Origin of the sequence: Streptomyces sp. NPDC060049 (genome assembly GCF_042736715.1) — a bacterium.
Classification (GTDB): Bacteria; Actinomycetota; Actinomycetes; order Streptomycetales; family Streptomycetaceae; genus Streptomyces.
Genome location: NZ_JBHWVV010000006.1, coordinates 1 through 111,723 on the forward strand (window position 1 = coordinate 1; position 111,723 = coordinate 111,723).

General features: G+C 71.9%; 104 protein-coding genes and 1 tRNA gene (1 of these 105 only partly in view). 62 read left to right on the plus strand and 43 right to left on the minus strand.

Annotated elements, in window-relative coordinates; all coding sequences use genetic code 11:
- Window positions 1-62 precede the first annotated feature (62 nt).
- From ACFWBY_RS12545 to ACFWBY_RS12560, 4 genes are all read right to left on the minus strand, one after another.
- Window positions 63-575 carry a Clp protease N-terminal domain-containing protein gene (locus tag ACFWBY_RS12545; RefSeq protein ID WP_385344836.1) on the minus strand — a complete coding sequence of 171 codons (513 nt, stop codon included), beginning with the start codon at window positions 573-575 and terminating at the stop codon, window positions 63-65.
- Complete coding sequence (locus tag ACFWBY_RS12550; RefSeq protein WP_385344839.1) at window positions 575-784, minus strand: helix-turn-helix domain-containing protein; 210 nt, start codon at window positions 782-784, stop codon at window positions 575-577. Before ACFWBY_RS12550 ends, ACFWBY_RS12545 begins: the two co-directional genes overlap by 1 nt.
- Window positions 785-845: 61 nt before the next feature.
- Window positions 846-1,808, minus strand: a complete 963-nt coding sequence (locus tag ACFWBY_RS12555; protein ID WP_385344842.1) for a zinc-binding dehydrogenase — start codon at window positions 1,806-1,808, stop codon at window positions 846-848.
- 116 nt (window positions 1,809-1,924) lie between these two features.
- Window positions 1,925-3,127 carry an NADP-dependent malic enzyme gene (locus ACFWBY_RS12560; protein ID WP_385344845.1) on the minus strand — a complete coding sequence of 401 codons (1,203 nt, stop codon included), beginning with the start codon at window positions 3,125-3,127 and terminating at the stop codon, window positions 1,925-1,927.
- 527 nt (window positions 3,128-3,654) lie between these two features.
- Here ACFWBY_RS12560 and ACFWBY_RS12565 point away from each other — a divergent pair.
- The 3 genes from ACFWBY_RS12565 to ACFWBY_RS12575 are packed head-to-tail and all read left to right on the plus strand — an operon-like array spanning window position 3,655 to window position 6,356.
- Window positions 3,655-4,611, plus strand: coding sequence for an ABC transporter substrate-binding protein (locus ACFWBY_RS12565; protein WP_385344847.1), 957 nt, complete (start codon window positions 3,655-3,657; stop codon window positions 4,609-4,611).
- Between the two features lie 39 nt (window positions 4,612-4,650).
- Window positions 4,651-5,592: an amino acid ABC transporter permease gene (locus ACFWBY_RS12570; RefSeq protein WP_385344849.1), complete on the plus strand. Its 942-nt coding sequence runs from the start codon at window positions 4,651-4,653 to the stop codon at window positions 5,590-5,592.
- Window positions 5,592-6,356, plus strand: a complete 765-nt coding sequence (locus ACFWBY_RS12575; protein WP_385344852.1) for an amino acid ABC transporter ATP-binding protein — start codon at window positions 5,592-5,594, stop codon at window positions 6,354-6,356. Before ACFWBY_RS12570 ends, ACFWBY_RS12575 begins: the two co-directional genes overlap by 1 nt.
- Before the next feature lie 97 nt (window positions 6,357-6,453).
- On the opposite strand, the gene ACFWBY_RS12580 is transcribed toward ACFWBY_RS12575, so the two are convergent.
- Window positions 6,454-7,239: a class I SAM-dependent methyltransferase gene (locus ACFWBY_RS12580; protein ID WP_385344854.1), complete on the minus strand. Its 786-nt coding sequence runs from the start codon at window positions 7,237-7,239 to the stop codon at window positions 6,454-6,456.
- A 67-nt stretch (window positions 7,240-7,306) separates the two neighbouring features.
- Here ACFWBY_RS12580 and ACFWBY_RS12585 point away from each other — a divergent pair, with 67 nt between their 5' ends.
- Complete coding sequence (locus ACFWBY_RS12585) at window positions 7,307-7,945, plus strand: CGNR zinc finger domain-containing protein (RefSeq protein ID WP_385344857.1); 639 nt, start codon at window positions 7,307-7,309, stop codon at window positions 7,943-7,945.
- On the opposite strand, the gene sodX is transcribed toward ACFWBY_RS12585, so the two are convergent.
- Complete coding sequence (gene sodX / locus ACFWBY_RS12590) at window positions 7,849-8,316, minus strand: nickel-type superoxide dismutase maturation protease (protein WP_385344859.1); 468 nt, start codon at window positions 8,314-8,316, stop codon at window positions 7,849-7,851. The genes ACFWBY_RS12585 and sodX overlap by 97 nt on opposite strands.
- A 182-nt stretch (window positions 8,317-8,498) precedes the next feature.
- Here sodX and sodN point away from each other — a divergent pair, with 182 nt between their 5' ends.
- Window positions 8,499-8,894, plus strand: coding sequence for a superoxide dismutase, Ni (gene sodN, locus ACFWBY_RS12595; protein ID WP_030709803.1), 396 nt, complete (start codon window positions 8,499-8,501; stop codon window positions 8,892-8,894).
- Window positions 8,895-8,982: 88 nt separating this feature from the next.
- Here sodN and ACFWBY_RS12600 read toward each other — a convergent pair whose 3' ends face one another.
- The gene (locus tag ACFWBY_RS12600; protein WP_214949374.1) at window positions 8,983-9,171 is read right to left on the minus strand and encodes a DUF6104 family protein; all 189 of its coding nucleotides are present in this window, start codon (window positions 9,169-9,171) and stop codon (window positions 8,983-8,985) included.
- A 138-nt stretch (window positions 9,172-9,309) separates the two neighbouring features.
- Between ACFWBY_RS12600 and ACFWBY_RS12605 the strand changes: the two genes are divergently transcribed.
- Complete coding sequence (locus ACFWBY_RS12605) at window positions 9,310-10,542, plus strand: aKG-HExxH-type peptide beta-hydroxylase (protein ID WP_385332789.1); 1,233 nt, start codon at window positions 9,310-9,312, stop codon at window positions 10,540-10,542.
- Window positions 10,543-10,651: 109 nt separating this feature from the next.
- Here the strand turns inward: ACFWBY_RS12605 and ACFWBY_RS12610 are convergent, their stop codons facing one another.
- From ACFWBY_RS12610 to ACFWBY_RS12625, 4 genes are all read right to left on the minus strand, one after another.
- Window positions 10,652-14,521: a multifunctional oxoglutarate decarboxylase/oxoglutarate dehydrogenase thiamine pyrophosphate-binding subunit/dihydrolipoyllysine-residue succinyltransferase subunit gene (locus ACFWBY_RS12610; RefSeq protein WP_385332786.1), complete on the minus strand. Its 3,870-nt coding sequence runs from the start codon at window positions 14,519-14,521 to the stop codon at window positions 10,652-10,654.
- 258 nt (window positions 14,522-14,779) lie between these two features.
- Window positions 14,780-15,874, minus strand: a complete 1,095-nt coding sequence (locus tag ACFWBY_RS12615; RefSeq protein WP_385332783.1) for an ATP-binding protein — start codon at window positions 15,872-15,874, stop codon at window positions 14,780-14,782.
- Window positions 15,871-16,614, minus strand: a complete 744-nt coding sequence (locus ACFWBY_RS12620; protein WP_330298546.1) for a response regulator transcription factor — start codon at window positions 16,612-16,614, stop codon at window positions 15,871-15,873. The genes ACFWBY_RS12615 and ACFWBY_RS12620 overlap by 4 nt, the downstream gene beginning before the upstream one ends.
- 189 nt (window positions 16,615-16,803) lie before the next feature.
- Complete coding sequence (locus ACFWBY_RS12625; RefSeq protein WP_385332780.1) at window positions 16,804-18,594, minus strand: glycoside hydrolase family 3 protein; 1,791 nt, start codon at window positions 18,592-18,594, stop codon at window positions 16,804-16,806.
- Between the two features lie 270 nt (window positions 18,595-18,864).
- Between ACFWBY_RS12625 and ACFWBY_RS12630 the strand changes: the two genes are divergently transcribed.
- Window positions 18,865-19,587, plus strand: a complete 723-nt coding sequence (locus tag ACFWBY_RS12630) for a TetR/AcrR family transcriptional regulator (protein ID WP_385332778.1) — start codon at window positions 18,865-18,867, stop codon at window positions 19,585-19,587.
- On the opposite strand, the gene ACFWBY_RS12635 is transcribed toward ACFWBY_RS12630, so the two are convergent.
- Window positions 19,574-20,155: a hypothetical protein gene (locus ACFWBY_RS12635; RefSeq protein WP_385332775.1), complete on the minus strand. Its 582-nt coding sequence runs from the start codon at window positions 20,153-20,155 to the stop codon at window positions 19,574-19,576. The genes ACFWBY_RS12630 and ACFWBY_RS12635 overlap by 14 nt on opposite strands.
- 192 nt (window positions 20,156-20,347) lie before the next feature.
- On the opposite strand from ACFWBY_RS12635, the gene ACFWBY_RS12640 reads away from it, so the two are divergent.
- Window positions 20,348-21,817 (plus strand): hypothetical protein, encoded by a 1,470-nt coding sequence (locus ACFWBY_RS12640; protein ID WP_385332773.1) that lies wholly within the window; start codon window positions 20,348-20,350, stop codon window positions 21,815-21,817.
- Between the two features lie 182 nt (window positions 21,818-21,999).
- Window positions 22,000-22,857, plus strand: a complete 858-nt coding sequence (locus tag ACFWBY_RS12645) for a sulfurtransferase (protein WP_385332770.1) — start codon at window positions 22,000-22,002, stop codon at window positions 22,855-22,857.
- 304 nt (window positions 22,858-23,161) lie between these two features.
- Here ACFWBY_RS12645 and ACFWBY_RS12650 read toward each other — a convergent pair whose 3' ends face one another.
- Entirely contained in the window at window positions 23,162-23,371 is a 210-nt protein-coding gene (locus ACFWBY_RS12650; protein ID WP_385409658.1) for a hypothetical protein, read from the minus strand.
- Window positions 23,372-23,800: 429 nt separating this feature from the next.
- Here ACFWBY_RS12650 and lon point away from each other — a divergent pair, with 429 nt between their 5' ends.
- Complete coding sequence (gene lon, locus ACFWBY_RS12655) at window positions 23,801-26,197, plus strand: endopeptidase La (protein ID WP_385332765.1); 2,397 nt, start codon at window positions 23,801-23,803, stop codon at window positions 26,195-26,197.
- Window positions 26,198-26,333: 136 nt separating this feature from the next.
- Window positions 26,334-26,774, plus strand: a complete 441-nt coding sequence (locus ACFWBY_RS12660) for a MarR family winged helix-turn-helix transcriptional regulator (RefSeq protein ID WP_385332763.1) — start codon at window positions 26,334-26,336, stop codon at window positions 26,772-26,774.
- A 35-nt stretch (window positions 26,775-26,809) separates the two neighbouring features.
- Here ACFWBY_RS12660 and ACFWBY_RS12665 read toward each other — a convergent pair whose 3' ends face one another.
- Window positions 26,810-27,583: a protein phosphatase 2C domain-containing protein gene (locus ACFWBY_RS12665; RefSeq protein WP_385332760.1), complete on the minus strand. Its 774-nt coding sequence runs from the start codon at window positions 27,581-27,583 to the stop codon at window positions 26,810-26,812.
- 444 nt (window positions 27,584-28,027) lie between these two features.
- Here ACFWBY_RS12665 and ACFWBY_RS12670 point away from each other — a divergent pair, with 444 nt between their 5' ends.
- The 5 genes from ACFWBY_RS12670 to ACFWBY_RS12690 all read left to right on the plus strand — a co-directional run bounded on the left by ACFWBY_RS12670 (window position 28,028) and on the right by ACFWBY_RS12690 (window position 33,792).
- Window positions 28,028-30,889 carry a nitrate- and nitrite sensing domain-containing protein gene (locus tag ACFWBY_RS12670; protein WP_385332757.1) on the plus strand — a complete coding sequence of 954 codons (2,862 nt, stop codon included), beginning with the start codon at window positions 28,028-28,030 and terminating at the stop codon, window positions 30,887-30,889.
- The gene (locus ACFWBY_RS12675; RefSeq protein WP_385332754.1) at window positions 30,886-31,365 is read left to right on the plus strand and encodes a roadblock/LC7 domain-containing protein; all 480 of its coding nucleotides are present in this window, start codon (window positions 30,886-30,888) and stop codon (window positions 31,363-31,365) included. The genes ACFWBY_RS12670 and ACFWBY_RS12675 overlap by 4 nt, the downstream gene beginning before the upstream one ends.
- Window positions 31,362-31,751 (plus strand): DUF742 domain-containing protein, encoded by a 390-nt coding sequence (locus tag ACFWBY_RS12680; RefSeq protein ID WP_385332752.1) that lies wholly within the window; start codon window positions 31,362-31,364, stop codon window positions 31,749-31,751. The genes ACFWBY_RS12675 and ACFWBY_RS12680 overlap by 4 nt, the downstream gene beginning before the upstream one ends.
- Window positions 31,732-32,388, plus strand: coding sequence for an ATP/GTP-binding protein (locus tag ACFWBY_RS12685; RefSeq protein ID WP_385332749.1), 657 nt, complete (start codon window positions 31,732-31,734; stop codon window positions 32,386-32,388). The genes ACFWBY_RS12680 and ACFWBY_RS12685 overlap by 20 nt, the downstream gene beginning before the upstream one ends.
- 117 nt (window positions 32,389-32,505) lie before the next feature.
- Complete coding sequence (locus ACFWBY_RS12690) at window positions 32,506-33,792, plus strand: styrene monooxygenase/indole monooxygenase family protein (protein ID WP_385332746.1); 1,287 nt, start codon at window positions 32,506-32,508, stop codon at window positions 33,790-33,792.
- Here the strand turns inward: ACFWBY_RS12690 and ACFWBY_RS12695 are convergent.
- The 3 genes from ACFWBY_RS12695 to ACFWBY_RS12705 form a co-directional block, all read right to left on the minus strand.
- Window positions 33,717-34,952, minus strand: coding sequence for a C40 family peptidase (locus ACFWBY_RS12695; RefSeq protein ID WP_385332744.1), 1,236 nt, complete (start codon window positions 34,950-34,952; stop codon window positions 33,717-33,719). The two genes, ACFWBY_RS12690 and ACFWBY_RS12695, sit on opposite strands and share 76 nt — an antisense overlap.
- Before the next feature lie 251 nt (window positions 34,953-35,203).
- A complete protein-coding gene (locus ACFWBY_RS12700) occupies window positions 35,204-35,665 on the minus strand; it encodes an SHOCT domain-containing protein (protein WP_385332741.1) in 462 nt (153 codons plus the stop codon).
- The gene (locus tag ACFWBY_RS12705; RefSeq protein ID WP_385332738.1) at window positions 35,665-36,054 is read right to left on the minus strand and encodes a DUF6325 family protein; all 390 of its coding nucleotides are present in this window, start codon (window positions 36,052-36,054) and stop codon (window positions 35,665-35,667) included. The genes ACFWBY_RS12700 and ACFWBY_RS12705 overlap by 1 nt, the downstream gene beginning before the upstream one ends.
- Window positions 36,055-36,179: 125 nt before the next feature.
- Between ACFWBY_RS12705 and ACFWBY_RS12710 the strand changes: the two genes are divergently transcribed.
- From ACFWBY_RS12710 to ACFWBY_RS12720, 3 genes are read left to right on the plus strand one after another with little or no spacing between them, the layout of a single operon-like run.
- A complete protein-coding gene (locus tag ACFWBY_RS12710) occupies window positions 36,180-37,550 on the plus strand; it encodes an FtsW/RodA/SpoVE family cell cycle protein (protein WP_385332735.1) in 1,371 nt (456 codons plus the stop codon).
- Window positions 37,547-39,007 (plus strand): penicillin-binding transpeptidase domain-containing protein, encoded by a 1,461-nt coding sequence (locus ACFWBY_RS12715; RefSeq protein ID WP_385332732.1) that lies wholly within the window; start codon window positions 37,547-37,549, stop codon window positions 39,005-39,007. The genes ACFWBY_RS12710 and ACFWBY_RS12715 overlap by 4 nt, the downstream gene beginning before the upstream one ends.
- Window positions 39,008-39,050: 43 nt before the next feature.
- The gene (locus tag ACFWBY_RS12720) at window positions 39,051-39,494 is read left to right on the plus strand and encodes a DUF3291 domain-containing protein (RefSeq protein WP_385332730.1); all 444 of its coding nucleotides are present in this window, start codon (window positions 39,051-39,053) and stop codon (window positions 39,492-39,494) included.
- Between the two features lie 25 nt (window positions 39,495-39,519).
- On the opposite strand, the gene ACFWBY_RS12725 is transcribed toward ACFWBY_RS12720, so the two are convergent.
- A complete protein-coding gene (locus ACFWBY_RS12725; RefSeq protein ID WP_385332728.1) occupies window positions 39,520-40,638 on the minus strand; it encodes a ferritin-like domain-containing protein in 1,119 nt (372 codons plus the stop codon).
- A 225-nt stretch (window positions 40,639-40,863) separates the two neighbouring features.
- On the opposite strand from ACFWBY_RS12725, the gene ACFWBY_RS12730 reads away from it, so the two are divergent.
- The 3 genes from ACFWBY_RS12730 (at window position 40,864) to ACFWBY_RS12740 (ending at window position 42,900) form a co-directional block, all read left to right on the plus strand.
- Window positions 40,864-41,805 carry a diiron oxygenase gene (locus ACFWBY_RS12730; RefSeq protein ID WP_385332725.1) on the plus strand — a complete coding sequence of 314 codons (942 nt, stop codon included), beginning with the start codon at window positions 40,864-40,866 and terminating at the stop codon, window positions 41,803-41,805.
- A gap of 74 nt (window positions 41,806-41,879) precedes the next feature.
- Window positions 41,880-42,596 (plus strand): TetR/AcrR family transcriptional regulator, encoded by a 717-nt coding sequence (locus tag ACFWBY_RS12735; RefSeq protein ID WP_385332722.1) that lies wholly within the window; start codon window positions 41,880-41,882, stop codon window positions 42,594-42,596.
- 10 nt (window positions 42,597-42,606) lie between these two features.
- Window positions 42,607-42,900 (plus strand): hypothetical protein, encoded by a 294-nt coding sequence (locus ACFWBY_RS12740; protein WP_385332720.1) that lies wholly within the window; start codon window positions 42,607-42,609, stop codon window positions 42,898-42,900.
- Between the two features lie 47 nt (window positions 42,901-42,947).
- On the opposite strand, the gene ACFWBY_RS12745 is transcribed toward ACFWBY_RS12740, so the two are convergent.
- The 3 genes from ACFWBY_RS12745 to ACFWBY_RS12755 all read right to left on the minus strand — a co-directional run bounded on the left by ACFWBY_RS12745 (window position 42,948) and on the right by ACFWBY_RS12755 (window position 45,793).
- Window positions 42,948-44,186: a histidine kinase dimerization/phospho-acceptor domain-containing protein gene (locus ACFWBY_RS12745; protein WP_385332717.1), complete on the minus strand. Its 1,239-nt coding sequence runs from the start codon at window positions 44,184-44,186 to the stop codon at window positions 42,948-42,950.
- Window positions 44,183-44,992, minus strand: coding sequence for a hypothetical protein (locus tag ACFWBY_RS12750; protein WP_385332714.1), 810 nt, complete (start codon window positions 44,990-44,992; stop codon window positions 44,183-44,185). Before ACFWBY_RS12750 ends, ACFWBY_RS12745 begins: the two co-directional genes overlap by 4 nt.
- Before the next feature lie 165 nt (window positions 44,993-45,157).
- Window positions 45,158-45,793: a hypothetical protein gene (locus ACFWBY_RS12755; protein WP_385332712.1), complete on the minus strand. Its 636-nt coding sequence runs from the start codon at window positions 45,791-45,793 to the stop codon at window positions 45,158-45,160.
- Window positions 45,794-46,013: 220 nt separating this feature from the next.
- On the opposite strand from ACFWBY_RS12755, the gene ACFWBY_RS12760 reads away from it, so the two are divergent.
- Entirely contained in the window at window positions 46,014-46,805 is a 792-nt protein-coding gene (locus ACFWBY_RS12760) for a nuclease-related domain-containing protein (RefSeq protein ID WP_385332710.1), read from the plus strand.
- 132 nt (window positions 46,806-46,937) lie between these two features.
- On the opposite strand, the gene ACFWBY_RS12765 is transcribed toward ACFWBY_RS12760, so the two are convergent.
- Window positions 46,938-48,095 (minus strand): Ku protein, encoded by a 1,158-nt coding sequence (locus ACFWBY_RS12765; protein WP_385332707.1) that lies wholly within the window; start codon window positions 48,093-48,095, stop codon window positions 46,938-46,940.
- A 31-nt stretch (window positions 48,096-48,126) separates the two neighbouring features.
- Here ACFWBY_RS12765 and ligD point away from each other — a divergent pair, with 31 nt between their 5' ends.
- Both ligD and ACFWBY_RS12775 read left to right on the plus strand, forming a co-directional pair.
- Window positions 48,127-49,011, plus strand: coding sequence for a non-homologous end-joining DNA ligase (ligD, locus tag ACFWBY_RS12770; protein WP_385332704.1), 885 nt, complete (start codon window positions 48,127-48,129; stop codon window positions 49,009-49,011).
- Entirely contained in the window at window positions 49,011-49,901 is an 891-nt protein-coding gene (locus ACFWBY_RS12775) for an ATP-dependent DNA ligase (RefSeq protein ID WP_385332816.1), read from the plus strand. Before ligD ends, ACFWBY_RS12775 begins: the two co-directional genes overlap by 1 nt.
- A 41-nt stretch (window positions 49,902-49,942) precedes the next feature.
- Here the strand turns inward: ACFWBY_RS12775 and ACFWBY_RS12780 are convergent, their stop codons facing one another.
- The gene (locus tag ACFWBY_RS12780; protein ID WP_385332702.1) at window positions 49,943-50,314 is read right to left on the minus strand and encodes a DUF6479 family protein; all 372 of its coding nucleotides are present in this window, start codon (window positions 50,312-50,314) and stop codon (window positions 49,943-49,945) included.
- A 111-nt stretch (window positions 50,315-50,425) separates the two neighbouring features.
- Complete coding sequence (locus ACFWBY_RS12785; protein WP_385332699.1) at window positions 50,426-51,409, minus strand: XdhC family protein; 984 nt, start codon at window positions 51,407-51,409, stop codon at window positions 50,426-50,428.
- A gap of 287 nt (window positions 51,410-51,696) precedes the next feature.
- On the opposite strand from ACFWBY_RS12785, the gene ACFWBY_RS12790 reads away from it, so the two are divergent.
- From ACFWBY_RS12790 to ACFWBY_RS12800, 3 genes are all read left to right on the plus strand, one after another.
- Window positions 51,697-52,374, plus strand: coding sequence for a hypothetical protein (locus tag ACFWBY_RS12790; RefSeq protein ID WP_385332696.1), 678 nt, complete (start codon window positions 51,697-51,699; stop codon window positions 52,372-52,374).
- 23 nt (window positions 52,375-52,397) lie between these two features.
- Window positions 52,398-53,150, plus strand: coding sequence for an ATP-binding protein (locus tag ACFWBY_RS12795; protein ID WP_385332693.1), 753 nt, complete (start codon window positions 52,398-52,400; stop codon window positions 53,148-53,150).
- 321 nt (window positions 53,151-53,471) lie between these two features.
- Window positions 53,472-55,949, plus strand: coding sequence for a helicase-associated domain-containing protein (locus ACFWBY_RS12800; RefSeq protein ID WP_385332690.1), 2,478 nt, complete (start codon window positions 53,472-53,474; stop codon window positions 55,947-55,949).
- 298 nt (window positions 55,950-56,247) lie between these two features.
- Here ACFWBY_RS12800 and ACFWBY_RS12805 read toward each other — a convergent pair.
- Window positions 56,248-56,319: transfer RNA gene (locus tag ACFWBY_RS12805), tRNA-Arg, on the minus strand.
- A 74-nt stretch (window positions 56,320-56,393) separates the two neighbouring features.
- Here ACFWBY_RS12805 and ACFWBY_RS12810 point away from each other — a divergent pair.
- The 25 genes from ACFWBY_RS12810 (at window position 56,394) to ACFWBY_RS12930 (ending at window position 82,667) form a co-directional block, all read left to right on the plus strand.
- Entirely contained in the window at window positions 56,394-56,897 is a 504-nt protein-coding gene (locus ACFWBY_RS12810) for a response regulator (RefSeq protein WP_385332813.1), read from the plus strand.
- A gap of 181 nt (window positions 56,898-57,078) precedes the next feature.
- Window positions 57,079-58,146, plus strand: a complete 1,068-nt coding sequence (gene nrtL / locus ACFWBY_RS12815; protein ID WP_385332687.1) for an ArgS-related anticodon-binding protein NrtL — start codon at window positions 57,079-57,081, stop codon at window positions 58,144-58,146.
- Between the two features lie 71 nt (window positions 58,147-58,217).
- The gene (gene lysA, locus ACFWBY_RS12820) at window positions 58,218-59,609 is read left to right on the plus strand and encodes a diaminopimelate decarboxylase (RefSeq protein WP_385332684.1); all 1,392 of its coding nucleotides are present in this window, start codon (window positions 58,218-58,220) and stop codon (window positions 59,607-59,609) included.
- 162 nt (window positions 59,610-59,771) lie between these two features.
- On the plus strand, window positions 59,772-61,073 hold the full coding sequence (locus ACFWBY_RS12825) for a homoserine dehydrogenase (RefSeq protein WP_385332810.1): 1,302 nt from the start codon (window positions 59,772-59,774) through the stop codon (window positions 61,071-61,073).
- A 6-nt stretch (window positions 61,074-61,079) separates the two neighbouring features.
- Window positions 61,080-62,150, plus strand: a complete 1,071-nt coding sequence (gene thrC / locus ACFWBY_RS12830) for a threonine synthase (RefSeq protein ID WP_385332681.1) — start codon at window positions 61,080-61,082, stop codon at window positions 62,148-62,150.
- 381 nt (window positions 62,151-62,531) lie between these two features.
- Window positions 62,532-63,458, plus strand: a complete 927-nt coding sequence (gene thrB / locus ACFWBY_RS12835) for a homoserine kinase (RefSeq protein WP_385332678.1) — start codon at window positions 62,532-62,534, stop codon at window positions 63,456-63,458.
- 445 nt (window positions 63,459-63,903) lie between these two features.
- On the plus strand, window positions 63,904-66,024 hold the full coding sequence (gene rho / locus ACFWBY_RS12840; protein ID WP_385332675.1) for a transcription termination factor Rho: 2,121 nt from the start codon (window positions 63,904-63,906) through the stop codon (window positions 66,022-66,024).
- Window positions 66,025-66,179: 155 nt separating this feature from the next.
- Complete coding sequence (locus ACFWBY_RS12845; protein WP_385332672.1) at window positions 66,180-67,283, plus strand: LCP family protein; 1,104 nt, start codon at window positions 66,180-66,182, stop codon at window positions 67,281-67,283.
- Between the two features lie 246 nt (window positions 67,284-67,529).
- A complete protein-coding gene (rpmE, locus tag ACFWBY_RS12850) occupies window positions 67,530-67,745 on the plus strand; it encodes a 50S ribosomal protein L31 (protein WP_214954960.1) in 216 nt (71 codons plus the stop codon).
- Between the two features lie 111 nt (window positions 67,746-67,856).
- Window positions 67,857-68,936 carry a peptide chain release factor 1 gene (gene prfA, locus ACFWBY_RS12855; protein ID WP_385332668.1) on the plus strand — a complete coding sequence of 360 codons (1,080 nt, stop codon included), beginning with the start codon at window positions 67,857-67,859 and terminating at the stop codon, window positions 68,934-68,936.
- Between the two features lie 91 nt (window positions 68,937-69,027).
- Entirely contained in the window at window positions 69,028-69,873 is an 846-nt protein-coding gene (gene prmC / locus ACFWBY_RS12860; RefSeq protein WP_385332665.1) for a peptide chain release factor N(5)-glutamine methyltransferase, read from the plus strand.
- A 61-nt stretch (window positions 69,874-69,934) separates the two neighbouring features.
- Complete coding sequence (locus ACFWBY_RS12865; protein WP_385332662.1) at window positions 69,935-70,582, plus strand: L-threonylcarbamoyladenylate synthase; 648 nt, start codon at window positions 69,935-69,937, stop codon at window positions 70,580-70,582.
- Window positions 70,579-71,214, plus strand: a complete 636-nt coding sequence (locus tag ACFWBY_RS12870) for a protein-tyrosine-phosphatase (protein ID WP_385332659.1) — start codon at window positions 70,579-70,581, stop codon at window positions 71,212-71,214. The genes ACFWBY_RS12865 and ACFWBY_RS12870 overlap by 4 nt, the downstream gene beginning before the upstream one ends.
- A gap of 89 nt (window positions 71,215-71,303) precedes the next feature.
- Window positions 71,304-72,536, plus strand: coding sequence for a serine hydroxymethyltransferase (gene glyA, locus ACFWBY_RS12875; RefSeq protein WP_385332656.1), 1,233 nt, complete (start codon window positions 71,304-71,306; stop codon window positions 72,534-72,536).
- Window positions 72,537-72,652: 116 nt separating this feature from the next.
- Complete coding sequence (locus tag ACFWBY_RS12880; RefSeq protein WP_385332653.1) at window positions 72,653-73,975, plus strand: MraY family glycosyltransferase; 1,323 nt, start codon at window positions 72,653-72,655, stop codon at window positions 73,973-73,975.
- A gap of 274 nt (window positions 73,976-74,249) precedes the next feature.
- Window positions 74,250-74,687: a hypothetical protein gene (locus ACFWBY_RS12885; RefSeq protein ID WP_385332650.1), complete on the plus strand. Its 438-nt coding sequence runs from the start codon at window positions 74,250-74,252 to the stop codon at window positions 74,685-74,687.
- A 241-nt stretch (window positions 74,688-74,928) separates the two neighbouring features.
- A complete protein-coding gene (atpB, locus tag ACFWBY_RS12890; RefSeq protein ID WP_385332807.1) occupies window positions 74,929-75,738 on the plus strand; it encodes a F0F1 ATP synthase subunit A in 810 nt (269 codons plus the stop codon).
- 81 nt (window positions 75,739-75,819) lie between these two features.
- A complete protein-coding gene (locus tag ACFWBY_RS12895) occupies window positions 75,820-76,056 on the plus strand; it encodes an ATP synthase subunit C (RefSeq protein ID WP_008738174.1) in 237 nt (78 codons plus the stop codon).
- Window positions 76,057-76,097: 41 nt separating this feature from the next.
- Entirely contained in the window at window positions 76,098-76,640 is a 543-nt protein-coding gene (locus ACFWBY_RS12900) for a F0F1 ATP synthase subunit B (protein WP_385332646.1), read from the plus strand.
- Entirely contained in the window at window positions 76,637-77,452 is an 816-nt protein-coding gene (locus ACFWBY_RS12905) for a F0F1 ATP synthase subunit delta (RefSeq protein WP_385332644.1), read from the plus strand. Before ACFWBY_RS12900 ends, ACFWBY_RS12905 begins: the two co-directional genes overlap by 4 nt.
- 129 nt (window positions 77,453-77,581) lie before the next feature.
- A complete protein-coding gene (gene atpA, locus ACFWBY_RS12910; RefSeq protein WP_385332641.1) occupies window positions 77,582-79,177 on the plus strand; it encodes a F0F1 ATP synthase subunit alpha in 1,596 nt (531 codons plus the stop codon).
- A gap of 20 nt (window positions 79,178-79,197) precedes the next feature.
- Window positions 79,198-80,115 carry a F0F1 ATP synthase subunit gamma gene (locus tag ACFWBY_RS12915; protein ID WP_385332638.1) on the plus strand — a complete coding sequence of 306 codons (918 nt, stop codon included), beginning with the start codon at window positions 79,198-79,200 and terminating at the stop codon, window positions 80,113-80,115.
- On the plus strand, window positions 80,115-81,557 hold the full coding sequence (gene atpD / locus ACFWBY_RS12920; protein WP_385332635.1) for a F0F1 ATP synthase subunit beta: 1,443 nt from the start codon (window positions 80,115-80,117) through the stop codon (window positions 81,555-81,557). The genes ACFWBY_RS12915 and atpD overlap by 1 nt, the downstream gene beginning before the upstream one ends.
- Window positions 81,558-81,686: 129 nt before the next feature.
- Window positions 81,687-82,061: a F0F1 ATP synthase subunit epsilon gene (locus tag ACFWBY_RS12925; RefSeq protein ID WP_215034005.1), complete on the plus strand. Its 375-nt coding sequence runs from the start codon at window positions 81,687-81,689 to the stop codon at window positions 82,059-82,061.
- Window positions 82,062-82,217: 156 nt separating this feature from the next.
- A complete protein-coding gene (locus tag ACFWBY_RS12930) occupies window positions 82,218-82,667 on the plus strand; it encodes a DUF2550 domain-containing protein (protein WP_385332631.1) in 450 nt (149 codons plus the stop codon).
- A gap of 85 nt (window positions 82,668-82,752) precedes the next feature.
- Here ACFWBY_RS12930 and ACFWBY_RS12935 read toward each other — a convergent pair whose 3' ends face one another.
- The 3 genes from ACFWBY_RS12935 to ACFWBY_RS12945 form a co-directional block, all read right to left on the minus strand.
- Window positions 82,753-84,609: a glycosyl hydrolase family 18 protein gene (locus ACFWBY_RS12935; protein WP_385332628.1), complete on the minus strand. Its 1,857-nt coding sequence runs from the start codon at window positions 84,607-84,609 to the stop codon at window positions 82,753-82,755.
- A 205-nt stretch (window positions 84,610-84,814) separates the two neighbouring features.
- Entirely contained in the window at window positions 84,815-85,456 is a 642-nt protein-coding gene (locus ACFWBY_RS12940) for a response regulator (protein ID WP_385332625.1), read from the minus strand.
- Window positions 85,453-86,703 (minus strand): sensor histidine kinase, encoded by a 1,251-nt coding sequence (locus ACFWBY_RS12945; RefSeq protein ID WP_385332804.1) that lies wholly within the window; start codon window positions 86,701-86,703, stop codon window positions 85,453-85,455. The genes ACFWBY_RS12940 and ACFWBY_RS12945 overlap by 4 nt, the downstream gene beginning before the upstream one ends.
- A gap of 133 nt (window positions 86,704-86,836) precedes the next feature.
- On the opposite strand from ACFWBY_RS12945, the gene ACFWBY_RS12950 reads away from it, so the two are divergent.
- Window positions 86,837-87,406: a hypothetical protein gene (locus ACFWBY_RS12950; RefSeq protein WP_385332622.1), complete on the plus strand. Its 570-nt coding sequence runs from the start codon at window positions 86,837-86,839 to the stop codon at window positions 87,404-87,406.
- A gap of 73 nt (window positions 87,407-87,479) precedes the next feature.
- Here ACFWBY_RS12950 and ACFWBY_RS12955 read toward each other — a convergent pair whose 3' ends face one another.
- Window positions 87,480-88,052: a cob(I)yrinic acid a,c-diamide adenosyltransferase gene (locus ACFWBY_RS12955; RefSeq protein WP_385332619.1), complete on the minus strand. Its 573-nt coding sequence runs from the start codon at window positions 88,050-88,052 to the stop codon at window positions 87,480-87,482.
- A 302-nt stretch (window positions 88,053-88,354) separates the two neighbouring features.
- Here ACFWBY_RS12955 and ACFWBY_RS12960 point away from each other — a divergent pair, with 302 nt between their 5' ends.
- From ACFWBY_RS12960 to ACFWBY_RS12970, 3 genes are all read left to right on the plus strand, one after another.
- On the plus strand, window positions 88,355-89,203 hold the full coding sequence (locus ACFWBY_RS12960) for a 3-hydroxyacyl-CoA dehydrogenase family protein (protein WP_385332616.1): 849 nt from the start codon (window positions 88,355-88,357) through the stop codon (window positions 89,201-89,203).
- A 159-nt stretch (window positions 89,204-89,362) separates the two neighbouring features.
- Window positions 89,363-89,686 (plus strand): STAS domain-containing protein, encoded by a 324-nt coding sequence (locus ACFWBY_RS12965; protein WP_355410659.1) that lies wholly within the window; start codon window positions 89,363-89,365, stop codon window positions 89,684-89,686.
- 193 nt (window positions 89,687-89,879) lie between these two features.
- A complete protein-coding gene (locus ACFWBY_RS12970) occupies window positions 89,880-92,414 on the plus strand; it encodes an ATP-binding protein (RefSeq protein ID WP_385332612.1) in 2,535 nt (844 codons plus the stop codon).
- On the opposite strand, the gene nucS is transcribed toward ACFWBY_RS12970, so the two are convergent.
- The gene (nucS, locus tag ACFWBY_RS12975; RefSeq protein ID WP_385332609.1) at window positions 92,411-93,082 is read right to left on the minus strand and encodes an endonuclease NucS; all 672 of its coding nucleotides are present in this window, start codon (window positions 93,080-93,082) and stop codon (window positions 92,411-92,413) included. The genes ACFWBY_RS12970 and nucS overlap by 4 nt on opposite strands.
- A 220-nt stretch (window positions 93,083-93,302) precedes the next feature.
- Here nucS and ACFWBY_RS12980 point away from each other — a divergent pair, with 220 nt between their 5' ends.
- Window positions 93,303-93,695, plus strand: coding sequence for an SCO5389 family protein (locus ACFWBY_RS12980; RefSeq protein ID WP_031150500.1), 393 nt, complete (start codon window positions 93,303-93,305; stop codon window positions 93,693-93,695).
- A gap of 133 nt (window positions 93,696-93,828) precedes the next feature.
- On the opposite strand, the gene ACFWBY_RS12985 is transcribed toward ACFWBY_RS12980, so the two are convergent.
- Window positions 93,829-94,872 carry an LLM class flavin-dependent oxidoreductase gene (locus tag ACFWBY_RS12985; protein WP_385332606.1) on the minus strand — a complete coding sequence of 348 codons (1,044 nt, stop codon included), beginning with the start codon at window positions 94,870-94,872 and terminating at the stop codon, window positions 93,829-93,831.
- A 245-nt stretch (window positions 94,873-95,117) separates the two neighbouring features.
- On the opposite strand from ACFWBY_RS12985, the gene ACFWBY_RS12990 reads away from it, so the two are divergent.
- Window positions 95,118-95,459, plus strand: a complete 342-nt coding sequence (locus ACFWBY_RS12990; RefSeq protein ID WP_385332603.1) for an ATP/GTP-binding protein — start codon at window positions 95,118-95,120, stop codon at window positions 95,457-95,459.
- A gap of 33 nt (window positions 95,460-95,492) precedes the next feature.
- On the opposite strand, the gene ACFWBY_RS12995 is transcribed toward ACFWBY_RS12990, so the two are convergent.
- From ACFWBY_RS12995 to mce, 7 genes are all read right to left on the minus strand, one after another.
- Window positions 95,493-96,359, minus strand: coding sequence for an ABC transporter permease (locus ACFWBY_RS12995; RefSeq protein WP_385332600.1), 867 nt, complete (start codon window positions 96,357-96,359; stop codon window positions 95,493-95,495).
- A complete protein-coding gene (locus ACFWBY_RS13000) occupies window positions 96,356-97,498 on the minus strand; it encodes an ABC transporter ATP-binding protein (protein ID WP_385332598.1) in 1,143 nt (380 codons plus the stop codon). The genes ACFWBY_RS12995 and ACFWBY_RS13000 overlap by 4 nt, the downstream gene beginning before the upstream one ends.
- Window positions 97,499-97,634: 136 nt before the next feature.
- Entirely contained in the window at window positions 97,635-98,414 is a 780-nt protein-coding gene (locus ACFWBY_RS13005) for an ABC transporter permease subunit (RefSeq protein ID WP_385332801.1), read from the minus strand.
- Window positions 98,414-99,436, minus strand: a complete 1,023-nt coding sequence (locus tag ACFWBY_RS13010; RefSeq protein WP_385332595.1) for an ATP-binding cassette domain-containing protein — start codon at window positions 99,434-99,436, stop codon at window positions 98,414-98,416. Before ACFWBY_RS13010 ends, ACFWBY_RS13005 begins: the two co-directional genes overlap by 1 nt.
- A gap of 92 nt (window positions 99,437-99,528) precedes the next feature.
- Entirely contained in the window at window positions 99,529-100,467 is a 939-nt protein-coding gene (locus ACFWBY_RS13015; protein WP_385332591.1) for a cellulose-binding protein, read from the minus strand.
- A 202-nt stretch (window positions 100,468-100,669) separates the two neighbouring features.
- Window positions 100,670-105,040 (minus strand): polarized growth protein Scy, encoded by a 4,371-nt coding sequence (gene scy / locus ACFWBY_RS13020; RefSeq protein ID WP_385332588.1) that lies wholly within the window; start codon window positions 105,038-105,040, stop codon window positions 100,670-100,672.
- A 403-nt stretch (window positions 105,041-105,443) separates the two neighbouring features.
- Window positions 105,444-105,887, minus strand: a complete 444-nt coding sequence (gene mce, locus ACFWBY_RS13025) for a methylmalonyl-CoA epimerase (RefSeq protein ID WP_376678584.1) — start codon at window positions 105,885-105,887, stop codon at window positions 105,444-105,446.
- A 136-nt stretch (window positions 105,888-106,023) separates the two neighbouring features.
- Here mce and ACFWBY_RS13030 point away from each other — a divergent pair, with 136 nt between their 5' ends.
- The 3 genes from ACFWBY_RS13030 to ACFWBY_RS13040 are packed head-to-tail and all read left to right on the plus strand — an operon-like array spanning window position 106,024 to window position 108,373.
- Window positions 106,024-107,220: an acetyl-CoA C-acetyltransferase gene (locus tag ACFWBY_RS13030; protein ID WP_385332585.1), complete on the plus strand. Its 1,197-nt coding sequence runs from the start codon at window positions 106,024-106,026 to the stop codon at window positions 107,218-107,220.
- Between the two features lie 52 nt (window positions 107,221-107,272).
- Window positions 107,273-108,259 (plus strand): methylmalonyl Co-A mutase-associated GTPase MeaB, encoded by a 987-nt coding sequence (gene meaB / locus ACFWBY_RS13035; RefSeq protein ID WP_385332582.1) that lies wholly within the window; start codon window positions 107,273-107,275, stop codon window positions 108,257-108,259.
- A gap of 39 nt (window positions 108,260-108,298) precedes the next feature.
- Window positions 108,299-108,373, plus strand: a complete 75-nt coding sequence (locus ACFWBY_RS13040) for a 50S ribosomal protein bL37 (RefSeq protein ID WP_099895366.1) — start codon at window positions 108,299-108,301, stop codon at window positions 108,371-108,373.
- A gap of 69 nt (window positions 108,374-108,442) precedes the next feature.
- On the opposite strand, the gene ACFWBY_RS13045 is transcribed toward ACFWBY_RS13040, so the two are convergent.
- From ACFWBY_RS13045 to ACFWBY_RS13065, 5 genes are all read right to left on the minus strand, one after another.
- Window positions 108,443-108,994, minus strand: coding sequence for a PepSY domain-containing protein (locus tag ACFWBY_RS13045; RefSeq protein WP_385332579.1), 552 nt, complete (start codon window positions 108,992-108,994; stop codon window positions 108,443-108,445).
- Window positions 108,995-109,118: 124 nt separating this feature from the next.
- Window positions 109,119-109,595, minus strand: a complete 477-nt coding sequence (locus ACFWBY_RS13050; RefSeq protein ID WP_385332798.1) for a MarR family winged helix-turn-helix transcriptional regulator — start codon at window positions 109,593-109,595, stop codon at window positions 109,119-109,121.
- Between the two features lie 72 nt (window positions 109,596-109,667).
- A complete protein-coding gene (locus ACFWBY_RS13055; RefSeq protein WP_385332577.1) occupies window positions 109,668-110,501 on the minus strand; it encodes an AIM24 family protein in 834 nt (277 codons plus the stop codon).
- Entirely contained in the window at window positions 110,498-111,148 is a 651-nt protein-coding gene (locus ACFWBY_RS13060) for an AIM24 family protein (protein ID WP_385332574.1), read from the minus strand. The genes ACFWBY_RS13055 and ACFWBY_RS13060 overlap by 4 nt, the downstream gene beginning before the upstream one ends.
- Window positions 111,148-111,723: the 3' portion of an AIM24 family protein gene (locus tag ACFWBY_RS13065; RefSeq protein WP_385332571.1), read on the minus strand. It continues 63 nt past the right edge of the window; the window shows 576 of its 639 coding nt (coding positions 64-639); its start codon lies beyond the right edge, outside the window — the gene reads right to left on this strand; it ends in the stop codon at window positions 111,148-111,150. Before ACFWBY_RS13065 ends, ACFWBY_RS13060 begins: the two co-directional genes overlap by 1 nt.

Sequence of the window (111,723 nt, forward strand, 5' to 3'; positions counted from 1 at the left end):
CCCGTTTCGGGGCGGGGCCGGCGGGGGCCGTTTCGCGTGCGGGGGACCTTGCGTCCGGGACCTCAGGCCGCCAGCCGGGCTTCTGCCGCCGCGTAGGTGATGCCGTGGTCCGCGAGGGTCTCGGCGGGGGTGCCGGGGCGGGACAGGAGGGAGAGGAGCAGGTGGAGGGTGGAGATGCTGCGTTCCTTGCGGCCCAGGGCGATGCGCAGCGACTGCTCCAGGACCTTCTTCGCGCCCGGGGTGAAGCGGGCGCGGCCGTGGCGTCCGCGGGCGGCGGGGGCCGAGAGCGCGCCCGCACCGTGGGTCTCCTCCACGCGGGCGACGATCGCGGTGAGGTCGATGCCGAGACCGGCCAGTGCCTCCTCGTCGGCCTTGGACATGCCGCCGCGGCGGCGGGCCGCCGCGAGGTCGGCGGCGATCGCCGCCCGGTCGGCGCCCAGCGGGTCGAGGGCGCCCAGCGCGAGCAGCGCGAGGAGCAGGTGTTCCTCGGTGACGGTCGCGGCGCCGGCCCGCCGGGCCTCCTCGACCGCGCCCGTCACGGTGGAGCGCGCGTCCTCTGTGAAGCGTTCGAACATCAGAGCCTCCCGTGCTTCTTGTGTACGGCCTGTCGGCTGACGCCCAGTTCGGCCGCGATGTCCTGCCAGGACCAGCCCTGCGCGCGGGCGCCGCGCACCTGAACGGCCTCCAGCTGTTCGAGCAGCCTGCGGAGGGCGGCCACGGCACGCAGGCCGACGCGCGGGTCCTGGTCACCGGCCCGCTCGGCGAGATCGGTAGCTTCCGTCATGCATGTCAATGTAGGTTGACAACGGGAGGGTGTCAACCCGCATTGACGTCGGTCGGTCCGGCTACACCGTGAGGACGACCTTGCCGAACAGATCGCCCGACTCCAGCTTCTCGAAGCCCTCGCGTGCCCGGTCCAGCGGCAGCGTCTCGTCGATCACCGGACGGACCCCGGTCGCCGCGCAGAAGGACAGCAGGTCCTCCAGCTCGTCCTTCGACCCCATCGTGGAGCCGACCACCTTGAGCTCCAGGAAGAAGATGCGGGTCAGCTCGGCGTGCGCCGGACGGTCCCCGCTCGTGGCGCCCGAGATGACCAGGGTGCCGCCGGGGCGCAGGGACTTGACCGAGTGCGACCAGGTGGCGGCGCCGACCGTCTCGATGACGGCGTCGACCCGCTGCGGGAGGCGCGCGCCCGGCTCGTAGGCCTCCACCGCGCCGAGCTCGACCGCGCGCTTGCGCTTGGCCTCGTCCCGGCTGGTGGCGAAGACGCGCAGCCCCGCGGCCTTGCCGAGGGCGATGGCCGCGGTGGCGACGCCGCCGCCCGCGCCCTGGACCAGTACGGAGTCGCCGGGGCGGACGCCGGCGTTGGTGAAGAGCATGCGGTAGGCGGTCAGCCACGCGGTGGGCAGGCAGGCGGCCTGTTCGAAGGAGAGCTCGGCGGGCTTGCGCAGGACGTTCCAGGCGGGGACGGTGACCTGCTCGGCGAAGGTGCCCTGGTAGCGCTCGGTCAGGATCGAGCGGGGCTCGTCGGGTCCGACCCCGTGGCCGGTCTGGCCGATGACGGAGTGCAGGACGACCTCGTTGCCGTCCTGATCGATCCCGGCGGCGTCACAGCCGAGGATCATGGGGAGCTTCTCCTCGCCGAGGCCGACTCCGCGCAGCGACCACAGGTCGTGGTGGTTCAGGGAGGCGGCCTTGACGTTCACGGTCACCCAGCCGGGACGGGCCTGCGGGGCTGGGCGCTCGCCCAGCTCAAGGCCTCGGAGCGGCTGGTCACGGTCGATTCGGGCGGCGTAGGCAGCGAACATGGGCAGACGCTACCGCTCAGTAGCCTCGCGGATCCAGCCCTGACGGGTACGCGAAAGGGCCCGGCCGGAGTTTTTCCGGCCGGGCCCCTCCCTGAGCTCGGCTGACCGCGGCGCGGTCAGGCCAGGCGTGCCACGCCGTCCGCCTTGGCGGCGGCCGCGACGGCCGCGGTGACGGCCTGCGCCACGCGCTCGTCGAACGGCGAGGGGATCACGTAGTCGGCGGCGAGCTCGTCACCCACGACGCCGGCGATGGCGTCGGCGGCGGCGATCTTCATGCCTTCGGTGATCCGGGTCGCGCGGACCTTCAGCGCACCCGCGAAGATGCCCGGGAACGCCAGCACGTTGTTGATCTGGTTCGGGAAGTCCGAGCGGCCCGTGGCCACGACCGCCGCGTACTTGTGCGCGACGTCGGGGTGGACCTCCGGGTTCGGGTTGGCCATGGCGAAGACGAAGCAGTCCTTCGCCATCGTCGCCACCGCGGCCTCGGGGACCGTACCGCCGGAGACGCCGATGAAGACGTCCGCGCCCGCGAGGGCGCTCTCCAGGGAGCCGGACTGGTTGGTCTTGTTCGTCAGTCCCGCGATCTCCGCCTTGACGTCCGTCAGGTCGTCGCGGTCGGCGGAGACGACGCCCTTGCGGTCGGTGACGCAGACGTCGCCGATGCCCGCGTCGACCAGGATCTTGGCGATGGCGATGCCCGCCGCGCCCGCGCCCGAGATCACGGCGCGCAGGTCGCCGAGGGTCCGGCCGGTGAGCTTCGCGGCGTTGCGCATGGCGGCCAGCGTCACGATGGCAGTGCCGTGCTGGTCGTCGTGGAAGATCGGGATGTCCAGGGCTTCCTGGAGCCGGCGCTCGATCTCGAAGCAACGGGGCGCGGAGATGTCCTCCAGGTTCACCCCGCCGAAGGACGGCGCGAGGCGGATCACGGTTTCGATGATCTCGTCCGTGTCCTTGGTGGCGAGCGCGATCGGAACCGCGTCGACACCACCGAACTGCTTGAACAGGATGGCCTTGCCCTCCATCACGGGGAGGGAGGCTTCCGGCCCGATGTCACCGAGTCCGAGTACGGCCGTGCCGTCGGTGACGACGGCGACCACGTTGGACTTCCAGGTGTACTCGTTCACGAGTTCGGGCTGCTCGGCAATGGCGCTGCAGACCTTCGCAACGCCGGGCGTGTACGCCAGGGACAGGTCGTCCTTGTTGAGGACCGGCACGGTGGCCACGATGGCCATCTTGCCGCCCCGGTGCAGCGCGAACACCGCATCGGGGTTGTTGTCCGTCACGCTGTCGCTGCGAGGATTGACGATCTCCGCTGCCACTGTGTTGACCCCTTAAGTCTTTGAATCATTGAGGGTTTGACCACTCCTGGTTAAGGGGTGGGCGGGCACCGCGTCCGTACTCCGCATCGACGGTTGGCCCGTCTCCGCGAAGGGGAGGTTCGTACGCGCGGGCGCGCCGCACGCGCGCCCTGAGCCCCGGATGAGGGGTGTAAGGATCTGTTCTACCCGAAGAACACTCACCCAGACGAGTCGATTCCTGCTCGACCATAAGCCTCTTGTCCAGGTTTTGGCGAAAAGTCCAAACCTTGCTGTCCGGCAGGCGAGACGAGCCGCAAAAACTTCGGCCAAAGTGCCTGGTGGCAGCGTTTAGTGCGGCTGGGAGGGCCCTTCTCCGCAGGGCTGTTGGGCCCCGGGGGGTGTCCGTTATCCGATTTTGACCTGACGGGCACCCTGAATGTCTCAGTCCGAATGGCAAGATGCCGTAATCACACAAGGTCGCGACACTCGATGGTGCGTGCCCGACCGCTCTCGGATGCGTTTTTCCCCACTGCCGGAGGAATCAGCTCATGACCGCAAGCACCACCCGTCGTACGACCGCCGCCCGGTCCCGGATCGCCGCGGTCGGCGCGATCGCGGTTGCCGGCGCCCTGATCCTCACCGGCTGTGGTGACCAGACGGACACGGGCTCGGCGACGCCGTCCGGCAAGGAGAACAGCGCCCCGCTGTTCTCCAAGCTGCCCAAGAAGATCCAGGACGCCGGTGTCATCAAGGTCGGCACGGACGCGACGTACAAGCCGATGGAGTTCACCGAGGGCGGCAAGGTCGTCGGCGTGGACCCGGACCTCGCGGCGGCCATGGAGAAGCAGCTCGGCGTCACGTTCAAGTTCGAGTCGGGCACCTTCGACACCCTGATCAGCAGCATGCAGACCGGTCGCAGCGACGTGGTCATGTCTTCGCTGACCGACACCAAGAGCCGTCAGGACGGCCTGGACGACAAGGGTCAGAAGACCGGTGCCGGTGTCGACTTCGTCGACTACTTCTCCTCGTCCACCGCCATCCTGGTCAAGAAGGGCAACCCCGAGGGCATCAAGACCCTCGACGACCTGTGCGGCAAGAAGGTCGCCGTCCAGCGCGGCACCACCTACGAGTCGGTCGCCAAGACCCAGGCCGAGAAGTGCAAGACGGACGGCAAGGGCGAGCTTTCGATCGAGTCCTTCCCGACCGACGCCGAGGCGCAGACCCGCGTGAAGGCCGGCGGCGCCGTCGCCGACCTGAACGACGCCCCGGTCGCCGCGCACATCGCGAAGGAGGCGGGCGGCGGCAACGACTTCGAGGCCATCGTCACCCCGAGCGACGCCGGCTTCTTCGGCATCGCCGTGGACAAGAAGAACACCGAGCTGCGCGACGCCCTCCAGGCCGCCCTCGATGCGACCATCAAGGACGGCACCTACAAGGCCGCCCTCGACAAGTGGAACGCGGGCTCCGGCGCCGTGACCGAGGCCAAGATCAACGCCGGTTCCTGACCTCCGCGTACCACCGCAGCACACTGAAGGGCAGTCACTGTGACTGACAAGCTCGACAAGGTCCCGGACCCGGCGGACACCCCGCCGGCCGGGTCCGTACCCCCCGAGGCGATCCGCGCCATCCCGGTCCGTCACTACGGCCGCTGGATCAGCGCCGTGGTCGTCATCGGCCTGGTCGTATCGCTCGTGATCGCCTTCTCGCAGGGCAACGTGCGCTGGGCGACCGTGCCGGAGAAGCTGTTCGACCCCACCATCCTGCGTGGTGTCGGCAACACGATCTGGATCAGCGTCGCCTCGATGGTCCTGGGCCTGGTGCTCGGTGTCCTCTTCGCAGTGATGCGACTCTCGAAGAACCCGGTGACCAGCACCATCGCCTGGTTCTACATCTGGCTGTTCCGCGGCACCCCGGTGTACGTGCAGCTCCTCATCTGGTTCAACCTCGCCCTGATCTTCCCGATCCTGAACCTCGGGTTCTACAAGGACGAGATGACCCAGGTCATGACGCCGTTCCTGGCCGCCCTCCTGGGCCTCGGCCTGAACGAGGGCGCGTACATGGCGGAGATCGTCCGGGCCGGCATCCAGTCGGTCGACGAGGGCCAGAGCGAGGCCTCGCACGCGCTCGGCATGACCCGCATGCAGACCATGCGCCGGGTCGTGCTGCCGCAGGCCATGCGGGTGATCGTGCCGCCGTCGGGCAACGAGTTCATCAACATGCTCAAGACCTCGTCGCTCGTCGTCGCCGTGCAGTACTTCGACCTGCTGCGCGCGGCCCAGGACATCGCGTCCACCTCGTTCGCGGTGATGGAGATGTTCTTCGTCGCGTCGATCTGGTACCTCGCCCTGACCAGCGTGTTCAGCGTCGGCCAGTACTACCTGGAGCGCCGCTACGCCCGCGGTGCGCTCCGCTCCCTGCCGCCCACGCCGTTGCAGAAGATCAAGGCGAAACTGTCCCGCTTCTCGAACCGCAAGGCGGTGGCCTGATGACGACTGCCATGGTGAAGGCCGAGGGCGTCCACAAGTCCTACGGTGCGGCGCACATCCTCAAGGGCATCGACCTGGAGGTCGCCCCGCGTGAGGTCTTCTGCCTGGTCGGCCCGTCCGGCTCCGGCAAGTCGACCTTCCTGCGGTGCATCAACCACCTGGAGCAGGTCAACGCCGGACGGCTGTACGTCGACGGGAACCTCGTCGGCTACCGCCAGAAGGGCGACAAGCTGTACGAGCTCAAGGACAGCGAGGTCGCGGCGCAGCGCAGGGACATCGGCATGGTGTTCCAGCGCTTCAACCTCTTCCCGCACATGACGGCCATCGAGAACGTCATGGAAGCCCCGGTCATGGTCAAGGGCGAGAGCAAGTCGGTCGCGCGGGCGCGCGCCGTCAAGCTCCTCGACCGGGTCGGCCTCGGCGACAAGGGCGGGAACTACCCCTCCCAGCTCTCCGGCGGCCAGCAGCAGCGCGTGGCCATCGCCCGCGCGCTGGCCATGGAGCCGAAGCTGATGCTCTTCGACGAGCCCACCTCGGCGCTCGACCCGGAGCTCGTCGGCGACGTGCTCGACGTCATGCGGGACCTGGCCGAGTCGGGCATGACCATGATCGTGGTGACCCACGAGATGGGCTTCGCCCGCGAGGTCGGCGACAACCTCGTCTTCATGGACGGCGGCGTGGTGGTCGAGTCCGGCCACCCGCGCGAGGTCCTGGGCAACCCGCAGCACGAACGGACGAAGGCGTTCCTGTCCAAGGTGCTGTGACGGCTCCTCACGCGCCAGGGGCGGTACGGGTCCTCCCGTACCGCCCCTGGCGCATGTCCGGCCGCGCCGGCGCACTCCCGCGCTCCGCTCGCCCGCGCTACTTCACGCCCAGCACGAGGGCGTCCGACGGCGAGCGCCAGACGGTACGGGCCTCCGCGAAACCGGCGTCGCGCAGCGTGGCCGCGTGCCAGGAGTCGGGCGGGGTGTCGCCGTCGGCGTGCTCGCCGTAGATCTCGAAGCGCGCCTTCGTCGGCTCGGCGAGCGCCGGGTCTACGGCCGCGAGGGCCCACCACTCGCGCCAGTCCAGCGCCCCGGCCGCCTTCGCCCGGTCCATGCCGCCGTGCCGGTGGGCGCGCTCGGCGGCGTTGATGAGCGGGGTGGCGGGGTCGGGCATGTGGTCGGCGTTCATGAACACCCCGCCGGGGCGGACCAGCGGCGCGAGCCGCCCGTACAGCACGGCCAGGTCCTCGCTGTGCAGCCAGTGCAGGGCGGTGGCCGTCAGGACGGCGTCGTAGGAGTCGTGGGGGAGGGCCGCGCGCCAGCCGGGGTCCTTGAGGTCGGCGGTCACGAAGGCGACCCGGGCGTCGCCCGCGAAGTGGCCGCGGGCGATCGTCAGCAGCGCCGGGTCGAGATCGACTCCCGTACTGGTGGCTCGCGGGAACCTCTTGAGGACGCGGTCCGTGATGCTTCCCGTACCGCACGCGAGGTCAAGCACCCTGGGGGCGGTGCCCACCAGTGCCTCCACCATGTCCAGCATCACCCGGAACCGCTCCTCGCGGTCGGGCATGTACCACTCCTGCTGGCGGTCCCAGCTGTCCTGCCAGGCCTGCCAGTCGGGCGATGCCGTATCAGAGCGTGCCGCATCCGCCACGAGATCCTCCATGCGTAATACCCTCGAACATGTCTCAGCCGTTACCCGAGACACTAATCCGCAGCCGTAAGGACTACAAGTGGAACTGGCCCATTACTCGGACTATGCCGTGCGCCTGGTCAACACCGAGGAGCCGGCCCGCAACAAGGACTCGCTGACCTCCGTGGACGCCGTCCGCACGCTCTTCGGCGCCAGCGTGCAGATGGCCCGGCGCGTCACGGACGGCGACGTCACCCGCTTCCGCAACGTCCGCGGCCGGCTGCGCTCGGTCTTCGAAGCCGCCGACGCGGGCGACCACGTCCTCGCCGTCGACCTGCTGAACTCCCTGCTCATGGAGTTCCCGGTCAGCCCCCAGGTCTCAGGACACGTGACCATCGAGGAGCAGGCCGAACACGGCGGCCCCCACTGGCACATCCACCTCGCCGACCACCCGTCCAACGCCTCCGCCGGCTACGCCGCGATCGCGTCCTTCGGGCTCGCCTTCCACCTCACCGAGCACGGCCCGGACCGGCTCGGCCTCTGCCAGGCCGCGCCCTGCCGCAACGCCTACCTCGACACCTCCACGAACCGCTCCCGGCGCTACTGCTCCGACCGGTGCGCCACCCGCGCCAACGTGGCGGCCTACCGCGCCCGCAAGCGCCTGGAGGCCGAGGAGTCCGCGCGCAGCGGCCGCAGCGCCGAGGAGGCCCAGGAGAGCCACGCGCTCAGCGAGCGCTGATCCCCGACCGCGTGCTCGGGCCGCGGGCGCGGCCGAAAGCGCGCCACCGCGGTCGCCAGGACGAGGTCGTCGGGCACCGCCCCGTAGTCCGTGCTGTCGCCCGTCTCGTTGTACGGGTTGTCGCCGAGCACCCACCAGCCGCCCGCCCGCCGCTGCGCCGCACGCTTGACGACCAGCAGGTCCTGCTGGAACGGGTGGCGCAGCACCACGACGCTGCCCGGCCGCACCGGAGCCCCGTAACGGACCAGCAGATGGTCCCCGTGCTCCAGCGTCGGCGCCATCGAGGGGCCCGACACCTCCAGCGTCCCGATCCGCTTCAACGGCGACGTCCACTCCCGTGTCCACCGGCGCGAGCGCGCGTTCCCCGCCATCTGTGACCTCCTCGCCCGGCTCTCGTCCCACCCGCATGCTGCCGCACTCTTCCGTACATTCGCGCACCGCCCCGGGCACGGCCCTGGACTTTTGTCCCAAGCGCACGGGGGCGCCCGCGAAAACGGCCGTCCCACGGAGTAATCTCCCCCTTGAGAAGACGATCACGAGGAGGACACACTCCATGCTTTCCCGCCTCTTCGCCCCCAAGGCGAAGGTCTCCGCCCACTGCGATCTTCCGTGCGGCGTGTACGACCCTGCCCAGGCCCGCATCGAGGCCGAGTCCGTCAAGGCCGTGCAGGAGAAGTACCAGGCCAACGACGACGCCGACTTCCGCGCGCGCGCCATCACCATCAAGGAGCAGCGCGCCGAGCTCGCGAAGCACCACGTCTCGGTGCTGTGGAGCGACTACTTCAAGCCGCCGCACTTCGAGAAGTACCCCCAGCTGCACACCCTGGTCAACGACACCCTGAAGGCCCTCTCGGCCGCCAAGGCGTCGAACGACCCGGCGACCGGCGCCAAGGCGCTGGAGCTCATCGCCGAGATCGACCGCATCTTCTGGGAGACCAAGGCCGCCTGAGCGCGCCCTGAGCAGCCCTGTCCCGCGGGACGATGACGAAGGGGCCCGGCCGCGTCAGCGGCCGGGCCCCTTCGTCATACGCCGAGGCCTACGCGTCGTCCTCGTCCTCGTCGTCGTCCAGGCGGGCCAGCCAGGTGGCGAGGCGTTCCACCGGGACCTCGAAGTCCGGGTTCAGGTCGACGAAGGTGCGCAACTGCTCGGCGAGCCACTCGAAGGTGACCTCCTCCTCGCCGCGCCGCTTCTCCAGCTCCTCGATGCCGCGATCGGTGAAGTACAAGTCGGGCTCCGTGCGGTGGTGGGGTGTTTCCCGCCAGGATAATCCGCCCGGCCGCGGTGGTCGGACGTGACCGCTTTCCGCCGTTCGCGGAGCTCGTCCCCGGGGCAGGGATGGAGCGTCCGCGGCGGAAGGCAGGCGATGGACCATCCGGAGCCCGGCGAGGGAGAGCTACGGGCGATCGGCTCGACCGAGCCGTCAGCCGAGGGCACCGCGCTGGTGCGCGGCATACGGCGGACCCGGCGGCTGGAGCTGCTGCGCGAGGTGCTGCGGGAGGTGGCCGACGCCGTCCCCGGCACACAGGCGGCCGAGTACTGGGCCCTGCTGGAAGAGGCCGAGCGGCGCGACCCGGGCGCGGCCGGCGACGTGGTGCACTATCCGGCCACCGGGGTCTGGGCCGAGGAGACGCTGCGGCGCCTGCGCGCCCCGTACGGCCCGCCGCCCGACACCGGGCACCTCGGAGCGCTCGCCGCCGCCGCGGCGCTGCGGGCCGGGATCGGCTTCAAGGCCACGCTGCGGCCCGCGCACGGACGGCTCGTACTGCCCACCCTCGGACTGCTGCGCCCGACCCGCCCCGGCCCGCTCGTCCTCACCGAGGGTTCCTGGGACCCCGGGGACCCGGCGGTGCTCGCCCTGCACGCGCTGCCGGGCGGGCGGACGGCCCTGGACGACCTCGACCCCTACCGCGCCCCCGGGTCCGTGCCCGCGGCCCGCCGCCTCACGCCCAAGGGCCACAAGCGCTGGGACACCCAGTGGTCCGGCGCCCTCACCCTGCTGCGGCGCTACGACACCGGCCGCGCGGAAGAGGCGGGCCTGCTGCTGCGCTCGGTCGTACCGCTGTCCGGGAGCTCCCGCGGCACCGCCGGAAACGTACCCGAGGCCGCCGGCTGCGTACTGGGCCGGGCCCAGGCCCCGCCCGCACTGGCCGCGACCCTCGTGCACGAGGTCCAGCACGGCAAGCTGGCGGCACTGGCGCAGACGGTCGCCCTGCACACCGCCGACCGTTCCGCGTGCTACTGGGCCCCCTGGCGCGGCGATCCACGGCCCCTGGAGGGGCTGCTGCGGGGCGCGTACGCGCATCTGGCACTGGCGGGCTACTGGCAGCGTGCCGCCCTCTACGGGGCCAGGGGGGCGTGGGCGCAGCACGCCCGGATCCGGGCGCAGGTGGCAGCTGTGCTGCCGGTGCTCCTCGAGCGGCCGGAACTCACCGCCGCCGGGCGGGTGTTCGTCGGAGCGATGGCCGCGGCCGAGCGGGCCATGGACGCGCTCGAGCCGCCGGGGGGCCAACAGGCGGCGGCGCGGGCGGCGGTGGAGCGGGACCGGGTCGCCTGGTGTGCGGCGCACCCGAACTTGACCGCGCACGCGGCCGGCTGACGCCCCGGGGGCCGCTGCGCAGGGCTCGGGCCCCGCCGGGCTGCGAAAGCCGGAAGGCCCGGCCCCCTCGGGGGGCCGGGCCTTGCGCTGTTCGAGCAGAGCGCGGTGGCTACGCCTCGAAGACCTCGCTCAGGAGGAGCTGCTGCTCCGCCTGGTGGCGCTTGGCCGAGCCGACCGCCGGGGACGAGCCGTGCGGGCGGGAGACGCGGCGCAGGCGCTCGCCGGCCGGGATGTCCGCGCCGACCGCCAGGTCGAGGTGGTCGATCAGGTTCAGCGCGATGAACGGCCACGCACCCTGGTTCGCCGGCTCCTCCTGGGCCCAGATGTACTTCGCCGCGTTCGGGTACTTGGCGATCTCAGCCTGGAGTTCCGCGCCCGGCAGCGGGTACAGCCGCTCGATGCGGATGATCGCGGTGTCGGTGATGCCGCGCTTCTCCCGCTCGGCCTCCAGGTCGTAGTAGACCTTGCCCGCGCAGAAGACGACCTTGCGGACCGCGTTCGGGTCCACGGTGGAGTCGCCGATGACCGGACGGAACGAACCGGTCGTGAACTCCTCCGCCTTCGACGCCGCCGCCTTCAGGCGCAGCATCGACTTCGGGGTGAAGACGATGAGCGGCTTGTGGTGCGGGTTGTGGACCTGCCAGCGCAGGAGGTGGAAGTAGTTCGACGGGAGCGTGGGCATGGCCACCGTCATGTTGTCCTGCGCGCACATCTGCAGGAAGCGCTCGGGGCGCGCGGAGGAGTGGTCCGGGCCCTGGCCCTCGTAGCCGTGCGGCAGGAGGAGCGTGACGCCGGACGTCTGGCCCCACTTCTGCTCGGCCGAGGAGATGAACTCGTCGACGACGGTCTGCGCGCCGTTGACGAAGTCGCCGAACTGGGCCTCCCAGAGGACCAGCGCGTCCGGGCGGGCCAGCGAGTAGCCGTACTCGAAGCCCATGGCCGCGTACTCGGAGAGCAGCGAGTCGTAGACGTTGTAGCGGGCCTGGTCGTCCGAGAGGTAGAGGAGCGGGGTGTAGTCCTCGCCCGTCTCCCGGTCGATGAGGACCGCGTGGCGCTGGCCGAAGGTGCCGCGGCGCGAGTCCTGGCCGGACAGCCGGACCGGGGTGCCCTCCATCAGCAGCGAGCCGAAGGCCAGGGTCTCGCCCATGCCCCAGTCGATGGTGCCGTCGTCGATCATCGCCGCGCGGCGCTGCAGCTGCGGCAGCAGACGCGGGTGGACGGTGACCGTGTCCGGGATGTTGACCTGGGCCTCGGCGATCCGCTTGACGACCTCCTGGGAGATCGCCGTGTCCACGGGCACCGGGAAGTCGGCCTTCGCGACGGGCGCCGGGGGGATGGCCGCGGGCTGCGTGGCGGCCTCGCGGACCTCCGCGAAGACCTTCTCCAGCTGGCCCTGGAAGTCCTGCAGGGCCTGCTCGGCCTCTTCCAGGGTGATGTCGCCGCGACCGATGAGGGACTCGGTGTACAGCTTGCGCACCGAGCGCTTCTTGTCGATGAGGTCGTACATCAGCGGCTGCGTGAACGCCGGGTTGTCGGACTCGTTGTGCCCGCGGCGGCGGTAGCAGATGAGGTCGATGACCACGTCCTTGTTGAACGCCTGACGGAACTCGAAGGCGAGCCGCGCGATGCGGACCACGGCCTCCGGGTCGTCGCCGTTCACGTGGAAGATCGGCGCCTCGATCATGCGGGCCACGTCGGTCGCGTACATCGAGGAACGCGAGGACTCCGGGGCGGCGGTGAAGCCGACCTGGTTGTTGATGACCACGTGCACGGTGCCACCGGTGCGGTAGCCGCGCAGCTGCGACATGTTGAGCGTCTCGGCGACGACGCCCTGGCCCGCGAAGGCCGCGTCGCCGTGCAGGGCGACGGGCAGGACCGTGAAGTCCGTGCCGCCCTTGTTGATGATGTCCTGCTTGGCGCGGACCACGCCCTCCAGGACCGGGTCCACCGCCTCCAGGTGCGAGGGGTTGGCGACGAGCGAGACCTTGATCTGCTCGCCGTCCAGGCCCGTGAAGGTGCCGTTGGCGCCCAGGTGGTACTTGACGTCGCCGGAGCCGTGCATGGACTTCGGGTCGAGGTTGCCCTCGAACTCGCGGAAGATCTGCGCGTACGACTTGCCGACGATGTTCGCGAGCACGTTCAGGCGGCCGCGGTGGGCCATGCCGATCGCGACCTCTTCGAGGCGGGCCTCGGCGGCCGAGTCGATGACGGCGTCGAGCAGCGGGATGACGGACTCGCCGCCCTCCAGGGAGAAGCGCTTCTGGCCGACGTACTTCGTCTGCAGGAAGGTCTCGAAGGCCTCCGCGGCGTTCAGCCGGCGCAGGATCCGCAGCTGCTCCTCGCGCTCCGGCTTGGAGTGCGGACGCTCGATGCGGTCCTGGATCCAGCGGCGCTGCTTCGGGTCCTGGATGTGCATGAACTCGACGCCGGTCGTGCGGCAGTACGAGTCGCGCAGCACGCCGAGGATGTCGCGGAGCTTCATCATCGACTTGCCCGAGAAGCCGCCGACCGCGAACTCGCGCTCCAGGTCCCACAGGGTGAGGCCGTGCTCGGTGATGTCGAGGTCGGGGTGCTTGCGCTGCTTGTACTCCAGCGGGTCGGTGTCGGCCATGACGTGGCCGCGGACCCGGTAGGAGTGGATCAGCTCGAAGACGCGGGCGGCCTTCGTGACGTCGTCGTCGTGCGAGGCGTCGATGTCCCGGAGCCAGCGGACCGGCTCGTACGGGATGCGCAGCGCCTCGAAGACGTCGTCGTAGAAGCCGCTCTCGCCGAGCAGCATGTTCGCAACGACGCGCAGGAACTCGCCGGAGGCCGCGCCCTGGATGACCCGGTGGTCGTAGGTCGAGGTCAGGGTCATGACCTTGGAGATGCCCAGCTTGTTCAGGGTGTCCTGCGAGGTGCCCTGGAACTCGGCCGGGTAGTCCATCGAGCCGACGCCCATGATGACCGACTGCCCGGGCATCAGGCGGGGCACGGAGTGGACGGTGCCCAGGCCGCCCGGGTTGGTCAGCGAGACGGTGACGCCGGTGAAGTCGTCCATCGTCAGCTTGCCGATGCGGGCCCGGCGGACGATGTCCTCGTAGGCCTGCCAGAACTCGAAGAAGTTGAGGGTCTCGGCCTTCTTGATGCCGGCGACGACGAGCTGGCGGTCGCCGTTGGGCTTCACCAGGTCGATCGCGAGGCCGAAGTTGATGTGCTCCGGCTTGACCAGGGTCGGCTTGCCGTCCTTCTCCGAGAAGGAGTAGTTCATCGACGGCATGGCCTTGATGGCCTGCACCATCGCGTAGCCGATGAGGTGGGTGAAGGAGATCTTCCCACCGCGGGCGCGCTTGAGGTGGTTGTTGATGACGATGCGGTTGTCGAACAGCAGCTTCACCGGGACGGCGCGGACGGACGTGGCCGTCGGCACTTCCAGCGAGGCGTTCATGTTCTTGACCACGGCAGCCGCCGGGCCGCGGAGCGTCACCAGTTCGGGGCCGGCAGGGGCCTCGGTGGCGGGCGCGGCCTTCTGGGGCGCTGCGGGGGCGGGGGCGGCGGCCGGAGCCGGGGCCTGAGGGGCAGGAGCGGCCGGTGCGGCGGCCGGGGCCTGGGAGGTGACAGTCACAGCAGGGGCACCAGAGGGGGTGGCAGGTACAGGGGCAGGAGCTGGCACAGGTGTCGCGGCGGCGGCGTCGGAGGCCTGCGGAGTCACGGCGGAGGCGGCGGCGGCCTGTGCGGAGGCGCCGTCCGTCGTCGCGGCGGGGGGAGGAGTCGGCTGCTCCGTGGGCTTATCCGCCGTGACCGGAGCGGCAGCGCCCCCCGGCTTGTAGTCGGCGAAGAAATCCCACCAGGCCCGGTCTACCGAGTTCGGGTCCTGGAGGTACTGCTGATAGATCTCGTCGACGAGCCACTCATTCGCGCCGAAGCCTGGGGCGGGGTTCTTCCCGCCTCCTCCTGCTTCGGTCGTGGTGCTCGAGTTACTGGGGGACTGTGGCGACACGGCGGCAACCGCCCTCTTCCGCTTCACAAGGTATGGACAGCGGGAATAAAGGCTACGCCTCCCAGACGGTCAGATGCAGACCGGGCGGGACTTCCGTCGCCTACGTCACATCGAACGGCGGGTTTCACCACCTGGAATGGCGGGAAACAAGCCTGGTTCGGGCAGGAGGCACCGCGGTTGCGGCCCCCTTGGCTTCGCACCCCTGACGGACCCCGGCGCTTGTGGCCGAGATCATGTCCTTCCCACTCGAACCCTACGTCAACCCGGCACCTGCGAGCTGCCCGGAAGCGTGACGAGGATGCGGCAGCCCCGTGACGATTCGGCCACTCCGATGTGCCCGCCGTGCAGCCCGACCGCCCACCGGGCGATCGCCAGGCCCAGACCGGTCCCGCCGTCGCCGCCCCGCGCGCTGCCCCGGTTGAACCGCTCGAAGACCCGGTGGCGTTCTTCCTCCGGGATTCCGGGGCCTTCGTCGCGGACTTCCAGGGCCAGACTCCCGGGCGCGTCGCCGGCCCGCGCCCGGACGGTGACCCGGCCGTGCGGCGGGCTGTGCTTGACCGCGTTGTCGATCAGGTTCGCCACCACCTGGTGCAGCCGCTCGGCGTCCGCGTACGCGGTCAGCTCCGGCGGGAACACGTCCAGGTGCAGGTGGACGTCGTTGCGGGTGTGCCCGCCGGAGCCGGAGGTCAGCCCCGGCCGGCCGGCCGCCGCCAGCCCCGACTCCTTCAGGACCCCCGACAGGTACGGCCACACCTCGAAGCGGCGGGCCCGCAGCGGTACCACCCCGTTGTCGACGCGGGACAGGTCCAGCAGCGTCTCCACGAGCCGCCCGAGCCGCTCGGTCTGCTTCAGCGCCGTCCGCATCGTCTCCGGATCCGCGGCCGAGACCCCGTCCACGACGTTCTCCAGTACCGCGCGCAGTGCCGCGATCGGGGTGCGCAGCTCGTGCGAGACGTTCGCGACGAGCTCCTTGCGGTGCCGGTCCACCGCCTCCAGGTCGTCCGCCATCAGATTGATCGTGGAGGCCAGGTCGCCCAGCTCGTCGCGGCGCCCCGCCCCGCGCACCCGGCGCGTGTAGTCCCCGTGGGATATCGCCCTCGCCACCGTGGTCATGTCGTCGAGCGGCGCCGTCAGGCTGTGCGCGACGAACTGGGTGATCAGCATCGAGGCGATCACCGAGAACACCGTGATGAAGCGGACCTCCGTGGCGGTGCGCATCGCCACCATCAGCAGGCCCGTGGTGATGAAGACCGACACCACGACGAGCGTGCCCAGCTTCGTCTTGATCGAGAACGGCGAGAAGGGGCGCAGCCCCCCGGGAGGCCGCTGCCCCGGCGGCCGGTACCCGCTCACGGCTGCGCCGGGGTCTCCAGGGCGTACCCGACGCCGTGGACCGTACGGATCCGCTCGGCGCCGATCTTCCGGCGCAGGGCCTTGATGTGGCTGTCGACGGTACGGGTCCCGGACGCGTCGGCCCAGTCCCACACCTCGGCGAGGAGCTGCTCCCGGGAGAGCACCGCCCGCGGCGTCCCGGCCAGGCACACCAGGAGGTCGAACTCGGTCGGTGTCAGGTGCACGTCCTCGGTGTGCACCCGGACCCGGCGCTGCGCGTGGTCGATCTCCAGGTCCCCCAGGCGCAGGGTGGCTCCGCGCGGAGCGTGTGCGGCCAGCGTGGCCCGCTCCACCCGGCGCAGGAGCACGTGGACCCGCGCGGCCAGCTCGCGCATCGAGAAGGGCTTCGTCATGTAGTCGTCGGCGCCGACCCCGAGGCCGACGAGCATGTCGGTCTCGTCGTCCCGGGCGGTGAGCATCAGCACCGGGACCGGCCGCTGGGCCTGGACCCGCCGGCAGACCTCCAGGCCGTCGAAGCCGGGCAGCATGACGTCCAGTACCAGCAGCTCCGGAAGCCAGCTCTCGGCGGCCGCGACGGCGGCAGGGCCGTCGGCGGCCGTCTGCACCTGGAAGCCCTCGGCGCGCAGCCGGGCCGCGATCGCCTCGGCGATGGTGTGGTCGTCCTCGACGACGAGCACCCGGCGCTGTGCGCCGGGGGTGGCCGCGGCGCCGTTGTGGGTGGTGGTGTGCGTCTGTTCCATGTCCCGCCCCTGAAGATCCCGCGTGGTAGGGGTGCAGCGTAGAGGAGCCGTCGGCCTGCGGCTATGACGGGTTCCGGATGTGAGCTTTCCGCCACAGCGCCGTGCCCTCCGTGCCCGCCGGGCGCGCCTTCGGGGGCGGGGCGGCGCCCTGGGAACGGTGGAGGACACGGCGGGGAGGGCCCCGGAGGGTCAGAGCACGAGGCCGTGCCCGTGCGGGAACACCGGATCGACGGTGTCGTTCGGGACGTCCGGGCGGGAGGCCGCCACTGCCGCCATCGAGCGCGGGAGCTCGAACGGCAGCCGTCCCTCGGCCGCGGCCCGGCCGAAGGCCACGTCCAGCAGGGCGGCGTCCGACGCCCCGTAGTCCGCGATCAGCGCGGCCGCCCGCTCGGCAATCTCCGGGATCACCGCGGCCCGCTCCAGGTTGATGCAGACCAGGGTGGGGACGGCCTCCAGGAGGGCGAGGATCCCCGTGAGCTCCGGCTCGGGGAAGGCCAGCGAACCCGAGTGGAAGAAGGACTCGAAGACGTTGGCGCGCGGCTCGTGCGGGGTGCGCAGCCGCAGCACCGCGAGGTCCGCCTCCGCCGGGTCGGACACGACGTCCCCGTACGCGGCGGCGACCGCCCCGTCCACGTCCTTGACGTACAGCTTCGGCCTGCCGGACAGGGGCAGGAAGTGCCCGGTGTTGGTGAGCACCGTCAGGGAGCGCCGCTGGGCGGCGGCGCCCGCCGCGGCGAAGTCGGCCCGGCCCACCGTCCGCGCCGCCGCGTCCGGGTCCACGTACGGGTCCTCGAAGAGGCCGAGGACGAACTTCTCGCGCAGCAGCCGGCGCACGGACTGATCGACGCGGGACTCGGGGATCCGGCCCGAGCGGACCAGCTCCACGACGACCTCGGGGCACTGCTCGCCGCCGAACTGGTCCGAGCCCGCCTCCAGCGAGCGGGCCGCGCGCTCGGCGACGCTCAGGTGCTCCAGGCCCCAGGCGCGTGCCGGGTGCTCCTCGCCGAAGATCGTCGCGTTCGTGAGCAGGCCCCAGTCGGTGCAGACGACGCCCTGGAAGCCGAGCTCCTCGCGGAGCAGGCCCGTGACGACGCCCTTGTTGAAGCCGAAGCCGACCTCTTCCCAGTCGGTGCCGATGGGCTGGCCGTAGTACGGCATCATCTGCGCGCAGCCGGCCGCGACGGCCGCCCTGAACGGCTCCAGGTGGTGCTCGCGCATCCCGCCCGGGTAGACCTGCTCCTTGCCGTGCGCGAAGTGGGGGTCCTCGCCGTCCTTCTGGGGGCCGCCGCCCGGGAAGTGCTTGACCATCGCGGAGACCGAGGCCGCGCCGAGCACCTCGCCCTGCAGGCCGCGTACGTACGCCCGTACGAGCTCGCCCGTCAGCTCCGCGTCCGAACCGAAGGTGCCCGACTGGCGCGCCCAGCGCGGCTCCGTGGCCAGGTCGATCTGCGGGTGCAGGGCGACGCGGAAGCCGACGGAGAGGTACTCGCGGCGCACGATGTCGGCGAACTCCCGGACCAGCTCCGGGTCGCCGATCGCGGCGAGGCCGACGGCCTCCGGCCAGGCGGAGAACGCGCCGGCGTTGAAGGAGGCGCCGACGTTGTCCGTGAAGGAGTGCCGGGGGTCCGTGGACAGGGTCACCGGGATGCCGAGGCGGGTGCCGGCGGCCATCTCCTGGATGGCGTTCTGCCAGGTGGCCATCTCGCGGGCGCCGTAGCTGCCGAGGAGGTTGAAGTGCGTGAGGGAGCGGCCCTCGATCAGCTCGGACGTGGTGAACGGGAGGATCGAGCCGTCGGTCTCGGTGAGCGGGGTGCCGTCCGGATTCATCATCAGCATCGCGTGGAACAGCTGGCCGGCCTTCTCCTCCAGGGTCATCCGGGAGAGCAGGTCCTCGACGCGCCGGTCGACGGGGAGGGAGGCGTCCCGGTAGGCGGGGGCGGGTGTCGGCGGGGTGGCGGACGTGGCGGGGGAGGTCTTCATGGCCGGGCTCCTGAGAGGGATGGGCGCGGGCGGTCGGCCTCGTCGCCGGCCTGGCGGCTCACGGTAGGCGCGAAAACCGCGCACCTACTAGGTTTTCGTCCGGTGACGTGGATCACGCCGTCCGGGGGCGGGGGAGCGGGCCGCTGCGGAGGGCGGGTGCCGGGCAGGCGCCGGGCGCGCGGGCGGGATCCCGGGTGAGAGGGGAGACCGACATGCCTCCCGTGCCGGGCGCCGCGACCCGTGGACCTTCCCGGTCGTAGGGTGGTCGCCATGGCAGAGGACGAGGAGCGGACGCCCCCGAAGGCGACGGGCGGCCGCGGCAACCGGGGCGGCTACGCGGTCGGCGACGCACGCCGCCGGAAGATCCTCGACACCGCCGTCGAGCACTTCGCGCAGTGGGGCTTCCACGCCTCCTCACTGGCCCGGATCGCCCACGACTGCGGGATCACACAGGGCGGCCTGCTGCACCACTTCCGGGGCAAGGAGGACCTGCTGCTGTCGGTCCTGGCGCAGAGCGAGCAGCACGACGTGGAACGGCTCTTCACCGCGCCGGACGAGGAGGTCCCCTCGGTCGCCGCGCACTTCACCGCGGTCGTCGCCCTCGCCGCCGACAACACCCGTCGGCCAGGCCTCGTCCGCATGTACAACACGCTGGTCGGGGAGTCGGGGAACCCCGGCCACCCCGCGCACGGCTACTTCCGGCAGCGCTACGCCCGGGTGCTCGGCCACAGCGTCGGTCTGCTGAGGGCGGGTGTGGCACGCGGCGAGGTCCGGCCCGGGACGGACTGCGAGGCCGTCGGCCGGGAGCTGCTGGCGGTGATGGACGGGTTCCAGATCCAGTGGGTCCTGGATCCGGAGGGCGTGGACATGTCCGGCCTGCTGGCGGGGTACCTGGACCGGCGACTGCGGGAGATCACGGTGGCGGGGACGGGACTGGGGGCCGGGGCCGTCCCGCCCGCCGGGGATCGCGGGACAGCCCTCAGCTCGGGCTGAAGGGCGGGAGCGCGCTCAGGACCCTCTCCAGGGGCTCGGGCAGCTTCGTCTGGGCGGCGGCGACCTCGTGGCCGTCGTGCCGGAAGGCGTAGGTGTAGCTGTCCGCGACGGGCTGGTCGGGCAGTGAGATCCGGGGCAGGTGGGCGAAGTCCGCCTCCTTGAGGGCGGTCCGCAGCTTCGCGAGGGCCTGCGCCGAGAGCTTGTCGGTGCCGATCACCGCGGCTTTGGTGTCGAGCCGCAGGAACGATCCGTCATTCTTGATGACCAGCGTGCTGTTCTTCCCCGTGAGGCCACCGCTGCGGGTGACGGCCACGAGGGTCTCCTCGGAGGCGGGCGGCGAGGGGCTCGGTGCGGGAGCGGACGCGGACGGACCGGGCGCGGGTCCGGTGCCGCCGTTGCCCGGGTCCGCGGTCGCGCTCGGCCCCGGACCCGGCGTGCCGGTGGCCGGCGCATCCGGGGAGGCGCCGCTCGCGCCCGGCGCCGGGGAGGCCCCGTTCTCCGGCTCCCCGCCACCGTCGGACGCGCATCCGCCCGCGGCCACGGCCGCCGCCAGGGTCGCCGCCGCCAAGCCCACTCGCCATCCACGCCCTCGCATGCCCCACCCCCGCAGGTATTCCGGCTCGAACCCCGAGTATGGAGTCAGCACCACCCGCACGGATAGCACCCGGAGGCCGACATCAGCCGCTTCGCCCCTTGGCGCTGGCTGCCGCCGCTCACCGCCGTCGTACTCGGTCTCTGGGGCCTCTCGCGCGGCGGCTCCATGTGGCGCGACGAGTCCGTCACCTGGCAGGTCGCGCACCGGCCGCTCGGCGGCCTCTGGGAACTCCTCGGCCAGGTCGACGCCGTGCACGGCCTGTACTACCTGCTGATGCACGCCGTCTTCGCACTGTCGGGCACCGGTTCCGACACCGCCGCCCTGTGGCCACTGCGCCTCCCGTCGGTGGCCGCGACCGCCCTCGCCTCGGCCGGCGTGGCCGCGATCGCACACCGCCTGACGGCGCAGGACACGGGCGCGGCCGGGCGGACCGACGGGGCGGGGCGGACCGACGGGGCGGGGCGGGCCGGCGGGACCGAGGGGGTCAGACGGACCGACGGGGCCGGCGGGAGCGACCGCGGCGGGGTGGGCGAGCGGGCCGGGGTGCGCGCTCGGGCGGCGCGGTGGGCGGGCCGGGACGGGCGAGGCGGCCGGGCCGGGCGGGCCGCCTTGTTCGCCGGGCTCGCCTACGCCGTCCTGCCGCCCGTGCAGATGTACGCGCAGGAGGGGCGCTCGTACGCCCTCGTGTCCGCGGCCGTGATCTGGGCGACGTACCTGATGCTGCGCCGGCGGTGGGCCGCCTACGCCGTCGTGCTCGTGGTGGGCTGCTGGCTGCACGAGTTCGCCGTGCTGGCGCTGCCCGCGCACGCGTTCACCGCGTGGCGCTCGCGCGGCTGGCGGCTAGCCGCCGGGGCGGTGGCGGTCGCCCTGCTCCCGCTCGCCCTGGTCAGCGCGCGGCAGGCGCAGCAGCAGCTGGGCTGGCTCGGGCGGCCGGGCTGGCAGGACTGGGCGGCGTACGGCGTCCTCGCGGCCGCCGCGCTGCTCCTCTCCCGGGGGGCCGCGCGGGAACCCGTACGGGTGGCCCTGCCGCTGGCCCTGCTGCCGCCCGGGCTGCTGCTGACGCTGTCACTGGTGCACCCCTGGTACGTCGACCGGTACGTCCTCTACGCGCTCGCGGGCCTCGCGCTCCTCGCGGGGATCCGGCTGGCGGGCGCCCGGGGGTGGTGGCCGTGGCTGCTGATCGCGGCCCTCCTCGTCCCCGTCGGCCTCTGGTCCGCGTGGCTGCGCACGCCGGAGAGCCGCAAGGACGACGTCCTCGCCGTGGCCGCGGCCGTCCGCGAGCGCACGCGGCCGGGCGACGCGGTGCTGTTCCTCCCCGCGCGGCGGCGCGAATGGCTCCTGTCCTCGCCGGAGCTCTACGCGTCCCTGCGCGACATCGCCCTGACCCGGACCCCGGAGGCTTCGCGGAGTCTCCAAGGCGTCGAGCGCGGACCGGAGGAGGTCCGCGAGGCCCTGCTCGACCCGGGCGTGGACCGGGTGGTGGCCCTGCTGGACCCCGTCGGCCAGCCGCTGGACGGCTACCCGGCGGAGGCGGTGAAGCGGCAGACACTGGCCTCCTCCTTCGACCTGTGCTCGGTGACCGCCCTGCGCGGCGCCCGCGTGGCCGTCTTCGCCCGCCCGGGGGACTGTCCGTAGGCACCGGTGGAAGAGGAGGGCGGCGGTGGGCCGCGCGGAACCAGGCCGGCCTCTTTCGGATCCTGCCCGGCCGCGGGCTCCGGGCCCGGGCCGGGAAGGGGCGGGGCTCAGGGGCGGGTGCGGGCGTAGGAGGATGGGGTGGGGGGCCGGTCGGGCCCGTGGACCTGTGCCGGAGGTGCCGTATGGCCGCAGCTCGTTCCCGTTCGCTCACGCCGCCCGGGCCGCTCGTCGACGTCGACTGGCTGGCCGAGCGCCTCACCGCGCCCGGGCTGGTCGTCTTCGACGCCTCCGTCGGCGCCCACCGTGACGCGGGACGCCGCATCCCCGGCGCACGGCCCTTCGACCTCGACGGCGCGCTGTCCGACCACGACGCCGCGGCCCCGCACACCATGCCGGCCGCGGCCGACTTCGCCGAAGCCATGCGGGCCTCGGGCGTCGACGACACCAGCACCATCGTCGCGTACGACGGCGCAGGCCTCTACTCCAGCGCCCGCGCCTGGTGGATGCTGCGCGCCATGGGCTTCGACCGAGCCGCCGTCCTCGACGGCGGTCTGCCCGCGTGGCTCGCCGCCGGGCAGCCGGTCGAGGAGCAGGGGCCGGCGTACGGGGGCCCGCGCGGCACCTTCACCGCCCGGCCCCGTGCCGGGCTGCTGGTCGACGCGGCCACGGTCTCGGCCGCCCTGGCCGACCCGGCGGCCGCGGTGCTCGACGCCCGGACCCGCGGGCGGTTCGCCGGCACCGCCCCCGAACCCCGCCCGGGCCTGCGCGGCGGCCACATGCCGGGCGCGGCCAGCCTCCCCTTCGGTGAACTCCAGGGCCCCGACGGCCTGATGCTCCCCGCCGCCGAACTCCGCACGGTCTTCGGGGCGGTGGCGGGAGACCGGGAGCGGCTCTACTTCAGCTGCGGATCGGGTGTCACCGCCTGCGTCCTCGCGCTCGGCGCGGATCTGGCCGGCTACCGGGAGCTCGCGGTCTACGACGGCTCGTGGAGCGAGTGGGGCATGCCGTCGCCGGACCGGCCGGTCGTCAGGGGGAGTTAGGACGTCCGCCCGGGCCGGCTCCTACGGGAAAACCCCGCTCCGCCGGCTTCGCGGGGCCCGAGTCGGGCCGCGGGCGCGTGCCCGCGGCCCCCTCGTGCGCACCGGTCGGGAGGGTCGCGGTGTGCGATCTCCTCGGGGTGTCATCGGCTTCCGGGGAGTCGGGAGCCGCTGCCGGGTTCGCCGGCGCCGGGGCTCCGGCCGCGCCCCGGATCCCCGAAGCGGGATCACGGGAGCCCGGAGGCCGGATTCCGGGAAGCCGCCCCCGCGCAGCCGGCCCGGGATCCCGCCGCCCCAACTCCCCGCGCTAGAAGCTCTCGACGACCTGCCAGTCCTCTACCGGCTTCGTCCGGAACATCCCCCGGCACACCCGGCGGGTGAGCACGGTCGCGCCCGGTCCGTACTCGTCGAGCTCTCCGAAGGCCTCGGCGGCGGAGTCGTAAACGAACTTCCTGCCCTTCGAGTTCCGGATGATCCATTCGCGCTGCTCACTGACCCCAATGCCCTCCACATACATGCGGTGATCGTAGGCCCGGCCCGGGACCAACGCCCCGCCGGGGCCCGTGAACTGGGACATTGCCGGGAATCGGCCGCCGGGGAGCGGGCCGTGGCCGCCGGGTCCGCGCCTCCGGTCCGCGCCCTCCCGCGTGCGGAGCCGGTCGGGCGGGTCGGTGCGGTTCCCCGGGCGAAGGGGGCGAGGGGCAGGCTTCCGGGCGCGGTGACGGTCCCCGCCACGGGCCGGCGGCGGCGGCTTCGCCCCGGGGGTCCGTGAGGGCGGAGGGAGCCGGCGGCCGCCCCGGCCGAGGGGGCCGCCGGCACTCGGCGCACGATCGGCCGTACGACCCTCGGGAGGCTGTTCGCCCCGGGCGAACGGCGGTTGGGGAACATTGGGGCGCGCACGTGCATTGAGTCGGCATAGCTCAACTTCACTGCCGGAGGGAAGATCATGGCTTCGACGTCCGTAACGCTCACCCTGCCCGTGCTGCCGCTCGATGACGAGGTCGTGCTGCCAGGGATGGTCGTTCCGCTGGACCTGTCCGACGCCGAGGTGCGAGGAGCCGTCGAGGCCGCGCAAGCCGCCGCCGCGACCGGGAAGCCGCAGGTGCTGCTCGTGCCACGGGTCGACGGGAAGTACGCCGGGACCGGGGTGCTGGGGACCGTCGAGCAGGTGGGACGGCTCTCGGACGGGGATCCGGGGGCCCTGATCCGGGGACGCGGCCGGGTCCGCATCGGGGCCGGGACCACCGGGCCGGGGGCCGCCCTCTGGGTCGAGGGGGAGACCGTGGACGAGGCCGTCCCGGATCCGCTGCCCGGCGCGGTCTCCGAGCTCGTCAAGGAGTACAAGGCGCTCGCCACGAGCTGGCTCAAGAAGCGCGGAGCCTGGCAGGTCGTGGACCGGGTGCAGCAGATCGAGGGGGTGGGCGCCCTCGCGGACAACTCCGGGTACTCGCCCTTCCTGAGCGTGGCGCAGAAGGTCGAACTGCTGGAGACCGCGGACCCCGTGGTCCGGCTGAAGCTCGCGGTGAAGGCGCTCAGCGAGCACCTTGCCGAGCAGGACGTGGCCGAGTCCATCGCCAAGGACGTCCAGGACGGCGTCGACAAGCAGCAGCGGGAGTTCCTGCTGAGGCGGCAGTTGGAGGCCGTGCGCAAGGAACTGCGCGAGCTGGGCGGGGAGAAGGAGGGGGAGGAGTCCGACGACTACCGGGCCCGGGTCGAGGCCGCCGACCTGCCCGAGAACGTACGGGAGGCCGCGCTCAAGGAAGTCGACAAGCTCGAGCGCTCCAGCGACCAGTCCCCCGAGGGGTCCTGGATCCGCACCTGGCTGGACACCGTCCTCGAACTGCCCTGGAACGAGCGGACCGAGGACGCGTACGACATCCGGGGCGCCCGGGCCGTACTGGACGCGGAGCACGCCGGACTGAGCGACGTGAAGGACCGGATCACCGAGTACCTGGCGGTCCGAAAGCGCCGCTCCGAGCGGGGGATGGGCGTCGTCGGCGGGCGCAGGGGCGGGGCCGTGCTCGCGCTCGTGGGCCCGCCCGGCGTGGGCAAGACCTCCCTCGGGGAGTCCGTCGCGCACGCCATGGGGCGCAAGTTCGTCCGCGTGGCCCTGGGCGGCGTCCGCGACGAGGCCGAGATCCGCGGGCACCGGCGCACGTACGTGGGCGCGCTGCCCGGCCGGATCGTACGGGCGATCAAGGAAGCCGGTTCCATGAACCCGGTCGTCCTGCTCGACGAGATCGACAAGGTCGGCTCCGACTTCCGGGGGGATCCGGCGGCGGCGCTGCTGGAGGTCCTCGACCCGGCCCAGAACCACACCTTCCGGGACCACTACCTGGAAGTGGAGCTGGACTTGAGCGACGTGGTGTTCCTGGCCACGGCGAACGTGCTGGAGGCCATCCCCGAGGCACTCGCCGACCGCATGGAGCTGGTGCGCCTCGACGGCTACACCGAGGACGAGAAGGTCGTCATCGCCCGCGACCACCTGCTGCCGCGGCAACTGGAGCGCGCCGGCCTGGGCGCGGAGGAAGTGGTCCTGGAGGAGGACGCCCTGCGCAAGCTGGCGGGGGAGTACACCCGCGAGGCGGGCGTGCGCACCCTGGAGCGGTCCATCGCCCGACTGCTGCGCAAGGTGGCCTCCCAGCACGAGCTGGGGGAGCGCGAGCTGCCGTACCGGATCGGCGCCGGGGAGCTGCGGGCGCTCATCGGCCGGCCGCACCACGTACCGGAGTCCGCGCAGGACCCGTCCGAGCGGCGCACCGCCGTGCCCGGCGTGGCCACCGGTCTGGCGGTGACCGGGGCCGGGGGCGACGTCCTGTTCGTCGAGGCCTCCCTCGCCGATCCCGAGACGGGCGCGGCCGGGCTGACGCTGACCGGCCAGCTCGGCGACGTGATGAAGGAGTCGGCGCAGATCGCGCTCAGCTTCCTGCGCTCGCACGGGGCCGAACTGGAGCTGCCGGTCGCCGACCTGAAGGACCGGGGCGTTCACATCCACTTCCCGGCGGGCGCGGTGCCGAAGGACGGCCCGAGCGCGGGCATCACGATGACGACGGCGCTGGCCTCGCTCCTGTCCGGGCGGCAGGTCCGCACCGACGTGGCGATGACCGGAGAGGTCTCGCTGACCGGGCGGGTACTGCCGATCGGAGGGGTCAAGCAGAAGCTGCTGGCCGCGCACCGGGCCGGGCTGACCACCGTCATCATCCCGAAGCGCAACGAGGCGGACCTGGACGACGTCCCGGCCGAGGTGCTGGAGGGGCTGGAAGTGCACCCCGTGACGGATGTGCGCCAGGTCCTGGAGCTGGCCCTCGTCGCCGCCGCGGTCCCCGTGACCGCCGCCGCCTGAGGGCGGGCCGGGCGCACGCGCCGGCCCGGCCGCCTTGCCCGGGGCCACGGCCCGGGATCCCGCTCCGGCGGGGCCCCGGGCCCGCGGCGTACCCGCTGCGAAATACTGGTGCCCCACCACCACCGAAGGAGCGGACGTGCACAGGAGCGAAGATCAGGAGTTCCTTGCCCTGGAGCGGGAGCTGTCCGTCTTCCTCCGGCGCGCCCGCTCCTCCTCCGGGGAGATGGCGCGCGCCCTGCACCCGGAGCTGGAACCGGCCGCGTACGGACTCCTCGTACGGCTGGAGGCCGCCGGTCGGCAGCGGGCGACCGAGCTCGCCGCGTACTTCGGGGTCGGCAAGGCCACGATGAGCCGGCAGCTGCGGGCCCTGGAGGTACTGGGCCTGGTGGCCCGCGAGCCGGACCCGGCGGACGGCCGGGCCTTCCTGGTCGGTCTCACGCAGGAGGGGCGGGAGCGCTTCCTGCGCGTCCGGGGCGCCCGCCGCGAGCAGTACATGCGCAAGCTCGCGGACTGGGACCGCGGGGAAGTGGCGGAACTGGCCCGGCTGCTGAACCAGTTGAACGCGAGCGCGGAGTAGTAGCGAAGAGACGGCCGAGATCCGAAAGAGACGGCCTAGAGCTCCGCGTACACCGCCGACGCGTCGTCGTGCCGCTTTCCGCGCGACCGCGGGCGGTCCGGGTCCGTCTCCAGGGTGCGTACGCGCCGGATCAGGGACCGGGCGCCCTCCTCGCGCAGGACCGCCAGGCACGCGGCCCAGTCGCCCTCCCCGAACGTGTCCGTCCACCGGCTCGCCCCGTCCGTGAGCGCCGCCACCGCCCGCACCCGCGCCCGCGGCGTGCGCCCGGTCACCGCGCGGGCCGCCACCGCCGGGTCCGCGGCGGCGGTGTAGAAGCCGCCCTCCGCGTTGCGCAGCAGGTCCGCCGAGGCCGCCGTGCGCAGCCGCTCGCGCGGGATCAGGTCCAGCCGGTCGTCGAGGACCGCGCTCACCTCGCCACCGGGCGCCTGGAGGAGGAGTACGGAGTCGGAGAGCACCAGGTGTTCGACGTGGGTCTCGTCCCACCGCACCACGACCACCGTGGCCTGCGGAGTCCGCACGTGAGAAAGGTCACAGGTGTCGCGATGGGCGTCGGCGGTGGCGCCGATGGCCCGTGCCAGGACGCGGTCGAGCGGCATGTCCCGCCGCGATCCGGACAGTTCGGTCAATCGGCCACCGAGTCGGGCCGTGAACCACGGCACGCCGTGCGCACAGCCGACGTCGCCCGGTGGCGGGGTGACCCCGTCGAGGGCGACCAGGACCCCGCCGCCCGACGCGGGCACCGCGGCCGACAGCCAGTCCTCGTTGGGGCGTTCCGGGCTGCCCGGGGCCGAGGCGAGATCGATGCGCATACGGGCATTCTGCCCGCGAGGGTGCGCGGGCGGCGGGACGGCCCGGACAAAGTACGGACCAATGGGGGGAGGATGGGACGGGTGGGGCGCATAGTCAAACTCTGTGACCCGTGGGGTGACCGCCGGTATGTGGGCGGGCATCCTGTCAAAAGCCACATCGATCTTTCAACCACCCGTCCAAGGCCAGGCCCTGACACCCGGTCGCCGAGTTGGTCGCCAACTCCTCCGTACTGTTCACTCCTTCGTGTGGCCGGCTGGGCGATGTACGGCTCTCTCCCCGACTCACTGCGATGGTCTGAGGCGGTACGGCGGCACGGAGCGGCGGTACGACCGGGGGCAGGGGCGTTCGCCCGTTGACCGGCCGCAACCCCGGCCACACGAGCAGACGAGCACGAGCGGCCCACATAGCACGAGCAGCACACGTAAACAGGATTGCGAGCACCGGTGCAGAAGAAGCGGCCTCGGAAGAACGGCACCGTCGCGGACGGCACCGCGCCCGACGGCACCGCAACCGACCGACCAGCCACCGGCGCTCCGGGCACCGCGACCGCCCCCGCCGGACGCCGCGTCCGCGTGCGCAGCAGGCTGGTCGTCGGCGTCGCCGTGGCCGGGCTCGCCGTCCTCGCGGCGGGATCGCCCGCCGTCTTCTCCGCCTCGGCGGACCTCAAGGACTCCCAGCACCTGGTCACGCTCGCCGAGCAGAGCCGCCAGACCCTCACCCTCGCCCACCTGCTCGGCGACGAGCGCGACGCCGTCATCGAGTACGTGGCCAAGGGCAGGCCCGGCGGCCCCCAGGGCGCGCAAGCCGCCGTCCAGGAGCGCACGGCGGGCACCGACCGGCAGCTCGGAGAGGTCCAGCCCGACGCCGGCGAGCAGCTCGCCCGCGCCCTCGGCCGGATCCGGGCCGTGCGCACCGAGGCCCTCGAAGGCAAGGGCAGCCCGCTGGCCGCCCACCAGTCCTACTCCGGCGTCATCGCCGAAGTCCTCGCCCCGGGCCGCCGGCTCGCCGAATTGACCCCGCCGCGCGCCGGGGACGCCCTCGTCACCACCCGCCCGCTGGCGCCCCTCGGCCAGGCCGTGGAACAGGCCTCCGCCACCCGCGGACTGCTGCTCGCCGCGCTGGCCGTCCCCCGCGGCGAGCAGCCCCCCGGCTCCGGCGCAGTCGACGAGCTCACCGGCGCCGCCCAGCGGGCACGCGTGCGGGAGCTGGGCGCCCTCGACGACTTCGCGCGGGCCGCGCGACCCGACGTACGCCAGACCCTCGCCGCCACCGTCACCGGGCCCGAGGTCAAGACCGCCGACGAATACCTCAAGCGGCTCACCGACCGGCCGACCCTCTCCAGCGCCGACCGCAAACTCGACCCCGGTACCGTCGGATCGGCCCTGACCGCCCGTGTCGACCGGATGCGCTCGGTCGAGGCGACCCTCGCCGGACAGCGCGCCACCGCGCTCGCCGCGCTCCGGGACGACGACGTCACCGCGCTGGAGACCCTGCTGGCCTTCCTCGGCGTGCTGTTCCTGGTCACCATCGGCGTCTCCACCGCCATCGCCCGCTCGCTGACGCGCCCGCTGTCCGTCCTGCGGCGCGGCGCGGCGAGGCTGGCGACCCCGGAGGGCTCGGTGGAACCGGTCCGGTTCACCGGCCGCAACGACGAGTTCGCCGAGGTCGTGCGCAACCTCAACGCGGTACGGGACCAGACGGTCTCCCTGCACACCCGGATCGCCGGGCTCGACGCCGACCGGCGCCGCATCATCGGCCGCAACGAGGCGCTCACCACGGGCCGGGAGGCACTGGAGGACGAACTCTCGCAGCTGCGCGCGGGGCTGGAGGAGCACCGCCGCATCATGTCGACCACGTCCGTGTCGCTGTCCCTGCGGACCCTGGGCCTCGTCGAGCGCCAACTGGCCGTCATCGAGGAGCTGGAGTCCGAGGAACCGGACCCGGACCGGCTCTCCACCCTCTTCAAGCTCGACCACCTGGCGACCGTGATGCGCCGCCACAACGAGAACCTGCTCGTCCTCGCCGGCCAGGAGCACGGCCACGGACAGGGCCGGCCGGTGCCGCTCGTCGACGTCATGCGGGCGGCGGTCAGCGAGATCGAACGCTACGAGCGCGTCGACCTCGGGGCGCTGCCCCCGTTCACGCAGGTCGCCGGGCACGCCGCCGACGACATCTCGCACGTGCTCGCGGAGCTGCTGGAGAACGCGACGACCTTCTCGCCGCCGGACGCCAAGGTGAAGGTGTCGGGCCGGCTGCTGGACTCCGGCGACGTGGTGCTGTCCGTCGTGGACGAGGGCATCGGTGTCACCGGGGACCGGCTGGCCACGCTCAACGAGCGGCTGGCATCGCCGGAGGCGTACGACGAGGAGCACGAGTCGGAACACGGCCTGGGCCTCGGCCTGTACGTGGCCGGCCGGCTCGCGGCCAGGCACCGCGTGAGCGCGGAACTGCGCACCACGCGGCACGGCGGTACGGAGGCCCTGGTCGTCGTACCGGCGGCGCTGCTGCCCGCCACCGCGCCGGCCTCGCCGGTGCACACCCTGGGCGCGCCGGGCGCGCCCGCGCTGCACCTGCCCGGGGTGATCGCGGAGGCCAACGAGAACACGCTTCCCTCGCGGCTCCGGGGCCTTGCCGCTCCCGCCGCCGCACCGGACCCGGAGTCGGCCGTCGACCCGGAGCCGGCCCCCGAGCAGGAGCCGTTCTCCGAGCGGGAGCCGTTCCCCGAGCGGGAGCCGTTCCCCGAGCGGGAGCCGTTCCCCGAGCCGGAGCCGTTCCCCGAGCCGGAGCCGGCCGCGGAGCCCGAGCCGGCCCCCGAGCCGGCCGCGGAGCTGCTGGCCAGGGTGGTCCCGGAGCCCGCGCCGGCGGCGTTCGCGCCCCCGGCCGTCCCGTTGCCGCCCGCCGAGCAGGTGTTCCGCGCGGCGGCCCCCGCGGAGGTCCCCGCCGAGCAGGTGTTCCGGGTCCCGCCGCAGGCTCACGTGTCCGCCGAGCAGCAGTTCACCGAGCAGGCCCCGCCCGCGGTACCCGTCGCGGAGCCCGACGAGGAGGTCACCGACAAGGGCCTCCCCAAGCGGACCCCCCGCGTGGTGGCCGCCGGCCGGGAAGACGACGTACCGCCCGAGCCGCGCCGCGTGGACGCCGAGGAGCTGCGCCGACGCCTCGGCGGGTTCCACCGGGGCGCCCAGGACGGCCGACGCGTCGTCGAGGCGGAGCTCGCGCAGGACCAAGGGCACGACCAAGGGCACGACCAGGGGCATGACCGGGGGCAGACCGACCGGGGGGACACCGCACAGGAGGCACGCACATGACCGCGCCCAGTACGTACGGACCGAGCACCCAGGCCCGCAACCTTCAGTGGCTGCTGACCGACCTCGTCGAGGAGGTGCCCGGGGTCAACTCCGTGGCCGTCGTGTCCTCGGACGGGCTCCTGCTGCTCTCCTCCGACCCGGTGGCCCCCGACACGCCGGGCACCGCCCGTCCCAGGGGCCCGCGCGGCGCCTCCGCCGACCTCGCCACCATCGTCTCCGGCCTCGGCTCGCTGACCACGGGCGCGGCCGCCCTGATGGACGGCGGCGCGGTCAAGCAGACGATGGTGGCCATGGAGAACGGCTCCGTCTTCGTCATGTCCATCAGTGACGGCTCGCTCCTCGGAGTGCACGCCACGCCGGAGTGCGACATGAGTGTCGTCGCCTACCACATGGCCCTGTTCGTGGGCCGCGCCGGCCACGTCCTGACCCCCGAAGTCCGCAGTGAACTGCGCCAGTCGATGGAGAACACCCCGTGAGGAGTCCGGCTTCCGACCGGCTGCCGATACGCGGCGCCGACCGCCGTCCCGCCCGCGTACGCCCGTACTCCCTGACGGGCGGCCGCACACGCTTCACCCAGGTCCTGCACGTCGAGACCTTCGTCGCCGCCCTGGAGTCCCGGGCGTCCGAGCCGCAGAAGCCGGACCGGATGCCGGAGATGCCGGCGATCGTCGAGGTCTGCCGCCACATGCGCACGATCGCCGAGATCGCCGCCCTGCTGAAGCTGCCGCTCGGCGTGGTCCGCGTCCTGGTCAGTGACCTCGCCGACCAGGGAAGGATCCGCGTCTACGGGACCGGGCACGGCCCCGGCCGGCCCGACCGCGCGCTGCTCGAAAGGGTGCTCAGTGGGCTCCGCCGTCTCTGAAACCGGTACCGAAATCCTCCCCGGCGCCGACGGCGGCAATCCCGCCGCGGCCGCCGAGCCCGTACAGCGCTGGCAGTACGACCGCTCGCGCGCGCCCGTGGCCGTCAAGGTGCTGGTGGCGGGCGGCTTCGGCGTCGGCAAGACCACCTTCGTCGGCTCCGTCTCGGAGATCGCGCCGTTGCGCACCGAGGCGCTGATGACCGAGGCCAGCGTGCCCACCGACGACCTGACCTCCACCCCGGACAAGCACACCACCACCGTGGCCATGGACTTCGGACGGGTCACGCTCGACGACGACCTCGTCCTCTACGTGTACGGGACGCCCGGCCAGGAGCGCTTCTGGTTCATGTGGGACGACTTGGTGCGCGGTGCCATCGGCGGGATCGTGCTCGCCGACACCCGCCGGCTGCGCGACTGCTTCCCGGCCCTGGACTACTTCGAGAGCTGCGGGCTGCCGTACGCGGTCGCCGTCAACCACTTCGAGGGCACGCGCTCGTACGAGCCCGAGGACGTGCGGGAGGCGCTGACCGTACCGGCCCGCGTACCCGTGGTGATCATGGACGCGCGGAGCCGGGGCACGGTGGTCGAGTCGCTCCTGACGCTCGTGGCGCACGCGCTCGACGCCACGCCCGAGTAGATCCGCCGGGTCCGCCGGCACCGCGGCCGCGGCCCGTCGCCGGCCCCTGCCTCCCCTGCTCACTGCACCGCACCGCACCGCACCGAGCGCCCGTACAGACCGAATCGAGAACGTGAGATGCGCAAGATACTCGTCGTCGGCGCCGGCCAGTCCGGCCTCCAGCTCGCCCTCGGACTCCAGTCGAAGGGGTACGAGGTCACCCTCATGTCCAACCGGACGGCGGACGAGATCCGCACCGGGCGGGTCATGTCCACCCAGTGCATGTTCGACACTGCGCTGCAGCACGAGCGGGACCTCCAGCTGAACTTCTGGGAGGGGCAGGCACCCAAGATCGAGGGCCTGGGCGTCTCCGTCGCCACCCCCGACGCCGGCCGCGCCATCGACTGGCTGGGCAAGCTGAAGGGCCACGCCCAGTCCGTCGACCAGCGCGTGAAGATGTCCGGCTGGCTGGACACCTTCGCGCAGCGCGGCGGTCAGCTGGTCATCCACGGCGCCTCCGTCTCCGACCTCGACTTCTTCGCGCGCACCTACGACCTGGTGCTGGTCGCGGCCGGCAAGGGCGAGCTGGTCTCGCTGTTCGGCCGGGACGCGGCCCGCTCGCCGTACGACGCCCCGCAGCGCGCGCTCGCCGTCAGTTACGTCCACGGGCTCGGTGCGCGCCCCGAGCACCCGCGGACGGAGGCCGTGCGCTGCAATCTGGTCCCGGGCGTCGGCGAACTGTTCGTCATGCCGACGCTGACCACCTCCGGGCGGGCCGACATCCTGTTCTGGGAGGGGATCCCGGGCGGTCCGCTGGACGTCTTCAACGGCGTGCGGGACCCGGCCGAGCACCTGGCGCTGACGCTGGGGCTGATGGAGAGGTTCACGCCCTGGGAGTACGCCCGGGCGACGAAGGCGGAGCTGACGGACGCGGGCGCCACGCTCGCCGGCCGCTACGCGCCCGTCGTGCGCAACCCGGTCGGACGGCTGCCCGGCGGTGGCCTGGTGCTGGGCGTCGCGGACGTGGTCGTCGCCAACGACCCGATCACCGGGCAGGGTTCGAACTCCGCCGCCAAGTGCGCGGCCTCCTACCTCTCCTCGATCCTCATGCACGGGGACGGCCCGTTCGACGAGGCGTGGATGAGGGCCACCTTCGACAAGTACTGGTTCACCAGCGGCAAGCCGGCCACCCAGTGGACGAACGCCATGCTCGGGGTGCCGCCGGAGCACGTCCTGAACCTGATCGGCGCCGCCGGGCTGCTCCAGCCGGTGGCGGACCGCTTCGCCAACGGCTTCGACAACCCGGCCGACTTCGACGCCTACTTCTACGACCCCGAGGACGCGGCCGACTACCTCGCGGAGGTCGCGGGGGCCGTCGGGGCCGCGGGGGCCGTCGGGGCCGCGGGGGCCGCGGCCTGCGAGTAACCCGTGTCGTCCCCCGCCGCGGCCGCCTGGGACTCGGGCAGCTCCGGCGGGGTGAAGTCGGACAGCGGGGCCCCGTCCGGGTCGGGCCGCACCGCCCCGAGCAGCGGATTCGCGGCGATCGGGGAGACCTTGACCCTCGTGCCCGGGCGGGGCGCCTGGATCACCTTGCCGTCGCCGACGTACAGGGCCACGTGCGTGGCGGTCGGGAAGTACACCACGAGGTCGCCGGGGCGGAGCTCGTCGAGGGGCACTTTCGGCAGCTGTTCCCACTGCTCCTGACTCGTCCGCGGAATGGTCCGCCCGGCATGCGCCCAGGCCTGCGAGGTCAGCCCGGAACAGTCGAAGGACGACGGCCCCTCGGCCCCCCAGACGTACGGCTTCCCGATCTGGGCCGTCGCGTAGGTGAGCGCCGTGCCGCCCGCCGCGGTGGGATGACGGGACTGCGCGCCGAGCTTCCCCGATGCGAGCAGCGCGCGCTGCGCGGTGTCGGTGTTCTTCGCCTCGCGCGTGCCGAGCTCGCCGAGCTGGCCCGGCGTGAGGGAGGCGAGCGTCCGCTCGACCTCCTTGAGCCGGGCCGCGGCCTCCTCCTTGCGCTTCCTCGTCTCGGCGGCGAGCTTCTGCTCGGAGTCCAGGGCCTTGCGGGCGGCGGCGGCGAGGGCGCCGGCCCGATGCTCGCCCCGGGCCAGCCGGTCCAGCGCGGCGGCCCGACGGGCACGCTCCCGATCGGCGATCCGGCGCTGGTCCAGAGCGCCCCGGGGGTCCTTGGCGAACAGCATCCGGGCGTACGGGGAGAACCCGCGGGCCTGCCTGTACTGCTCGCGCGCGAGGCGGCCGGCGGTCGCCCGGGCGTCCCCGACGGCCGTACGGGCCTTCCCGAGATCGGCAATGAGCCGCTGCTCCTCGCCCTGGCGGGCGGTGAGGGCGCTCTCGGCGGCGTTGTAGGCCTCGGCGGCCTGTTCGGCCTGCTGGTAGAGCCCCTGCAGCCGGGTGAGGAGCACGCCGACGGCCTCGGGGGCGGGGGCTTGGGGCGCGGCGGGTGCTGCGGGCACTTCGGGTGCGGCGGGCTCGGCGTGGGCGCCGCCGGGGAGCGGACCCGCCGTGACGAGGGCTGCGGCGATGCAGGCGGCGCGAAGCAGCCGACGAGGGCGTCGTCGTGACATGTGGTCACCTCCAGGCGGCCGATGCTGCCACGCCCGGTATGACAAATCGCCCACCCGAGTCGGCCGCGCCGCCCCTCTCACCCGGTCGGCCCCTCCCGGCCCGCCGGACCGGACGAAGCGCCGGGTGAGGCTTCGGCCGAGTACCGCACGAGGGGGCCGGTCGGGCCCCGGCCGGGCGTTGGAGGAGGCCGCCGGCCGGAAGGGGCCGGACGGCGACGCCCCGGGGCGGCCGGCGGGGGAACCCGGCGCGGTCAGTCGGCCAGGAGGCGGGCCTTGGCCGCCGAGAACTCCTCCGGGGTCAGGAGGCCTTCGCGGGCCAGGGCGGCCAGCTGGGTGAGGTGGTCCGTCAGGTCGGCTCCGGGGGCGGCCGGTTCGGGGGCCCCCGAACCGGCGGACGGGACCGGGGACCGGCCCGGGGGCGTGCGGGAGGCGGCGGGGAAGCCGGTGGCGGCGGCCGGCTCCGGGACGCCCGGGGCGGTGACGTGGGTGCGGGCCGCGCCTTCCGGGGCCTGCGCGCCTGCCGGGGCCTGCGCGCCCTCCGGGGCCTGCGCGCCCTCCGGGGCGTGCGGGGCGGCCGGGGCGTGCGGGGCGGCCGGGGGCTGCTGGGCGGTGTCCCACACGTAGGCGCCGCGGGCCAGGATGCCGCGCAGCAGCGGGCGGCCCGGGAGGCGTTGGGCGGGGTTCACGATGGAGGCGATGGGGCGGATGAACATCAGGACACCCCCAGTCGGTCGGCCGGGAGGCGGACCGCGCCCGCGACCCGTCCGCCCGCCGCGCGGACGGCGATGGCGGCGTCCTCGGCCCAGACGTGCTCGATCACCAGGAGGAGGGCGCAGCTGCCGCGTTCCAGCAGGTCCGCCGACTCCCTGACGTCTTCCGGACCGATCAGCGGGGCCGCCTCCCGGTGGGCGAGCAGGCCCCGGAGTTCGACGAACTCGTCGAACTCCGCCGCCAGGACCTCGCCGGCCGCCGTCTTGGTGGCCACGAGTCCGTCGATCAGCCGTACCACCCCGGCCTTGCGCAGTCCCATCACCGCCTCGACCGCCGCCACCCGCAGCTGTTCCTCGGGAAAGGCCAGGACGATGAACTCCGCAGGTCCCATGGGGGGAGGCTCCTGATCCGCTGATCCGCTGATCCGTTACTTCGATTCCGACCGGTTCTGACGACTCTTCGGCACACTATGACATAAGCGGACATACGGCCTGTCTCCTTGCTACGTTTCCCCGTATGACCGCTCTGACGGCGAAGGCGGCGGAGCCCGTTCCGCCCCCGCCACCCGATGCCCGCGCCCCCAAGCGTCGCGGGGTCGAGCTGTCGCTCCTCACCGGCGCCGTCCTGATCGCCGTCCTCGGCCACCTCTACGTCGGCCTCGCCACCACCGGCCACATCCCCGGCCCGGCCGCGCACTACGCCGCCGGCCTCTCCGTCGCCGCGCTCGCCGCCCACCTCGCGGTCCGCCTGTGCGCCCCGTACGCCGATCCGCTGCTCCTCCCGATCGCCGTCCTGCTCAACGGTCTCGGACTCGTCCTCATCCAGCGCCTCGACGCCACCACCCCCGACCACCTCACCGCCGGGGACCAACTGCGCTGGTCGGCCCTCGGGGTGGCGCTCTTCACCCTCGTCGTCGCGCTGGTCCGCGACCACCGGGTCCTGCAGAGGTACGCGTACCTGTCCGTCGCGGTCGCGCTCGTGCTGATGCTGGTGCCCGTCTTCTTCCCGGCGGTGAACGGGGCGCACATCTGGATCAGGTTCGCGGGACTGTCCTTCCAGCCCGGGGAGTTCGCCAAGATCCTGCTCGCGGTGTTCTTCGCCGCCTACCTCGCCGCGAACCGCACCGCCCTCGCCCTCACCGGCCGCACCCTCTTCTGGAAGCTGAGGCTGCTTCCCGGCCGCGTCCTCGGTCCGATCCTCGCCATCTGGCTGCTCTCCGTGTGCGTGCTCGTCCTGGAGCGCGACCTCGGAACCTCGCTGCTCTTCTTCGGTCTCTTCGTCATCATGCTCTTCACCGCCACCGGCCGGATCGGCTGGATCGCCATCGGGCTGCTGCTGGCCGCCGTGGGCGCCTACGCGGTCGGGACGTTCGAGCCGCATGTGAACAGCCGCGTGGAGGACTGGCTGAATCCTTTCGCCTCCATCGAACGCGGCGACGGCCCCGGCCAGCTCGCGCAGTCCCTCTTCGCCTTCGGAGCCGGCGGCCTCCTCGGCGCCGGCCTCGGCCACGGCCAGTCCTTCCTCATCGGCTTCGCCGCCAAATCGGACTTCATCCTCGCCACCGCCGGAGAGGAGCTCGGCCTCGTCGGCCTCACCGCGATCCTGCTCCTGTACGGGCTTCTCGTCGCCCGGGGCTTTCGCGCCGGACTCGCGGTGCGCGACCCCTTCGGCCGGCTCCTCGCCACCGGACTCGCCTCGATCGTCGCGCTCCAGGTGTTCGTCATCGCGGGCGGAGTCACCGGCCTGATCCCGCTCACCGGCATGGCCATGCCGTTCCTCGCGCAGGGCGGCTCCTCCGTCGTCACCAACTGGATCATCGTCGCGCTCCTCGTCCGGCTCAGCGACAGCGCCCGCAGACCCCGGCCGGCCGGAGGGGGCGGCGAGTGATCCGCTACATCCGCTGGTGCGCCTGGTTCTGTGCCCTGCTGCTCGTCGCCCTGCTGGTCAACGTGGCCCGCGTGCAGGTCTGGGAAGCCTCCGCCTACGGCGCGAACCCGGCCAACAAGCGCCCCGCCATCGAGCGCTACGCCGAACCGCGCGGCGACATCACCGTCGACGGCCGCCCCGTCACCGGCTCCCGGGACAGCCGTCAACTGCTCCGCTACGAGCGCACGTACGCGAACGGCCCGCTCTATGCACCCGTCACCGGTTTCTCCTCCCAGACGTACGGGACCAGCTTCCTGGAACGCTCCGAGGACCCGGTCCTCTCCGGCACCGCCCCCGGGCTGTCGGCCTTCCCGCTCTGGTACGAGCTCTCGCGCGGGCGCCCCGGCGGCGGCGACGCCGTCACGACGGTCCGGGCGGACGTGCAGCGGGCCGCCTACACCGGTCTCGCCGGCAAGCGGGGCGCCGTCGCGGCCGTGGAACCGGCCACGGGCAGGATCCTCGCCCTCGTCAGCAGCCCCTCCTACGACCCGGGGTTGCTCTCCGGTACGGGGCCGCGGGTGAAGGAGGCCTGGGAGAAGCTCAACGCGGACCCCGCCCGGCCGATGCTCAACCGCGCGCTGCGCGAGACGTACCCGCCCGGCTCCACCTTCAAGATCGTGACGGCGGCGGCCGCCCTGGACGCCGGAGTGGTCACCGACGTGGACGCGCCGACCCGGACCCCGGACCCCTACCCCCTGCCGGGTACGAGCACCCTGCTCCCGAACGCGGGGACCGGCTGCGCCGACGCCTCGATGGCGGACGCGGTGCAGTGGTCCTGCAACACGGTGATGGCGAAGATCGGCGTACAGGTCGGACTGCGCGGGATGACGCGGGCGGCGCGGCGGTTCGGCTTCAACGACGACGGGCTGCGCGTGCCCGCCTGGGTGTCGCGGTCGAACTTCGACACCGACATGAGCCCCGACCAGCTGGCCCTGTCCTCGATCGGGCAGTTCAACACCACGGCCACGCCGCTGCAGATGGCGATGGTGGCGGCGGCCGTCGCCAACGGCGGGGAACTCAAGGCGCCCTATCTGGTGGAACGCACGACCCAGGACGACGGAGACCCGGTCCGCCGCGCCGACCAGCGCAGTCTCGGCCGGGCCATGAGCCCGCCGACCGCGTCCCGGTTGCAGGAGCTGATGGTGAAGGTGGTGGAGAACGGCACCGGCAGGAACGCGGCGATCGAGGGAGCCGTCGTGGGCGGCAAGACCGGGACCGCCCAGCACGGCGTCGGCAACGCGGGCACCCCGTACGCCTGGTTCATCGCCTGGGCCAAGCCGCAGGACGGCCGGCCCCCGGCGGTCGCGGTGGCCGTCGTCGTCGAGGACGCCTCGGCCGTCCGCGGGGACATCAGCGGCAACGGCGCGGCCGCGCCGATCGCCCGCGCGGTGATGGAGGCGGCGCTGTCCACCCCCTGAAACGGCCGACGGGGAGGTCTCGTTCCCTGATAACCGTAGGGGAATGACCCACGAACTCGCACAGGTGAACATATCCAGGCTCAAGTACCCCTTGGAATCCCCGGAATTGGAGGACTTCGTCGACGGCCTCGACCACGTCAACGCGGTTGCGGACGCGGCGGAGGGCTTCGTCTGGCGGCTGGAGGGCGAGGGGGGCGACGCCACCGACGTGGCGGTCTTCGACGACGAGTGGATCATCATCAACATGTCGGTGTGGCGGGACGCCGCATCCCTGAACGCCTTCATGTACGCCGGGCGCCACCGGGAGCTGATGGCCCGCCGCCGCGAGTGGTTCGAGCAGGTCCGGGAGGCCATGACGGCCTTGTGGTGGGTCCCGTCGGGGGAGCGCCCCACGGTCGCGGACGCCGAGGAGCGCCTGCTCCACCTCCGGGAGCACGGCCCGACCCCGTACGCGTTCACCCTCCGCGAGCAGTTCGCGCCGGCTTAGGCCGTCTTTTTCGGACCTTGCCGGGCTAGGCCGTTTCTGCCGGAGCCGCTCCCTGCGCGATGGTCTCGGCCACCTCCGCCACCCGCCGCTCCTCCTCGGCCGCGAACCGCTCGCGGTCGAGGGCCTCGGCGATCTCCTCGTCCTGGCTCATGAGCAGGTCCAGGTTGGAGTTCCCCATATCGAAGACGCCCATGTCGAGGTAGGCCTTCTGCAGTCGCCCGCCCCACAGGCCGATGTCCTTCACGCACGGCACGATCCGGCTGAACAACAGCCTGCGGAACAGCGCCAGGAACTCCGACCGCTCGCTGAGCTCCTCCGACTCCTTGCGCGAGATGCCGAAGTTCTCCAACACCTCCACCCCGCGCAGCCGGTCCCGCATCAGGTAGCAGCCCTCGATCACGAACTCCTCGCGTTCGCGCAGCTCGGCGTCCGACAGCTGTTTGTAGTAGTCGCGCAGCGCCATCCGCCCGAACGCCACGTGCCGCGCCTCGTCCTGCATCACGTAAGCGAGGATCTGCTTGGGCAGGGGCTTGCCGGTGGTGTCGCGGATCATGCCGAAGGCGGCCAGCGCCAGCCCCTCGATCAGCACCTGCATGCCCAGGTACGGCATGTCCCAGCGGGAGTCGCGCAGGGTGTCGCCGAGCAGCCCCTGCAGGCTGTCGTTGATCGGGTAGAGCATCCCGATCTTCTCGTGCAGGAACCGCCCGAAGACCTCTGCGTGCCGGGCCTCGTCCATGGTCTGCGTGGCGGAGTAGAACTTCGCGTCCAGGTCCGGCACCGACTCGACTATGCGCGCCGCGCACACCATCGCGCCCTGCTCGCCGTGCAGGAACTGGCTGAAGTTCCAGGCGCTGTAGTGCCGGCGCAGCTCTCCCCTGTCCCGCTCCGTGAGCTTGGCCCAGTGCCGGGTGCCGTGCAGCGGCAGCGCCTCGTCCGGGGTGCCCATGGGATCGTGCGGGTCCACCTCGAGGCCCCAGTCGATGCGCTTGGCGCCGTCCCACTGCTTGTCCTTGCCCTTCTGGTACAGGGCCAGCAGGCGTTCGCGGCCTCCGTCGTACTCCCAGCTGAACCGGGCGTTGCCGGTGGCGGGGACCGGCCAGACGGACTCGCCCGGATCGTTCGTGTAGAGCTCGTGCGTCGACACTGACGCCCCCTCGTCTCACGTACTCGCGTACAGGACAGGCACGTTGGGAGCCGGGTGATGGCCCTCGCGCTCCCGCTGGCAGCGTCACACGTTGGTAGACGCGGGGTCAACAAGTCGTGCGCGGGGGATTGACGGTCTTGCTGACAAGCAGTCTCATAAGCGGTGAACGCAGGCGACCACCGCCGGCGCCCCCACCGGCAACCCACTCGTGAGGTGTCCGAAGCCATGACGACCGTGACCGACAGGGCGGAGCCGCGCAGGGAACTGCGCGACGCGCTCGGCCCGCTCAAGGACCGCGAACAGATAGCCGAGCGACTCCTCGAATCCTCGGTCAAGCACTCCTTCGACCCCGACAAGGAACTCGACTGGGACGCCCCGCCCATCGACGGCAAGTACTACTGGCCGCCCGAGCTGCTCTCCCTCTTCGACACCCCGCTCTGGAAGAAGATGGGGGAGGAGCAGCGCATCGAGCTGTCCCGCCACGAGGCGGCGGCCCTCGGCTCGCTCGGCATCTGGTTCGAGATCATCCTCATGCAGCTGCTCGTCCGGCACGTCTACGACAAGCCCCTGACCAGCAATCACGTCCGCTACGCGCTCACCGAGATCGCCGACGAGTGCCGCCACTCCATGATGTTCGCCCGCATGATCAAGACGGGCGGCGCCCCCGAGTACCCGGTCTCCCGCGCCAACCACAACCTCGCCCGCGTCCTCAAGACCATCTCCACCACCCCCGGCTCCTTCGCCTGCACCCTCCTCGGCGAGGAGATCCTCGACTGGATGCAGCGCCTGACCTTCCCGGACGAGCGCATCCAGCCCCTCGTCCGCGGAGTCACCCGCATCCACGTCATCGAGGAGGCGCGCCACGTCCGCTACGCCCGCGAGGAACTGCGCCGCCAGATGCTCACCGCCCCGCGCTGGGAGCAGGAACTCACCCGCATCAGCTGCGGCGAAGCCGCCCGCGTCTTCTCGGTCGCCTTCGTCAACCCCGCGGTCTACGACAACATCGGCATCGACCGGCGCGAGGCGCTCGCCCAGGTCAAGGCCAGCGGGCACCGCCGGGAGGTCATGCAGACGGGCGCCAAGCGGCTCACCGACTTCCTCGACGACATCGGGTTGCTGCGCGGGGTCGGCCGCAAGCTCTGGAAGAGCTCGGGACTCCTCGCCTGAGGGTCCCTCGCGCCGAGCGCCCGCACCTGAGGACTTCTCGCCTCAAGGACGACGGGTGCGGCTACCCTGCGGACATGACAGCCGTACGGGCGTACCGCAGGATGAGCGTCGAGGAGCGGCGGGCCCAGCTCCTCGACGCCGCCCTGACGCTGTTCGCGCACCGGGCGCCCGAGGACGTCTCGCTCGACGACGTGGCCGAGGCCGCCGGCGTCTCGCGGCCCCTGGTCTACCGCTACTTCCCCGGCGGCAAGCAGCAGCTCTACGAGGCCGCCCTGCGCTCCGCCGCCGACGTCCTGCGGCTGTGCTTCGCCGAACCCCAGGCCGGCCCGCTGACCCAGCGTCTCTCCCGGGCGCTGGACCGGTACCTGGGCTTCGTCGACGAGCACGACACCGGCTTCTCCGCCCTCCTGCAGGGCGGCAGCGTGGTGGAGACCTCCCGTACGACCGCCACCGTCGACGGCATCCGACGGGCGGCGGCCGAGGCGATCCTCTTCCACCTCGGCGTACCGGACCCGGGCCCCCGCCTGCGGATGATGGTGCGTACGTGGATCACGGCGGTCGAGGCCGCCTCGCTGATCTGGATCGACGAGGGCAAGCAGCCGGAGACCGACTCGCTCCGGGACTGGCTCGTGGACCAGTTCATCGCCCTCCTCACCGCGACGGCCGCCACCGACCCCCAGACGGCCGCGGCGGCCCGCGCCGCCCTCGCACTCGAATCGGCGGACGGCCCGGTCGGGGTCCTGGCCCGCCGGGTGATCCCCGTGGTCTCCGAGGCGGCGCACCTGCTGTGAGACTGGAGGGGTGAGAAGCCAACCCACCCCCTTCGAGGGCGGCCCGATGAACGGCCGGACCCTCCCGATCCTCCTCGGCCCGACCGGCCACCCGCCGAAGTGGTACGAGATCCCGGTGCCGGACCCGGACGGCGGAGCCCCGACGGTCCTGCTGTACGAGCGGATCCCCGCCGGGTACTCGAAGCGCCTGCGCCTGCAGAAGGGCTGGAAGTACGCCTACGCCCCGGACGCCGTCAAGCCGAAGCTCCGCTGGCCGTGGACGAAGCCGACCCCGCCGGCCCCGCCCGCTCCGCCGGCGGCCTGAGGGCCACGGGCGGGCCGGGCCCGCCGCGTCACGCCGGGCCCGCCGCATCACGCCATTGAGGCCTCGACCAGGGTCAGGACCGCCTCCGCGCCGCCCTCCCCGTCCGCCGCCTGCCGGAACACCAGGTTCGCCCCGATGGCCGCCGCCTGGCCCACCGCGATCGTCAGCCCCAGCCCGTGGCCCTTGCCGCCCCCGGTCCGGAACCGTTGCGGCCCGTGCTCCACCAGGTAGTCGGGATAGCCGTCGCCGTGGTCCCGCACCGTCACCACCGGGCCGTCCACCGTCATCACCACCGGGGCCCGCCCGTGCTTGTGGGCGTTGGCGACCAGATTGCCGAGCACCCGCTCCAGGCGCCGCCGGTCCGTCTCCACGTGCGCGTCCCGCACCACGACCACCTCCGCGGCCGCCCCCGAAGCCCGCACCACCCGCCGCGTGAGACGGCCCAGCTGGTGCAGATCCGTCTCCACCACCTCGCTGCCCGAGTCGAGCCGGGAGATCTCCAACAGGTCCTCGGTGAGCTGGCGCATCGTGCGGACCCGCTCCTGCACCAGCTCCGTCGCCCGGCTCTGCGGCAGCAGTTCCGACGCCGCCTGCAGTCCGGTGAGCGGAGTGCGCAGCTCGTGCGCGACGTCCGCCGTGAACCGCTGTTCGCTCTGCAGCTTCGCCTGCAGGCTGCCCGCCATCGTGTCCAGCGCCGCCGCCACCGTCGCCACCTCGTCCTGGTGCCGCGAGGGGTCCTTGGTGCGCGGGTCGCCGACCCGCGCGTCCAGATCGCCCTGGGTGATCCGCCGGGCCACCGTCGCCGTCTGGTGCAGCCGCCGCGTCACGCGCGTCACGGCGAAGGCGCCCATCAGCAGGGTGCCGCCGATCGCCAGCACCGAGGATCCGATGATCGCGTTGTCCAGTCCGCTGATCGTCCGCGCGCTCTGCCCGTAGTCGACGGCGGTGGCCAGTGCCTTTCCGTCGGCGGGAGCCGCCGCCCACATCACGTCGTCCGCCACGAGCGTGCCGCGCTGTCCGGACAGGGCCAGCGCCCGCAGCTCCTCGGGCAGGCCGGCCGGATCCAGCCCGGACTCGGGCGGCAGCACCTCGCCGGCCTCGTAGGCGCGCGAGGCGTCGTGCAGCTTGGCGAGCGCCTTCTCCCGGGCGGTCGCGACGGTCTGCCGGGTCACCTCCACGTGCACGAGCACACCCAGCACCGCCGCGAGCGAGCAGCACATCACCACGATGAAGCAGGCCGACTTCCAGGTCAGCGTGGCCGTCCACGCAGGCAGCCGGACCCTCACGGCGACGCCCCGGCCGGGCCGGGCCGCGCCGGGCTGCTCGCGCCCGCACTCGGACCCGTACCCCTGCCGGTGCCCGCGTCCGGAGTCGCCGGAGCGGGGCTCGGGCCGGCCGGGTGCACGCGGACGATCTGCTCGCGCGAGGGGAGCATCGAGCGCTGCGTCCCGTCCCAGGACCAGGTGGTGTTCACCTCGTAGCCGGCGTTGCCGCTCGGGACGCGCAGGATCACGTCCTGCCCGGCGAGCTCGACGGACACGACCGTTTCCGTGGTCGCCATGATCCGGTTGAGCCGGCCCTCGGCGTCCGCCGTGTACACGCGCACGGACATCTGCCGGTCCGGGTATTCGATGCCGACGATGAGCTCGTCCTTGCCGTTGCCGGTGAGGTCCCGGTAGTACGGCGTCAGGACCGGGCACTTCGTGGGATCGGCTCCGTCCGCTCCGCACGCCGCGATCGCGTCGGCCGTCTCCTCGGGCATCCCGTCCGGCCCGGTCTTGAGGTCCGGACGGGCGCGCAGCTCCGCCTGGACGAGGGTCACCGGGTCGATCGAGTGCACGTTCTGGTCCACGACGGGCGGGATGCCGGGGACGTACTCGGGCGGGGCGCCCCCCGGGTCGGCGGGGGGTACGACGGCCCCCTCGCGCCCGGGCCACAGGTGTACGGGCCCGCTCGCGGTCGGAGTCGGGCCGGCGTCGACCAGTCCGCCGGCGTCCCCGCAGGCGGCCGCGAGCGGCAGCAGGAGGGCCACCAGCAGCCAGGCGGCGCGGCGGCGGCCTCGCCGGCCACGACCGGGGGGATCCGAGCTCACCACCCGTACGTCCTCCTCTTCGTGACCTGCCGTGCCCGTCCACAGTAAGCAGAGGCGCATCGTTTCCGCCCGTGCGGCGGGCCGGGCGGGGCGCGGCCCCGGACCCGGTGAGAGCCGGACACCGTCAGGGAACGAGGTCCTGCGTCGCCCGGAGCGGGCGAGGGCCTACGCGTCCGTGCGCCCCCGGCGAAGCATCGCGAAGCCCAGCCCCGCGGCGCCGACCGCCGCGATGCCGCCGCCCGCCGCGAGCAGCAGCACGCCCTCACCGGGGTCGTCGGCCAGGTTCCGCAGGCCCAGCGCCTCGACGGGGCCGTCGCCCGCGCGCACGGGCTCCCGTGCGGAGGCCGGGGCCGGATCGCCGGCCGGAACGGCCACGCCGTCCCGGCCGGCGGTCTTGTACCCGGCGCTGTCGACGGCATGACCTCCGCCCTCCGCCTTCTCCCCGGCCCAGGAGCTGAGGCGGCCGTCGGACCGCAGCGCGAGGCGCATCCGCCCCGCCTCGCCGAAGCCGGTGGCGCCGTCGCGACTGCTCAGGGTGGCGGTCCTCGAACCGTCGGGGCCGAGCACCTCGGCCTCGTAGGCGCCCTTGGCGACGCGGTACACCTTCGCCGTGGAGACGCCGTCCGCGAGGGAGACGCTCTTGACCAGGGTCCGCGCGGGCACCGCGGCCCGAGCGGAGGAAGCGGCCGGAATTCCCTCGGCCAACGCAGCGGCCGTCGGGAACGCCAGCAGGGTGCCCGCACACACGGCCACGGCGGCGGCGCGTACGGCGGTGCGGCGGCTGCGGCTCACGGAGTTCACGGGGAGTCCTTCGGTGCAGGTCAGGCCCTGGGCCATCCAGGTGGGACCAACGTATGCACCGGCCGTTGCGGTAACGCGATGCTTTTGTAACAGCCACGCGGCAGCGACCCGACGGAACCGTTACACACCGCCGGCGCCCGGCCGGTCCGCCCACGGGACACCACCGGGGGATTGCCGCCGCGCGCCCGGCCTGCTCCCATGGACGGCGGGGGTGAGGCCGATGGCTTCGCGGGGACTGAAGGTGCTGCCGAGCGGCCGGCCGGGCCGCGGTCGGCTGTTCGTGAACCTGCCGGACGGACGGGCGGTGGCCTGGTACGACCGGCGGGCCAACCGGATCAGCGTGCTGGCGGAAGAGCGGCGGGAGGAGATCCTTACGGTCCTGCGCCCCTACCTGACGGGGAACGTCGCGATCGGCCCGCCACCCGTCCCCACGGCCGCCGACCTGCTCCGCCTCGCCCTGCCGCCCGACGAGGACCTGGCCCCGAACCGCCCGGGTGAGGCGCTGCTCGGCGAGATCACCCACGGCTCCGCCGGCACCCGGGCCCGCCACCGGCTGCGCCAGGAACTGGCGGCACGGCAGCGGATGGGCGAGGTACTGGACGCGCTCGCGGAGACCGGCGACTGGCGGGTCCTGCACTCCATCACCGGAGTCGCCGACCACCTGGTGATCGGCCCGCCGGGGGTCTTCTGCGTCCACACGGTCCAGGGCCGCGGCCACCGCGCGGTGGCCGGGGACCTCCTCCTCACGGTGGGCCGCACCGAAACCCGCCCGGACCCGCGCACGTCCCGCCGCGCTGCGGTGTACGCGACCCGCGCCCTGTCGGCGACGGTGACCCCGGTCCTCGCCGTGGTGGACGCCACCCGCCTGGACGTGACCCCCACCCTGCGCGACGTCCGGGTCCTCACCCCCACGACGGCAACGACCTCCCTGACCCGGTCAGCGACCACCCTCAAACCTCCGGACGTCGAGGCCCTCTTCACCACGGCCCGCGACCGCCGCACCTGGCACTGACCCGCCCCGCCTCCGCCGGCCCCCCGCTCCCGAGCCGCGTCTGGCGCAGCGGCAGCCCTGCCCGCCGCCGGGCCGGGCGGAGTCCGGGGAACGGGCGAAGGGCGGGGAGGGATGAGCCCCGCAGGGCACGGTTCAGGCGGAGTTCCGCTTGCGGGGCGTCGCCGCCTTCTTCGCGGCGGCCCCGCGCCCGCCGCCGCCCGCCGCCGACTTCGTCGCCCCCGCCTTGCCCGAGGTCGTCTTCTTCGCGGCGGCCGCCGAGGTCGTCTTCTTCGCGGCGGCCGCCGACTTCTTCTTCGCCGCGGCGGACGCCGACGCCGTCGACTTCTTCCCGCCGCCACCGCCCCCCGCAGCCGCCGCGGACGACGCCGTCGACTTCTTGCCCCCCACCGACTTCGGCGCAGCCGCCCCCGCCCCGGCCTTCGCCCGAGCCGCAGTCTTCCGCCGGATCGGCGTGACCTCCGCGTCCGCTCCCTGCTCCGCCCCGTCCGGCGACGACCCCGTCCCCGCCCCCGACCGGGACGCCTTCGCCGCACGTACGCTGTTCTCCAACGCCGCCATCAGGTCGATGACTTGGCCCCCGCCCTCGACCGCGGGAGCAGTCGCCACCGGCTGGCCCCCGCCCGCCTTGGCGGCGACCATCGCCTCCACCGCCTCCCGGTAGTCGTCGTGCAGGGAGTCCATCTCCACTTCCCCCAGCGTCGCCATCAGCGCGTCGGCCAGGTCCAGTTCGGCCTCCCGCACCGACACCGCGCCCTCGGGCGCCACCCCCTCCGGCACCCGGATCTCGTCCGGCCACAGCAGCCCGTGCATCGCGATCACGTCGTCGACGACCCGCAGCATGCCCAGCCGTTCCCGCCCCCGCAGCGCGTACTTCGCGATCGCGACCTTCCGGCTCCGTTTCAGCGCCTCCCGCAGCAGCGTGTAGGGCTTGGCCGCCGTCGCCCCGCTCGCCGCGAGGTAGTACGCCGAGTCGATCTGCAGCGGATCGATCTCGTCGGCCGGCACGAACGAGACGATCTCGATCGTCTTGGCCGTGGCGATCGGCAGCTGCGCCAGGTCCTCATCAGTGATCGGGATGACGGACCCGTCCGCTTCCTCGAACCCCTTGCCGATCTCGGCGGTCGACAGCTCTTCACCGTCCAGCTCGCAGACCTTGCGGTAGCGGACGCGTCCGCCGTCGCTCACATGGATCTGGCGGAAGGAGATCGAGTGGCTCTCGGTGGCGTTGACGAGCTTGATCGGAATGCTGACCAAGCCGAAGGAGATGGCCCCGTTCCATATGGATCGCACGGTTCCTCCTGTTTCGTGGCAATCTCATCGTATGACGCCGATCACCATGGTGGAGGGGCGTCGCATCGCGCTCAGCAATCTCGACAAGGTCCTGTACCCCGAGACCGGCTTCACCAAGGGCGAGGTGCTGCACTACTACGCCACCGTCGCGCCTTCGCTGCTGGCCCACATCCACGACCGGCCGGTGTCGTTCCTGCGCTATCCCGACGGCCCGGCCGGCCAGCTCTTCTTCACGAAGAACCCGCCGCCCGGCACCCCCGACTGGGTGAAGACCACCCCGGTTCCCCGCTCGGAGGACCTCCGGGCCGAACAGGTGGTCGTCGCGGACATGGCCACCCTCATGTGGTCCGCCAACCTCGTCGTCGAGTTCCACACCCCCCAGTGGCCGGCCGGCGCCCCCGCCCTCGCCGACCGGCTGATCCTCGACCTCGACCCCGGCCCGCCCGCCACCTCCGTCGAGTGCTGCGCCGTCGCCCTGTGGCTGCGCGACCGGCTCACCGCCGACGGCCTGCACGCCTGCGCCAAGACCTCCGGCTCCAAGGGCGTCCACCTGGCCGTGCCCCTGGAGCCGACCCCCTCCGAGCAGGTGTCGGCGTACGCGAAGTCCCTCGCCCAGGAGGCCGAGCGCGAGCTCCCCGACCTCGTCGTGCACCGGATGAACAAGGCGCTGCGCCCCGGCAAGGTCTTCGTCGACCACAGCCAGAACGCCGCCGCCAAGACCACGGCCGCGCCGTACACGCTGCGCGCCCGCACCCTGCCCACCGTCTCCGCCCCGGTCTCCTGGGAGGAGGTCGCGTCCTGCCGGGACCCCTCCGACCTGGTCTTCCTCGCCGATGACATCGTGCCGAGGCTGGAGCGCGACGGCGATCTCTTCGGAACCCTGCTCCGCCCCGACCGGGCCGGGCGGCTCCCGTGATCACCGTCGCGCTCGCCACGGCCGTACGGACCCTGCCGCGCGGGCCCGGTCTCGCGTACGAGCCGAAGTTCGACGGCCACCGCATGGTCGTCGTGCGCACGGTGGAGGGGGTGGCCCTGCAGGCCCGATCCGGCCGCATCGTGACCCGCGCCTTCCCCGATCTCGCCGCCGCCGCGCTGCTTCTGCCCGCCGGGACCGTGCTCGACGGGGAGGTGGTGGTCTGGCACGCGGGCCGCACCGAGTTCGCGCTCGTACAGCGCCGCGCGGCGGCCGCCTCCGCCGCGCGTGCCGCCGTACTGGCGCAGACGCTGCCGGCCTCGTACGCGGCGTTCGACGTCCTGGAGCTCGCCGGGCTGGACCTGCGCGCCCGGCCGTACGAGCGCCGGCGCGCGCTCCTCGTGGACCTGCTGCTGCCGCTGGGGCCGCCGCTCCAGCCGGTGCCGATGACGACCGACCCGGAACTGGCGGCGACCTGGTACGAGACCCTGCCTGCCAGCGGTATCGAGGGCCTGGTCGTCAAACGGCTCGACCAGGCCTACCCGGCGGGCAAGCGCGCCTGGCAGAAGCTGCGGCACACCAACGTCCACGACGCGGCGGTGGTCGGTTACACGGGCACCGCGCGCCGACCGCTCGCCCTCGTCCTGGTCCTGCCGGTCGGGGACGAGACCCCGCTGGTGTCGAGCCCGCTCACGGCGGCGCTACGGGCCGAGGTGGCGGCCGTCGCGGCCGCCCGGGCCCCGGCGGCAGCGGCCGAGGGCGCCACCGTCACGGCCATCGGACTCGGAGAGGTCCCCTTCCGCCCGCTGGACCCGCCGCTGACGGCCGAGGTCCGCCACGCCTCGACCCGCCACCCGCCGCCGGAGGTGCTGCGGCTGCGCACAGACCTGTGACCTGCGCGGAAGGACGCGTAAGGCTCCGTGCCGGGCGGAGCTCAGGGCTGCGGACGGTGCGGGTGCGGTCCCGGCTCCCCGGGACCCTCATACCCGGACTCCCGTTCGGCCCTGACCTCCTCGGGGTGGCTGGAGGTGGTGGAGCCGAAGTTCCCGTAGCCCTGCATCTCGTGCGGGCGCAGGCCGCCCTCGGGGATCTCCACGGGGTCCCGCTCCTCGCGCACCTCGAGGACCGCACCGCCTTCCGGCAGGTGGGGCTGGCTCTCGGTCGTGGGCGGCGGGGGCTCATCGGCGCGAACCCGCTGGCCGAGCTTGAAGCCGCCGAGGAGGACGCCGACCACGGCGAGCCCGACGATCAGGAACCAGGCGATGTCGGTGAGGGTTCCGTCCAGCGCGATATGGGTCAGGGACATGTCCATACATCCCATTTTCCCGTTTTCGGCTTACTTCACCCGTTCAAAGGCCGATCGGGTGCAATCCTCCTCCGTCCTACAAGGGGGCCGGTCCGCTGGAGACGGGCCCCGCTACCCCCTCAGCGGGCCGTCCCCCTCCCGCACTCCGCGGGCCTCCCTGCCCCCGAGCACCGCCAGGATCTCGGCGCAGATCGCCAGCGCGGTCTCCGCCGGGGTCTGGCCGCCGAGGTCCAGGCCGATCGGCCCGTGGACCGCCCCCAGCCGCGCCTCGCTCACCCCGGCCGCGGCCAGCCCCTCCCGGCGCCGCGCGGTCGTCTTGCGGGACCCCAGCGCACCGACGTACGGAATCCCGAGCGCGAGCGCGGCGCGCAGCGTCGGCACGTCGAAGTCCGGATCATGGCTGAGCATCGCCAGGCAGGCGGCATCCCGCCGCGCCTCCAGCAGCTTCTCCGCCTCCGGGAAGGAGTCGACCTTGCCGACGTCCCAACCGAGCAGCCGGGCCTGCGCCTCGAGGACGTCCGCGAGCTCCCCGGTCCCGCCGATGACGACGTAAGGGGCGGACGGGTACGCCTCCACGAGCACCAGCCCGGAACCCCCGTACAGCGCGTCCCGGCCCGGCCGCCGCGAGCCCAGCAGCTCGCCGGCCCGCCGCTCGGCATCGGTGGAGGGAGCCTCCGCCCCCCGCGCCACGACACTGACGGCCCGGTCCGCCCGCTCGTTGAGCCGGGTCACGAGCGCCACCCCGACCCCCTGCCCCAGCAGCTCCCACCACTCGGAGGGAACCGCGCTCAGCGGCTGCAACAGCACCTCGGCCTGCCCGCCGCACGTCAGCTTCGCCTCGACCGCCTCACCCGCGCCGACGGACACCTCGCAGACCCGCGCCGTCTCCCCGGGCCCCATCGCGGCGGCCTCGGCGGCCAGCTCGGCGTCGAACACCCCCCGGTACAGGGCCCCGACGCACTCCCCGCCCGCCTCGACGAGCACGGCCCCGGCCGGATCGCGCGGCCCGAACCCCTGCTCGGTCACGGGCCGGGCCAGGAACCCGGCCCGCCCCTCGGCCACCCACCGCCGCGCCGTCTCCACCAAGTCACGCATCCGCGCCGCCCCATCCTCATCGTCAGAGCACGCCACAAAGCACCTGGTCAGCGGCGCAGAGTGGCCTCCCGCCCAACCTACGCAGCCCGACCCCCCGACCCCACCCCCCAAAACCCACAGACCCACCCCCACGTCCTTCGTACGGACCACCGGAACGCGGCGCCGCGACCGCCGCCGCCGAAGCGGAGGAGGTACGCCCCGGACGACCCCTGCCGCCGTCACCGTGACGGCGGCCGGACGTGCCGCTCGCGCCCGCACCTGAGGGCGGCGACCCCTAGGCTGGCGGGGTGAACACCACCATGCCGTTGCTCCCCGATGCGAACTCGTTCCTCGCCCGGGCGGAAGAACGGGGCGCCCCGCTGGACGCGCGGGTGACCGAGGCCGTCATCGGCCTGCTCGTGCTGGCCGAGGCGCGCTGCCGGACCGGCCTGCCCGAGCCCACGGAGGAGCTGGTCGAGGAGCTCCTGTGTGTTCTGCTCCCGCTGTACGTCAGCGCCACGGAGGATGAACTGCCCGGCTTCGTGGCAGCGTTGGTCGCGCTGGCCGACCACACGCGCGAGGCCGGCCGCCTCAATGCCAAGCGGCACGCGAAGTTGGTGGCTCGCGTGCACGAACTGGCCGGGGAATTCGCCCAGGTGATGACGAGCCCACAGCGCCTCACGTGGTCGCGGCTCTACGGGAACCTGATGCGCGCCGCCGGCGTGGACGTCATCGATCCCCGGGCCGTACGCGGCTGGCTGGAGGCGTTCGCCGCCCGCCCGCACTCCGAGCGGAACGCCGCCCTCGGCTTCGCCTCCTCCTCGAACGGACCGCCGCTCGCTCGTCGGCCGTACGACCTACGGCACACCTGCATCACCAACTGGCCGAACGCGGGGCGGTCGCCGAGTTCGCCCGCCGTGCCGGCAACTCACCGGAGGTCATCCACCGGCGATACGAAGGCTGTATCGACGGCCACGAAGAGCTGAACAACGCGAAGATCGCGAAGGCGATGGGGCTGCCGTGGCTGGTCGAACAGGACGGTGTCGAGGGGGCGCTGCAGACGGTCTGGGACCGACACCTGTCCGCCAAGCCCGTCCTGTTGATCCCGGTCGGCAGTGACATGTCGGTGATGGAGGCGCTGCAGTCCTATGGCCGCCCCTTCTTCGGCCGGGCGGCCAAGATGACCGTACAACCGCTGCATCTGGCCGATGTGCAGGCGATGACCGGCCTTGACGCGGCGGAAGCGGTGGACGCGCTGCTGATCACCGGAGGGTTCCCGGAGATCGTTCAGTCCTGGCCGCCGGGGATGGGCCGCCGAGACTTTCTGCGCGAGGCTGTGTCCAACCCGCTTGCCCCGCTGTTGGTGGCGGGCGAACTGTCGCTGCTGGGGGAGTTTCCCGAGGCGTCCCACTCGCGCGCGATCCTGGAAGCTGTCGGCAGTGGCGAGCGGACCTTCTCCACCATTGCCGCACAAGCCGGTGGTGCCGGCGCGCTGCCCTCGGGCACGCTGTCTCCGCTGCTGGCCAAGCGAGTCCTGGCCGCTGACCTGCCGCTCTCGGTCAAGGCGGACGGCAAGAACAAGCGCTATCGCGTCGCTGCCCGACGAGATGTGGCCGCAGACGGAGGCGGTCGGGGGCTGGTGGAACCGGCAGAACAACCCGGAGATCGACCTGATCGGAGCCGACCGCGAACCCGTGGCGGGGCAGGTTCACTTCATCGGCTCGGTGAAGTGGCTGGAGTCGCAGCCGTTCGGCCGACGTGAGTACGACGCCCTGGTACGAGACGTGCTCGCCGTGCCCGGTGCCGGGCCGGACACGGCGCTGGTTGCGGTGTCCCGTTGCGATGTCGAGGACGGTCTCCCTCTTGCGGCGCATTGGGGTCCGGAGGGCCTTGTCCGTGCCTGGCGGTAGCCGGGGAAACCGCCGGGGTGGTCATGGTGATGTACCTGCTTCGGGCGCCCAGTTGCGGGAGACATCGACCGCATTCTCAGAACCTTCCGGACGTCGAAGCCCCTTTGCGCGGCGGCGAGGTGACGGGCCCGGTTCACCCCCGCGGGGTGACCGGACGGCGCTAGCCTGGCCGGGTGAATGCGCGTACCGCCCTTGTGAAATGGCTGGGAACCCTGGATCCTCAGCGACTGACCGCGTTGCTGGAGGAGCGGGATCTGCCGCTCGCCGCCGGGTACCGACGGATCACCACCCTCCGCGAGCTCGCCGAACACTTGCTCACCGACGAGTCGGTGGGCCAGGGCCTGATGGCGGGCACCGCCGGAGAACTGGAATTGCTCGCTTCCATCGCCGCCCTTGCTCTGGAGCGGCACGGCCCCGTAGCCGGTGGCGAGGCCGAGGATGGGCCCCGGTATCCCTGGCAACAGCGGAAGCCCGTTCCCCCGGTGGAACCCGCGGACCGATTGGTGCCTGAACGGGACGTACTGTCCTGGTTCGAGCCGGGGGAGAAGCGGCAGCGGGCGGAACACACACTCACCCGACTGCGGGAGCGCGCGCTGTTGCTCCCCGCACCCAAGGGCCGACTGGCGCTCCCGCCACTGCTGCACGTCCGCGCCGCCGGGTTCGACGGTTACGGGCGTACGGCCGACCGGCTGCTGACCACCGCCTACAACGCCGCCGAGGTCAAGCGGATCGCCGCACACCTCTTCGGCGAGGGCGCGGCCCGTACCCGGGACCAGGCCCAGGAACTGATCACCGCTCTGCTCGCCGATCCCGCCCGGGTGCGGGCACTGGTGGCGGACGCCCCGGTCCGGGCGCTGGAGCTGCTGGACCACCTGGTACCCGGCCCGCCGCTGCTGCGGACCCACTGCTTCGTCGGCCGGTACGGGTCGCAGTACGCGGGCCCGGACGCCAAGTACGTCTTCCGGGAGGGCGGCAGCGGCGACGAGGGCACCGACTGGCTGGCCGGGCGCGGACTGCTGATCCCCTCCGGCCTCGACCTGGTGGAACTTCCGTACGAGGTCGCCCGTGCGCTCCGCGATGAGGGCGCGGCGCCCAGCCCCCGGCTGGAACCGGAGCCGTTCACCGCCACCGCGCCGCTGCCGTCCGGCTGGGAGGGCGAGGGTGGCACGGCCGCCGCGGCGGCCGCCTGGCGGGCCGAACTGGTACTGCGGGCGCTGGCCGCCCAGCCGGTCGCGATCCGCAAGGCGGGCGGGATCGCCGTACGGGACACCCGGCGGCTGGCCAAGGCGGCCGGGGCCGATGAGGCCGGCACCCGGCTGTGGCTGGACCTCGCGGTGAACGCCGGACTGGCCGCGCCCCGGGACGACGAAGCGGCCCCCGCTTCCCGCGGCCGCCGGAACCTCAAGGCCCCCAAGCCCTCCGCCCGGCTGTTGCCGAGCGACCGCTACGACGCCTGGGCCGCCGCTCCGCCCGCGGGCAAACTGCTGTCACTCCTGGCCGCCTGGGCCGTGGTCCCCGCAGTACTCAGCCACTGGCCGGACCCCGACGAGACCCCGGTCGCGCTCATCAGTCCGCAGGACGAGGACGCCGTGACCCTCCGCACCGGGGTCCTACGAGCGCTCGCCGTCCTCCCCGACGGACACGGGCTGACCGCGAACGCGCGCGGATACACCGAACTGCTCTCCCTGGCCGCATGGTTCCAGCCCGCCCTGCGCGCTCACCTGGCCGCAGACGCCACGGGGGAGCTGACCGGCCTGGACGGAGTCCTCGACCGCATGGCGGCCACCCTGACAGAGGCGGCCCTGCTCGGCGTGGTGGCCCACGGCGCGCTCACCCCCGCCGGGCGGGCCCTGTGCCGGCTGCTGGAGGCGGGAGCCGCCCACCAATACCCGGCAGTGCCCGGCGCGGGCGCCGACCCGTCCGCCCGCGGCTCGGAGGGCCTGGGCGAAGACCTCGCCCTCCGCCCCACCCTGGCGAAGGCGGTGACCACCCTCCGCGAGGAGCTGTACGCAGCGCTGCCCGAGCCCAGCGACAAGGCCCGGTTCCAGAGCGACCTGACCGCCACGGTCACCGGCGCGCCCGCGCCCGCCCTCGCCGACCTGCTCTCCGCCGTCGGCGACATCGAGTCCGAGGGTCACGCGGTGGTCTGGCGCACCACCGCAACCTCCATCCGCCGGGCCCTGGACGCCGGCTGGAGCGCGGACGAACTCCTCGACCGCCTCACGGCGGCAAGCGAGCGCGACACCCCCCTCCCCCAACCACTGGCCTACACGATCAAGGACACCGCCCGCACCCACGGACAACTCAAGGTCGTCCGCTCGGCCTGCTGCATCCGCTCGGACGACACCGGGCTCATCGCCGAAGTAGCCCAGGCCCGCGGCCTGATCAGACTCCGCCTGCGCCGGATCGCCCCCACCGTCCTGATCTCCACGGCGCCCCCCGAGGAGACCCTCACCGCCCTGCGCGCCGCCGGCTACGCCCCCGTTCAGGAGGCCGAGACCGGCACCACGCTCCTCGACCGCGCCCCCACCGACCGTGCACCGAGCCTCCTGCCCACCCTGGACCAGGCTCACGCGGACCACGCTGAACAGACCCGAGGCATTCCCGCGAGCGCCCGCCTACTGGCCGCCACCCTCACCTCGGGCGGCTAGGAGGCGCGCGTCAGACGTCGACGCCGGCGCCGCGTCCACCGCACAGGGAACCGGGGCGACAGAGGTGGCCAGGCCTGGGCAGCCAGGGCGAGCGGGCGCCGGCGGCCTGTCGAGAAGGCTGTGGGTCCGGTCGGCGGCGCTGGGCGTCACCGACCTGGACTGGTGAGGACTCACACGCCCCTCACGCGGTACCGGTGCGTGACAACGACAAAGGCCCGGACTCAGTGGGACTGAGTTCGGGCCTTCATGCTTGGCACTTCAGCTGGTCAGCGTGTTGATCGCGTTGTTCCGGCTGGAGTGCCCCCGGCAGGATTCGAACCTGCGCACACGGCTCCGGAGGCCGTTGCTCTATCCCCTGAGCTACGGGGGCGTGTCGTCGGTGTTGCTGCGACGGGTTGAACACTACCAGCTTCCGGACGGTGATCAGGAACTCGTTTGTGGGGGATACGGGGGGTGGGTCGCCCGGACGGGGTGGAAGTGGCAAAAACCCGGACGCGGGGGCCGGGGCCGACCTACTCTCGAGTTGTGTCGGGCGCCTCGGGCCGGGTGCTTGTTGTCGATGACAACAAGGTCATCCGGCAGCTGATCAGGGTCAATCTCGAGCTGGAGGGCTTCGAGGTCGTGACCGCGAACGATGGTGTCGAGTGTCTGGACGTCGTGCACCACGTACTTCCCGACGTCATCACCCTCGATGTGGTCATGCCCCGCCTCGACGGCTTCGGGGCGGCCGCGCAGTTGCGGGCCGATCCCCGGACGCGGCACCTGCCCGTCGCGATCGTGAGCGCCTGCACCCAGTACGAGGTCGAGGCCGGGATCGCCGCCGGAGTGGACGCCTTCCTCGCCAAGCCCTTCGAGCCCGCCGAGCTGGTGCGGGTCGTGCACCGGCTCATCGAGCGCCGCGACCGCAGGGAGCGGGAGGGCGCTCCCGCCGGCAGAGGCCGCGGGTGAGGGGGACGGTGAGGACGCTTGTGCGGGCACGGCTGCGCGGGTGCGTGTGCGGGGGATTTTTCCTCCGTCCGTGGGTGCGCCCGGCTGTTCTTCCGGTTGTCCTCTCTATGGGTCGCGGCCCCTCTGTTCACATGGCGAAACCCTTCGCGTGACGCGGGGGCTTCTCGCCTAGGCTGGGCACGTGACCCCCGCTGACCTCTCCCGTGTCGTCGTGCGCGCCGTGCGCTGCGCCGTCGAGGACGGGGAGCTGCCCGCCGCGGTGGTCGTTCCCGAGCGGGTCGTCGTCGAGCGGAGCCGGCCCGGGGGAGTGGGCGATTACGCCTCTCCCGTCGCGTTCCGCGTGGGGAAGGCTGCTGGGCTCGCACCCCGTCGAGTGGCCGACGTGCTCGCCCCGCGGCTGGCCGCGCTTCCCGGGATCGAGCGGGTGGAGGTCACCGGCGCCGGGTTCCTGAACTTCGTGCTCGCCGCGCGTCCCGTCGGCGAGCTGGTCCACAGCATCCGCACGCGCGGGGTGCGCTACGGGTTCGCCCCCGACGGGGAAGTGCGCGAGCGCGTCGTACGGGACGCCGTGCAGCGGATCGTGCACAGCCAGGGCCACCGGGCGGACGGCGGGCCCGCCGAAACCGCCCCCGTCGCACCCGCCGCCCCCGTCGCACTCGCCGCCCCGGTCGCCCCCGTCGCCAAGCGGGACGGCGACGTGCTCCGCGCCTACGGGCCCGACGCCGCCGCCTGGGCGATGCTCTGCGTTCCCGGACACGAGACCCCCGGCTTTCCCGCGTGGCTGCTCGTGCAGGACGAGTCCAACGAGTTCTTCCGAGTGCGGTACGCCCACGCCCGGGCCCGGGCCCTGACCCGTAACGCCGAACAGCTCGGGTTCGGCGCCGAGCCGGGCCGGCTCGACGGCGACGGCGACGATTATGGCGACGTCTACGACTACGGCGACGACTACGGCGACGGCGACGGCGACCGTGGACGTGACGCCGACGGCGTCGGCGCGCTGCTCCGCGCGCTCGCCGACTACCCCCTCGTACTCGAGGCCGCCGCGCACCACCGTGCGCCCGAGCGGCTCGTCAGGCATCTCGTCGTGCTGGCCGACGCCCTGCTCGACTTCCAGTACCGCGTCCTGCCCAAGGGGGACGAGAAACCCTCGGCCGCCCATCGCGCCCGGCTGGCTCTTGCCGAAGCCGCCGGGACGGTGCTGGCCGGCGGCCTGGCCCTCCTCGGCATTGACGCACCCGACCACCTGTGATGCCTGTGACGCGATGTGATTCGATGTGATTCGCCCGCGATCCGGATGATTTGCGAAGAGAGAATGCCGAGATGAGCCGTTCCGCACACCCCGCCGGGCCCCGCCATGCCGATGTCCTGCCCGAGGGCCACTACTCCCCGCCGCCCGCCGATCTCAACGTGCTCGACGAGAAGGTCTGGGCGCGGACGGTGGGCCGGAACGCGGACGGTGTCGTGACCGTGGGCGGGATCGAAGTCACCAAGCTCGCCGAGGAGTTCGGGACGCCCGCCTACTTCCTCGACGAGGAGGACTTCCGGGCCCGCTGCCGCGCCTGGGCGCACGCCTTCGGGCCCGGCGCCGACGTGTTCTACGCCGGGAAGGCGTTCCTCTCCAAGGCCGTCGTGAAGTGGCTGCGGGAGGAGGGGCTCAACCTGGACGTGTGTTCCGGCGGCGAGCTCGCCACCGCGCTGGCCGCCGGGATGCCGGCCCACCAGATCGCCTTCCACGGCAACAACAAGTCGACCGGCGAGATCACCCGCGCCATCGAGGCCGGCGTCGGGCGGATCGTGCTCGACTCCTTCCAGGAGATCGCCCGCGTCGCGCACATCGCCCGCGAGTTCGGCGTACGCCAGCCCGTGCAGATCCGGGTGACGGTCGGCGTCGAGGCGCACACCCACGAGTTCATCGCCACCGCGCACGAGGACCAGAAGTTCGGGATCGCCGTCGCCGACGGGTCCGCCGCGGAAGCCGTACGGCGCGCGCTGGGGCACGACAGCCTGGAGCTGCTCGGCGTGCACTCCCACATCGGTTCGCAGATCTTCGACATGGCGGGCTTCGAGGTATCGGCCAAGCGGGTCGTGCGACTGCTCGCCGCCGTGCGCGACGAGCACGGGGTGGAGCTGCCCGAGATCGACCTCGGCGGCGGGCTCGGCATCGCCTACACCTCCGGGGACGATCCCCGCGAGCCGCACGAGATCGCCAAGGCCCTGCACGAGATCGTCGCCCGCGAGTGCGAGGCGGCCGGCCTGCGCGCCCCGCGGATCTCCGTCGAGCCCGGACGGGCCATCGTCGGCCCGACCGCCTTCACCCTCTACGAGGTCGGCACGATCAAGCCCCTCGACGGGCTGAGGACGTACGTCTCCGTCGACGGCGGCATGTCCGACAACATCCGCACGGCCCTCTACGACGCCGAGTACGCCGTCACCCTCGTCTCGCGGACCTCCGACGCCGAGCCCATGCTCGTCCGCGTCGTCGGCAAGCACTGCGAGAGCGGCGACATCGTGGTCAAGGACGCCTTCCTGCCCGCGGACCTCGCTCCCGGGGACCTCCTCGCGGTCCCGGCCACCGGCGCCTACTGCCGCTCGATGGCCAGCAACTACAACCACGCGCTCCGCCCGCCCGTCGTCGCCGTGCGCGGCGGCGAGGCCCGTGTCATCGTCCGCAGGGAGACGGAGGAGGATCTCCTGCGCCTCGACCTCGGCTGAGCCGCATTCTTTTCGGGGGAAGCCCTCCGGACTGCGAAATAGGTGTCTCACTCAATGGACCGAGGGTGGAAACTGTTGTCCATTGAGTGAGACTGGTTCACACCTGGGGTGCAAACCGCTCACCGGGTACTGATGTGAAGATCGAAAGGCGTAGGTCGAATGATGCGTACGCGTCCGCTGAAGGTGGCGCTGCTGGGCTGTGGAGTGGTCGGCTCAGAGGTGGCGCGCATCATGACGACGCACGCCGACGACCTGACGGCGAGGATCGGCGCGCCCGTCGAGCTCGCCGGCGTGGCCGTGCGCCGCCCCTCCAAGGTGCGCGAGGGCATCGACCCCGCCCTGATCACCACCGATGCGACGGCGCTGCTCAAACGCGGCGACATCGACATCGCCATCGAGGTCATCGGCGGCATCGAGCCGGCCCGCACCCTGATCACCACCGCGTTCGAGCACGGCATCTCCGTCGTCTCGGCGAACAAGGCGCTGCTCGCGCAGGACGGCGCCGCGCTGCACGCGACCGCCGAGCAGCACGGTCTGGACCTGTACTACGAGGCCGCCGTCGCCGGGGCCATCCCGCTGGTCCGCCCGATGCGCGAGTCCCTGGCGGGCGACAAGATCAACCGCGTGATGGGCATCGTCAACGGCACGACGAACTTCATCCTCGACAAGATGGACTCGACCGGCGCCGGGTACCAGGAGGCGCTCGACGAGGCCACCGCCCTCGGGTACGCCGAGGCCGACCCCACGGCCGACGTCGAGGGCTACGACGCCGCCGCCAAGGCCGCGATCCTGGCCGGCATCGCCTTCCACACCCGCGTGCGCCTCGACGACGTCTACCGCGAGGGCATGACCGAGGTCAGCGCCACCGACTTCGCGTCCGCCAAGCGCATGGGCTGCACCATCAAACTCCTCGCCATCCTGGAGCGCGCCGCCGACGGCGAGTCCGTCACCGCGCGCGTCCACCCGGCGATGATCCCGCTGACCCACCCGCTCGCTTCCGTCCGCGAGGCGTACAACGCCGTCTTCGTCGAGGCGGAGGCCGCCGGGCGGCTCATGTTCTACGGGCCCGGCGCGGGTGGCGCTCCGACCGCCTCGGCGGTGCTCGGCGACCTCGTCGCCGTCTGCCGCAACAAGCTCGCCGGGGCAACGGGGCCGGGCGAGTCCGCGTACACCCAGCTGCCGGTCAGCCCCATGGGTGATGTCGTCACCCGCTACCACATCAGCCTCGATGTGGCGGACAAGCCGGGCGTTCTCGCCCAGGTGGCGACCACCTTCGCAGAGCACGGTGTTTCCATCGATACCGTACGACAGCAAGGACGTCCTGACGGGGTCGGCAATGAGGCCTCCCTCGTCGTCGTCACCCACCGCGCACCCGACGCCGCCCTTTCCGGGACCGTCGAGGCGCTGCGGAAGCTGGACACCGTCCGCGGTGTCGCCAGCATCATGCGTGTTGAAGGGGAGTAAGGACCCATGAGCAGCAATCGCACCCACCAGTGGCGCGGCATCATCGAGGAGTACCGGGACCGCCTGCCGGTGACGGACAAGACTCCCGTGGTCACGCTCCGCGAGGGCGGAACTCCCCTCGTCCCCGCGCAGGTGCTCTCCGAGCGCACCGGTTGCGAGGTGCACCTCAAGGTCGAGGGGGCCAACCCCACCGGGTCCTTCAAGGACCGCGGCATGACCATGGCGATCACCAAGGCCAAGGAGGACGGCGCCAAGGCCGTCATCTGCGCCTCCACGGGCAACACCTCGGCCTCCGCCGCCGCCTACGCGGTGCGTGCCGGGATGGTCTGCGCCGTCCTCGTGCCCCGCGGCAAGATCGCGCTCGGCAAGATGGGCCAGGCGCTCGTGCACGGCGCCAAGATCCTCCAGGTCGACGGCAACTTCGACGACTGCCTGGACCTGGCCCGCGCGCTGTCCGACAACTACCCGGTGGCGCTGGTCAATTCCGTCAACCCGGTACGCATCGAGGGCCAGAAGACGGCCGCGTTCGAGATCGTGGACGCGCTCGGCGACGCCCCCGACATCCATGTGCTGCCCGTCGGCAACGCCGGCAACATCACCGCGTACTGGAGGGGCTTCAAGGAGTACAAGGCCGACGGCCTGGCCTCCCGTACGCCCCGCGTGTGGGGTTTCCAGGCTTCCGGCTCCGCGCCCATCGTGCGCGGCGAGGTCGTCAAGGAGCCGCACACCATCGCCACCGCGATCCGCATCGGCAACCCGGCCTCGTGGGAGTACGCCCTGCAGGCGCGGGACGAGTCGGGTGGCTTCATCGACGAGGTGACGGACCGCCAGATCCTGGCCGCCTACCGCCTGTTGGCCGCCCAGGAGGGCGTCTTCGTCGAGCCCGCCTCGGCCGCGTCCGTGGCCGGTCTGCTCAAGGCCGCCGAGCTCGGTCTGGTCGACCCCGGCCAGAAGATCGTGTGCACCGTCACCGGCAACGGCCTGAAGGACCCCGACTGGGCGGTTGCCGGCGCTCCGCAGCCGATCACGATCCCGGTGGACGCCGAGGCCGCCGCGGTGCGCCTCGGCCTCGTCTGAGGTCTCGTCCGACCGGCAGCCCCGGCCGGGCGCCCGACGGTCCCGAGGGCCGCGCGGCACCCGTAGTACCGCGGTAGTCGAGTTGCCGGATTGCGGAAGCCTTTCGAAGGCCGAGGAATCCGGCAACTCGGGCCGTACGGCAGTAAAAACCCCGTAGGGACCCGGTGTGGTCGACGGGAGCCCGCGACACGCATCGTGCGCCTGCTGTGCGCCCTATGTCGGAGAAGAACCTTCCTTCGATACGCTGTACTTACATCCGCCGTCGCGCATATGTCCGCGGTGCTGCCCACAGGGCCTTCGGGTGTCGTACGTTCTCCAGTACATTCGCAGCGAGCCAGCGAAGATCTCGTCTCGCACAGTCACAAGGAGTGTCATCGGACGATGGCCGGTCCAGCGTTCCGCGCCGCCGCCGTACGGGTGCGCGTCCCCGCCAGCAGTGCCAACCTCGGCCCGGGCTTCGACGCCTTCGGTCTGGCCCTGGGGCTCTACGACGACGTCGTCGTCCGCGTGGCCGATTCCGGCCTGAACATCGACATCGCGGGCGAAGGTGCCGACAACCTCCCGCGGGACGAGAGCCACCTCCTCGTACGTTCCATGCGGACCGCCTTCGACCTGCTGGGCGGCCAGCCCCGCGGTCTCGAGGTCGTCTGCGCCAACCGCATCCCGCACGGCCGCGGCCTCGGCTCCTCCTCCGCCGCGATCTGCGCGGGCATCGTCGCCGCCCGCGCCGTGACCATAGGCGGAGAGGCCAAGCTCGACGACGTGGCGCTGCTGGAGCTCGCCACCGAGATCGAGGGCCACCCCGACAACGTCGCCGCCTGTCTGCTCGGCGGCTTCACCCTCGCCTGGATGGACGGCGGCAGCGCCAAGGCGATCCGTATGGAGCCCGCCGATTCCATCGTTCCGGTGGTCTTCGTCCCGTCCAAGCCGGTCCTGACGGAGACCGCTCGCGGCCTGCTGCCGCGCACCGTCCCGCATGTGGACGCCGCCGTCAACGCCGGCCGTGCGGGCCTGCTCGTAGAGGCCCTGACCAGGCGTCCCGAGTTCCTCCTGCCGGCCACCGAGGACCGTCTCCACCAGGAGTACCGGTCCCCGGCGATGCCCGAGAGCGTGGCCCTCGTGGCCCGGCTGCGGGCGGACGGCATCCCGGCTGTGATCTCCGGCGCGGGCCCCACGGTCCTCGCGCTGGTCGACAACGGCGCGGCCGACAAGGTCGCGCGGCTCGCGGGCGAGGGGTGGGCGGCCAACCGCCTGGCGCTCGACGCCGCGGGCGCGAGCGTACTTCCGCTGGGTACCCAGGGCGGCTGAAGAGTGCTGTAGGAAAAGCCGGCCACGGGCGGGCGGCCGGGGCAGGCCGCCCGCACGCAAGGGCACGATCGCCGGTGATTGAGAGGGGGAATGTCTGTTGGATCCGGTAGTGTTAATCTCAAGTGCGCATCCGAAGCCGCCATGGCTTGGTGCTCAGTGTCCCTATCAGGGACCACCTTTCTTCCGGGAGCCTCCCCGACTGCTTTGACCACTGCCAGCAGTTTCGAGCAACGCTCCGGAATCGGCGTGACATTCCTACGCGTCCAGCTCGGGGGCTTCTCGCCGGAAACACCCACGTACATGCACGTTTCTCTCCGCCGTATCTCTATCGGCGGACCACCGCCCCGGCTGCAGTCCATGCCTCATCAAGCACGGACTGTCGTCGGACAGCACAACCGGTCGCCGAGCCAGACAGGCCGACGTCCGCTCCAGGGAAGGACCCTTCGTGAGCGACACCACCGATCTGATGGGCGCTGCCGACACCAATGTCGACACCAGTGCCCCCGCCGCGGGCGCCGCGACCAAGCGTCGCCGCTCCGGCACCGGCCTTGACGGCATGGTCCTGGCCGAGCTGCAGCAGGTCGCGTCGGGCCTCGGCATCAGGGGCACCGCGCGGATGCGCAAGGGCCAGCTGATCGAGGTCATCAAGGAGGCGCAGGCGGGCAGCAGCGCTCCCAAGGCCGCGGCCTCCGCACCGGCCGAAGCCGCCGAGGCCAAGCCGAAGCGCCGCGCCACCAGCAAGGCCCGTACGGGGGAGGCCGCAGAGGCCCCCGCCGAGAAGACCGCCACTCAGGCGCAGATCGACATCCCGGGCCAGCCGGCCAGCGAGGACGCCCCGGTCGGCGAACGCCGCCGCCGTCGCGCCACCGCGCCCTCCGGCAGCCCCGAGGGTTCGGCCCCCGCCGCCGTGCAGGTCGAGCAGAAGACCGAGGCCGCCCCGGCGCCGCAGACCGAGGCCAAGGCCGAAACGGCCACCGCCGTCTCCGGCCAGGCGCAGGGACAGGCCGGCCAGGCGCAGGACGGCGAAGGCCGCGGCCGGCGCGACCGGCGCGAGCGCGGCGCTGACCGCGCCGAGCGCGGTGACCGTCAGCGCGACCGCCGTGACCGCGGTGCCAAGGCCGACGACCAGGGCCAGGGCGCCCAGGGTCAGAGCCAGGCAGGCCAGGGCCAGGGCCAGGGTCAGGGCGGCCAGGGTCAGGGCGGCGGCCGGCAGGACCGGACCGACCGTCAGGACCGCCAGCAGGGCGGCCGTGGACAGGGCCAGGGCCAGCAGGGCGGCCGCCAGGACCGGGACCGCCAGGACAACGGCCCGCAGGACGACTTCGACGAGGACGGCCGTCGTGGCCGCCGCGGCCGCTACCGCGACCGCCGTGGCCGTCGTGGCCGCGACGAGTTCGCGCCGAGCGAGCCGCAGGTCGCCGACGACGACGTCCTGATCCCCGTCGCGGGCATCCTGGACATCCTCGACAACTACGCGTTCATCCGGACCTCGGGCTACCTGCCCGGTCCGAACGACGTGTACGTCTCCCTCGCCCAGGTCCGCAAGGCCGGTCTGCGCAAGGGCGACCACACCACCGGTGCGGTCCGCCAGCCCAAGGACGGCGAGCGCCGCGAGAAGTTCAACGCGCTCGTGCGCCTGGACTCCGTCAACGGCATGGCGCCCGAATCCGGCCGCGGCCGCCCGGAGTTCCAGAAGCTGACGCCCCTGTACCCCCAGGACCGGCTCCGTCTGGAGACCGACCCGGGCGTGCTGACCACCCGCATCATCGACCTCGTGTCGCCGATCGGCAAGGGCCAGCGAGGCCTGATCGTGGCCCCGCCGAAGACCGGCAAGACCATGATCATGCAGGCGATCGCCAACGCGATCACGGTCAACAACCCCGAGTGCCACCTGATGGTCGTCCTGGTCGACGAGCGTCCGGAAGAGGTCACCGACATGCAGCGGTCGGTCAAGGGCGAGGTCATCTCCTCGACCTTCGACCGCCCGGCCGAGGACCACACCACCGTCGCCGAGCTGGCCATCGAGCGCGCCAAGCGTCTCGTCGAGCTCGGCCACGACGTGGTCGTCCTGCTGGACTCCATCACCCGTCTGGGCCGCGCGTACAACCTCGCCGCCCCCGCCTCCGGCCGCATCCTGTCCGGTGGTGTCGACTCGACCGCGCTGTACCCGCCGAAGCGCTTCTTCGGTGCCGCGCGCAACATCGAGGACGGCGGTTCGCTGACCATCCTGGCCACCGCGCTGGTCGACACCGGCTCGCGCATGGACGAGGTGATCTTCGAGGAGTTCAAGGGCACCGGCAACATGGAGCTCAAGCTCGACCGGAAGCTCGCCGACAAGCGCATCTTCCCGGCCGTGGACGTGGACCCCTCGGGCACCCGCAAGGAGGAGATCCTCCTCAACAGCGAGGAGCTCGCCATCGTCTGGAAGCTGCGCCGGGTGCTGCACGCGCTCGACTCGCAGCAGGCCATCGAGCTGCTCCTCGACAAGATGAAGCAGACGAAGTCGAACGCCGAGTTCCTCATGCAGATCGCGAAGACGACCCCGTCGGGCAAGAACGACGACTGACGTCTCCTCGTAGGACCTGCCGGTACGACCGCCCCCGCCGCACCCGCGACGGGGGCGGTCGTGTTCGCGCCGCGGCCGTGGAACCCTTGAGGGCTTACGTCCGTCTTTGTCGGAGGGCGCGGGGCACCGAACGAGGACAGGCGGACAGAGGAAGCATGAGCCAGGACAGCAACGGCGGGGGCCGAAGGGTCACCGCGAGCCGGCGCCGACGCAAACCGGCCGCACGCCGCAAGGCCGTCGTCATCGCCGCGTGGACCGCCACGGGTGTCGTACTCCTGGGCGGGGCGGGGCTCGGCTACTTCTACTTCAAGCTCAACGGCAACCTGCAGACGGTCGACATCGACGCGGCCCTCGGCACGGACCGCCCGCAGAACGTGGACAACGGCTCGATGGACATCCTCGTCCTCGGCTCGGACTCCCGGGGCGGGGCGAACGGCGAGTACGGCGCGGACGACGGCGGCTCCGCCCGCTCCGACACGGCGATGATCGTCCACCTGAACGAGGGCCACACCAGGGCCACCGTCGTATCGGTACCCCGGGACACGCTGGTGACCCGGCCCGCATGCACGACGGCGGACGGCACGACGGACCCGGGCGGCACGCGCCGGATGTTCAACGAGTCGTACACCGTCGGCGGGGCGGTCTGCGCGGTCGCGACCGTGGAGAAGATGTCGGGGATCCGCATGGACCACTACCTCGAGGTCGACTTCACGGGCTTCAAGAAGATCATCGACAACCTCGGCGGCGTCGAGGTGACCACCACCAAGCCGATCAAGGACGCCTACAGCCACCTCGATCTGCCGGCCGGCACCAACCGGCTGGGCGGAGAGCAGGCCCTCGGGCTGGTCCGCACCCGTCACGCCGTCGGCGTCGGGGACGACCTGGGCCGAATACAGCTGCAGCAGGCCTTCATCAAGGCCCTGATCAAGCAGGTCAAGGGCATCGGCCTGTTCGACAACCCGAAGCGGCTCCTCGACCTCGCCGACACCGCGACCAAGGCGATCACCACCGACAAGGCGCTCGGTGACGTGAAGTCGCTCATGGGCTTCGCCCAGAGTCTCCAGGGCATAGACGCCCAGAGCATGCACATGATCACGCTGCCGGTCACCACCGACGTCCGCGACCCCAACCGCGTCGCCCCGCTGGCCAAGGAGTCGAAGATGGTCTGGGACGCCCTGCTGGCCGACCAGCCCGTCCCCGCCGAGGCCACCGTGAACTCGACCGGCGACAAGGGCGACGCCGGTTCGGTCGTCCGGTAGGAGCCGGAAGACGCCGCTTCGGTCGTCCGGTAGGAGCCGCAAACGGCTCGCCGGCCCGGTCCCGCACGGCTCCGGGAGGGGCCCGCGACCTGTCCGGAATAGATGCCGGCCCCTTCCCGTTGAGGGAGGCGTCCTCAGAATTTTGACAGGCAGCCCGGTCCTGGCAGACTGGTCTGTCGGCCCCGGTTCACGCAGCGCGCAATTCGGCTCCTGCGACCCGGCGCCCTCCCGAATCTAGGAGACACCTTGAAGCGCGATGTTCACCCCGAGTACGTCGAGACCCAGGTCAGCTGCACCTGTGGCGCGTCGTTCACCACCCGTAGCACCCTGACCGAAGGCACCATCCGTGCCGAGGTCTGCTCCGAGTGCCACCCGTTCTACACGGGCAAGCAGAAGATCCTCGACACCGGTGGCCGCGTGGCCCGCTTCGAGGCCCGCTTCGGCAAGGCTGCACAGAAGTAGCGAGCCTCCGGCGCCGGATCCCGGCTGCACCCTGTTGCTACGGGGGCAGCCGGACCGGCGCCTTTCGCGTCCCGCAGCCCTTTTCTTCACTTTCACCATCAGGAGCCCCCGATGTTCGAGGCGGTCGAGGAACTGATCGGCGAGCACGCCGATCTTGAGAAGAAGCTCGCCGACCCTTCGGTCCACTCGGATCAGGCCAACGCGCGCAAGCTCAACAAGCGCTACGCGGAGCTGACCCCGATCGTCGCGACCTTCCGTGCCTGGAAGCAGTCCGCCGAGGACATCGAGACGGCGAAGGAGTTCGCGGCGGTCGACCCGGACTTCGCGGCCGAGGCCAAGGAACTGAGCGCACAGCGCGAGGAGCTCACCGAGAAGCTCCGCCTGCTGCTCGTTCCGCGCGACCCCAGCGACGACAAGGACGTGCTCCTCGAGGTCAAGGCGGGCGCGGGCGGCGACGAGTCGGCCCTGTTCGCCGGCGACCTGCTGCGCATGTACCTGCGCTACGCCGAGCGCGTGGGCTGGAAGACCGAGATCATCGACGCCACCGAGTCCGAGCTCGGCGGCTACAAGGACGTCCAGGTCTCCGTCCGCACCAAGGGCGGCAACGGCGCGACCGAGCCCGGCCAGGGCGTCTGGGCCCGCCTGAAGTACGAGGGCGGCGTGCACCGCGTACAGCGCGTTCCGGCCACCGAGTCCCAGGGCCGCATCCACACCTCCGCCGCCGGCGTGCTCGTCACCCCGGAAGCCGAGGAGGTGGAGGTCGAGGTCAACATGAACGACCTGCGCATCGACGTGTACCGCTCCTCGGGCCCCGGCGGCCAGTCCGTCAACACCACCGACTCCGCGGTGCGCATCACGCACCTGCCGACCGGCGTGGTCGCCTCCTGCCAGAACGAGAAGAGCCAGCTCCAGAACAAGGAGCAGGCGATGCGCATCCTGCGCTCGCGCCTGCTGGCCGCCGCCCAGGAAGCCGCCGAGCAGGAGGCTTCCGACGTGCGCCGCAGCCAGGTGCGCTCCGTGGACCGCTCCGAGAAGATCCGGACGTACAACTACCCGGAAAACCGGATCTCGGACCACCGGACCGGCTTCAAGGCGTACAACTTGGACCAGGTGCTCGACGGCGACCTCGACCCGGTCATCCAGGCCTGTGTCGACACGGACTCCGCCGCCAAGCTCGCGGCCGCGCACTGAGTCCCGGCGCACCGGCCCCGCAGGCACCACCCCGCAGTACCCGTAGGACCCCCGCACCACCCCCCGTACGACAGCAGCCCGGAGGACCAGCGTGAACTTGCTGCTTGCCGAGGTGGCCCAGGCCACCCAGCGGCTGGCCGCCGCCGGCGTGCCCTCACCGCGCTTCGACGCGGAGGAGCTCGCGGCCTACGTGCACAGCGTCAAGCGGGGGGAACTGCACCACGTCAAGGACGCGGACTTCGACGCCCGCTACTGGGAGGCCGTCGCCCGCCGCGAGGCGCGCGAGCCGCTCCAGCACATCACCGGCCGCGCCTTCTTCCGCTACCTGGAGCTCCAGGTCGGGCCCGGGGTGTTCGTACCCCGGCCCGAGACCGAGTCGGTCGTGGACTGGGCCATACAGGCCGTCCGGGCGATGGACGTGGTCGAGCCGCTGATCGTCGACCTGTGCACCGGGTCGGGCGCGATCGCGCTCGCCATGGCGCAGGAGGTCCCGCGCTCGCGCGTGCACGCCGTGGAGCTGTCCGAGGACGCCCTGCGGTGGACCCGCAAGAACGCCGAGGGCTCCCGGGTCGAGGTCCACCAGGGCAACGCCCTCAGCGCGCTGCCCGAGCTGGACGGCCAGGTCGACCTGGTCATCTCCAACCCGCCGTACATCCCGCTCACCGAGTGGGAGTACGTCGCCCCCGAGGCCCGGGACCACGACCCCGAGATGGCGCTGTTCTCCGGCGAGGACGGCCTCGACACCATCCGCGGCATCGAGCGCACCGCCCACCGCCTGCTGCGGCCCGGCGGCATCGTCGTCATCGAGCACGCGGACACCCAGGGTGGCCAGGTCCCGTGGATCTTCGCAGAGGAGCGGGGCTGGGCCGACGCCGCCGACCACCCCGACCTCAACAACCGCCCGCGCTTCGCGACCGCCCGCAAGGCCCTGCCGTGACCGGCGTGACCCGCGCGAGGATGATTCCCGCCACCCCCCAGATGTACGAGGAGGCCCGCTGATGGCCCGGCGATACGACTGCAACGACGCGACGGACCGCAAGACGGGCCTGCGTGAAGCCGCATCCGCCGTGCGCCGCGGCGAGCTCGTCGTGCTGCCCACCGACACCCTGTACGGGATCGGCGCGGACGCCTTCAGCGCCGAGGCCGTCGGTGACCTGCTCGCCGCCAAGGGGCGCGGCCGCAACATGCCCACCCCTGTGCTCATCGGCTCCCCGAACACCCTGCACGGCCTGGTCACGGACTTCTCCGAGCAGGCCTGGGAGCTCGTCGACGCCTTCTGGCCGGGCGCCCTCACGCTCGTCGCCAAGCACCAGCCTTCGCTGGCGTGGGACCTGGGGGAGACCCGGGGGACCGTGGCCGTCCGCATGCCCCTGCACCCCGTCGCGATCGAGCTGCTGACCGAGGTCGGCCCGATGGCGGTGTCGTCGGCGAACCTGTCCGGGCAGCCGGCGCCCGAGGACTGCGACGCGGCCCGCGAGATGCTGGGCGACTCCGTGTCCGTGTACCTGGACGGCGGGCCGACGCCGGGCATCCAGCCCTCGTCGATCGTCGATGTCACCGGCAAGGTGCCCCTCCTGCTGCGTGAGGGGGCGCTGACCGCCGAGCAGCTGCGCGAGGTCGTACCCGACCTTGAGGTGGCCCCGTGAGCCCTGAGGGGCGTGGCATAGCCGGAGGAAGCGAGACCTTCCGCATACTCCACGTCAGCACCGGCAACGTGTGCCGCTCGCCCATCACCGAGCGGCTGACGCGGCATGCGCTGTCGCACCGGCTCGGCGGGTTCGTCACGGGCGACCTGATCGTGGAGAGCGCGGGCACCTGGGGCCACGAGGGCGCGCCGATGGAGGCCAACGCCGCGGCCGTGCTGGCCGACTTCGGGGCGGACGCGTCGGGGTTCACCGGGCGGGAGCTGCTGGACGAGCACGTCATACGGGCGGACCTGGTGCTGACCGCCACGCGCGACCACCGGGCGCAGGTCATCTCGATGGGGCACTCGGCGGGCCTGCGCACCTTCACGCTGAAGGAGTTCACGCGGCTGGTGCGGGCGATAGACCCGGCGACGCTGCCGCCGCTGGACGACGGGATGGTGGAGCGGGCCCGGGCGCTGGTACGGGCCGCCGCGGCCCTGCGCGGGTGGCTGCTGGCGCCGTCGCCGGACGCGGACGAGGTGTACGACCCGTACGGGGCGCCGATCACGTTCTTCCGCTCGATCGGCGACGAGATCAACCAGGCCCTGGACCCGGTGGTCACGGCCCTGACGGGCGTCACCACCCCGCGCTGACACAGCTCCCGGCGGACGGCCTGCCGCGAGGCGTGAAACGCTGCCTCGGCCTACAGTGGCTGGTACCCGGTACCCCCTGGAGTCGCGCCATGAGCGTCATCACCGAGCCCACGAACCTGCTGCGCCGGCAGGACCCGCAGATGGCGGACGTGCTGGACGGGGAGGCGCAGCGGCAGGCGGGCTCGTTGCAGCTCATCGCCGCCGAGAACTTCACCTCGCCCGCCGTGCTCACCGCACTGGGGTCCGCGCTCGCCAACAAGTACGCCGAGGGGTACCCCGGCGCCCGCCACCACGGCGGGTGCGAGTACGCCGACCTCGCCGAGCGGATCGCCGTGGAGCGGGCCCGCGCCCTCTTCGGGGCCGAGCACGCCAATGTGCAGCCGCACTCCGGATCGGCCGCGGTGCTGGCCGCGTACGCCGCCCTCCTGCGGCCCGGGGAGACCGTGCTGGCCATGGGGCTCACCTCCGGCGGACACCTCACCCACGGGTCGCCCGCCAATTTCTCCGGCCGCTGGTTCGACTTCGTCGGCTACGGCGTGGACGCCGAGACCGGGCTCATCGACTACCTCCAGGTGCAGGCGCTCGCGCACGCGCACCGGCCCAAGGCCATCGTCTGCGGGTCCATCTCCTACCCGCGCCATCCGGAGTACTCGGTCTTCCGGGAGATCGCCGACGAGGTCGGGGCCTTCCTGATCGCCGACGCCGCCCACCCCATCGGGCTCGTCGCCGGCGGGGCCGCGCCCAGCCCCGTGCCCTACGCCGACATCGTCTGCGCCACCACCCACAAGGTGCTCCGCGGCCCGCGCGGCGGGATGATCCTGTGCGGCGCCGAGTTCGCGGAGCGGATCGACCGGGCGGTGTTCCCCTTCACCCAGGGCGGTGCCCAGATGCACACCATCGCCGCCAAGGCGGTGGCCTTCGGCGAGGCGGCGGGGCCCGCCTTCACCTCCTACGCGCACCGGGTCGTCGCCAATGCCCGGACCCTGGCCGACGCGCTCGCCGCCCGCGGCTTCGCGGTCACGACCGGCGGGACCGACACGCACCTGATCACCGCCGATCCCGCGCCGCTCGGCCTCGACGGACCGACCGCGCGCGGCCGGCTCGCCGCCGCCGGGATCGTGCTGGACACTTGCGCCCTTCCGTACGGGGACCAGCGCGGGATCCGCCTCGGCACCGCGGCCGTGACCACGCAGGGCATGGGCGAGGCGCAGATGGGCCGGATCGCGGAGCTGTTCACAGCGGCGCTGGCCGGCGGGGAGCCCGCGAAGGTCCGCAGGGACGTCAACGAGCTGGTGGTCGGATTTCCACCGTATGGGGTTTAAGCGGGGCAAGAAGGATCTACCGCAACCGCGATACCGCCCCCGCGCGTCCCCGACAGTGAGTACAACGCAGCTAGTGTGTGGGGCTGAGATGGCCGGCGATACTTCTGGGGCAGCCCGTGCGTGAATATCTGCTGACGCTTTGCGTCACGGTCGCGGTGACCTACCTGCTCACCGGGCCCGTGCGGAAGTTCGCGATCGCGGTGGGCGCGATGCCGGAGATCCGCGCCCGCGACGTGCACCGCGAGCCCACGCCGCGGCTCGGCGGCATCGCGATGTTCGGCGGACTGTGCGCGGGCCTCCTCGTCGCCGATCACCTGCAGAACCTCAACGGCGTCTTCGAGCTGTCGAACGAGCCGCGCGCCCTGCTCTCCGGCGCCGCCCTGATCTGGCTGGTCGGCGTGCTCGACGACAAGTTCGAGCTCGACGCCCTCATCAAGCTCGGCGCACAGATGATCTCCGCCGGTGTGATGTGCATGCAGGGTCTGACCATCCTGTGGATCCCCGTCCCGTGGATCGGGACGGTCGCGCTCACCCCGTGGCAGGGCAATCTGCTCACCGTGGCCCTCGTGGTCATCACCATCAACGCGGTGAACTTCGTGGACGGCCTGGACGGCCTGGCCGCCGGCATGGTCTGCATCGCGGCTTGCGCGTTCTTCCTCTACGCGTACCGGATCTGGTTCGGCTACGGGATCGAGGCCGCCGCGCCCGCGACGCTGTTCGCCGCGATCCTGATGGGCATGTGCCTCGGCTTCCTGCCGCACAACATGCACCCCGCCCGGATCTTCATGGGCGACTCCGGCTCGATGCTCATCGGCCTGGTGCTGGCCGCCGCCGCCATCTCCATCAGCGGTCAGGTGGACCCGGACGCCATGGCGCTCTTCGCGGGCGGTGAGCGCAACGCTACGCACGCGATGCTGCCGGTCTTCATCCCGCTGATCCTGCCCCTGACGATCATCGCGATCCCGATGGCGGACCTCGTGCTGGCCGTCGTACGGCGCACCTGGAAGGGCCAGTCCCCGTTCGCGGCGGACCGCGGGCACCTGCACCACCGGCTGCTGGAGCTCGGGCACTCGCACAGCCGCGCGGTGCTCATCATGTACTTCTGGTCGGGGCTGATCGCCTTCGGCGCCGTGGCGTACTCGGTGCACTCCACCTCGATGTGGATCGTGCTCGCGATCGCCGGACTGAGCGCCGTGGGCCTGCTCCTGCTCCTGCTGCCGCGCTTCACCCCGCGGACCCCGCGGTGGGCGGAGCGGCTGGTCCCGCCGCGCTACCGGCACGCGGAACGGGCGGCCGAGGCGGCCCTGCAGGACGCCTCCGCGGTGGAGCCGGAGCCGGTGCGGCCGATCGCCGTGGGGGTGTCGGGCGTCAACGGGGCGACCGCGGTAGGCCCCCGTTCGCGCTTCCCCGACCGGCGTAAGGCGGAGTCCTCGCGCTGACGCCGCGAGGGCATGTCCGACATGAACCCCCTTTAGCAGACAACCCGCCGTCTTGTCGCGCACACACGGGCGGGTTAACTCACATGTGTGACAGTCAGCACACGCCCCGGGTAAAGCTCTCATCAAATACTTTGTGATACCGTTCACTAAACCCGGCGACAGAGCCGAAGGACCGTAGTGCGACGGTCCATTGGCCCGAGGCTCTCACTCGGACCGGGCTTACGCTCGTCCCGTACGAGTCCCGTGCCCCCACCACCACGCGGAGCAAACCGCCATGCGGTCAGATGACGTCCGATCCCTCCTGCAAACCGCCGTACCCACGGCTGTCGCCGGCGCTCTCGCCGCCGTCATCAGTGGGCTGGTGGTCGGCGGCAAGGGGGCTGTGGGCGCCGTCGTCGCGACGCTGGTCGTGATGCTGTTCATGGGCATCGGGTTCCTCGTGCTGCAGCGCACGGCGAAATCACTGCCGCACCTGTTCCAGGCCATGGGGCTCTTGCTCTACACGGCCCAGATCCTGGCGCTCTTCGTCTTTCTCGCCGTGTTCAAGAACACGACTCTGTTCCACCCCAAGGCCTTCGCCATCACGCTCGTCGCCACCACCCTGGTGTGGATCGGCGCACAGGCGCGTGCTCATATGAAGGCCAAGATCCTCTACGTCGAACCGGACTCGATGAAGGGCGACAAGCCCGAAAATCCGGGACCGAAGTCGTGAGGGGTAGGGCCGGAATAAGTGTGCGTTCGAGATGCTGCTATCGTCCGGTTCCAACTGCGGCATTGCGGGCGCGGGCATCTGAGCTGACGCCTGTTCCATCGCGAGGCTCGATGCCTGACTGCCGCCCCACCATCCGTAACACCAGTCCAGTGCCGAACCGCGGCTGCGCGCCGCGCCGACACAACGAGGTTGCCGTACCTATGCGCCACGCTGAAGGAGCCCTGCGGTGAGTGCTGCTGACATGACGCTCGCCTTCGATATCAACTGTCATTTCGAAGACGGCACTGGCTGCGGCTTCCCGGGCCCGACCCTGTACTCGTTCCTGTTCAAGCCGATCTTCGGTGACGCGGACAGCAACCTGTACTTCAACAAGACGATGCTGCTGGCCCTCCTGGGCTCGGTCATCATCGTCGGCTTCTTCTGGGCCGCGTTCCGGAAGCCGAAGGTCGTCCCGGGCAAGCTTCAGATGGTCGCCGAGGCGGGCTACGACTTCGTACGCCGCGGCATCGTCTACGAGACGCTCGGTAAGAAGGAGGGCGAGAAGTACGTCCCCTTCATGGTCGCGACGTTCTTCTTCGTCTGGATCATGAACTTGTGGTCGATCGTGCCGCTCGCCCAGTTCCCGGTGACCGCCGTCATCGCGTACCCGGCCGGCCTGGCCGCGATCATCTACGTGATGTGGATGTCGGTGACCTTCAAGCGCCACGGCTTCGTGGGCGGCTTCAAGAACATCACCGGCTACGACAAGTCCCTCGGCGGCATCCTGCCGTTGATCATGGTGATCGAGTTCTTCTCGAACGTCATCGTCCGGCCCTTCACCCACGCGGTCCGACTGTTCGCGAACATGTTCGCCGGTCACACGCTGCTGCTGCTGTTCACGATCGCCAGCTGGTACCTGCTGAACGGGATCGGCATCGCTTACGCGGGCGTCTCGTTCGTCATGGTCATCGTGATGACCGTGTTCGAACTCTTCGTCCAGGCTGTCCAGGCGTACGTGTTCGTACTCCTGGCCTGCAGCTTCCTGCAGGGCGCGCTCGCCGAGCACCACTGAGCCACAGCCCGCTCCTGCAATCCCCCCGAATCGTCCGGTGGCCAACCCCCACCGGTCCATGAAAGAGAAGGAAGAACTGGCATGTCCCAGATCCTCGCTGCCACCGAAGGCGTCACCGGCTCCCTCAGCTCCGTTGGTTACGGCCTCGCGGCGATCGGCCCCGGCGTCGGCGTCGGCATCATCTTCGGTAACGGCACGCAGGCTCTCGCCCGTCAGCCCGAGGCTGCCGGTCTGATCCGCGCCAACCAGATCCTCGGCTTCGCCTTCTGTGAGGCGCTCGCCCTCATCGGTCTGGTCATGCCGTTCGTCTACAGCTGACGAACGCCCACGACTAGTCCGAATCGACGAAAGGCACTGATGTGAACCTCCTGGTTCTCGCGGCCGAGGAGCCGGGTAACCCCCTCGTCCCGCCGATCCCCGAGCTTGTCATCGGTCTGATCGCCTTCGTCATCGTCTTCGGGGTCCTCGCGAAGAAGCTCCTCCCGAACATCAACAAGGTTCTGGACGAGCGCCGCGAGGCCATCGAAGGCGGTATCGAAAAGGCTGAGGCCGCTCAGACCGAGGCTCAGAGCGTGCTGGAGCAGTACAAGGCCCAGCTCGCCGAAGCCCGGCACGAGGCCGCTCGCCTGCGCCAGGATGCGCTGGAGCAGGGCACTGCGCTCAAGGAAGAACTGCGCGCAGAGGGCCAGCGGCAGCGTGAGGAGATCATCGCTGCCGGTCACGCCCAGATCGCGGCCGACCGCAAGGCCGCCTCTCAGGCGCTCCGCCAGGACGTGGGCAAGCTCGCCACCGACCTGGCCGGAAAGCTCGTCGGCGAGTCCCTCGAGGACCACGCCCGGCAGAGCCGCACGATCGACCGTTTCCTCAGCGAGCTCGAGGAGAAGGCCGAGGCCGCCCGATGAACGGAGCGAGCCGCGACGCGCTGGCCACCGCCCGCGAGCGTCTCGACGCGCTGACGGACAACACGTCCGTCGACGCGGCGAAGCTCGCCGGCGAGCTGGCGGCCGTCACCGCGCTGCTCGACCGTGAGGTCTCGCTGCGTCGGGTCATCACCGACCCGGCGCAGTCCGGCGAGGCCAAGGCCGAGCTGGCCGGTCGACTGCTGGGCGGCCAGGTGGGCGGGGAAACCCTCGACCTGGTGTCCGGCATGGTCCGGTCCCGCTGGTCGCAGTCCCGTGACCTGGTGGATTCGCTGGAGGAGCTGGCGGCCACCGCCGACCTCACGGCGGCCCAGAGCGGCGACTCCCTCGACGACGTCGAGGACGAGCTGTTCCGGTTCGGCCGGATCGTCTCCTCGAACACCGAGCTGCGCGCCGCCCTGACCGACCGGTCGGCGAGCGTTGCCGCCAAGAGCCAGCTGCTGCGCAGCCTGCTCGGCGGCAAGGCGAACGCCGTCACCGAGCGTCTCGTCACGCGTCTCGTCGCACACCCGCGTGGACGTAGCCTGGAAGCGGGACTCGAGTCCCTCTCCACGCTCGCCGCCGAGCGTCGCGGCCGCAGGGTCGCCACCGTGACCACCGCGGTGCCGCTCAGCGACGTGCAGAAGCAGCGTCTCGGCGCGGTGCTGGCCAAGCTGTACGGCCGCCCGATGCACCTGAACCTCGACGTGGACCCCACGGTCCTCGGCGGGATCGTGGTGCGGGTCGGCGACGAGGTCATCGACGGCACCATCGCGGACCGCATCGAAGAGGCGTCCCGCCGCATGGCCGGCTGACCAGCCACCAATAGAACAAAGCATTCCTAGCGGCCCGGTTGGGCCGTGCAGAACTTGCAGAAGATTCCTGGGGGTCGCCCCCAGACCCCAAAGAAGCTTCAGGCCCAACAAGGAGAGCAGGGAACCCAGATGGCGGAGCTCACGATCCGGCCGGAGGAGATCCGGGACGCACTGGAGAACTTTGTCCAGTCGTACCAGCCGGACGCGGCCTCGCGCGAGGAGGTCGGAACGGTCAGCGTTGCCGGCGACGGCATCGCGAAGGTGGAGGGCCTGCCCTCCGCCATGGCGAACGAGCTGCTGAAGTTCGAGGACGGCACCCTCGGTCTCGCCCTCAACCTCGAGGAGCGCGAGATCGGTGCGGTCGTCCTCGGCGAGTTCAGCGGTATCGAGGAGGGCCAGCCGGTGCAGCGCACCGGTGAGGTGCTCTCCGTCGGCGTCGGCGAGGGCTACCTCGGCCGCGTCGTCGACCCGCTCGGCAACCCGATCGACGGCCTCGGCGAGATCGCGACCGAGGGCCGCCGCGCCCTCGAACTGCAGGCCCCCGGCGTCATGGTCCGCAAGTCGGTCCACGAGCCGATGCAGACCGGCTACAAGGCCATCGACGCCATGGTGCCGGTCGGCCGCGGCCAGCGTCAGCTGATCATCGGCGACCGTCAGACCGGCAAGACCGCTCTGGCCGTCGACACGATCATCAACCAGCGCGACAACTGGCGCTCCGGCGACGTGAACAAGCAGGTTCGCTGCATCTACGTCGCCATCGGCCAGAAGGGCTCGACCATCGCGTCCGTTCGCGGCGCCCTGGAAGACGCCGGCGCGCTCGAGTACACGACGATCGTCGCCGCCCCGGCTTCCGACCCGGCCGGCTTCAAGTACCTGGCGCCGTACACCGGTTCGGCCATCGGCCAGCACTGGATGTACGCCGGCAAGCACGTCCTGATCATCTTCGACGACCTGTCGAAGCAGGCCGACGCCTACCGCGCCGTGTCGCTGCTGCTGCGCCGTCCGCCGGGCCGCGAGGCCTACCCGGGCGACGTCTTCTACTTGCACTCCCGTCTGCTGGAGCGCTGCGCGAAGCTCTCCGACGACATGGGTGCCGGTTCGATGACCGGTCTGCCGATCGTCGAGACCAAGGCGAACGACGTGTCGGCGTTCATCCCGACCAACGTCATCTCCATCACCGACGGCCAGTGCTTCCTGGAGTCCGACCTGTTCAACGCGGGCCAGCGCCCGGCGCTGAACGTCGGCATCTCGGTCTCCCGCGTCGGTGGCTCGGCCCAGCACAAGGCCATGAAGCAGGTTTCCGGCCGTCTGCGCCTGGACCTGGCCCAGTACCGCGAGCTGGAGGCGTTCGCCGCCTTCGGTTCCGACCTGGACGCCGCGTCGAAGGCTTCGCTGGAGCGCGGCAAGCGTCTGGTCGAGCTGCTGAAGCAGGGCCAGTACCAGCCGATGCCGGTCGAGGAGCAGGTCGTCTCCGTCTGGGCCGGTACCACCGGCAAGATGGACGACGTCCCGGTCAACGACATCCGTCGCTTCGAGTCGGAGCTGCTGGACCACCTGCGCCTCGAGCGCAAGGAGCTCCTCACCTCCATCGCGGACGGCGGCAAGATGTCGGACGACACGCTGACCTCCATCGGTGACGCGATCGCCGCCTTCAAGCGGCAGTTCGAGACCTCGGACGGCAAGCTCCTGGGCGAGGACGCGCCGGCCGTCAACGTCTCCAAGTGACGACGGAAGGGACCTGACTCATGGGAGCGCAGCTCCGGGTCTACAAGCGTCGCATCCGTGCCGTCACGGCGACCAAGAAGATCACCAAGGCGATGGAAATGATCGCCGCCTCGCGCATCGTCAAGGCGCAGCGCAAGGTGGCGGCATCGATGCCGTACGCGACCGAGCTCACCCGTGCGGTGACCGCGGTGGCGACCGGTTCGAACACCAAGCACGCCCTGACCACCGAGGTCGAGGCGCCGACGCGTGCCGCGGTCCTGCTCATCACGAGCGACCGCGGTCTGGCCGGCGGCTACTCCTCGAACGCCATCAAGCAGGCGGAGCGGCTCACCGAGCGGCTGCGCGGCGAGGGCAAGGAGGTCGACACGTACATCGTCGGCCGCAAGGGTGTCGCCTACTACGGGTTCCGCGAGCGCAAGGTCGCGGACTCGTGGACCGGCTTCACCGACAGCCCGGCTTACGCCGACGCCAAGCGCGTCGCGGCGCCGCTGATCGAGGCCATCCAGACGGTCACGGCCGAGGGTGGCGTCGACGAGCTGCACATCGTCTACACGGAATTCGTGTCGATGATGACGCAGAACGCGGTGGACGGCCGGATGCTGCCGCTCAGTCTCGACCAGGCTGCGGAGGAGAGCGGTACGAAGGGCGAGATCCTTCCGCTGTTCGACTTCGAGCCGTCGGCGGAGGACGTCCTCGACGCCCTGCTGCCGCGCTACGTCGAGAGCCGCATCTACAACGCACTGCTGCAGTCGGCCGCCTCCGAGCACGCCGCCCGCCGCCGTGCGATGAAGTCGGCTACCGACAACGCCGGGGATCTCATCAAGAGCCTCTCCCGGCTTGCCAACGCGGCCCGCCAGGCCGAAATCACCCAGGAAATCAGCGAGATCGTCGGTGGCGCCAGCGCCATGGCAGACGCGACCGCGGGGAGTGACAAGTAATGACGACCACTGTTGAGACGGCCGCCGCCACGGGCCGCGTCGCCCGGGTCATCGGCCCGGTCGTCGACGTGGAGTTCCCCGTCGACGCGATGCCCGAGATCTACAACGCGCTGAAGGTCCAGGTGGCCGACCCGGCCCAGGACGGCGCGCTCAAGACGCTGACCCTGGAAGTCGCCCAGCACCTGGGTGACGGCCTGGTCCGCACCATCTCCATGCAGCCCACCGACGGTCTGGTCCGCCAGGCCACGGTGATCAACACGGGCGAGGGCATCACCGTCCCCGTCGGTGACTTCACCAAGGGCAAGGTGTTCAACACCCTCGGTGAGGTGCTGAACTACCCGGAGGAGAACGCCAACGTCACCGAGCGCTGGCCGATCCACCGCAAGGCGCCCCGCTTCGACGAGCTCGAGTCGAAGACCGAGATGTTCGAGACCGGCGTCAAGGTCATCGACCTTCTCACCCCGTACGTCAAGGGTGGAAAGATCGGTCTGTTCGGTGGTGCCGGTGTCGGCAAGACCGTTCTGATCCAGGAAATGATCTACCGCGTCGCCAACAACCACGACGGTGTGTCGGTCTTCGCGGGCGTCGGTGAGCGTACCCGTGAGGGCAACGACCTCATCGAGGAAATGGCCGAGTCGGGCGTCATCGACAAGACGGCCCTCGTCTTCGGCCAGATGGACGAGCCCCCGGGCACCCGTCTGCGCGTCGCCCTCGCCGGTCTGACCATGGCGGAGTACTTCCGCGATGTGCAGAAGCAGGACGTGCTCTTCTTCATCGACAACATCTTCCGTTACACCCAGGCCGGTTCGGAGGTGTCGACCCTTCTGGGCCGCATGCCGTCCGCCGTGGGTTACCAGCCGAACCTGGCTGACGAGATGGGTCTGCTGCAGGAGCGCATCACCTCGACGCGCGGTCACTCGATCACCTCGATGCAGGCGATCTACGTCCCCGCGGACGACCTGACCGACCCGGCGCCGGCCACCACCTTCGCCCACCTCGACGCGACGACGGTTCTTTCCCGTCCGATCTCCGAGAAGGGCATCTACCCGGCCGTGGACCCGCTGGACTCGACGTCCCGCATCCTCGACCCGCGGTACATCGCGGCGGACCACTACGCCACCGCGATGCGCGTCAAGGGGATCCTGCAGAAGTACAAGGACCTCCAGGACATCATCGCGATCCTCGGTATCGACGAGCTGGGCGAGGAGGACAAGCTCGTTGTCCACCGTGCCCGTCGTGTCGAGCGCTTCCTGTCGCAGAACACCCACGTCGCCAAGCAGTTCACCGGCGTGGACGGTTCGGACGTTCCGCTCGACGAGTCGATCGTCGCCTTCAACGCGATCTGCGACGGCGACTACGACCACTTCCCCGAGCAGGCGTTCTTCCTGTGCGGTGGCATCGAGGACCTGAAGGCCAACGCCAAGGAGCTGGGCGTCTCCTGAAGCCGCGCTCTTCTTTGAGCACCGCTGATTGACGGAGAGGGGCGGGTGTGTCCCGTCCCTCTCCCCACGCCCATTAGAATTTGACCCAACACCCGGCTTTCCCGCCGGGTGGTGACCCGAGGAGCCACCTTGGCTGCTGAGCTGCACGTCGAGCTGGTCGCGGCGGACCGTAGTGTCTGGTCCGGCGAGGCCACCCTGGTTGTCGCCCGCACCACGTCCGGCGACATCGGCGTCATGCCCGGTCACCAGCCGCTTCTCGGTGTGCTGGAATCGGGCCCGGTGACCATCCGTACCGTCGAGGGCAACACTGTTGTCGCCGCGGTGCACGGCGGATTCATCTCGTTCGCGGACAACAAGCTGTCCCTGCTGGCCGAGATCGCCGAGCTTGCCGACGAGATCGATGTCGAGCGGGCGGAGCGGGCACTGGAGCGCGCGAAGTCGGAGACCGATGGGGCCGCCGAACGTCGCGCCGATGTCCGGTTGCGCGCGGTTTCGGGGCGCTGAGCCCCGGTACCGGTAAGAGTTTCAAACCTCAGCCGCGGCCTGTTCCGGAACTTTCCGGACCGGGTCGCGGCTGAGGCGATGCAGGTCGCCCCCAGACTCCGTCTGGTAGGAGCTCCGTCGGTAGAGGTTTTCGATGAGCGAGGAGGTCGGTGAAAGATGCTCCTCGCTCTGCTTGTGAGCGGCCTGTCCCTAGTGGCCCTGGTGGTGATCGGGCTGTTCGTCTTCGGGCTGCGCCGCAGGCTGATCCAGCGCTCCGGCGGCACCTTCGACTGCAGCCTGCGCTGGGGTGTGGCCGAGGAGCCCGACATCTCCGGCAAGGGCTGGGTGTACGGGGTTGCGCGCTACAGCGGTGACCGCATCGACTGGTTCCGTGTCTTCAGCTACTCCCCGCGGCCGCGCCGGCTGCTGGAGCGGTCCTCCATCGAGGTCATCGCCCGCCGTGCGCCCGAGGGCGAGGAGGAGCTGGCCCTGCTCTCCGACGCCGTCGTACTCGGCTGCGTCCACCGGGGTACCCGGCTGGAGCTCGCGATGAGCGAGGACGCGCTGACCGGATTCCTGGCCTGGCTCGAGGCGGCTCCGCCCGGGCAGAGGGTGAACGTCGCCTGAGGGCTCGTACGACGTGGGGAAGCCGGGGAGACGGGGGCGGACCCGTCTCCCCGGCTTCGTTCTCCACCGGTTCAGCGCGTGGGGATCACTGAAGGCCGGTGTGGATCGCGGTGGCCAGTTCGCCGTTCGCGGTGTCGCCGCTGAACTCCCAGAAGAAGGCACCCTTGAGGCCCTGCTGCTTCGCCCAGGTCATCTTCCCGGCGATGGTGGCGGGGGTGTCGTAGCTCCACCAGTTGCCGCCGCACTTGGCGTAGGCCGTGCCGGCGACGGTGCCGGTCGCGGGGCAGCTGCCCTTGAGCACCTTGTAGTCCTCGATGCCCTGCTCGTAGGTGCCCGGAGCCGGGCCGGTGGCGATGCCGCCGGGCGCGGCCTGGGTGACGCCGGTCCAGCCGCGGCCGTAGAAGCCGATGCCGAGGTTGAGCTTGGATCCGGCGATCCCCTTGCCCTTGAGCTTGGTGATGGCGGCCTCGGAGTTGAAGCCGGCGATCGGGATGCCGGTGTACGAGGTGAGCGGGGAGTGCGGGGCGGTCGGGCCCTTGGCGTCCCACGCGCCGAAGAAGTCGTAGGTCATGACGTTGTAGAAGTCGACGTACTGGGCCGCGCCGGCGTAGTCGGCGAGGTCGAGCTTGCCTCCGTTGGAGCCGTCGGCGGAGATCGCGGCGGTGACCAGGTTGCTGCTGCCGAACTTCGCGCGCAGCGCGGAGAGCACGTTCTTCAGGGAGGCGGCCCCGCTGGTGTCGCAGGACAGGCCGCAGGCGTTCGGGTACTCCCAGTCGATGTCGATGCCGTCGAAGACGTCGGCCCAGCGCGGGTCCTCGACCAGGTCGTAGCAGGACTGGGCGAAGGCGGCCGGGTTGGCCGCCGCCTGGCCGAAGCCGCCGGACCAGGTCCAGCCGCCGAAGGAGTAGAGGACCTTGATGTTCGGGTACTTCTTCTTCAGCTGGCGCAGCTGGTTGAAGTTGCCCGCGACCGGCTGGTCCCAGGTGTCGGCGACACCGGAGACGCTGGAGGAGGCGTCGTAGGTCTTCTGGTAGTCGGCGTACGCGTCACCGATGGTGCACTTGCCGCCCTGGACGTTGCCGAAGGCGTAGTTGATGTGCGTGATCTTCGCGGCGCTGCCGGAGGTGACCAGGTTCTTCACGTGGTAGTTGCGCTGGTAGACGCCCCAGTCGGTGAAGTAGCCGAGCTTGACCGCCGCGCCCGGGTTGCCCGGGTCGCCCGGGTCCGTGGTGCCGCCGGTGGTCTTCACCGAGACGGAGCCGGAGGAGGGCCCGGTCTGGTCGGCGGTGTCGCGGGCCGTGACCGCGTAGGTGTAGGTCGTGCCCTTGGTGAGGCCCGAGTCGGTGTAGGAGGGGGTCGTGACCGTGGCGACCTTCAGGCCGCCGCGGTAGACGTCGTAGTTCTTGACGCCCTTGTCGTCGGTGGCCGCGGCCCAGCCGAGGGTCAGGCCGGTGTCGGTGACGCCGCTCGCCGTGGGGGTGCCGGGGGCGCTGGGCGGGCTGTCGGTGGGAGTCGTACCGCCGTCGCAGCTGCCGCCGTTGACCTTGCAGCCGGTGGGGGAGCCCGAGCCGGTGCCGTTGAAGCCGAAGCTGATGGTGGCGCCCGGGGCGAGGGTGCCGTTCCAGCCGACGTTCTTGCCGGTCCAGTGGGTACCGGAGCTGGTGACGGTGGCGTCCCAGGCGGAGGTGACCGCGGTGCCGGCGGGGTAGTCCCACTCCACGGTCCAGCTGCTGAGGGTGGTGGTGCCGGTGTTCTTCACCGTCCACTTGCCCTCGAAGCCGGAGCCCCAGTCGGAGACCTTGGTGTACGTCGCCGTCGCCGCGGCGGCGGCCTCGGCGGGTCCCGCGAGGGCCACGAGCCCGGCGACGGGCAGGGTGAGGACGGCCAGGGCGGCCGCGACTCTTCGAAGCAGGGGTGCGCGTCGTGGGGGTGCTGTGCTCAAGGGTGCTCCTCCGAGGTCCGCCGCGGCCGTGGGGACGGCCGCGGCATGGGGGTGGGACCTGCGCCGCCCGTGAGCGCGCCCTGCATGACCTTTTGTCATGGCACGCTCACCACAGTTGTGCGTGAGGGTAGAAAGGTCTGGACCAACCGTCAAGAGGTCCAGACCTTACCGGGAAGCCGTCCGCTCATTTCCGGCCGGATTCCCGCTACAGCCCCAACTCCTGTGCCAGCACCGCCGCTTGGAGGCGACTGCGCAGCCCCAGCTTCGCCAGCAGCCTGCTGACGTGCGTCTTCGCCGTAGCCTCCGCCATCTCCAGGCGGGCCGCGATCTCCGCATTCGACAAGCCCGCGCCGAGGCACCCCAGCACCTCCCGCTCACGCCGGGTCAGCGAGTCCACCGCCGCCGGCACGGGGGCCCGTACGGGCCGCGGAGCCGCGAACTCCGCGATCAGCCGCCGGGTCACCGCCGGCGCGATCAGGCCCTCCCCGCGCGCGACCGTCCGTACCGCCCCGATCAGCTCCGCCGCTTCCGCGTCCTTCAGGAGGAAGCCGGCCGCGCCCGCGCGCAGCGCCCCGAAGACGTACTCGTCCAGGTCGAAGGTGGTGAGGACCAGGACGTCGGCCAGACCCTCCGCCACCACCTGGCGGGTCGCCGAGACCCCGTCCAGCCGCGGCATCTGCACGTCCATGAGCACCAGGTCCGGCCGCAGCTCCCGGGCCAGGCGCACCGCCTCCTCCCCGTCGGCCGCCTCGCCCACCACCTCGATGTCGCCCGCGCTGCGCAGGATCAGCACCAGCCCGGCCCGGACCGCGCTCTGGTCCTCCGCCACCACGACCCTGATCGTCACGTCCGTACCGCCCTTTCCCGTGCGGGCAGCACTGCCCGCACCCGCCACACCGCCTCCTCGCGCCCCGCCCGGAACTCCCCGCCGAGCAGCTCCGTCCGCTCCCGCATGCCGATCAGCCCGGCCCCGGAGCCGGGGGCGCGCGGGCCGGGGCGCTCCCCGTAGGGGGAGTCGACGGCCACGGTCAGCATCCCCCCTCCGGTCCCGCCTCCGGCGTGGTCGCGGGTCAGGCGGACGGTGACCGTGCCCGGGGCGGCGTGCTTGAGGGCGTTGGTCAGCGACTCCTGGACGATCCGGTAGGCCGCCAGCTCCACCGGGGCGGGCAGCGGCTCCCCGGCCGGCGGCCGGGGCCGCCCGTCGAGGAGCACGAAGTCCAGCCCGCTCGCCGCCCCGGAGGCGCGGGCCTGCTCCAGCAGGTTCTCCAGGCAGTCGAGGGAGGGCACGGCGACCGCGTCCTGCCCGGCGCCCGCGTCCCGCAGCAGCCCGATCAGCCGACGCATCTCGGCCAGTCCCTGGACGCTGTTCTCCCGGATCACCCCGAGCGCCTCGCGGCTGGTCGCGGGGGAGTCGATGGAGAGCGCGGCGGTGGAGTGGATGGCGATGGCGGAGAGGTGGTTGGCCACCATGTCGTGCAGTTCGCGGGCCATCCGGGCCCGCTCGGCGACGACGGCCTGGGCCCGGTCCATCTCGGCCAGCAGCGTGGTCTGCTCGGCGCGCAGCCGGGCGGCCTCGGCGGCTTCCCGGTGGTTGCGCAGGGTGGCGCCGGTCAGGGCCGGAGCGAAGCTCACGATGCCGGTGATCACACCGATCATCAGGGCCTGAGGGGTGCGCAGCCAGGCCACTGAGGCGATGGTGACGGCGACGGTGATCAGACCGGTGGTGACCGGGAGGCGGCGGGCCATGGCGGGCTTGCCGTAGACGACGGCCGCGTACATCAGGTCGGTGAAGATCAGGACGGTGGCCAGATTTCCCACCGTGAACTGGTCGGCGATCACCCCGGCGGTGCCGACGGCCAGCGTCACCCGGGGCGCGCTGCGCCGCAGCAGCTCCATCGCGCCGAGGGCGGCGAGGGGCACCAGGGCGGCCCAGTCGGGCAGCAGGTTGCGGGTGGGGGAGCTGTACACCCCGAGCGACCACAGGAGCAGGCCGGCGGCCGAGCTGATCACGGCGAGCAGCACGTCGTCGCGGTGCGGGGGCGGGATCTCGGGGGTCACGGTGCCATCCAACAGGGTGTGACGCGGAGCGGGCATCGCCGTCGTGGCCGAGGCGCGGTACATCGAAGGATGCAGCGCGGCCCGCGCGCCTTTCGTCATCGGCGACGAGGAATCGGCGCGGACCGGGCGGGAGGCTGGAGGCATCCCCACCGCAGGAACGGAGACTCCCTTGCTCGTCACCCTGATCATCGCTTGTGAGGTCGGCTTCTGGGTCCTGCTGACCGGCGGCCTGGCCCTGCGCTACCTCGCGAAGATGCCGAGGACCGGTGCGGCCGTCCTCTTGTGCGAGCCGCTGCTGGAGCTGGTGCTGCTGGCGGCCACCGCGGTGGACCTGCGCGGCGGCGCCGAGCCCGACTGGAAGCACGGGATCGCCGCGCTGTACATCGGCTACACCGTCGCCTACGGCCACTACACCGTCCGCCGGCTCGACGCCCACGCGGCGTACCGCCTGGCGGGGGGCCCGAAGCCGGCCGGTGCCGGCCACGGCCGGGCGCGGGCCGTCCACGAGTGGAAGCTGGCCGCCCGGACCGTCCTCGCTGCCGCCGTCGCGGCCGGCCTGCTGCAGGCGGCGATCTTCTACGTCGGCGGTTCGGGCGACACCGGCTCGCTGAGCGGGTGGCAGTTCACGGCGCTGCGGGTGGCCGGCATCCACCTGCTGATCGCCGCCACGTACACGGTGTGGCCGAAGCGGGCGCCGGTGCGGGCCGGCCTGCGGGACCGCACCGACGAGATGGCCTGAAGTACGCTCCCGCGCCCTGCGTCGCACTCCGCCCGACGCGCGTGCTGATCCGCCGGGGACCGCGGGAGGGCCCTCAGCGGTCGCCGCCCGGTACCCAGAGGACGTCCCCGACCTCCTTGTTGGCCGTACGGGCCAGGATGAAGAGGAGGTCGGAGAGCCGGTTGAGGTAGGTGGCCGTCAGCGGGTTCATCACCTCGCCGTGTGCCTCCAGCGCCGCCCACGTGGATCGCTCGGCGCGCCGAACCACGGTGCAGGCCTGGTGGAGGAGGGCCGCGCCGGGGGTGCCGCCGGGGAGGATGAAGCTGCGGAGCTTCTCCAGCTCCCCGTTGAAGAGGTCGCAGTCCGCCTCCAGCTTGTCGACGTAGAACTGCTCGACGCGCAGCGGCGGGTACTGCGGATCCTCCACGACCGGGGTGCACAGGTCGGCGCCCACGTCGAAGAGGTCGTTCTGCACCCGGACCAGGACCTTCACGACATCGGCGGACAGCGAGCCGAGCGCGATCGCGGTCCCGATCGCGGCGTTGGCCTCGTTGGCGTCGGCGTAGGCGGAGATCCGCAGGTCGGTCTTGGCGGTCCGGCTCATGTCGCCGAGCGCGGTCGTGCCCTTGTCGCCGGTGCGGGTGTAGATGCGCGTGAGGTTCACCATGCCGCCAGCGTAGTTCGAGGCGGTGGAGTGTTCGAGGCGGTGGGGCGTGCGGGGCGGTGGAGTGTCCGGGGCGGTACGGGGTCCGAGGCGGTGGCGCGTTCGAGCCGGCGCGGTGACACGGCGGGGCGGTGTGGTGCGCGGGCCAACTGGAGCCCCCTGCCGCACTGCTGGGCCGTCCCGGTGTGATGTCCGTCATCTGAGACGTGACGCGTGTTACTTCGCGGTCACACCGCCCCCCGCGGGCGCTAGTCTCCGCCGGAGTGGGTACGAGACTTGCCGTATTTGAGAACGTGGGGTGTGCAGTGGCTGGGAAGCTCGCCGTCATCGGTGCCGGACTGATGGGTTCCGGAATCGCGCAGGTCTCCGCTCAGGCGGGATGGGACGTCGTGCTGCGCGATGTCACCGACGCCGCGCTGACCCGTGGGACCGACGGGATCAAGGCCTCGTACGACAAGTTCGTCTCCAAGGGCAAGCTGAGCGCCGAGGACGCCGAGGCCGCGCTCGCCCGGATCACGACGACCACCGACCTCGACGCGGTCTCCGACGCCGACATCGTCGTCGAGGCCGTCTTCGAGAAGCTCGAGGTCAAGCACGAGATCTTCCGCGCGCTCGACAAGCTCGTGCGCGACGACGCGATCCTGGCTTCCAACACCTCCGCCATCCCGATCACCAAGATCGCGGCTGTGACGGAGCGTCCGGAGCGGGTGGTCGGCGCGCACTTCTTCTCGCCCGTCCCGATGATGCAGCTGTGCGAGCTCGTGCGCGGCTACAAGACCAGTGACGAAACCCTCGCCACCACCCGGGCGTTCGCCGAGTCGGTCGGCAAGACCTGCATCGTGGTCAACCGCGACGTCGCCGGTTTCGTGACGACCCGTCTCATTTCGGCGCTCGTCGTCGAAGCCGCGAAGCTGTACGAATCGGGCGTGGCGTCCGCCGAGGACATCGACATCGCCTGCAAGCTGGGCTTCGGGCACGCGATGGGCCCGCTGGCCACCGCGGACCTCACCGGCGTCGACATCCTGCTGCACGCCACCAGCAACATCTACACCGAGTCGCAGGACGAGAAGTTCGCGCCGCCGGAGCTGATGCGCCGCATGGTGGACGCGGGCGACATCGGCCGCAAGAGCGGTCAGGGCTTCTACAAGCACTGATCACCAGTTCGAACGCCCGCACCCTATCGGGTGAATTTGGTATCGGTTCGCTCACGGTCGGCAACTTCCCTGCCCTTGGGGCAGTCAGTTGAAGTGAGAGGTGCCGACCACGGACCAGTCGGACCATACGTACGCAGTACCGCACTGCCGGGAGCACACATGCACATCAGGGGCGACCACGCCGAACTCGCTGTCGGGGGTCGTCTCGACGTGCGCAGCGCGGCGGACGCCCGTACGGTCCTGCACACCGCCCTCGACGACGGTCACGGCGACCTCGTGCTGGACCTCACCGGGCTCGACTCCTGGGACGCGACCGGCCTGGGTGTGATCATGGGCGCCCACCGCCGCGCCGGCCGGACCGGCCGGCGGCTCGTCCTGCGCGGGGTGCCGCCGCAGATGCAGCGGCTGCTCGTCGCCACCCGGCTCCACCGGATCCTCGCGATCGAGGGCGGCCTGGAAGCGGAATCCCTGCCGCGCGTGTGAACCGGGTGGGCGGTGTGTAGGAACCGGCGGACATTTCCTGCGGAAACGTAACGGTCCGGTGGTGAAGGCACCCCGCCGGTTCCCGCGCGGCCGGGCACGGTCTAGGGTTCGGGCGGAAACCGGACCAGTAGCGACAGCGGCGTGCGAAGGCCGGGCGATACGACGGCGCACGGCGCGATCGGGGGACTTGGTCATGGACCGCATACAAGGACAGGCCGATCCGGCGGAACAGCCCGCACGAGTGGTGACGCTCACCGCGGGGGACTTCACCCTCACGGTGAACCCCGTCGACGGCAGCGAGATCGAGCCGACACACCGCCCCGGCGGCGAGAGCGCTCCCGTCCCCGTCAAGCGGACCCCCGCCGCACGCGCCTCCAAGGCCGCCGCGGCACGGCCCCCCGTACCGCCGGGTGCCCCGGCCGGGCGGCTGCTCCTGGGCCGTGAGGAGGAGCGCGAGCGCCTCCTGCGGCTCCTCGCGCGCGGCCGCTCCGTACGGCTGACCGGACCGCCCGGGTCCGGTCGCACGGCGCTGCTCGACGCCATCGCCGACGACTGCGCGGACATCGCCCCCGACGGGGTCGTGCGGCTCAGCGGATACGGGCACCAGACGCCCGGTGAACTGCTCCACGCCCTGTACGCCACCGTCTACGAGGCCACGGCCGAGCGCCCCGACCGGAGCGAACTCCTGCACCGGGTAAGGGAAATCGGCGCCGTCGTCCTCCTCGACGACCTCGACATGGGCGGCTCCGCCCTCGACGAGCTGCTGCGGGCCACGCCGGAGTGTGCCTACCTGCTGGCCGCCACCCCCGACACCCGGGCCCCCTCCGAGGACTCCCACCTCGAAGAGATCTTCCTCGGCGGCCTGAGCGCCGCCGACTGCGCGGCCCTCCTCGAAGCGGGCACCGGCCGGGTCCTCGACGAAGAGGAGGCGGCCTGGGCGGGCGACCTGCGCTTCGCCTCCGAAGGACTGCCGCTGCGCTTCGTACAGGCCGCGGCGCTGCTCCGGCGGCGCGACGAGCTGAACCGGCCGGACACCGTGGACGAGGACGAGGAGCCCGGCGTCTTCGAGGGCCGGCCGCGCGACACCGTCTTCGTGCCGCTGCCGACCCTCGCCGAAGGCGCCGCCCCGGCGGAACTGCTGGCCTCGCGGGTCAGCGAGTCGGCACGGGCCGTGCTGCGGATCGCCTGCGCGCTGGGCGGGGAGCTGCCGCACCACGCGCACCTGCCGGCGCTGGTCGGGGACACGCACGCCGACACGGCGGTCGCGGAACTGCTCGACTGCGGGCTGCTGAGCCCGGTCGGGACGCGCTACCGGCTGGCCGCCGGGGTCGCGCGGCAGCTGGAGGAGGTCGGGTACGGGGAGAGCGCGGCCGAGGAGGCCCGTACGGCCGCCCGGCACTACGCCTGGTGGACCGGGCACACCTCGGTGACCCCGGAGCGCGTCGCGGCGGAGGCCGACGCGGTCCTCGCGGCGCTGGCCGGGGCCGATGTGGTGGCCGCGGTACTGCTGGCGCGGACGGCGGCCCCGGCGTTCGCGGCCTCGCTGCACTGGGAGGCGTGGGAGCGCGTGCTGCGCTCGGGCGCGGAGGCCGCGCGCAAGGCGGGCGAGGTCGCGGAGCAGGCGTACTTCCACCACGAACTGGGCGTACTGGCCCTGTGCGAGGGCCGGATCGACCGGGCGCGGGCGGAGCTGGAGGCCTCGATCGGGCTGCGCGGCGCCCTGGCCGACAAGCGGGGAACCGTGGCGGGCCGGCGGGCGCTGGCCCTGGTCACCGACCGGGAGGCGGCCGGCGTGCACGTGTCGCCGCCGCTGCGGCTGGCTCCGCCGGCCGCGGCCGGCGCTCCGGCGAACGGCCAGGGCGGGGCGACGGGCCAGGGTCCGGCGAACGGCAAGGGCGAGGCGCCCGGGGCGGCCCCGGTGGCCCCGGCGGCCAAGGGTGCTCCCGCCTCCAAGGGGGCTCCCGCGCTGCCGAAGGGCCCCGTCAAGCCACAGGGCCCCGTCACGCCGCAGGGCCCCGTCACGCCGAGGGGCACAGGGTTGCCGCAGGGCCTCGTCTCGCCGACGGCCCGCACGGCGCCGGTGCTCGGTGCGGCTCCCGCCGCGTTCTCGGGCGCGGAAGCGGTCACCACGGTGGTGCCGGCGGTGCTGCCGGCGGGGACGACCTCGCCCACGACCCTGGCCGAGGTGTTCGAGGACGCCTTCCCGCCCGTTCCGGAACCGGTGAAGCCGCCGGCGGAACTTCGGCCGAAGCCGCGGCCCAGCCGCAAGCCGCTCCTCCTGGCCGTGGCGGGGGCGCTGACGGTGGTGGCGCTGGGCACGGTGGTCGCGCTGGCGATGACGTCCGAGGAGACGCCGCCGCCTTCGCAGGGGCCGGGCGTCTCCACGGCTCCGACGACGCAGGACGGTCAAACGCCGCCGAGCGAGCCGGGCACGGGCGGGAACGATCCTTCACCGGAGCCGGGCACGTCGTCTCCGGGGGCGGAGGCCGAGGCGCCCGGCGCCACGCCGTCGCCGAAGAAGTCGACCACGCGCAAGCCGACGCCGACGCAGACGCCGTCGTCGCAGTCCTCGAGCTCCTCGGGCCCGGTCCAGCCGCCGGCGAGCCCGCCCACGAGCACGAGCACCGCGCCGTCCCCGAGCACGTCACCGACCCCGACGGCCACCGCGACGGTGCCGCCCGAGGCGGGCACGGGCGGCACCGTGACCGCTCCGGGCGGGTCGGTCTAGAACAGGCGGAGCTTGTCGTCCTCGATGCCGCGCATGGCGTTGTAGTCGAGGACGACGCAGTCCATGCCGCGGTCCGTGGCCAGGACGCGGGCCTGGGGCTTGATCTCCTGGGCCGCGAAGATGCCCTTGACGGGCGCCAGGTGCGGATCGCGGTTCAGGAGCTCCAGGTAGCGCGTGAGCTGCTCGACGCCGTCGATCTCGCCGCGGCGCTTGATCTCCACCGCGACCGTCGCGCCGGAGCCGTCCCGGCACAGGATGTCCACCGGGCCGATCGCGGTCATGTACTCGCGGCGGATCAGCGTGTAGCCCTCGCCCAGGGTGTCGATCCGGTCGGCCAGGAGCTCCTGCAGGTGGGCCTCTACGCCGTCCTTGATCAGGCCGGGGTCGATGCCCAGCTCGTGTGAGGAGTCGTGGAGGACTTCCTCCATGGTGATGATGAGCTTCTCGCCCGCCTTGTTGACGACGGTCCAGACGCCGGCCTCCTCACCACTCCCCTCCTTGAGGGTGCAGGGCGGCGACATCCAGTTGAGCGGTTTGTACGCCCGGTCGTCCGCGTGGATCGAGACACTGCCGTCGGCCTTCACGAGGATCAGACGGGGTGCCGAGGGCAGATGGGCGGTGAGCCGGCCCGCGTAATCGACGGAGCAGCGGGCAATGACGAGACGCATGGTCGGCAACGCTACTCGACCGACGGGCCTGCACGCGATTCGCCCCCGAAAGCCCCGTTCGCGGATGGCGCGTTGTATGCGCATTCTCCTGGTGCGGTCCCCACCGGGCGCCTACCGTGGTGAGCGGGAGGTTGCCGAGCGTGCACACTGCGTCGCGGCCTCCCTCCCTGCCCGTAAGACTCCGGTCACCCAATCGACCGGGGTCGCGAGAGGAGAACCCATGTCGCTCGACGTCTCACCGGCCCTACTCGAACAGGCCGAGCGAGGCGAGGTCGACGAAGCCGCCTTCGTCGACTGCGTCCGGACCTCCCTGCCCTACGCATGGGAGATGATCAGCTCGCTGGTGGCCCAGCTGAAGGTCGACGGCGGACAGTTCGCCGACAACCAGACGCCGCCGCCGGACGAGCAGGCGCGTGGCCAACTGCTGCGCGCACTCGCGAGCGACGCGATACGAGGTGCGCTGCAGCGCCACTTCGGAGTGCGCCTGGCATTCCAGAACTGTCACCGGCTGGCGGTGTTCCCGCTGGATTCCTCGGTGGACGACCGGCTGGCCAAGTTCACTTCGATCCGTGGTCAGCTGCTCAACCAGTCGCCGGAACTGCGCGACTGCTAGCTCGACCCGTACGCGCACGACCTGCACGTCCGCACCACCCGTAGGTCCGCACCATCAGTACGTCCGCAGATATGACCGTGCACGACCGGTACTGCGCTGCCGCTCCGGTGCCAACGGAGCGGCAGCCCTGGTCTCAGCCGAGCCGGGGCACGACCTCGGTGCCGAGCCGACGGAGGTTCTCCTCCGTCGCGGCGAGGTCCCCCGAGCCTTCCGTCAGCAGGGCGAACCGCGTGATGCCCGTACGTTCCGAGGTGGCCGCGAGCCGGTCCGCCGCCAGTTCCGGGGTGCCCACGGGGTGCAGCTCGCACAGCAACTCCGTGTACGCGACCGGGTCCCGCATCGCGCGCAGGCGGCCGTCCACCGTCACGTGCGCGTCCAGGCCCTGCCTGAGCCAGCCCGGCATCGACTTCATCAGCGCCTCCCGGGCGTCCGCCGTCCGGTCCGCCAGCTGGCACACCCCGGCCGACACGTGGCCGGCCTCCGGCGAGCGGCCCGCGGCCCGTGCCGTACGGCGCCACAGGTCGACCATCGCGGCCTTGTCCTCGTCCCCGCAGTGCATGCCGAGCAGCATCGGCAGTCCGCGCTCCGCGGCCAGCCGGACCGACGAGGGGGAGGTGCAGGCGACGATCACTTCCGGCCCTGTCCCGTCCGCGTCCAAAGATTCCGACGGGCGGGGCACGACGGCCACCTCGCGGAAGCCGTGCCGCGGGCCGGCACCCTGCGGGCCCGCTCCCGGTGTGCTTCCCACCCGCGGTTCGGTGAGCCAGCGGCGCAGCAGGTCCACGTCCTCCCGGAAGCGGTTCTCGTACGCGTCGAGCCCGCCCCCGAAGACCTCCAGGTCAACCCAGGGGCCGCCCCGGCCGACCCCCAGCGTGAACCGCCCTTCCGACGTCAGGTGCAGCAGGGCCGCCTGCTCGCCCAGGGCCACCGGGTGCGTGTTCGGCAGTACGCTGACCGCCGTGCCCACGCGGAGCCTCCTGGTGCGGCCCAGCATCAGGGCCGCCAGGGTCACCGCGGACGGGCAGACTCCGTACGGGACGAAGTGGTGTTCGGCGAGCCAGACCGAGTCGAGCCCGGCCTCCTCGGCCACCTCGGCGGTCCGCACCGCCCGGTGCAGTGCCTCTCCCTGTCCCTGTCCCGGGAACTGTGCCGCCAGTACAAACGCTCCTACGCGCATCGCCTTTAGCCTCCTCGCGGCTGACGCGGCCTCCCCCAGGCGGACCGGTTTCCTTACGGGCAACAACGTCTGACACGTGCCAAAGGCACGGCCTGACAGGAAAGTTATTGGGATTGTCGGGCCAGTCGCGTTCTTCGGATGGTCGGTCTTCCGATGGTCGTCCTTCGGCCACCCTGCGGGTAGCGTGCCTCGCTGCGCGTAGTCTGGGAGAAAGTCACTGCCGCCCGCCCATCCGTGAGGTATACGTGTCACCGCGCCACAACCGCCCCAGGGGCGGCGAGAATCCAGCCGACCGTTCGGACCAGGGCTCGGGCCCGGGGAGCCTGGAGCGTTACGGGCTGGAGCGCACGGAGGAGTACCAGGGCGAGGAGTGGAAGGTCCGGCACGTCGCGGGCGCGAGCGCGGCGGGCAAGCGGTACCGCTGCCCCGGATGCGACCAGGAGATCCCCTCCGGCACCCCGCACCTGGTGGCCTGGCCGGAGTACGGCGGCGTCGACGACCGCAGGCACTGGCACAAGGCCTGCTGGAACGCGAAGGACCGCCGCGCCTCCAAGGTGCAGCGGTCCCGCAACGCTCCCAAGTACTGAGTCCCGGCGCCGAAGCCCCGCGCCGGGCAGGCCCTAGAGGTCCCGGCGGCCGGTCACCACGTACGAGGCGGCGACCATCGTGCCCGTCACCAGCAGGATCAGGACCATGTGACTGAGGCTGTCCGGCGCCGAGATGCCCTCCTCGGCGGCGGCCGGGTCGCCGGCGCTGCTGGGCAGACCGAACAGCTGTATCAGGGCCATGGGCGAGTTGTACTGCAGCAGGGCCCGGCCGATCGGGGCGAGGGCCTCCCAGATGCTGAACACGGCCCCTATCACCGGCGGCAGGGTGACGATGCCGAGCATCAGGGCGATCGCCCCCGCCGAGTGCCGCACCAGCGCCCCGATCGCCAGGGCCAGCACACCGAGCAGCGTGATGTAGAAGCTGCCCAGGATGCCGGAGGCCCACTCCGAGCCCCGGTGCGTCCCGGCGGCCGGGCCGCCGTGCAGGATCGACGCGGCCAGCCCGATCAGGCAGACCGAACCGGCGGTGATGAGGAAAGCGGTGCAGGCGAAGACGAGGTACTTCGCGGTCAGCACCCGGTACCGGTCGGGGGCCGCCGTGAACGTGGTGCGGATCAGGCCGGTCCCGTACTCCGAGCTGATCGTCAGCACCCCGAGCACCATCACCGAGAGCTGCCCGACGAGCAGACCGAAGAGGGCGGGCGCGATGAACGGCATCTGCTCGTAGTCACGGTCCGCGGTCTTCAGGATGACGGCCAGGCCGATGCCGACGACGAGCAGCACCAGCGAGCCGAGCGTCCACACCGTGGAGCGCACGGAGGTCAGCTTCGTCCACTCCGACGCCACCGCGTGCCCCAGGTGCGGCCTGGTGGCCGGCAGCGGAGAGCGGTAGCCCTGCGGACTCTGCTCCCCGGTGGTGGCGGAGGTCGGGGCGGTCATCGGGAGTCCTCGGGGGAGTGGGCGGCGGGGGAGTGCGCGGGCGGGGAGCCGCCGGCGAGCTCGCCCGGGCTGGTGGGCATCAGGAAGGGCCGCCCGTCCGTTCCGGGCGGCGGAGGCGCGAAGAAGCCCGTTTGCGGGACCTGGAGGGCGGCGGCGTCCGCCCCCTCCTCCCACTTCGGCACGCTCAGCGGTTCGGGCTCCCACAGCTCGGCGCGCGGGTCCTCGGTGGAGGTGTACTCGACGGAGGACTGCGTCATCCGCATGTAGGCCTCCTCCAAGGAGGCCCGGTGCGGCGACAGCTCCCACAGCCGTACGCCGGCCGCGTGCGCGAGATCGGAGATCCGGGGCAGATCCAGCCCGGTCACCCGCAGGGCCCCGTCGGGCTCCTTGAGCACCCGGCCACCCGCCCTGCTGAGGACGGAGCCCAGCGCGTCCCAGCCGTCCGGGTCCGTGTCGGCCGTGCGGACCCGAGCGAATCCGGCCGAATTGTGCGTGATGAAGTCCCGGGTGCTCATGTCGGCCAGCAGCCGGCCCCGGCCGATCACGATCAGGTGGTCGGCGGTCAGCGCCATCTCGCTCATGAGGTGGGAGGAGACGAAGACGGTGCGGCCCTCGGAGGCGAGCCGGCGCATCAGGTTGCGGACCCAGAGGATGCCCTCGGGGTCGAGCCCGTTGACCGGCTCGTCGAAGAGCACCACCTGCGGATCTCCGAGCAGGGCCGCCGCGATGCCGAGCCGCTGGCCCATGCCGAGCGAGAAGCCCTTCGTGCGCTGCCGGGCGACGTCCTGGAGGCCGACGACGCCCAGTACCTCGTCGACCCGCTTCTCGGGGATCCCCGAGAGCTGGGCGATGGACAGGAGGTGGGTGCGGGCCCGGCGCCCGCCGTGCGCGGCCTTGGCGTCGAGCAGCGCGCCGACGTGCCGCTGGGCGTTCGCCAGCTCGCGGAAGGGCAGGCCGTTGATGGTGACCCGGCCTGAGGTGGGGCGGTCCAGGCCCAGCACCAGGCGCATCGTGGTGGACTTCCCGGAGCCGTTGGGCCCCAGGAATCCCGTCACGTGGCCGGGCCTGACCTGGAAGGACAGGTCGTCGACGGCGGTCTTCGCGCCGAAGCGCTTGGTCAGCCCGACTGCCTCGATCATGTGCTCTGCCCCTTACCAGGCCGGGACGACTCTCGCCCGCGTAAGGGTTAAGAGGATAACGAGGATCCTACGGTTCCGTCCCGGGCCGGATCCCTGAGCTGCCCCTGAGATCGACCCGGGGATCCCCCGTAGTACTTCAGGCGTCCCTCTTCTTGAGGACGACATAGCCCCCGATCACCGAGGCGACCACCCACAGGAGCATGATCCCGAGGCCGCCCCACGGGCCGTAGGGCGTTTCGGCACTGCCCATGGCGTCGGGCACGATCTGCATGATCTTGGAACCCGCCTTGTCGGGCAGGTACTGGCCGTACTTGCGGGTCGCCTCGAAACCGCTGAGGAGGTTCGAGACGATCAGGAAGAACGGGATCAGAATGCTGATCGAGGCGACCGAGCTGCGCAGCATGGCGGCCACGCCCATCGAGAACAGGGCCAGGAGCGCCATGTACAGGCCGGCGCCGACCACCGCCCGCAGGACGTTCTCCTCGCCGATGCCGATGCTGCGGTCCCCGAGGATCGCCTGGCCGAGGAAGAACGACAGGAAGCTGGTCAGCAGTCCGACCAGCAGGGCCAGCGCCGTGGCCACGGCGAGCTTGCCCAGCAGGAAGCCCCCGCGTCCGGGTACGGCGGCCAGCGAGGTGCGGATCATGCCCGAGCTGTACTCGGTGCTGACGACGAGCACGCCGAAGACGATCATCGCCAGCTGGCCGAACTGCATGCCGCTGAAGCTCAGCAGGGTGGGGTCGAAGGTGGCCTGCTCGATCTCGCTCATGCTGTCGAAGCTCGCGTTGACCAGGGCGCAGAAGGCGGCACCGAATCCGACGGTGGCGATGAGGGCGATGGCGAGGGTCCAGCTGGTGGAGGCGACCGTACGGATCTTGGTCCACTCGGAGCGGAGGACGGCGGAGAAGGCCATGATCACTCACCGCCCTTGCGCGTCGCCTCGAAGCCGGCGCCCCAGGCGGGTACGTCGGCGGGCCGGGCCGGGTTGTCCGCCGCCATGCCGGGACCGGGCGGCAGGCCCGGCGCCCCCGGCGCGTGGGCGTGGTACTCGACGGAGTCCGCCGTCATCCGCATGAACGCTTCCTCCAGTGAAGCCCTTTGCGGGCTGAGTTCGTGCAGCACGATCTGGTGCTGGGCGGCCAGCTCGCCGAGCCTCTCCGCTTCGACGCCGTCGATCTCCAGCGTGCCGGTCGCCGGGACGCTGATGGCGTCGATCCCGGCGCTGTGCAGGACGTCCTTGAGCCGTTCCTGCTGCGGCGAGCGCACGCGGACGTAACTGCGGGAGTTCTGCTGGATGAAATCGGCCATGGACAGGTCGGCCAGCAGCTTTCCCTGTCCGATGACGACCAAATGCTCTGCGGTCAGAGCCATTTCGCTCATCAGGTGAGAAGAAACGAAGATCGTCCTTCCCTCCGACGCGAGCCCCTTCATGAGATTGCGGATCCAGAGAATTCCCTCCGGGTCCAGACCATTGACGGGTTCGTCGAACATCAGGATCTCCGGGTCGCCGAGCAGCGCGGAGGCGATGCCGAGCCGCTGGCCCATGCCCAGCGAGAACCCCTTCGACTTCTTCTTCGCCACGGCGGTCAGGCCGACCAGGTCGAGCACCTCGGAGACCCGGCTGCGCGGGATCCGGTTCGACTGGGCGAGGCAGAGGAGGTTGTTGTACGCGCTGCGGCCGCCGTTCATGGCCTTCGCGTCCAGCAGTGCCCCGATGTACTTCAGTGGCTCCGGCAGGTCCCGGTAGTGCTTCCCGTCGATCCGGACCGTACCGCTGGTCGGGTTGTCGAGGTCTAGCATCATGCGCATGGTCGTGGACTTGCCCGCCCCGTTGGGGCCGAGGAAGCCGGTCACCACCCCCGGTCTGACCTGGAAGCTGAGGTTGTCCACGGCGGTCTTCGCGCCGAATCGTTTTGTAAGGCCCTCGAGCTCGATCATTCCGCCACGCTAGAACGACCGAGGGCCCCACGCCACCTCTAAAGGGTGACGCGGGGCCCGGCATGTCGAAGCGGAGCGTTGCCTTCCGGCGACTAGCGGCTCTGCTGGGCCGGAACGCCTCGGGTGACCGGCTCGTCGTCGATCGGCGAGGCCGCGGCCGCAACGGCCGCGCCCGTCAGGGTCGCCAGCATCTCGCGGACGTTGGTGAGCTGCGCGTTGATCGAGTCGCGACGGTTGGTGAGGGCCGCCAGCTCGCGCTCGGACTCGCTGCGGATCCGGTCGGCCTTGGCGTTGGCGTCGGCCACGATGTCCTCGGCCTGGCGCTGCGCGGTCTCCACGGTCTGGCGGGCGCGGCGCTCGGCGTCCGTACGGAGCTTCTCGGCCTCCAGGCGCAGCTGCTCCGCGCGGTGCTCGATCTCCGCGAGGCGCTTCTCGGCCTTGGCCTGACGGCCGGCCAGGTCGCGCTCCGACTGCTCGCGGCGCTTGGCCAGGTTGGTCTCGAAGTCCGCGGCGGCCTGGGCGGCCTTGGCACGGGTCTCCTCGAAGAGCGCGTCGGCCTCCTCGCGCTTGGAGGCCGCGTCCTTCTGGGCCTCGTTGCGCAGCGTGGAGGCGTCGCCCTTGGCCTTCTCGACGATCCGGACGCCCTCGTCCTCGGCGGTCGACTTCCGGTCGGCGGCGAACGACTCGGCGTCGTTGCGCACCTGCTGGGCGGCCGACTCGGCGAGCTCGCGGTGCTGCTCGGCCGCGCGACGGGCCTCCTCGCGCAGGTCCTTCGCCTCCTCCTCGGCCAGGCGCAGGATCTTCTCGACCCGGGCACCGAGGCCGGCGTACGACGGCTCCGCGTCGTTCACCTGGGCCTGGGCGTTCTGCGTCTCGAGGTGTAGCTCCTCGATCCGCTTTTCCAGAGAGTTGATACGTCCGAGGGCGCTGTCACGGTCGGAGACCAGCTTGGTGATGCGGTCGTCCACCTGACCGCGGTCGTAACCACGCCGCACGAGCTCGAAGCCGAAGGGGGAGGAAGTGTCGCTCATGGGGTTCCTGTCGAATGAGACCGATGAGGTACTACGCGAGGTGTTAGGTGTTAAGGGGAATCCTAGGCGCCAAGACGGCGTGTCATCGAGTCAATCCGCGTTTGATCTGGACAATGACACCCCTTTTGAGTGGCAAGGCGACAGAATGCTTGTCACTCGTTCGCCTGAACCTCCATCAGGAGCACATCGCCGTGGGCACTGACTAGCCCTCTGACGTCTTGCCACCCGATCGAGTGGAACCCGCTGTCGCACCGGCCTTCACGCCCCCCGCGCCCTGGCCGCCGACTCCGGGCTTTCCGCCGCCCGAAGGCGCCTCGAATGATTCCAACGCCTCAAGAACGTCCTGGACACGGGAGATCTCCGCCTGAATGTCCTCGCGCCGCCGCACCAGTACCTCCAGCTCACGCCGGCCCTCCTCGACGAGCCGGGCGGCCTCCGCCGTCGCCTCCGCGAGGCGGCCCTCGGCCACTCGGACCAGCTCGGCCTTCTTCTGCTCGGCCTCCTTGAGCAGCGCTTCCGCCTTGCGCACCGCGGCGATACGGACCTTGCTCGCCTCGCTGCTCGCGTCCGACACCAGCGCCTTGGCCTTCGCCTCGGCCTCGACGCCCTGCTCGGTCGCCGCCCGCACCAGCTTGTCCACGCGCTCGCCGGCCGACTTCATCTGCTCGGCCGACTCCCGGCGGGCCCGCTCGTGCAGCTCCTCGACCTCCGCCTCGACGCGGCCGCGCAGCTCCTCCGCCCGCTCCCTTATGGCCGACGCGTCGCTGCGCGCCCCCACCAGCAGTTCGTCGGCGTCCGTACGGGCCTTCTCCACCAGGGAGTTGCCCTCGACGGTCGCCTCCGAGGTGATCCGCGCGGCCTCCTTGCGCGCCGCGTCGACCATCGCGTCCGCCTGCTCCTCGGCCGCCGTCGTGGCGGCCAGGGCCTGCCTGCGCGCATCGCCGGTGAGCTTCTCGGCCTCAGAGGACGCCTCCGTGATGAGCCGGTCGACCTGCGTCGCGGCCTCGCTGCGGCGCTTGTTGGCCTCCTCGCGGGCCTCGTCCAGCACCCGCTCCGACTCCGCACGGGCCTCGGCCCGAACCCGCTCCGCCTCGGTGGCGGCCTCCGCCTTGACCCGCTCGGCCTCGGACCGGGTGCGGGTGGCGTGCTCCTGCGCCGAGGACAGCGCCTCGGACGCCTCCGCGCGCAGCCGTTCGGCCTCGCTCGCGGCCTCGCCGACCGTGCGCTCGTTGTCCTTGCGGGTCTGCTCGGTGAGCCGGTCCGTCTCCGCCACGGCCTCCCCGACCAGGTGGTCGGCCTGCTCGGCTGCCTCGGTACGGATCCTGCCCGCCTCGGCGCGCGCCTCGTCGAGGGTCTGCTCCGACTCCCGCTCGGCGCTGGCCAGCGTCTCGTTGGCCGCGACCGTGACGCGGTCCGCCTCGGCGGTGGCCTCGCCGATGATCCGGCCGCCCTGCGCACGGGCGTCGTCCAGCACGCGCGCCGCCTCGGCGCGCAGCCGCTCGGCCTCCGCCGCCGCCTCGCCGACGGTCGCCTCGTTGGCCGCGCGCGTCTCGTCGACCAGCCGGTCGCCCTCGGTCCGCGCGTCGACCAGGATCCCCGTCGCGTCCCGCTCCGCCCCGGCCAGCGTCTGCGCCGCCTGGGCCGTGAGCCGCTCCGCCTCGGCGCGCGCCCCGTCCAGGGCGGCCTCGGCCTCGGCCGTGAGCCGGGCGGCCTCCTTCTCGGCCTCGCCGACGGTCAGCGCGCCCGCCGCACGGGCCTCCGCAGCGTGCCGCTCGGCCTCCGCCGTCGCCTCCGCGACGATCCGGCCGCCCTCGGCGCGCGCGGCCTCCAGGGACTCGGCCGCCTCGCCGCGGATCCGGTTCGCGTCGTCGCGGGCGTCCGCCCTCGTACGGGCGGCGTCACGCTCGGACGCGGCCAGCGCGTCCGTGGCCTCCGTGCGCAGACGCTGCGCGTACTCCGCGGTGTCGGTGCGCAGCTGCTCGGCCTCGGCGATCGCCTCGCCGACCGTCCGCTCGGCCAGCGCCTTCGCCGCGTCCGTCTCGGTGCGCGCCTCGCTGCGGATCCGGTTCGCGTCCTCGGTGGCCCGCTCCCGCTCCGCGTGGGCGTCCGCGCGGACCCGGTCGGCTTCCTCGCCGGCCTCCGTCTTGGTGCGCTCGGCCGCGTGCTCGGCCGCGCTGCGCAGCCCCGCGACCTCTTCCTCGGCCTGCTCGTGCAGCCCGGCCACGGAGTCGCGCACCTGCTGGGCGGTGGCCTCGGCAGCCGCGACGACCTCGGATGCGCGCCGCTCCGCCTCCTCGGTGAGCCAGACCGCCTCGGCCTGGGCCTCCTCGGAGCGCTTGCGGGCCTGGGCGAGGAGCTCCTCGCTCTCCTCCCGGGCCTGCGCCCGCTCGCTCTCGGCGTCCGTGCGCGCCGAAGCCAGGGTCTCCTCGGACTCCCGGCGCCGCCGGGCGGCTTCCTCCTGCGCGGACGCCAGCGCCTCCGCGGCCTCCTGCGCGACCCGCTCGGCGGCGGCCTTGGCCTCCGCGCGCAGCCGGTCGGCGGTCTCCTGCGCCTCGGAGCGCAGTCGCTCCGCCTCGCTCTCGGCCTCGCCCGTCAGCCGCACCGCGGCCTGCTCGGCCTCGGCGCGGACCCGCCCGGCGTCCTGCGCGGCCTCCGTGCGCAGCTGCTCGGCCTCCGCCTCCGACTGCGTCCGCAGCGCGCGGATGCGTTCCGCCGACTCCGCGCGCAGCCGGTCGCTCTCCTCGGTGGTCTCCTTGCGGATGTTCTCGGCGGCCGCCCGGGCGTCGCGCAGGGTCTGCTCGGCCGTCGTGAGGCGGCTCTCGGCGTCCGTGTGCAGGCGGACGAGTTCCTCGTCGGCCTCGGCCCGCTTGGCGGCGAGCGCCTGCTCGGTCTCCTCGCGCCGCACGGCCGCCGCGGCGGCCGCCTCGGCCCGTACCGACTCGGCCTGCTCCTCGGCCTCCGCGCGCAGCCGCTCGGCCTCGGCGCGGGTCCGCTCCAGGGTCTCCTCGGCCTGCTTGCGCAGGGTGGTGGCCCGTTCCACGGCCTCGCCGCGGACCCGCTCGCCCTCGGTGTTGGCGCTGGCGCGCACCTCGTCGGCGTCTGCCCGGGCCTTGCCCAGCAGCTCCTCGGCGGTGCGAGCCGCCTCCTCGATCTGGTGGACCGCCTCGCGGCGGGCCTCGCCGCGGATCCGCTCGCCCTCGGCGACGGCCTCCGCGCGCAGCTGTTCGGCCTCGCCGCGCAGCCGGCGGGCCTCCTCCTGGAGTTCGACCGTGCGGGCGCGGTACTCCTCGGTGTCGTCCTTCGCGGCGCCCTTCAGCTCATCGGCCGTGGCCGCGGCCTGGGCGCGCAGCCGCTCGGCCTCCGCCTCGGCCTCGCCGCGGATCCGCTCGGCCTCCTCGGACGCCGCCCTGGTGGTGGCGCGGGCGTCCTGTGAGGCCTTGTCCAGGACCTCCTCGGCGGTGCGGGCCGCCTTCGCCAGCTGGGCCGCCGCGTCCTCGGCCGCGGCCGTACGGGCCTGGTCGCCGGCCTCGGTGCGCACCCGTTCGGCGGACGCGCGGGCATCGGCCAGGAGCTGCTCGGCCTCGGCCTTGAGGACCTCGGCCTCCTTGGTGGCCTCGCCGACCAGCCGGGCCACCTGCTCCTTGGCCGTACGGGTGCGCTGCTCGTTGACGGACTCCGCCGAGTTGAGCTGCCGTGCGGCGCTCTCCTTGGCGTCGGCCAGCAGCTTCTCCGCGGCGGCGCGCGCCTCGCGCAGGGCCCCGTCGGCCTCTTGGGCGCGCTGTTCGGCGACCCGGCCCAGGTCCATGGTCTGCTGCCGGGTCTGTTCGGCCTCGGCGGAGGTGGTGGAGCGCAGCCGCTCCGCGTGCTCGGTGGCCTCCTGGGCCTGCGCGGAGGCGGCGGTCAGCAGCCGCTCGGCCTCCTTGCGGGCGCGCAGCAGGGTCGACTCGGCCTCGGCACGCACGGCCTCGTTCTCGGCGGCGAGCCTGCGGGTGGCCTCGGCGGCGACCCGGGCGGCCTCCGCGCGGGCGGCGTTGAGGGTCTGCTCGGCCTCGGCGCGGGACTCGTCCATGAGCCGGCGGGCCTGTGACTCGGTGCGGGCGCGCAGCTGCTCGGCCCAGGCCACGTTCTCGTTGACGTGGGCTTCCACCGTCTGGCGGCGCTCGCCGAGCTCCTGGTCCAGGCGCTGGCGGCGGTTGACGGCCTCGGCGTGCAGTTCGGCCTGGAGGCGCGCCTGGTGCTCGGCGTGCTCCTGGAGGATGCGCTGGGTCTGTGCCCGTACGTCGCGCAGCTCGCGCTCGGCGTCCGAACGCATCTGGTCGGCCTGGATCTGGGCATTGCGGAGCAGCTGCTCCGCCTGGTAGCCCATGTCCGCGCCGTCGTAGGCGGGGCGGGACGCCAGGTTACGGCGTACCTCGTGGAGCTTGGCGCGCAGCACCTCGACCTGGTACCCCAAGTCCTCGGCGTGCTGGACGGCCTTCCCGCGTTCCTTCTTCAGCCGCTCCATCTCGGCTTCGAAGCGCGAGAGGTGGTCGGCCTCGGCCTGATGGCTCTCCTGGCTTTCGTAGCCCCGCACAGCGCGGTCCCATCCGTCCCCTGGTCGCAAGCTCACTCCCAGAGCATCGTCCGCCCGCTGAACGACGCCCCCGGGGAATGGTGTCAGATACCGGGGCGGGGGTTACAGGCCCCGACCCTCTCCGCACCGAACCCCGGCCGAGCCATGGCCACTCTACCGGCCGGGGAATGGCGGCATCAGTGCTCTCCTGCCGGGGACCTCGGGAGCAGGCCTCGCGGCATGTCACCCTTCGGGGCCGCGGAGCGGCGAATTGAGGTGTTCGAACACATGTGTCCGGGACCGTGCCGCGTGTGATCAACACGACGCGCGGCGGGGCTGGGCGGGAGCCGGTCCGGGCGAGGGGTGACCGGCGGCGCGGACGGCACACCACGGCCGATGGTGTGCCGTGACGCGAGCCGGCCCGTCAGTGCCCGGCCGTCGACTGCTCGGGGTTGCTCGTGACCAGTTCGGTCAGGACGCCGTGGCAGTCCTTGGGGTGCAGGAAGGTGATCGACGAGCCCATGGAGCCGGTGCGGGGCTGGTCGTAGAGGACGCGGACGCCCTTGCCGCGGATGGCCTCGGAGTCCCCCTGGACGTCCTCGGTGCCGAAGGCGATGTGGTGGACCCCCTCGCCGTTCTTGGCCAGCCACTTGCCGACCGCGGAGTCCTCGCGGGTGGGCTCCAGGAGCTGGAGGTAGGAGGCACCGCCGTCGGAGGTCTCGTTGATCTTCAGCATGGCCTCGCGGACACCCTGCTCCTCGTTGACCTCGGAGTGGAACACCTCGAAGCCGTACGTGGCACGGTAGAACTCGACGGTCTTGTCAAGGTCGAAGCAGGCGATCCCGATGTGGTCGATTCTTGTCAGCATGGAGACAGTGCAGCGCCACCGGGGCGGTTACGCAACGTGCGCGCGATCACACTGACGGGCCGATGACGGCACGGGTACCGCTCAGTACATTCGGGTAAACCCTCGTTCACTCCTCATCTTCAAGGGGCTGTGCTCCATGTCCGGAACGAACAACACCACGTCAGTGATCGTCGCCGGGGCCCGCACCCCCATGGGGCGGCTGCTCGGCTCGCTGAAGTCCTTCTCGGGTGCCGACCTCGGCGGCTTCGCCATCAAGTCCGCGCTGGAGCGGGCCGGGATCTCCGGCGACCAGGTCCAGTACGTGATCATGGGCCAGGTGCTCCAGGCCGGCGCGGGCCAGATTCCCGCCCGCCAGGCCGCCGTCAAGGCCGGGATCCCGATGAACGTGCCCGCGCTCACCATCAACAAGGTGTGCCTGTCGGGCCTCGACGCCATCGCCCTGGCCGACCAGCTCATCCGCGCCGGCGAGTTCGACATCGTGGTCGCGGGCGGCCAGGAGTCCATGACCAACGCCCCGCACCTGCTGCCGAAGTCCCGCGAGGGCTTCAAGTACGGCGCCATCGAGATGCTCGACGCGATGGCCTACGACGGCCTCACCGACGCCTTCGAGAACATCGCGATGGGCGAGTCCACCGAGAAGCACAACACCCGCCTGGGCATCGGGCGGGCCCCGCAGGACGCGTTCGCGGCCACCTCGCACCAGCGCGCCGCCGCCGCGCAGAAGAACGGCGTCTTCGAGGCCGAGATCACCCCGGTCGAGATCCCGCAGCGCAAGGGCGACCCGGTGGTCTTCTCGCAGGACGAGGGCATCCGCCCCGAGACCACCGCCGAGTCCCTCGGCAAGCTGCGCCCGGCCTTCACCAAGGACGGCACCATCACCGCCGGCACCTCTTCGCAGATCAGCGACGGCGCGGCCGCCGTCGTCGTGATGAGCAAGGCCAAGGCCGAGGAGCTGGGCCTGGAGTGGCTCGCCGAGATCGGCGCCCACGGCAACGTGGCCGGTCCGGACAACTCGCTGCAGTCGCAGCCGTCCAACGCGATCCTGCACGCCCTGAAGAAGGAGGGCCTGGAGGTCGCCGACCTGGACCTGTTCGAGATCAACGAGGCCTTCGCGGCGGTCGCCGTGCAGTCGATGAAGGACCTCGGAGTGAGCCCGGAAAAGGTGAACGTCAACGGCGGCGCCATCGCCCTGGGGCACCCGATCGGCATGTCCGGCGCCCGCGTGGTGCTGCACCTGGCGATGGAGCTCAAGCGCCGCGGCGGCGGCGTCGGCGCGGCCGCGCTGTGCGGTGGCGGCGGGCAGGGCGACGCCCTGATCGTCCGCGTCCCGTAGCAGCCGGACCCCCGCACCCGTAACCGTACGAGAACCGAGGAGCGCAGCACCTATGACGGCGGTGGACGTCCCCCAGCTGGTGGCCCAGGCCCGCGAAGGCAGGCCGCGGGCCGTGGCCCGGCTGATCTCGCTGGTCGAGGGGGCGTCCCCGCAGCTGCGCGAGGTGATGGCGGCGCTGGCGCCGCTCACGGGCAACGCGTACGTGGTGGGCCTGACGGGCTCTCCGGGCGTGGGCAAGTCCACGACCACCTCGGCTCTGGTCTCCGCCTACCGGCAGGCGGGCAAGCGGGTCGGCGTGCTCGCCGTCGACCCGTCCTCGCCGTTCAGCGGGGGCGCTCTGCTCGGCGACCGGGTGCGGATGTCGGACCACGCCTCCGACCCGGGGGTGTACATCCGCTCCATGGCCACCCGCGGCCACCTGGGCGGTCTCGCCTGGGCCGCCCCGCAGGCGATCCGGGTGCTGGACGCGGCCGGCTGCGAGGTGATCCTGGTCGAGACGGTCGGGGTCGGGCAGTCGGAGGTGGAGATCGCCGCGCAGGCCGACACCTCGGTCGTGCTGCTGGCCCCCGGGATGGGCGACGGGATCCAGGCCGCGAAGGCGGGCATCCTGGAGATCGGCGACGTCTACGTGGTCAACAAGGCCGACCGGGACGGCGCGGACGCCACCGCCCGGGAGCTGAACCACATGCTGAGCCTCGGGGAGTCCCGGGGCAAGGGCGACTGGCGCCCGCCGATCGTCAAGACGGTCGCGGCGCGGGGCACGGGCATCGACGAGCTGGTCGAGGCACTGGAGAAGCACCGGGCGTGGATGGACGAGCGCGGCGTGCTGGCCGAGCGCCGCACGGCGCGGGCGGCGCGCGAGGTCGAGACGATCGCGATCACGGCGCTGCGGGCACGGCTGGCCGACCTGCACGGCGACGCCCACCTCGACGCCCTGGCCGCGCGGGTCGCGGGCGGCGAGCTGGACCCGTACGCGGCTTCGGACGCGCTGCTGGCGACCCTGACGGAACCGGATGCGGAGCCCGCGAGCCGGTCATAGACTGGCGAACGCCCGGAATGCCCACCGCAGGGAGGTTTCATGGCGAAGCGCGGCAACAAGAAGCGAGCCCGCAAGAAGAAGAAGGCGAACCACGGAAAGCGTCCCAACGCCTGACCGTGAGGATTGACCACGCACACGCAAGCCGCACCCCGTCCACGGGGTGCGGCTTGCGCGCATGACGCTCTAGTTGCTGGTGCTGTTTGAGCCGGAAGAGACCACCTTCGCCGTGGCGGTGTCCACGTTGACGTTCTGGGTCTTCCCGTCGTTCGTCTTGACCTCGACGTTCCAGTAGACGGCGCCGCCGTTGTTGTCGTCGTCCCACTCCACCGACCAGACCTTGCCGGGATGGGCGGCGAGGGCCGCCTTCATCGCCTGCTCGGCCGTCACCTTCGCGGCGAGCAGTGCGGCGTACTCGTCGGCCTGCTGCTGGTCGTCCGCGTTCTCCTTGGTGACGGCGCCGGTCGCGGCGTCCACCTCCAGCTCCGCGTGGGTGCCGTCCTTGCTGATCACGTCGACGTGCCAGACGGCTCCGTCGCGGTCGAGGGACTGGATGACGCCCGGGTGGGCCTTGAGGGCCGCCGCGGCCGCGGCCTCGGCGGTGACCTCGGCGGGTGCGGTCGTGGCCGTGGGCGGCGTTCTCACCGTGTCGGCGGATGCCGTCGCCGCGGCCGCCACCGGGCCTCCTAGTGCCAGGACCACGGCCGCGGCCGCCGAGACGTACGCGTTGCGCTTCATGACTGGACCTCCTCAGGCCGGCCACAAGCGCCTACGGGTGCTCGGCGGGGCCGGCAGCGAGTGCGATGTCCACCATTGTCCGGTGATCCGCCGGGGCGGGCACGTCGGGCCGCCCGAACCCGGCTCAGGCCTTGCCGCGGCCCGCGCGCAGGTGGTCGGCGACCGGGCCGAGGGAGGCGCGCAGGGCCGCCAGGGCGTCCGGCGGGAGCAGGTCGATGAAATGCCGGCGGACGGACGCCACGTGGTGCGGGGCGACCTTGCGCATCATGTCCATGCCCTCGGGGGTGAGTACGGCGTAGAGCCCCCGGCGGTCGGACTCGCAGTTCACGCGGCGGACCAGGCCCGCGGACTCCATGCGGGTGATCTGGTGGGAGAGCCGGCTCTTGGACTGCAGGGTCGACGTCGCGAGATCGCTCATCCGCATCCGGTGGTCCTCGGATTCCGAGAGGTTCACCAGGATCTCGTAGTCGTTGTTGGTGAGCCCGAAGGGCTGGAGATCCTTTTCCAGCTGGTGCATCAGCAGTCTGCTGACGTCCAGGTGGGTGCGCCAGGCGCACTGCTCGGCGTCGCTCAGCCAGCGCGTGGCCGTCTCGGTCTCGATGGTCTCCATGAAAGAACTCTACCTAAGAAGTTGAATTGCGTACAAAATTGCAGGGGGGCCTTCTTGCGGGGCCTACAGTCCGAAGCGGCGCTGGAGATCACCCAGCTGCCCCGGCATCCGTGGAACACCCAGCTGGCCGAGCGGGCCCTGTGCTGCTCCGGGGACGCCCTGCGCGTTGCCCGTGGCCGCGCCGGCGCCCACGGCCCCGATCGCCTGCTCCGCCATCAGCATCTCCGAGGACTGCAGCAGTACCGTCCCGGCCCCGACGAACTCGAACTGGTGCTCCTCGCCGGAAGAGCCCCCGATGCCCGTCAGCGAGCGCAAGCCCCCGATCACGCCCGACATGTACCCGTGGTCGTAGTGGTGGCAGGGGGAGGGGCAGTCCGCCCACCCCACCAGCGCCTGCGGGTCCACGCGCAGCGGCGGCTCCATGAACACCACCGGACCGTTGGACGCGGCCACGAACTTCCCCGTTCCGATCAGGGTGAGGAAGCCCGGCACGATCGACTGCTTGAGCGCGAGCGTGGGCTGGTAGGCGAGCAGGTTGCCCGACCGGATGGTCAGGTTGCCGTTGTCCAGATCGTACGAGTTCACGTCGAAGGCCCGGTCGGCCAGGAGCATCTTGCCCTGGCCCTCGGCGACCACCCAGTCGCTCGCGTGCAGCGGCGAGTGGAAGCTCGTGCGCAGCAGCCGGTCGAAGCGGCCGTGGCCGATGCCGTTGAACTCGATGCGCCCGTAGTAGGCGATCATCTTGCCCTTCTGCAGGAACCACTGGCTCCCCTTGAGCTCCACGCAGAAGGTGTAGGCGTTGACGTTGTCGTCGGACGGCAGGGTGTACGGGTCGAAGACCGTCGGGCCTCCCGGTCCGCCGATCACGGTGCCATTCGGTCCGGACTGGTAGGTCACAACTTCTCCTCGGAGGCCTGTACGTACACCGCGCCCTGTCCGGACAGCTCCAGCTGGAACGCCTCGCCCGAGCCCCGTCCGACCATGTCGCGCCAGCCCAGCGCCGTGGACAGTTTGTTGCGGACCTCGCCGTGGTGGGCGACGTAGGCCTGCGGGTCCACGTGGACGGGCCGCTGCGGGGTGATCGGCAGCTCGATGACCCCGCCGTGGGCCATCACGGCCACCGAGCCGTGGCCCTTGAGGGTGGTGGTGAACAGGCCCTGGCCGCTCACCTGGCCGCGCACCATGCCCATGACCCCGCCCTGCGAGCCCATGAACATCGTGCCCTGCTGCAGCGTGCCGTCGAAGGCGAGCAGCCGGTCCGCCTCCACGTACAGGGTCTCGCCGGTCAGGTTGATCACCTGGATGTGGTGGCCGCCGTGGCCGAACATCACGGTGCCGCTGCCCTCGACCTCCATCAGCGGGGTCTGCTCGTTCGCCACGCGGCGCCCGATCATGCCCATCACCCCGCCCTGACCGCCGGTCAGGCTGGGGGTGAAGGAGACCTCGCCGCGGTAGGCGAGCATCGCTCCGCGCTGGCTGTACATCTTCTGCCCCGGTACGACCTGGGCCTCGACCATCTTCGAGTTGACCTCGCGGAACGGCATCAGATGTCGCCCCCGACGGTGTTGCGCTCGCTGGGCTGCACGTACACCAGGCCCTCGCCCTCGAAGCGGATCTGGAACGCCTCGCCCGAGCCCTCACCGATCAGCGTGCGGAAGGTCACGCCGGACTGGAAGGACTGCTGGAGGTTGCCGGTGTGCGCGATGTACGCCCCCGGGTCGACCGAGAGCGGGTACTGGGCGCTGACGCGCAGCACCACCGCCGGGCCGTCGGACATGATCGCCGCCTGCCCGTTGCCCTCGACGGTCGTGGTGAACAGGCCGTTGCCCGTCGCCCCTCCGCGCAGACCGGTGAAGGTGGTGCCGGTGCGCAGGCCGGCGTCGGTGCACAGCAGGTTGCTGGACTCGACGTACAGCTTGTCGCCGTTCAGGGCGACCAGATTGATCTCGCTCGCACGGTCGGCGAAGAAGCAGGTGCCGTGACCCTGTACCTCCATCACGGTCATCTGCTCGCCGGTGAGCCGCCGGGTCACCATCCCGCGGATGCCTTCGCCGCCGCCGGTCATCTTTTTGAAGGCCATCTGGCCGTCGTACGCGACCATGGAGCCGTTTTTCGCTTT

Excerpts from the sequence above, each read along its gene's own strand:
- ACFWBY_RS12545 (WP_385344836.1), bottom strand. The coding sequence starts at position 575 with ATGTTCGAACGCTTCACAGAGGACGCGCGCTCCACCGTGACGGGCGCG.
- ACFWBY_RS12550 (WP_385344839.1), bottom strand. The coding sequence starts at position 784 with ATGACGGAAGCTACCGATCTCGCCGAGCGGGCCGGTGACCAGGACCCG.
- ACFWBY_RS12555 (WP_385344842.1), bottom strand. The coding sequence starts at position 1,808 with ATGTTCGCTGCCTACGCCGCCCGAATCGACCGTGACCAGCCGCTCCGA.
- ACFWBY_RS12565 (WP_385344847.1), top strand. The coding sequence starts at position 3,655 with ATGACCGCAAGCACCACCCGTCGTACGACCGCCGCCCGGTCCCGGATC.
- ACFWBY_RS12575 (WP_385344852.1), top strand. The coding sequence starts at position 5,592 with ATGACGACTGCCATGGTGAAGGCCGAGGGCGTCCACAAGTCCTACGGT.
- ACFWBY_RS12580 (WP_385344854.1), bottom strand. The coding sequence starts at position 7,239 with ATGGAGGATCTCGTGGCGGATGCGGCACGCTCTGATACGGCATCGCCC.
- sodX (WP_385344859.1), bottom strand. The coding sequence starts at position 8,316 with ATGGCGGGGAACGCGCGCTCGCGCCGGTGGACACGGGAGTGGACGTCG.
- sodN (WP_030709803.1), top strand. The coding sequence starts at position 8,499 with ATGCTTTCCCGCCTCTTCGCCCCCAAGGCGAAGGTCTCCGCCCACTGC.
- ACFWBY_RS12605 (WP_385332789.1), top strand. The coding sequence starts at position 9,310 with ATGGACCATCCGGAGCCCGGCGAGGGAGAGCTACGGGCGATCGGCTCG.
- ACFWBY_RS12620 (WP_330298546.1), bottom strand. The coding sequence starts at position 16,614 with ATGGAACAGACGCACACCACCACCCACAACGGCGCCGCGGCCACCCCC.
- ACFWBY_RS12625 (WP_385332780.1), bottom strand. The coding sequence starts at position 18,594 with ATGAAGACCTCCCCCGCCACGTCCGCCACCCCGCCGACACCCGCCCCC.
- ACFWBY_RS12630 (WP_385332778.1), top strand. The coding sequence starts at position 18,865 with ATGGCAGAGGACGAGGAGCGGACGCCCCCGAAGGCGACGGGCGGCCGC.
- ACFWBY_RS12640 (WP_385332773.1), top strand. The coding sequence starts at position 20,348 with ATGTGGCGCGACGAGTCCGTCACCTGGCAGGTCGCGCACCGGCCGCTC.
- ACFWBY_RS12645 (WP_385332770.1), top strand. The coding sequence starts at position 22,000 with ATGGCCGCAGCTCGTTCCCGTTCGCTCACGCCGCCCGGGCCGCTCGTC.
- ACFWBY_RS12650 (WP_385409658.1), bottom strand. The coding sequence starts at position 23,371 with ATGTATGTGGAGGGCATTGGGGTCAGTGAGCAGCGCGAATGGATCATC.
- lon (WP_385332765.1), top strand. The coding sequence starts at position 23,801 with ATGGCTTCGACGTCCGTAACGCTCACCCTGCCCGTGCTGCCGCTCGAT.
- ACFWBY_RS12665 (WP_385332760.1), bottom strand. The coding sequence starts at position 27,583 with ATGCGCATCGATCTCGCCTCGGCCCCGGGCAGCCCGGAACGCCCCAAC.
- ACFWBY_RS12675 (WP_385332754.1), top strand. The coding sequence starts at position 30,886 with ATGACCGCGCCCAGTACGTACGGACCGAGCACCCAGGCCCGCAACCTT.
- ACFWBY_RS12690 (WP_385332746.1), top strand. The coding sequence starts at position 32,506 with ATGCGCAAGATACTCGTCGTCGGCGCCGGCCAGTCCGGCCTCCAGCTC.
- ACFWBY_RS12695 (WP_385332744.1), bottom strand. The coding sequence starts at position 34,952 with ATGTCACGACGACGCCCTCGTCGGCTGCTTCGCGCCGCCTGCATCGCC.
- ACFWBY_RS12700 (WP_385332741.1), bottom strand. The coding sequence starts at position 35,665 with ATGTTCATCCGCCCCATCGCCTCCATCGTGAACCCCGCCCAACGCCTC.
- ACFWBY_RS12705 (WP_385332738.1), bottom strand. The coding sequence starts at position 36,054 with ATGGGACCTGCGGAGTTCATCGTCCTGGCCTTTCCCGAGGAACAGCTG.
- ACFWBY_RS12710 (WP_385332735.1), top strand. The coding sequence starts at position 36,180 with ATGACCGCTCTGACGGCGAAGGCGGCGGAGCCCGTTCCGCCCCCGCCA.
- ACFWBY_RS12720 (WP_385332730.1), top strand. The coding sequence starts at position 39,051 with ATGACCCACGAACTCGCACAGGTGAACATATCCAGGCTCAAGTACCCC.
- ACFWBY_RS12730 (WP_385332725.1), top strand. The coding sequence starts at position 40,864 with ATGACGACCGTGACCGACAGGGCGGAGCCGCGCAGGGAACTGCGCGAC.
- ACFWBY_RS12735 (WP_385332722.1), top strand. The coding sequence starts at position 41,880 with ATGACAGCCGTACGGGCGTACCGCAGGATGAGCGTCGAGGAGCGGCGG.
- ACFWBY_RS12760 (WP_385332710.1), top strand. The coding sequence starts at position 46,014 with ATGGCTTCGCGGGGACTGAAGGTGCTGCCGAGCGGCCGGCCGGGCCGC.
- ligD (WP_385332704.1), top strand. The coding sequence starts at position 48,127 with ATGACGCCGATCACCATGGTGGAGGGGCGTCGCATCGCGCTCAGCAAT.
- ACFWBY_RS12780 (WP_385332702.1), bottom strand. The coding sequence starts at position 50,314 with ATGTCCCTGACCCATATCGCGCTGGACGGAACCCTCACCGACATCGCC.
- ACFWBY_RS12785 (WP_385332699.1), bottom strand. The coding sequence starts at position 51,409 with ATGCGTGACTTGGTGGAGACGGCGCGGCGGTGGGTGGCCGAGGGGCGG.
- ACFWBY_RS12795 (WP_385332693.1), top strand. The coding sequence starts at position 52,398 with ATGGGGCTGCCGTGGCTGGTCGAACAGGACGGTGTCGAGGGGGCGCTG.
- lysA (WP_385332684.1), top strand. The coding sequence starts at position 58,218 with ATGAGCCGTTCCGCACACCCCGCCGGGCCCCGCCATGCCGATGTCCTG.
- ACFWBY_RS12825 (WP_385332810.1), top strand. The coding sequence starts at position 59,772 with ATGCGTACGCGTCCGCTGAAGGTGGCGCTGCTGGGCTGTGGAGTGGTC.
- thrC (WP_385332681.1), top strand. The coding sequence starts at position 61,080 with ATGAGCAGCAATCGCACCCACCAGTGGCGCGGCATCATCGAGGAGTAC.
- thrB (WP_385332678.1), top strand. The coding sequence starts at position 62,532 with ATGGCCGGTCCAGCGTTCCGCGCCGCCGCCGTACGGGTGCGCGTCCCC.
- ACFWBY_RS12845 (WP_385332672.1), top strand. The coding sequence starts at position 66,180 with ATGAGCCAGGACAGCAACGGCGGGGGCCGAAGGGTCACCGCGAGCCGG.
- prfA (WP_385332668.1), top strand. The coding sequence starts at position 67,857 with ATGTTCGAGGCGGTCGAGGAACTGATCGGCGAGCACGCCGATCTTGAG.
- ACFWBY_RS12865 (WP_385332662.1), top strand. The coding sequence starts at position 69,935 with ATGGCCCGGCGATACGACTGCAACGACGCGACGGACCGCAAGACGGGC.
- glyA (WP_385332656.1), top strand. The coding sequence starts at position 71,304 with ATGAGCGTCATCACCGAGCCCACGAACCTGCTGCGCCGGCAGGACCCG.
- ACFWBY_RS12885 (WP_385332650.1), top strand. The coding sequence starts at position 74,250 with ATGCGGTCAGATGACGTCCGATCCCTCCTGCAAACCGCCGTACCCACG.
- atpB (WP_385332807.1), top strand. The coding sequence starts at position 74,929 with ATGACGCTCGCCTTCGATATCAACTGTCATTTCGAAGACGGCACTGGC.
- ACFWBY_RS12895 (WP_008738174.1), top strand. The coding sequence starts at position 75,820 with ATGTCCCAGATCCTCGCTGCCACCGAAGGCGTCACCGGCTCCCTCAGC.
- ACFWBY_RS12905 (WP_385332644.1), top strand. The coding sequence starts at position 76,637 with ATGAACGGAGCGAGCCGCGACGCGCTGGCCACCGCCCGCGAGCGTCTC.
- atpA (WP_385332641.1), top strand. The coding sequence starts at position 77,582 with ATGGCGGAGCTCACGATCCGGCCGGAGGAGATCCGGGACGCACTGGAG.
- ACFWBY_RS12915 (WP_385332638.1), top strand. The coding sequence starts at position 79,198 with ATGGGAGCGCAGCTCCGGGTCTACAAGCGTCGCATCCGTGCCGTCACG.
- atpD (WP_385332635.1), top strand. The coding sequence starts at position 80,115 with ATGACGACCACTGTTGAGACGGCCGCCGCCACGGGCCGCGTCGCCCGG.
- ACFWBY_RS12930 (WP_385332631.1), top strand. The coding sequence starts at position 82,218 with ATGCTCCTCGCTCTGCTTGTGAGCGGCCTGTCCCTAGTGGCCCTGGTG.
- ACFWBY_RS12945 (WP_385332804.1), bottom strand. The coding sequence starts at position 86,703 with ATGCCCGCTCCGCGTCACACCCTGTTGGATGGCACCGTGACCCCCGAG.
- ACFWBY_RS12955 (WP_385332619.1), bottom strand. The coding sequence starts at position 88,052 with ATGGTGAACCTCACGCGCATCTACACCCGCACCGGCGACAAGGGCACG.
- ACFWBY_RS12965 (WP_355410659.1), top strand. The coding sequence starts at position 89,363 with ATGCACATCAGGGGCGACCACGCCGAACTCGCTGTCGGGGGTCGTCTC.
- ACFWBY_RS12970 (WP_385332612.1), top strand. The coding sequence starts at position 89,880 with ATGGACCGCATACAAGGACAGGCCGATCCGGCGGAACAGCCCGCACGA.
- nucS (WP_385332609.1), bottom strand. The coding sequence starts at position 93,082 with ATGCGTCTCGTCATTGCCCGCTGCTCCGTCGATTACGCGGGCCGGCTC.
- ACFWBY_RS12980 (WP_031150500.1), top strand. The coding sequence starts at position 93,303 with ATGTCGCTCGACGTCTCACCGGCCCTACTCGAACAGGCCGAGCGAGGC.
- ACFWBY_RS12985 (WP_385332606.1), bottom strand. The coding sequence starts at position 94,872 with ATGCGCGTAGGAGCGTTTGTACTGGCGGCACAGTTCCCGGGACAGGGA.
- ACFWBY_RS12995 (WP_385332600.1), bottom strand. The coding sequence starts at position 96,359 with ATGACCGCCCCGACCTCCGCCACCACCGGGGAGCAGAGTCCGCAGGGC.
- ACFWBY_RS13000 (WP_385332598.1), bottom strand. The coding sequence starts at position 97,498 with ATGATCGAGGCAGTCGGGCTGACCAAGCGCTTCGGCGCGAAGACCGCC.
- ACFWBY_RS13010 (WP_385332595.1), bottom strand. The coding sequence starts at position 99,436 with ATGATCGAGCTCGAGGGCCTTACAAAACGATTCGGCGCGAAGACCGCC.
- ACFWBY_RS13015 (WP_385332591.1), bottom strand. The coding sequence starts at position 100,467 with ATGAGCGACACTTCCTCCCCCTTCGGCTTCGAGCTCGTGCGGCGTGGT.
- mce (WP_376678584.1), bottom strand. The coding sequence starts at position 105,887 with ATGCTGACAAGAATCGACCACATCGGGATCGCCTGCTTCGACCTTGAC.
- ACFWBY_RS13030 (WP_385332585.1), top strand. The coding sequence starts at position 106,024 with ATGTCCGGAACGAACAACACCACGTCAGTGATCGTCGCCGGGGCCCGC.
- meaB (WP_385332582.1), top strand. The coding sequence starts at position 107,273 with ATGACGGCGGTGGACGTCCCCCAGCTGGTGGCCCAGGCCCGCGAAGGC.
- ACFWBY_RS13045 (WP_385332579.1), bottom strand. The coding sequence starts at position 108,994 with ATGAAGCGCAACGCGTACGTCTCGGCGGCCGCGGCCGTGGTCCTGGCA.
- ACFWBY_RS13060 (WP_385332574.1), bottom strand. The coding sequence starts at position 111,148 with ATGCCGTTCCGCGAGGTCAACTCGAAGATGGTCGAGGCCCAGGTCGTA.